Origin of the sequence: Desulfuromonas sp. (genome assembly GCF_002868845.1) — a bacterium.
Classification (GTDB): Bacteria; Desulfobacterota; Desulfuromonadia; order Desulfuromonadales; family BM501; genus BM501.
In genome coordinates this window covers 1-82007 of record NZ_PKUB01000028.1, presented here as the reverse complement: position 1 = coordinate 82007, position 82007 = coordinate 1, and the positions used below count along the sequence as shown (strand labels likewise).

At 62.6% G+C, this 82007-nt stretch carries 74 protein-coding genes and 1 pseudogene; 57 read left to right on the top strand and 18 right to left on the bottom strand.

Features of this window, described 5'->3' with window-relative positions:
* Positions 1–770: glutamate-1-semialdehyde 2,1-aminomutase (locus C0617_RS08870; protein ID WP_291316665.1), on the bottom strand; the 770-nt coding region annotated here is incomplete at its 3' end.
* 251 nt (positions 771–1021) lie between these two features.
* On the opposite strand from C0617_RS08870, the gene rsxA reads away from it, so the two are divergent.
* The 25 genes from rsxA to C0617_RS08745 all read left to right on the top strand — a co-directional run bounded on the left by rsxA (position 1022) and on the right by C0617_RS08745 (position 24136).
* Complete coding sequence (gene rsxA, locus C0617_RS08865) at positions 1022–1603, top strand: electron transport complex subunit RsxA (protein WP_291316664.1); 582 nt, start codon at positions 1022–1024, stop codon at positions 1601–1603.
* Between the two features lie 46 nt (positions 1604–1649).
* Positions 1650–2495: an RnfABCDGE type electron transport complex subunit B gene (locus C0617_RS08860; protein ID WP_291316663.1), complete on the top strand. Its 846-nt coding sequence runs from the start codon at positions 1650–1652 to the stop codon at positions 2493–2495.
* Between the two features lie 17 nt (positions 2496–2512).
* Entirely contained in the window at positions 2513–3826 is a 1314-nt protein-coding gene (rsxC, locus tag C0617_RS08855) for an electron transport complex subunit RsxC (RefSeq protein WP_291316662.1), read from the top strand.
* Position 3827: 1 nt separating this feature from the next.
* Positions 3828–4817, top strand: a complete 990-nt coding sequence (locus C0617_RS08850) for an RnfABCDGE type electron transport complex subunit D (protein WP_291316661.1) — start codon at positions 3828–3830, stop codon at positions 4815–4817.
* Positions 4818–4833: 16 nt separating this feature from the next.
* On the top strand, positions 4834–5439 hold the full coding sequence (locus tag C0617_RS08845) for an RnfABCDGE type electron transport complex subunit G (protein ID WP_291316660.1): 606 nt from the start codon (positions 4834–4836) through the stop codon (positions 5437–5439).
* Positions 5436–6029 (top strand): electron transport complex subunit E, encoded by a 594-nt coding sequence (locus tag C0617_RS08840; protein ID WP_291316659.1) that lies wholly within the window; start codon positions 5436–5438, stop codon positions 6027–6029. The genes C0617_RS08845 and C0617_RS08840 overlap by 4 nt, the downstream gene beginning before the upstream one ends.
* 248 nt (positions 6030–6277) lie before the next feature.
* Positions 6278–6634, top strand: a complete 357-nt coding sequence (locus C0617_RS08835) for an NADH-quinone oxidoreductase subunit A (protein WP_291316658.1) — start codon at positions 6278–6280, stop codon at positions 6632–6634.
* Positions 6625–7134: an NADH-quinone oxidoreductase subunit B gene (locus C0617_RS08830; RefSeq protein WP_291316657.1), complete on the top strand. Its 510-nt coding sequence runs from the start codon at positions 6625–6627 to the stop codon at positions 7132–7134. Before C0617_RS08835 ends, C0617_RS08830 begins: the two co-directional genes overlap by 10 nt.
* Before the next feature lie 45 nt (positions 7135–7179).
* Complete coding sequence (locus C0617_RS08825; RefSeq protein WP_291316656.1) at positions 7180–7662, top strand: NADH-quinone oxidoreductase subunit C; 483 nt, start codon at positions 7180–7182, stop codon at positions 7660–7662.
* A gap of 44 nt (positions 7663–7706) precedes the next feature.
* Positions 7707–8885 carry an NADH dehydrogenase (quinone) subunit D gene (gene nuoD / locus C0617_RS08820; protein WP_291316655.1) on the top strand — a complete coding sequence of 393 codons (1179 nt, stop codon included), beginning with the start codon at positions 7707–7709 and terminating at the stop codon, positions 8883–8885.
* A 27-nt stretch (positions 8886–8912) separates the two neighbouring features.
* On the top strand, positions 8913–9410 hold the full coding sequence (nuoE, locus tag C0617_RS08815) for an NADH-quinone oxidoreductase subunit NuoE (protein WP_291316654.1): 498 nt from the start codon (positions 8913–8915) through the stop codon (positions 9408–9410).
* Between the two features lie 44 nt (positions 9411–9454).
* Positions 9455–11236 carry an NADH-quinone oxidoreductase subunit NuoF gene (nuoF, locus tag C0617_RS08810; RefSeq protein WP_291316653.1) on the top strand — a complete coding sequence of 594 codons (1782 nt, stop codon included), beginning with the start codon at positions 9455–9457 and terminating at the stop codon, positions 11234–11236.
* Between the two features lie 29 nt (positions 11237–11265).
* Positions 11266–13749: an NADH-quinone oxidoreductase subunit NuoG gene (gene nuoG, locus C0617_RS08805; RefSeq protein ID WP_291316652.1), complete on the top strand. Its 2484-nt coding sequence runs from the start codon at positions 11266–11268 to the stop codon at positions 13747–13749.
* Positions 13750–13770: 21 nt separating this feature from the next.
* Positions 13771–14733 (top strand): tetratricopeptide repeat protein, encoded by a 963-nt coding sequence (locus C0617_RS08800; protein ID WP_291316651.1) that lies wholly within the window; start codon positions 13771–13773, stop codon positions 14731–14733.
* Positions 14734–14789: 56 nt separating this feature from the next.
* A complete protein-coding gene (gene nuoH / locus C0617_RS08795; RefSeq protein ID WP_291316650.1) occupies positions 14790–15836 on the top strand; it encodes an NADH-quinone oxidoreductase subunit NuoH in 1047 nt (348 codons plus the stop codon).
* A gap of 27 nt (positions 15837–15863) precedes the next feature.
* Entirely contained in the window at positions 15864–16259 is a 396-nt protein-coding gene (locus C0617_RS08790) for an NADH-quinone oxidoreductase subunit I (RefSeq protein WP_291316649.1), read from the top strand.
* A 22-nt stretch (positions 16260–16281) separates the two neighbouring features.
* Positions 16282–16785, top strand: a complete 504-nt coding sequence (locus tag C0617_RS08785; protein WP_291316648.1) for an NADH-quinone oxidoreductase subunit J — start codon at positions 16282–16284, stop codon at positions 16783–16785.
* A 26-nt stretch (positions 16786–16811) separates the two neighbouring features.
* Positions 16812–17114: an NADH-quinone oxidoreductase subunit NuoK gene (gene nuoK / locus C0617_RS08780; protein ID WP_291316647.1), complete on the top strand. Its 303-nt coding sequence runs from the start codon at positions 16812–16814 to the stop codon at positions 17112–17114.
* Positions 17115–17161: 47 nt separating this feature from the next.
* Positions 17162–19129 carry an NADH-quinone oxidoreductase subunit L gene (nuoL, locus tag C0617_RS08775; protein WP_291316646.1) on the top strand — a complete coding sequence of 656 codons (1968 nt, stop codon included), beginning with the start codon at positions 17162–17164 and terminating at the stop codon, positions 19127–19129.
* 41 nt (positions 19130–19170) lie between these two features.
* Positions 19171–20745: an NADH-quinone oxidoreductase subunit M gene (locus tag C0617_RS08770; protein WP_291316645.1), complete on the top strand. Its 1575-nt coding sequence runs from the start codon at positions 19171–19173 to the stop codon at positions 20743–20745.
* 56 nt (positions 20746–20801) lie between these two features.
* Positions 20802–22262, top strand: coding sequence for an NADH-quinone oxidoreductase subunit N (locus tag C0617_RS08765; protein WP_291316644.1), 1461 nt, complete (start codon positions 20802–20804; stop codon positions 22260–22262).
* Between the two features lie 142 nt (positions 22263–22404).
* Positions 22405–23082: a protein-L-isoaspartate(D-aspartate) O-methyltransferase gene (locus C0617_RS08760; RefSeq protein WP_291316643.1), complete on the top strand. Its 678-nt coding sequence runs from the start codon at positions 22405–22407 to the stop codon at positions 23080–23082.
* A gap of 22 nt (positions 23083–23104) precedes the next feature.
* The gene (locus C0617_RS08755; protein ID WP_291316642.1) at positions 23105–23554 is read left to right on the top strand and encodes a CBS domain-containing protein; all 450 of its coding nucleotides are present in this window, start codon (positions 23105–23107) and stop codon (positions 23552–23554) included.
* The gene (locus tag C0617_RS08750) at positions 23547–23822 is read left to right on the top strand and encodes a hypothetical protein (protein ID WP_291316641.1); all 276 of its coding nucleotides are present in this window, start codon (positions 23547–23549) and stop codon (positions 23820–23822) included. Before C0617_RS08755 ends, C0617_RS08750 begins: the two co-directional genes overlap by 8 nt.
* Positions 23823–23962: 140 nt before the next feature.
* The gene (locus C0617_RS08745) at positions 23963–24136 is read left to right on the top strand and encodes a hypothetical protein (protein ID WP_291316640.1); all 174 of its coding nucleotides are present in this window, start codon (positions 23963–23965) and stop codon (positions 24134–24136) included.
* A gap of 111 nt (positions 24137–24247) precedes the next feature.
* On the opposite strand, the gene C0617_RS08740 is transcribed toward C0617_RS08745, so the two are convergent.
* Together C0617_RS08740 and miaA are read right to left on the bottom strand one after the other, a co-directional pair.
* Positions 24248–24766: a DUF4410 domain-containing protein gene (locus C0617_RS08740; RefSeq protein WP_291316639.1), complete on the bottom strand. Its 519-nt coding sequence runs from the start codon at positions 24764–24766 to the stop codon at positions 24248–24250.
* 148 nt (positions 24767–24914) lie between these two features.
* Complete coding sequence (gene miaA / locus C0617_RS08735) at positions 24915–25832, bottom strand: tRNA (adenosine(37)-N6)-dimethylallyltransferase MiaA (RefSeq protein ID WP_291316638.1); 918 nt, start codon at positions 25830–25832, stop codon at positions 24915–24917.
* A gap of 148 nt (positions 25833–25980) precedes the next feature.
* On the opposite strand from miaA, the gene pcnB reads away from it, so the two are divergent.
* Positions 25981–27270, top strand: coding sequence for a polynucleotide adenylyltransferase PcnB (gene pcnB / locus C0617_RS08730; RefSeq protein WP_291316637.1), 1290 nt, complete (start codon positions 25981–25983; stop codon positions 27268–27270).
* A 9-nt stretch (positions 27271–27279) separates the two neighbouring features.
* Here the strand turns inward: pcnB and C0617_RS08725 are convergent, their stop codons facing one another.
* From C0617_RS08725 to C0617_RS08700, 6 genes are all read right to left on the bottom strand, one after another.
* On the bottom strand, positions 27280–29178 hold the full coding sequence (locus C0617_RS08725) for a DUF3488 and transglutaminase-like domain-containing protein (protein WP_291316636.1): 1899 nt from the start codon (positions 29176–29178) through the stop codon (positions 27280–27282).
* On the bottom strand, positions 29165–29935 hold the full coding sequence (locus C0617_RS08720; protein ID WP_291316635.1) for a DUF58 domain-containing protein: 771 nt from the start codon (positions 29933–29935) through the stop codon (positions 29165–29167). Before C0617_RS08720 ends, C0617_RS08725 begins: the two co-directional genes overlap by 14 nt.
* 89 nt (positions 29936–30024) lie before the next feature.
* Positions 30025–30963 (bottom strand): MoxR family ATPase, encoded by a 939-nt coding sequence (locus tag C0617_RS08715; protein WP_291316634.1) that lies wholly within the window; start codon positions 30961–30963, stop codon positions 30025–30027.
* 88 nt (positions 30964–31051) lie between these two features.
* Positions 31052–31600 (bottom strand): cation-translocating P-type ATPase C-terminal domain-containing protein, encoded by a 549-nt coding sequence (locus C0617_RS08710; RefSeq protein WP_291316633.1) that lies wholly within the window; start codon positions 31598–31600, stop codon positions 31052–31054.
* A 48-nt stretch (positions 31601–31648) separates the two neighbouring features.
* Positions 31649–33805 (bottom strand): HAD-IC family P-type ATPase, encoded by a 2157-nt coding sequence (locus tag C0617_RS08705; protein ID WP_291316632.1) that lies wholly within the window; start codon positions 33803–33805, stop codon positions 31649–31651.
* Between the two features lie 12 nt (positions 33806–33817).
* Positions 33818–34630 carry a DUF547 domain-containing protein gene (locus tag C0617_RS08700; RefSeq protein ID WP_291316631.1) on the bottom strand — a complete coding sequence of 271 codons (813 nt, stop codon included), beginning with the start codon at positions 34628–34630 and terminating at the stop codon, positions 33818–33820.
* A gap of 491 nt (positions 34631–35121) precedes the next feature.
* Between C0617_RS08700 and C0617_RS08695 the strand changes: the two genes are divergently transcribed.
* The 13 genes from C0617_RS08695 (at position 35122) to C0617_RS08635 (ending at position 49819) form a co-directional block, all read left to right on the top strand.
* On the top strand, positions 35122–35328 hold the full coding sequence (locus C0617_RS08695; RefSeq protein ID WP_291316630.1) for a hypothetical protein: 207 nt from the start codon (positions 35122–35124) through the stop codon (positions 35326–35328).
* 6 nt (positions 35329–35334) lie between these two features.
* Positions 35335–38127 (top strand): PAS domain S-box protein, encoded by a 2793-nt coding sequence (locus tag C0617_RS08690; protein WP_365889117.1) that lies wholly within the window; start codon positions 35335–35337, stop codon positions 38125–38127.
* Positions 38128–38181: 54 nt separating this feature from the next.
* Positions 38182–39504 (top strand): response regulator, encoded by a 1323-nt coding sequence (locus C0617_RS08685; protein ID WP_291316629.1) that lies wholly within the window; start codon positions 38182–38184, stop codon positions 39502–39504.
* 9 nt (positions 39505–39513) lie between these two features.
* A complete protein-coding gene (locus C0617_RS08680) occupies positions 39514–41679 on the top strand; it encodes a PAS domain S-box protein (RefSeq protein WP_291316628.1) in 2166 nt (721 codons plus the stop codon).
* A 1-nt stretch (position 41680) separates the two neighbouring features.
* Entirely contained in the window at positions 41681–42505 is an 825-nt protein-coding gene (locus C0617_RS08675) for a response regulator (RefSeq protein ID WP_291316627.1), read from the top strand.
* Entirely contained in the window at positions 42498–43451 is a 954-nt protein-coding gene (locus tag C0617_RS08670) for an HD domain-containing phosphohydrolase (RefSeq protein ID WP_291316626.1), read from the top strand. Before C0617_RS08675 ends, C0617_RS08670 begins: the two co-directional genes overlap by 8 nt.
* Positions 43452–43477: 26 nt before the next feature.
* On the top strand, positions 43478–43819 hold the full coding sequence (locus tag C0617_RS08665; RefSeq protein ID WP_291316625.1) for a response regulator: 342 nt from the start codon (positions 43478–43480) through the stop codon (positions 43817–43819).
* Positions 43820–43843: 24 nt separating this feature from the next.
* Positions 43844–44782: an HD domain-containing phosphohydrolase gene (locus tag C0617_RS08660; protein WP_291316624.1), complete on the top strand. Its 939-nt coding sequence runs from the start codon at positions 43844–43846 to the stop codon at positions 44780–44782.
* Positions 44783–44816: 34 nt separating this feature from the next.
* Positions 44817–45452, top strand: a complete 636-nt coding sequence (locus tag C0617_RS08655; RefSeq protein WP_291316623.1) for a GTPase domain-containing protein — start codon at positions 44817–44819, stop codon at positions 45450–45452.
* Positions 45453–45484: 32 nt separating this feature from the next.
* Positions 45485–45931, top strand: a complete 447-nt coding sequence (locus C0617_RS08650; RefSeq protein ID WP_291316622.1) for a hypothetical protein — start codon at positions 45485–45487, stop codon at positions 45929–45931.
* Positions 45932–46030: 99 nt separating this feature from the next.
* Complete coding sequence (locus tag C0617_RS08645; protein ID WP_291316621.1) at positions 46031–46801, top strand: ATP-binding protein; 771 nt, start codon at positions 46031–46033, stop codon at positions 46799–46801.
* A complete protein-coding gene (locus tag C0617_RS08640) occupies positions 46794–49259 on the top strand; it encodes an ATPase, T2SS/T4P/T4SS family (protein ID WP_291316620.1) in 2466 nt (821 codons plus the stop codon). Before C0617_RS08645 ends, C0617_RS08640 begins: the two co-directional genes overlap by 8 nt.
* Positions 49256–49819, top strand: a complete 564-nt coding sequence (locus C0617_RS08635; RefSeq protein WP_291316619.1) for a response regulator — start codon at positions 49256–49258, stop codon at positions 49817–49819. The genes C0617_RS08640 and C0617_RS08635 overlap by 4 nt, the downstream gene beginning before the upstream one ends.
* 97 nt (positions 49820–49916) lie before the next feature.
* On the opposite strand, the gene C0617_RS08630 is transcribed toward C0617_RS08635, so the two are convergent.
* Positions 49917–50324, bottom strand: coding sequence for a VOC family protein (locus C0617_RS08630; protein WP_291316618.1), 408 nt, complete (start codon positions 50322–50324; stop codon positions 49917–49919).
* Positions 50325–50440: 116 nt separating this feature from the next.
* Here C0617_RS08630 and folK point away from each other — a divergent pair, with 116 nt between their 5' ends.
* The 5 genes from folK (at position 50441) to sucD (ending at position 54507) form a co-directional block, all read left to right on the top strand.
* The gene (gene folK / locus C0617_RS08625; RefSeq protein ID WP_291316617.1) at positions 50441–50947 is read left to right on the top strand and encodes a 2-amino-4-hydroxy-6-hydroxymethyldihydropteridine diphosphokinase; all 507 of its coding nucleotides are present in this window, start codon (positions 50441–50443) and stop codon (positions 50945–50947) included.
* Between the two features lie 12 nt (positions 50948–50959).
* The gene (locus C0617_RS08620) at positions 50960–51202 is read left to right on the top strand and encodes a YHS domain-containing protein (RefSeq protein WP_291316616.1); all 243 of its coding nucleotides are present in this window, start codon (positions 50960–50962) and stop codon (positions 51200–51202) included.
* Between the two features lie 103 nt (positions 51203–51305).
* On the top strand, positions 51306–51953 hold the full coding sequence (gene fsa, locus C0617_RS08615; RefSeq protein WP_291316615.1) for a fructose-6-phosphate aldolase: 648 nt from the start codon (positions 51306–51308) through the stop codon (positions 51951–51953).
* Positions 51954–52434: 481 nt separating this feature from the next.
* A complete protein-coding gene (gene sucC, locus C0617_RS08610) occupies positions 52435–53601 on the top strand; it encodes an ADP-forming succinate--CoA ligase subunit beta (protein WP_291316614.1) in 1167 nt (388 codons plus the stop codon).
* Positions 53602–53631: 30 nt separating this feature from the next.
* Positions 53632–54507, top strand: a complete 876-nt coding sequence (sucD, locus tag C0617_RS08605; RefSeq protein ID WP_291316613.1) for a succinate--CoA ligase subunit alpha — start codon at positions 53632–53634, stop codon at positions 54505–54507.
* Between the two features lie 132 nt (positions 54508–54639).
* Here the strand turns inward: sucD and C0617_RS08600 are convergent, their stop codons facing one another.
* Positions 54640–55725, bottom strand: coding sequence for a hypothetical protein (locus tag C0617_RS08600; RefSeq protein WP_291316612.1), 1086 nt, complete (start codon positions 55723–55725; stop codon positions 54640–54642).
* A complete protein-coding gene (locus tag C0617_RS08595; protein ID WP_291316611.1) occupies positions 55722–57500 on the bottom strand; it encodes a c-type cytochrome in 1779 nt (592 codons plus the stop codon). The genes C0617_RS08600 and C0617_RS08595 overlap by 4 nt, the downstream gene beginning before the upstream one ends.
* 257 nt (positions 57501–57757) lie before the next feature.
* On the opposite strand from C0617_RS08595, the gene def reads away from it, so the two are divergent.
* The 9 genes and pseudogenes from def to C0617_RS08550 all read left to right on the top strand — a co-directional run bounded on the left by def (position 57758) and on the right by C0617_RS08550 (position 67071).
* Positions 57758–58276: a peptide deformylase gene (gene def, locus C0617_RS08590; protein ID WP_291316610.1), complete on the top strand. Its 519-nt coding sequence runs from the start codon at positions 57758–57760 to the stop codon at positions 58274–58276.
* 29 nt (positions 58277–58305) lie between these two features.
* The gene (fmt, locus tag C0617_RS08585) at positions 58306–59217 is read left to right on the top strand and encodes a methionyl-tRNA formyltransferase (protein ID WP_365889115.1); all 912 of its coding nucleotides are present in this window, start codon (positions 58306–58308) and stop codon (positions 59215–59217) included.
* A 1-nt stretch (position 59218) separates the two neighbouring features.
* A complete protein-coding gene (locus C0617_RS08580) occupies positions 59219–59998 on the top strand; it encodes a DUF116 domain-containing protein (RefSeq protein ID WP_291316608.1) in 780 nt (259 codons plus the stop codon).
* A gap of 117 nt (positions 59999–60115) precedes the next feature.
* Positions 60116–60946, top strand: a pseudogene (gene htpX / locus C0617_RS08575) (zinc metalloprotease HtpX).
* 68 nt (positions 60947–61014) lie between these two features.
* Positions 61015–62367, top strand: coding sequence for a 16S rRNA (cytosine(967)-C(5))-methyltransferase RsmB (rsmB, locus tag C0617_RS08570; protein WP_291316607.1), 1353 nt, complete (start codon positions 61015–61017; stop codon positions 62365–62367).
* Between the two features lie 173 nt (positions 62368–62540).
* The gene (rpe, locus tag C0617_RS08565; RefSeq protein ID WP_291316606.1) at positions 62541–63206 is read left to right on the top strand and encodes a ribulose-phosphate 3-epimerase; all 666 of its coding nucleotides are present in this window, start codon (positions 62541–62543) and stop codon (positions 63204–63206) included.
* Positions 63206–63775 carry a CoA pyrophosphatase gene (locus C0617_RS08560; RefSeq protein WP_291316605.1) on the top strand — a complete coding sequence of 190 codons (570 nt, stop codon included), beginning with the start codon at positions 63206–63208 and terminating at the stop codon, positions 63773–63775. The genes rpe and C0617_RS08560 overlap by 1 nt, the downstream gene beginning before the upstream one ends.
* Before the next feature lie 79 nt (positions 63776–63854).
* On the top strand, positions 63855–65090 hold the full coding sequence (locus tag C0617_RS08555) for a DUF3365 domain-containing protein (RefSeq protein WP_291316604.1): 1236 nt from the start codon (positions 63855–63857) through the stop codon (positions 65088–65090).
* 130 nt (positions 65091–65220) lie between these two features.
* Complete coding sequence (locus C0617_RS08550) at positions 65221–67071, top strand: bifunctional homocysteine S-methyltransferase/methylenetetrahydrofolate reductase (RefSeq protein ID WP_291316603.1); 1851 nt, start codon at positions 65221–65223, stop codon at positions 67069–67071.
* Here C0617_RS08550 and grxC read toward each other — a convergent pair.
* Positions 67049–67321, bottom strand: a complete 273-nt coding sequence (gene grxC / locus C0617_RS08545) for a glutaredoxin 3 (RefSeq protein WP_291316602.1) — start codon at positions 67319–67321, stop codon at positions 67049–67051. The two genes, C0617_RS08550 and grxC, sit on opposite strands and share 23 nt — an antisense overlap.
* Before the next feature lie 189 nt (positions 67322–67510).
* Here grxC and C0617_RS08540 point away from each other — a divergent pair, with 189 nt between their 5' ends.
* From C0617_RS08540 to C0617_RS08530, 3 genes are all read left to right on the top strand, one after another.
* Complete coding sequence (locus C0617_RS08540) at positions 67511–67951, top strand: hypothetical protein (protein ID WP_291316601.1); 441 nt, start codon at positions 67511–67513, stop codon at positions 67949–67951.
* A gap of 262 nt (positions 67952–68213) precedes the next feature.
* Entirely contained in the window at positions 68214–70235 is a 2022-nt protein-coding gene (locus C0617_RS08535) for an FAD-dependent oxidoreductase (RefSeq protein WP_291316600.1), read from the top strand.
* A gap of 99 nt (positions 70236–70334) precedes the next feature.
* Positions 70335–72890 (top strand): molybdopterin-dependent oxidoreductase, encoded by a 2556-nt coding sequence (locus C0617_RS08530; protein ID WP_291316599.1) that lies wholly within the window; start codon positions 70335–70337, stop codon positions 72888–72890.
* Between the two features lie 110 nt (positions 72891–73000).
* Here the strand turns inward: C0617_RS08530 and C0617_RS08525 are convergent, their stop codons facing one another.
* Complete coding sequence (locus tag C0617_RS08525) at positions 73001–73399, bottom strand: CoA-binding protein (protein ID WP_291316598.1); 399 nt, start codon at positions 73397–73399, stop codon at positions 73001–73003.
* An 850-nt stretch (positions 73400–74249) separates the two neighbouring features.
* On the opposite strand from C0617_RS08525, the gene C0617_RS08520 reads away from it, so the two are divergent.
* The gene (locus tag C0617_RS08520) at positions 74250–75641 is read left to right on the top strand and encodes a hypothetical protein (protein ID WP_291316597.1); all 1392 of its coding nucleotides are present in this window, start codon (positions 74250–74252) and stop codon (positions 75639–75641) included.
* 379 nt (positions 75642–76020) lie between these two features.
* On the opposite strand, the gene C0617_RS08515 is transcribed toward C0617_RS08520, so the two are convergent.
* From C0617_RS08515 to nuoL (C0617_RS08500), 4 genes are all read right to left on the bottom strand, one after another.
* Positions 76021–76809, bottom strand: coding sequence for a TIGR00266 family protein (locus tag C0617_RS08515; RefSeq protein WP_291316596.1), 789 nt, complete (start codon positions 76807–76809; stop codon positions 76021–76023).
* Between the two features lie 51 nt (positions 76810–76860).
* A complete protein-coding gene (locus C0617_RS08510) occupies positions 76861–78273 on the bottom strand; it encodes an NADH-quinone oxidoreductase subunit N (RefSeq protein WP_291316595.1) in 1413 nt (470 codons plus the stop codon).
* Positions 78270–79772, bottom strand: a complete 1503-nt coding sequence (locus tag C0617_RS08505) for an NADH-quinone oxidoreductase subunit M (RefSeq protein ID WP_291316594.1) — start codon at positions 79770–79772, stop codon at positions 78270–78272. The genes C0617_RS08510 and C0617_RS08505 overlap by 4 nt, the downstream gene beginning before the upstream one ends.
* Before the next feature lie 309 nt (positions 79773–80081).
* Positions 80082–81947: an NADH-quinone oxidoreductase subunit L gene (nuoL, locus tag C0617_RS08500; RefSeq protein ID WP_291316593.1), complete on the bottom strand. Its 1866-nt coding sequence runs from the start codon at positions 81945–81947 to the stop codon at positions 80082–80084.
* Positions 81948–82007 lie beyond the last annotated feature (60 nt).

The following is an 82007-nucleotide window of genomic DNA, read 5'->3' as shown; positions in this document are numbered from 1 at the left end:
CCGAAGCGCTCCTGGGCGCCGCCGTAGGCGACCCGGAAGCCGGTCATGACCTCGTCGATGATGAGGACGATCCCCTCGCTATCGCACAGGGCGCGCAGCCCCTCGAGGAAGCCGTGCTTGGGCGCGACGCAGCCCATGTTGCCGGCGATCGGCTCGAGGATGATGCAGGCGATCTCGCCCTTGTTGGCCGCAACCATCGCCCGGGTCTCTTCGAGGTCGTTGTAGGTGGCGGTCAGGGTGTGCTTGGCGAAGTCGGCGGGGACCCCGGGGGAGGTCGGCACGCCGAAGGTGGCCGCCCCGCTGCCGGCCTTGACGAGGAGGGAGTCGGCGTGGCCGTGGTAGCAGCCGTCGAACTTGAGGATCTTGTCCCGGCCGGTGTAGCCGCGGGCGAGGCGGATGGCGCTCATCGTCGCCTCGGTGCCCGAGCTGACCATGCGCACCTTCTCGATGTTGGGGTAGGCCTCGCTGACCATCTCGGCGAGGACGATCTCTTTTTTGGTCGGGGCGCCGAAGGAGGCGCCGCTGCCGGCGGCCTCGCGGATCGCCTCGACGATCTTCGGGTGGCAGTGGCCGAGGATCATCGGCCCCCAGGAGCCGACGTAGTCGATGTAGCCGTTGCCGTCGGCGTCGTAGATCCGCGAGCCTTCGGCTCGCTCGATAAAGATGGGGTCGCAGCCGACGGACTTGAAGGCCCGGACCGGGCTGTTGACCCCGCCGGGAATGATCTGCTTGGCCTGGGCGAACAGGGCCGAGGATTTCTGGTGGTTCATCGCTTTCCCCCTTGCAGAGAGTTCATGGGTTGGTGTCGTTCGCGGTGGCCGGGGCAATGTTCCCCCTGCCGGTGGTTATATATATAATACTCTTCATGGGTCTGGCCACAAAAAACCGGAGAGGGTGGCCGGAGTAATTTGGTTAGGAATTTTTCTGGTAATACCGATTGACATGGTCACGCCGCTTGTTTTATAAGAGTGGTCTGACCATTTTACAAACCATTAATATGCGCCAAGGACGTCGCCGGTAAATGGTGGAACTGCTTCTCATTCTCGTCAGCGCGATTTTCGTCAACAACTTCGTGCTGGCCCGCTTTCTGGGAATCTGCCCCTTCCTCGGGGTGTCCAAGAAGGTGGAGACCGCCCTCGGCATGGGCATGGCGGTGACTTTCGTCATGACCGTGGCCACCGTGGTGACCTGGTTCATCCAGTACTTCGTCCTCATCCCCTTCGAGATCGAGTACCTGCAGACCATCGCCTTTATCCTGGTGATCGCCTCCCTGGTGCAGCTCGTGGAGATGGTCATCCAGAAGGTCAGCCCGGTCCTCTACCAGGCCCTGGGCATCTTCCTCCCCCTGATCACCACCAACTGCGCTGTGCTCGGCCTGGCCGTCCTCAACATCCAGAAGGAGCATTCCTTCCTGGAGGGGGTGGTCTTCGCCCTCGGGGCGGCCCTCGGCTTCACCCTCGCCATGGTCCTCTTCGCCGGACTGCGCGAGCGCGTCGACCTGGGGCCGGTGCCCGCCAGCTTCCGGGGGTCGGCCATCGCCCTGGTGACCGCGGGGCTCCTTTCCCTGGCCTTCATGGGGTTCGCCGGGCTGGTGAAGGGCTAAAGACTCGTCACCGGAAGCCGGAAGCCCGTTCGTATAGGATCTGTTGATGCTTGAAGCTGTTCTCAGTCTGGGCGGCATCGGCCTGCTGGCCGCGGCCGCCCTCGGTTTTGCCGCCAAGAAGTTCGCCGTGGAGGTCGATCCCCGCGAGGCGGCCATCCTCGAGCTGCTCTCGGGCGCCAACTGCGGCGCCTGCGGCTACCCGGGGTGCGGCGCCTTCGCCAAGGCGGTGGCGACAGGAGCGGCCGCTCCCAACGAGTGCCCGGCCGCCGACTCGGAGACCTCGGAGCAGATCGGCCACGTCATGGGGGTGGAGGTGGAGGCGACCGAGCCCCATGTAGCGGTGGTGCTGTGCCAGGGCGACAACCGCAAGGCCAAGACCAAATACCGCTACCTCGGCCTGCACGACTGCAACGCGGCCCAGAAGGTGGCCGACGGCCCCAAGTCCTGCCCCGGCGGATGCCTCGGGCTCGGCACCTGCGCCCGGGTCTGTCCCTTCGACGCCATCGAGATGACCCCCGACGGCCTGGCGGTGATCAGCCGCGAGAAGTGCACCGGCTGCCGGCAGTGCATCGCCGCCTGCCCCCGGCAGGTGATCGCCATGACCCCCCTCGACGCCACCGTTCACGTCCTCTGCAACAGCCGCGACAAGGCGGCGGCGGTGCGCAAGTACTGCCAGGTGGGGTGCATCGGCTGCCACATCTGCGTCAAGACCGTCCCCGAGGCCTACGTGATCGAGACATTCCTGGCCCGGGTCAATTACGAGAAGCGCGACCAGGCCGCCCCGGCCGTGGAGAAGTGCCCCACCAAGTGCATCCGCGATTTCGCCGAGGGCTATCCCGAGGGGAGCGCACTGGCCCCCCCCACGGTCCCCCTGCGGCGGCCGGCGGCCTGAGGCGGAGCGGTAGAGATATGAAGCTGAAGACCTTTCCCGGCGGCCTGCATCCGCCGGACAACAAGAAATGGACCGCTGACAAGGCGGTGGAGGACTGCCCTCTCCCCGAGGAGCTGATCATCCCCCTGTCCCAGCACATCGGCGCCCCGGCCGAGGTCTGCGTGGAGAAGGGCGACCGGGTCCTGAAGGGCCAGGTGATCGGCCGGGCCAAGGGCTTCGTCTCCGTGCCGGTGCATGCCTCCACCTCCGGCGAGGTGGTCGCGGTGGAGCCGCGCCCCCACGCCTGGGGCAAGGACCTGCCGGCGGTGGTGATCCGGCCCGACGGCGAGGACGCCCTGGAGGGACTCGAAGGGGCCGACCCGGCATCGCTCGGCATCGACGAGATCCGCGACCGGATCCGCGACGCGGGGGTCGTCGGCATGGGGGGGGCCACCTTTCCCACCCACGTCAAGCTCTGCCCGCCGGAGGAGAAGCCGATCGACACCCTGGTGCTCAACGGGGTGGAGTGCGAGCCCTACCTGACCGCCGACCACCGGCTGATGCTGGAGGAGACGGAAAAAGTCCTCGACGGCATCGACATCCTGCGCCGGGTCCTCGGCGTGAGCCGGGCGATCGTCGGCATCGAGGCCAACAAGCCCGACGCCATCGAGACGATGGCCCGGGCCGGCGCGTCGCGAGACATCGAGGTGGCGGCCCTGGAGGTGAAGTATCCCCAGGGCGCCGAGAAGCAGCTGATCAAGGCCCTGACCGGGCGGGAGGTCCCCTCCGGCGGGCTGCCCATGGACGTGGGCGTGGTGGTGCAGAACGTCGGTACCGCCGCGGCGGTCAGCGACGCGGTGATGCGCGGACTGCCCCTGGTCGAGCGCATCGCCACGGTCAGCGGCAGTGCGGTGGCCGAGCCGAAGAACCTGCGGGTGCGGGTCGGAACACCCCTGCGCCACATGGTGGAGTTCTGCGGGGGGCTGGTCGGAGAGCCGGCCAAGATCATCATGGGCGGGCCGATGATGGGCCTCGCCCAGTTGTCCCTCGAGGTCCCGGCCACCCGGGGCACCTCCGGGCTGCTGCTCTTCAGCGAAAAGGACGTGGCGCGCTCCCCCGAGGGGCCGTGCATCCGCTGCGGCCGCTGCGTGCAGGTCTGCCCGGCGCGGATCATGCCGACCACCATCGCCGCCTACGCGCGCCTCGACATGGCCGACGAGGCCGAGGGGTACGACGCCCTGGACTGCATCGAGTGCGGATGCTGCGCCTACACCTGCCCCGCCGCCATTCCCCTGGTGCAGGCCATCCGCCACGCCAAGGCGGCCATCCTGGCCAAGAGAAGGAAGGTCTGACGTGGAGAAGCAGCTCTATCTCTCATCCTCGCCCCACATCCAGGGCGGGGAGAGCACCGACAAGGTGATGCGCGCGGTGATCTACGCCCTGCTGCCCGCCTGCGCCGTGTCGGTCTACTTCTTCGGGCTGCCGGCCCTGCTGGTGCTGACTCTGTGCACCGCCGGCTGCGTGGCCTTCGAGGCCCTGTGCCAGAAGGCGATGGGGCGCCCGGTGACGGTGGCCGACGGCAGCGCCGCCCTGACCGGCATCCTCCTTGCCCTCAACCTGCCTCCCCAAAGCCCCTGGTGGCTCTGCCTGCTCGGCGCCGCCTTCGCCATCGTGGTCGCCAAGCAGGTCTACGGCGGCCTGGGCTACAACCCCTTCAACCCGGCCCTGGTGGCGCGGGTGGTGCTGCTGATCTCCTTCCCGGTGCAGATGACCTCGTGGACCGCACCGGCCCCTCTCTTCTCGGGGATCGACGCGGTGACGGCCGCCACCCCGCTCGGCGAGTGGAAGACGGCGGTCATGCTGACCGGCAGGCTGCCCGAAGGTCTGAATGGCGGCCTGGGAAGCTATTTTCTCGGCAACATGGGGGGCTGCATCGGCGAGGTCTCGGCCCTGGCCCTGCTCCTCGGAGCCGTCTACCTCTTCTGGAAACGGATCCTGACCTGGCACACCCCCCTGTCCTACGTCGGCACCGTGGTGGTCCTCTCCGGGATCTTCTGGATGGTCGATCCGGGGCGCTATCCCAGTCCCCTGTTTCACCTGCTGACCGGCGGCATGGTCCTCGGCGCCTTCTTCATGGCCACGGATATGGTCAGCTCGCCCGTGACCGGGCGCGGCATGGTCGTTTTCGGCGTCGGCTGCGGGGTCATCACGGTCCTGATCCGCCTCTTCGGCGGTTATCCGGAGGGGGTCTCCTTCGCCATCCTGCTGATGAACGCCGCCACCCCGCTCATCGACCGCTACACCCGGCCCAGGAAGTTCGGCCACGTCCCCGGAGGGGCCTGAAGATGAGGGGAACGGCATGAAAGAAATGTTTCGGCTCGCCTTTGTCCTGACCTTGATCGCCGCCGGCGCCGGCCTGGTCCTCTCGCTGGTGGAGACGGTCACCCGGGAACCGATCGCCGAGCAGCGGCGCCTGGAGACCCTGCGGGCGCTGCAGGCGGTGCGGCCGCCCATCGACAACAGCCCCGACGCCGACACCGTGGCCCTTTCCGTCGGCCGCGACCGCAAGGGGCGCGAGCTGACACGCACCTTCTACCGGGGGCGGCGGGGGGAAGATCTCGCCGGGGTCGCTTTCAAGGTGACCGCGCCCGACGGCTACAGCGGCAACATCACCATCATGGTGGGGGTCGAGCCCGACGGCACCGTGGCCGGCATCGAGATCCTCTCCCATGCGGAAACCCCGGGGCTGGGCGACAAGATCGAGGAGCCCTGGTTCAAGGACACGTTCCGCGGCAAGAACCTGGACAACGCCGACTGGCGGGTCAAGAAGGACGGCGGGGATTTCGATCAGATCACCGGCGCGACCATCTCCCCCCGGGCGACCGTGGGAGCGGTGCGGAGCGGTCTGGAGTACTACCGGCAGCACCGGGACGAGATTGCCGGCACCAAAGGGGGGACGCAATGAGTCTGATGCGGGAATTCAGCAAGGGGCTCTGGCGGGAGAATGCCGTCTTCAAGCTGCTGCTCGGCCTCTGCCCGGCCCTGGCGGTGACCACCAGCGCCGAAAACGGCGCCGGCATGGGGCTGGCGACGACCTTCGTCCTGATCTGCTCCAACGTCGTCGTCGCCCTGCTGCGAAAGGTCATCCCGGCCAAGGTGCGCATCCCCGCCTTTATCGTGATCATCGCCTCCTTCGTGACCGTGGTCCAGCTGACCATGGAGGCCTACCTCTACGACCTGCACAAGGCGCTCGGCATCTTCATACCCCTGATCGTCGTCAACTGCCTCATCCTCGGCCGCGCCGAGGCTTTCGCCTCAAAGCGACCCCTGGTCCCCTCGGTCGTCGACGGGGTCGGCATGGGGCTCGGTTTCACCCTGGCCCTGTTCGTGCTCGGCGCGGTGCGCGAGGTGTTCGGTTCCGGCACCCTGCTCGGCATCTCCCTGTTCGGCGGGGGCTACCAGCCATTCCTGCTCATGATCCTTCCCCCGGGGGCCTTCATCTCCCTCGGATTTCTCCTGGCGGCCATGAACCGCGTTGAGGCCGCCCGCAAATAGTCCGTGGGCCGCCCGGTCCCCTTTTTCGACCGCGGATTCCCCTCCGCCTGCCCTCTCCAGCACGCTCCCGCCCCAACTCCCTCTAAATACAGTGAAAACCCCTCCCTTGGGGGGTAAATGTGTATACAGTATACTGTATTTTTCCCTTGACATCAGGTGGGAATTAATCTAATTTGTGCCCGCTCGTGTGCCGTAAACACTATCCGTATGTCCATAAAGCATCACGTCACGTTGGGAGGAGTTATTTCATGCTCGAGAGTTATTTACCGATTCTCGTCCTCGTTGCCTTCGCCTTCGCGTTCGCGGCGGGGTCCGTCGTCTTCTCCCGGCTGATCGGCCAGAAGAAGCCCACCGCCGTCAAGCTGGCTCCCTACGAATGCGGCATGCCGCTGATCGGCACCGCCCGGGAGCGGGTTTCCATCAAGTTCTACATTGTCGCCATGCTCTTCATTCTCTTCGACATCGAGGCGGTGTTCCTCTATCCCTGGGCGGTCGTGTTCAAGAAGCTCGGGATGTTCGGATTCATCGAGATGGGGGTCTTTGTCGGCATCCTTCTCGTCGGCTACGTATACGTCTGGAAAAAAGGAGCCTTGGAATGGGAGTAGAACAGACTCTTGGCAATAATTTCATCACCACCAGCCTTGACAAACTCGTCAACTGGTCCCGGTCCCGGTCGCTGTGGCCGATGACCTTCGGTCTGGCCTGCTGCGCCATCGAGATGATGGCCACCGGCGCCGCCCGATTCGACCTTGACCGCTTCGGGGTGCTGTTCCGCGCCTCGCCGCGCCAGGCCGACGTCATCATCATCGCCGGCACCGCCACGAAGAAGATGCTCCCGGTCATCAAGACCGTCTACGAGCAGATGCCCGAGCCTCGCTATGTCATCGCCATGGGCGCCTGTGCCTGCTCCGGCGGCGTTTTCGACACCTACAGCACCGTCCAGGGGATCGACGAGGAGTTGCCGGTCGATGTCTACATTCCCGGCTGTCCTCCCCGGCCCGAAGGTCTTCTCTACGGCCTCATGAAGCTGCAGGAGAAGATCATGAAGGAGCAGAACTCCTTCGGGTCCGCCCTGGGTGTTGGCGAAAGGGTCTCTGGGGCCTAGGATCTGTCTTTTTGCACAGCAAACCAAGGATAGGGATACAGAGATATGGCTGAGCATGCTGCCGTAAGCAAACTGAAAGGGAAGTTCTCCGCTTCCGTCCTCGACGTCAAGGAATTCCGCGGCGAGACGACGGTCACGGTCAAGAAGGAGGACATCGTCGCCATCTGCTCTTTTCTGAAGAAAGAGCAGGGCTATAACCTCCTGAGCGACCTGTGCGGGGTCGACTACCTGGGGCAGGAGCCCCGCTTCATGGTGGTCTACAACATGTACAACATCAAGACCCACGATCGCCTGCGGGTGAAGGTGCCGGTCGAGGAGAACGACTGCCGGGTCGATACCGTCTGCGGCGTCTGGGCCACGGCCAACTGGCTCGAGCGCGAGTGCTGGGACCTGATGGGGATCTCCTTCAACAACCATCCCGACCTGCGGCGCATTCTCATGGCCGCCGATTGGGAAGGGCATCCGCTGCGCAAAGACTACCCTCTGCAGGGCCCCGACCGCGAACCTTACCAGGGTCGGCTCTCCTAGGTATTCTCCAGAATAATCACCGTTTCCCATAAAAGAGGCATACGATGGCTACGACGGAAATAATGACCGTAAATATGGGGCCTCAGCACCCCTCGACTCACGGGGTGCTGCAGCTGATTCTCGAGCTCGACGGCGAGGTGGTCAAGAAGGCCACGCCCCATATCGGCTTCCTGCACCGCGGGGTGGAGAAGCTCTCGGAGCACCGTACCTACCACCAGGTCCTTCCGCTCACCGACCGGCTCGACTACCTGGCTCCGATGCACAACAACCTGGGCTACGTGCTGGCCGTGGAAAAGCTGGTCGGGATCACCGACGTGATTCCCGACCGGGCCCAGACCGTTCGTGTGCTGATGGCCGAACTGACCCGGCTCAAGAGCCACCTGATCTGGCTGGCCTGCCACGCTCTCGACATCGGCGCCATGACCGTGTTCCTCTACTGCTTCCGCGAGAGAGAGCACATCATGGAGTTCTACGAGAAGCTCTCCGGCGCCCGCATGACCTCCAACTACTTCCGCATCGGCGGACTCTCCGCCGACCTGCCGGACGGCTTTGAGCGCGAGGTCCGCGAGTTCATCGACACCATGCCCGGCCATATCGACACCTACGAGGGGCTGCTGACCGGCAACAAGATCTGGCAGAAGCGAACCCAGGGCGTCGGCGTGATCAGCGCCGAGGACGCCATCGACCTCGGCGTGACCGGACCTTCGCTGCGCGGCTCCGGGGTCGACTGGGATCTGCGTCGGGACAATCCCTACAGCGGCTACGAGAACTACGATTTCGAAGTGATCGTTGAGCAGGACTGCGACACATGGGCTCGCTACCATGCGCGTCTCAAGGAGATGCGCGAGTCCGTCAAGATCATCCGCCAGGCCCTCGACCGGCTGAAGCCCGGCCCGATCCTGGCCGACTGTCCCAAGATCTGCCTCCCGCCCAAGGAGGACACGGTCAATTCCATCGAGGGGCTCATCCACCACTTCAAGATCGTCAGCGAGGGCTTCAAGGCCGAACCGGGCGAGGTCTACGTGGGGGTGGAGAATCCCAAGGGGGAGGTCGGCTACTACCTCATCTCGGACGGATCCGCAAAGCCGTACCGGATGAAGATCCGCCCCGCCTCCTTCATCAATCTCCAGGCCCTGCCCAAGATGTGCGAAGGCTCCCTGATCGCCGACGTCGTCGCCGTCATCGGCACCCTGGATATCGTTCTGGGTGAAATCGACCGTTAACGTTCAACCGAGGTAAGAGGTGGCTTCATGAGCGAAGTTGCGGACAACGTCCAGGAAGAGGAAGTCGATCTCACCGGGGCGAACCAGGTGATCGACAAGTTCCTGGACATGAAGGGGGCTTTGATGCCCGTCCTCCAGGGTATCCAGGAATTCTACGGCTACGTGCCCGAACCGACCGTGGACCTGGTCGCCGAGCGGCTCAACGTCTACTCCAGTCAGATCTACGGGGTGTTGACCTTCTACGCCCAGTTTCACCTGAAGCCGCGCGGCAAGTACATCATCCGCGTCTGCATGGGGACCGCCTGTCACGTCAAGGGGGCTGGCCGTATCGGCGACACGATTCAGGAGCGACTCGGCATCGGCCACGCCGAGACGACCGAGGACCTTCTGTTCACCGCCGAGTACGTTGCCTGTATCGGGGCCTGCGGCATGGCGCCGGTCATCATGGTCAACGATGACACCTACGGCAGTATCTCGGTGCAGAAGACCGACGAGGTCATCGAGAAGTACAAGGCGCTGGGCTAGATCCTTTCTGCCGATCAACCAACCAAGAGCGGGGATGAAATCATATGGCCGCGAATGCTGATCAGATAAAAGTTCTCATTTGCCAGGGTACCGGCGGTCTGGCCTCCGGGGCGGCTGCGGTCGCCGAGGCTTTTGAGCAGGAGGTCGCCAAGCAGGGCGTCGAGGCCAAGGTCGGCAAGCGCTGCGCCGTCATCGGCACCGGCTGCCGCGGGCTGTGCGCCAACGACGTGCTGGTCGACATCGAACTGCCGGAGCAGGAGGCGGTGACCTACGACTTCGTCACCCCCGAGATGGTTCCGCAGATCGTCGAGGAACACGTCCTCGGCAACGAGCCGGTTGCCAAGAAGATGGCGGGCCCCTACTACGCCAAGTTCCTCGAGAAGCAGCAGCGCATCATCTTCTCCCGCTGCGGCACGGTCGACGCCGACAGCCTCGACGACTTCCTCTCCCACAAGGGCTTCGACGGCATCAGGAAGGCCGTGACCATGAAGCCGGAGGATGTCATCGAGGAGGTCAAGAAATCGGGTCTGCGCGGCCGCGGTGGCGGCGGCTTCCCCACCGGGGTCAAGTGGTCCTTCTGCAAGGCCTCTCCCGGCGACACCAAATACCTCATCTGCAACGCCGACGAGGGCGATCCCGGGGCCTTTATGGACCGCTCCATCCTCGAAGGCGACCCCTACGGCCTCATCGAGGGGATGATGATCGCCGCCTACGCCATCGGCTGCAAATTCGCCTACGTCTATTGCCGGGCCGAGTACCCCCTGGCGATCAAGCGGCTGCAGAAAGCGATCGATACCTGCTACGAAAAAGGCTTCCTCGGCAAGGACTGCCTGGGGCTCGGCTTCGACCTCGACATGCGCATCAAGGCCGGCGCCGGCGCCTTCGTCTGCGGCGAGGAGACCGCCCTGATGGCATCCATCGAGGGCGAGCGCGGCATGTCCCGCCCCCGCCCGCCCTTCCCGGCGGTGCGCGGTCTCTGGGGCTACCCGACCAACATCAACAACGTCGAGACCTACGCCAACGTCTCCTACATCTTCTACAACGGCGCCGACTGGTATTCCAGCATCGGCACCGAGGGGACCAAGGGAACGAAGATCTTCGCCCTGACCGGCAAGGTCAAGCACACCGGACTGGTGGAGGTTCCCGCCGGTACCAGCATGCGCGAGGTCATCTACGACGTCTGCGGCGGCATTCTCAACAACCGCAAGTTCAAGGCGGTCCAGGCCGGCGGCCCCTCGGGCGGCTGCCTCCCCGCCGAGGCCCTCGACGCCCAGGTCGACTACGACTCCCTGATCAAGGCCGGGGCCATGATGGGCTCGGGCGGTCTGGTGGTCATGGACGAGACGACCTGCATGGTCGACATCGCGCGCTTCTTCCTCAACTTCACCCGCGTCGAGTCGTGCGGCAAGTGCATCCCCTGCCGCATCGGTCTGAAGATCATGCTCGAGATTCTCGAGCGCATCACCAGCGGCGAAGGGCGCGAGGGGGACCTCGAACTCCTCGAGGACATGGCCTACGACATCAAGAAGAGTTCGCTGTGCGGCCTCGGGCAGACCGCTCCCAACCCGGTTCTGTCGACCCTGCGCTACTTCCGCCACGAGTACGAGGCGCACATCAAGGAAAAAGAGTGTCCCTCCCACGGCTGCAAGCCCCTGCTGCATTTCGAGGTCATCGACGAGAAATGCAAGAAGTGCGGCCTGTGCTACCGGGTCTGTCCGGTGGACGCCGTCCGCTGGGAGAAGAAGGAGCTGGCGGTCATCGACAAGGAGAAGTGCACCAAGTGCACCTCCTGCTACGACGCCTGCCGCTTTATGGCGATCAAGTAAGCTGAGTCTCCAGTTTCCGATAAGAGGTCATGATGGTCACACTGACGATTGACGGCAAGCAGGTACAGGTCAAGAAGACGGCCACCATTTACGAGGCGGCCAAGGAGGCCGGGGTCGATATCCCCGTCCTGTGCTACGCCAAGAAGCTGCTTCCCTACGGCGCCTGCCGGGTCTGTCTGGTTGAAGTGGAGCAGATGAAGGGCCGGCTGATCCCGTCCTGTACCACCCCGGTGACCGAGGGGATGGTGGTGACCACGATCAACGACGAAATCCGCAAGGTCCGCAAGACCGTGATGGAGTTCCTCCTGGTCAACCACGTTCTCGACTGCCCGGTCTGCGACAAGGGCGGCGAGTGCGACCTTCAGGACCTGGCCTTCGAGTACGAGGTGACCAAGAACCGTTTCGAGGGCGAGAAGTTCGACCTCCCCGTCGACGAGATCAACCCCCTCATCGAGCGCAACATGAACCGCTGCGTTCTCTGCGGCAAATGCGTCAGGGTCTGCGACGAGGTCGTCGGCTACGGTTCCTACTCCTTTATCAATCGCGGCTTCGAGACGAAGATCGCCACCGCCTTCGACCGCGGCCTCTCCTGCGAGTTCTGCGGCCAGTGCGTCTCCATGTGCCCGGTCGGCGCGATTCTGCCTCGTCCCTTCAAGTTCAAGGCCCGCCCCTGGCAGCTCAAGGAGGTGGACTCGGTCTGCGGCTACTGCGGCAACGGTTGCACCGTGACCCTCGGGGTGCTGAAGGAGAAGGTCGAGACGATCCGCTTTAACGACAAGACCGGCGTCAACGACGGCAACCTCTGCGTCCGCGGTCGCTTCGGTTACTCCTACGTCAACAGCGAGGAGCGCCTGACCAAGCCCCTGGTGCGCAAGGACGGCGTCCTCGTCGAGGTCGAGTGGGACGAGGCCCTCGACGCCGTCGCCGAGGGGCTGGAAAAGGCCAAGGGCGACAAGGGCGTCGGCATCCTCTCCGGTGCGCGGCTGACCAACGAGGAACTCTTCGTGCTCAAGAAACTGGCCGGGACCCTCGACACCTCCAACCTCGACCACTCGGGGGGCGAGTGCTACAGGGGGGTCACAGAGGGGCTCAAGGCGACTCTCGGCCTGACCGCCTCCACCGCCACCTTCCCCCAGGTCGAGGAGTGCGACACCATCCTCGCCATCCGGTCCGATTTTTACGAGACCCACCCGGTCTTGGGCATGGTCGTCAACCAGGCCCTCCAGCGTCACGGCGCCAAGTTGCTCGTGGTGGCCGACAAGAAGGGCAAGCTCAGCAAGATGCATGGGGCCGAGACCCTTCTCGCCAAGCCGGGATGCGAGGTCAACCTGCTCAACGCCATGGCTCGGACCCTCCTCGACGAAGGGCTGGCAGTGACCGACGGGGTCGAGGGGCTTGATGCTCTTCAGGCTTCCCTCGCCGACTACGCGCCGGAGAAGGTCGCCGAGCAGACCGGGGCGGACGCCGAGGCCATCAAGGCCGCTGCCCGCCGGCTTGCAGGCTCCAAGAAGAGCGCCATCCTTCTGGCCTACGGCCTGCCCTACACCGCCCAGAGCAAGGAGCTCGCAGTCGCCGCCGCCAACCTGGCCATCCTGACCGGCAACGTCGGCCGCGAGGGGAGCGGACTCTACCTCTGCGGCGAGAAGGCCAACAGCCAGGGGGCCATCGACCTCGGCATCCTGCCCGAGGGAAGCGGCCTCGGCTCGCAGGCCATGCTCGAAGCCGCCGGCAAGGGCGACCTTTCCGCCCTCTGGGTCGTCGGCGAGGACATGGTCGTCTCCTATCCGGACCGGGCCAAGGTCGAGGCCGCGCTGGAGCGCGCCCCCTTCGTGGTGGTTCAGGACCTGTTCCTCTCCGCCACCGCGCAGAAGGCCGACGTTGTCCTGCCCGCCGCCTCCTTCGCCGAGAAGGACGGATCGTTCACCAATGCCGAACGGCGCGTGCAGCGGGTTCGACCGGGCGTTCCGAGCCCCGGCGAGGCAAAGACGGACCTCGAGATCTTCTACCTGCTCGCCGCCAAGCTCGGCGCGCGGGTCAGCTACACCGGGAGCGCCGCCATCTTCGCCGAGATATCCGCCACCGTGCCCGGCTACGAGGGGATCGATTACGAGGCGATCGGACCTCAGGGTGCCGTCTGGGGCGGTGAGACCCTCGAGCCTGAGTTCAAGAAGGTGGTTCCCGTTGCCGGGTTCGAGCCCCTCGACGCCAAGTTCCAGCTCGTCACCGGCAGCGCCCTGTATCACAGCGGCACCGTTTCCACCCGCGCCAAGGGGCCTCTCGCCGTTGTCCCCGAGCCCTACGTTGAACTGGGCCGGGCCGACGCGAAGGCTCTCGCCATAAAGGACGGCGACATGGTGACCCTCAAGTCCGGCGGGATCGAGCTTCGGCTTCAGGCCAAGGTCGATCTCCGGATGCCCGAGGGGGTCGTGTTCGCGCCCAACCACTTTGATGACGGCCAGATCAACAGGATCTACAAGGGCGAAGCGGCGATCGCCGTCGAACTGAGCAAGTAGGGATTCCATCCAGGAGAGGTCATGGACTGTCCCAAATGCAAAGCGGTCGTTTCGGCGCGGGCCAAATTCTGCGACCAGTGCGGCAATAATCTGGCGGATAACGCCGAGTTCCTGCACCAGAGAGCCCTCGACCATTACCATCGGGGACTCATCGACGAGGCCGTCAGGATTTGGGACGAGGCCATCGCCAAGCAGCCCCGATTCAGCAAGGGGTTCTACTACAAGGGGCTGGCCCTGTACGACAGGGGCGACCTGCAGTTGGCCATCGACGCCCTTCGGCAGGCGCTGGCGGGAGAGCCCGAGCCCTTCCGGGTCTATTTCAAGCTGGGCATGGCACAGTACGGCCTCGGCGACCTGGTCGGCAGTATCGACAGCTTCCGCAAGGCGGTGGAGATCAGCCCGGGCAGCGCCGAAACCCTCTACCGGCTCGGCCTCTCGCACCTGCGCAACTCGGACCTTGAACGGTCCCAGGAAGCTCTCGAGGCGGCCATAGGGATCAACCCCAAGTACACGAGGGCCCTCTACATCCTGGGGATGGTCCTGTCCCAGAGGGGCCTGACCGACGAGGCCATCGAGCAGTTCCGGCAGGTGGTGAAGATCAGCCCCACCTACACCTCGGCGCGCTTCGAACTCGGCATGGCCCTGTTCAAGGCCGGGGACCTGAAGGCGGCAGCGGAGGAATTCTCCCGGACCGTGGAGACCAGCGCCAAGTTCGCCCCAGGGCACTATATGCTCGGCGAGAGCTGCCGCAAGGTGGGGGAGTTCAGCGAGGCGATCAGCGCCTACACCGAGGTGCTCAAGCTCAACCCGAAGGACGCCGACGCCCATGTGAGGATGGCCGAGTGCCACATGCAGCTCGATTTTCTTGACGCCGCCAGGGAGGCGGTGGACAAGGCCCTGGCGATCAACCCGGAGAACCCCGAGGCCAAGTACCTCGCGAAGCACCTGGGGGAGATGAATACGCCCCATAAACCCGGCTTTTAATCGTTTTAACCGATACAGCGAGCAACATACCCATTTGAACAAGGAAGAGGATTGTCATGACGCCTGAAGTATTGAGCCTCTCGAACAACGTCCCACTGTTTCTGGCCGCCATGCTGGTGAAGATCCTTGCGGTATTCGTGGTGGTGATCCTGATCGTCGCCTACGCCACCTGGGTCGAGCGCAAGGTCATCGGTCACATGCAGACCCGTCTCGGGCCCATGCGCACCGGCTGGCACGGTTTGCTTCAGCCCATCGCCGACGGCCTCAAGCTGTTCTTCAAGGAGGACATCATCCCGGCCGAGTCGAGCAAGCTGGCTTTCATTCTGGCCCCCATGATGATCCTCGTACCGGCTTTCATCACCATCGCGGTCGTCCCCTTCGGCCCCGACCTGGAGATTGCAGGGTACACCGTTAGCCAGCAGATTACCGATCTCAACATCGGAATTCTCTACGTCCTCGCCATGGCCGGCCTCGGGGTCTACGGCATCGTCCTGGCGGGCTGGGCCTCGAACAACAAATACTCCCTGCTCGGCGGGGTCCGCTCCGCGGCCCAGATGGTCTCCTACGAGCTGGCCGCCGGCCTGTCCATCATCGCCGTTTTCATGCTCTCCGAAACCCTCAGCCTGCGGGGGATCGTCGAGGCTCAGCAGGGCCCCCTCTGGGGAAGCATCGCTTTGCTGCCCAACTGGTATGTCTTCACCCAGCCTCTGGCCTTCGGCCTCTTCGTGATCTGCGGTCTGGCCGAGATCAACCGGACCCCCTTCGACCTGCCCGAGGCCGAGACCGAGCTGGTCTCTGGCTTCTGCACCGAGTACTCCTCCATGAAGTACGCCCTGTTCTTCATGGCCGAGTACGCCAACATGGTCGTCATCGCCGCCCTTATCGCCACCCTGTTTCTCGGCGGCTGGTCCGGGCCTTTCCCTGGTGCCATCAACCTCCTGCTGAAGATCTTCACCTTCATGTTCTTCTTCATCTGGCTGCGCGCCACTTTTCCCCGCGTGCGCTACGACCAGCTGATGTTTATGGGCTGGAAAGTCTTTCTGCCCCTGTCCCTGGCCAACATCGTGGTCACCGGACTTGTCGTTGTGCTCCTCCAGCAGTAACCCAACTCACGCATAGAGGATAGGCCCATGTTCAAAGAGTTCGCCAAAGGTCTGAGCATTACCTTCAAGCACCTGCTCCCGGGGCATTCGACCACGGTCCAGTATCCTGACGAGAAACTGCAGGTCTCCGAGCGTTTCCGCGGTCTTCACCGCCTGGTACCGACCCAGGACCGTGAGAAGTGCGTGGCCTGCTACCTCTGCCCCACCGTCTGCCCCGCCAAATGCATCACGGTGGAGGCGGCCGAGAACCACAAGGGCGAGAAATACCCCGAGGTCTACCAGATCGATCTTCTGCGCTGCATCTTCTGCGGCTATTGCGTGGAGGCCTGCCCCGTCGAGGCCCTGGAGATGACCGGGGATTACGAGTTGGCCAACTTCAAGCGCGAAGACTTCACCTTCACCAAAGAGCGACTTCTCAGGTAATTGACATAGGAGCGTAGAACTCATGGAAACTCTGTTTTTTTATCTGGTCGCCCTGGTCGCCGTTATCTCCGGATTCCTGGTGGTCAAGTGCAAGAGCCCGGTCAACAGCGCCCTGTCCCTGGTCATGACCTTTGTCTGCCTGGCTGTCTTTTATGTGATGCTTCACGCTCCGTTCATGGCTGCCATCCAGATCATGGTCTATGCGGGGGCGATCATCGTTCTGATCATCTTCGTCATCATGCTGCTCAACCTCGGGACCGCCACCCAGGTCAGGACCACTCACTCCCTGGCCGGCGGAGCCGTGCTCGGGGCGTTGATGCTGTTCATCGCCGGTTTTATGCTCAATCACAGCGAGACCACGGGCGTTAAGGGGGACATCACCGCGGAGGTGGTGGAGAGCGTGGGACACACCGAACTGATCGGTCGCGCCCTGTTCACCGAGTTTCTGCTCCCCTTCGAGATTGCCTCTATCCTGCTCCTGGTGGCCATGATCGGCGCCGTGGTGCTGGCCAAGAAAAACGTTTAGTCGCAGACAAGGACAGGAGATAGATCATGATTACCGTACACCATTACCTCGTTCTCAGCGCGATCCTGTTTTCCCTGGGAACCTTCGGGGTTCTCACCCGGAGGAACGCCATTGTCATCTTCATGTGCGTCGAACTGATGCTCAACGGCGTCAACCTTTCGTTCATCGCCTTGTCCCATTTCCTGGGCAACATGGACGGCCAAGTCTTCGTTTTCTTCGTCATGACCGTGGCCGCCGCAGAGGCGGCGGTGGGATTGGCTCTGATGATCGCCTTTTTCCGCAACACCGAGTCGATCGACGTCGAGGACTTCAACATCTTGAAATGGTAACTGCTTTCAGGGTCGCTTGAGGCTCAATCTGGTAAGAGGAGATATTGATGTACGACAAATTGTGGCTCATCCCGTTCTTTCCCCTGCTGGGGTTCCTGATCAACGGACTTTTCGGCAAGAAGATCAAGAACGAAAAATTGATCGGGACCATCGGCACCCTGGCCATTGCCAGTTCCTTCGTGGTTTCCAGCAAGTATTTCTTCCAGCTGCTCGGTGATTCGGTCAAGACCCACGAGCATGTGGTCGCATCCTGGATGACCGTGGGGAACCTGCAGATCGACTGGGGATTCCTGCTCGATCCCCTCTCGGCCTTGATGATCATGGTGGTTACGGGGGTCGGTTCTCTGATCCACCTCTACTCCATCGGGTACATGCACGGGGAAGAAGGATTCTACCGCTTCTTCGCCTACCTGAACCTTTTCTGCTTCTCCATGCTGATGCTGGTCCTGGGCAACAACGCCTTGGTCATGTTCATCGGCTGGGAGGGTGTCGGCCTCTGTTCCTATCTCCTCATCGGCTACTACTTTCATAAGCAGAGCGCGGGGGATGCGGCCAAGAAGGCCTTCGTGGTCAACCGCATCGGTGACTTCGGGTTCCTCTGCGGCTTGTTTATCCTGTACTGGACTCTCGGCAGCGAGCACGGTGTCTGGACCCTGAACTTCACCGAAATTGCACAGCATGGTCACCTGCTTGGTACCGGCGGCACCGTGGTGACGCTGGTTACGCTTCTCTTCTTCCTCGGCGCCACCGGCAAGTCGGCCCAGATTCCCCTCTTCACATGGCTGCCCGACGCCATGGAGGGTCCGACTCCCGTCTCCGCCCTGATCCATGCCGCCACGATGGTCACCGCCGGCGTCTACATGATCGGCCGCATGAACGGCCTTTTCGCCATGGCTCCCGACACCATGATGACCATCGCCATCGTCGGCGCCGCCACCGCGATCTTCGCCGCCAGTATCGGCCTGGCCCAGAACGACATCAAACGCGTTCTGGCCTACTCGACCGTTTCCCAGCTCGGCTACATGTTCCTGGCCATGGGCGTCGGCGCCTTTACCGCCGGCATCTTCCACCTCATGACCCACGCCTTCTTCAAGGCCTGCCTCTTCCTCGGGTCCGGTTCGGTGATCCACGGAATGCATCACGGCTACCACCATGCACACCTGCATGATGATCCTCAGGACATGCGTAACATGGGTGGTCTGCGCAAGAAGATGCCTATCACCTTCTTGACCTTCCTTGTCTCGACCATCGCCATTGCCGGCATCCCCGGGTTCTCCGCCTTCTTCTCCAAGGACGAGATCCTCTGGTGGGCCTTCGGCTCCAACCGCGGCCACTGGCTGCTCTGGCTGGTCGGCGCGGTGGCTGCCGGCATGACCGCCTTCTACATGTTCCGCCTTGTCTTCATGACCTTCTTCGGCGAGCAGCGAACCGATCCCCGTGCCAAGGATCACATCCCCGAGTCGCCCCTGACCATCACCATCCCCCTCATGGTCCTCGGCGTGCTTGCGGTGGTCGGCGGCTACATCGGCGTTCCGGCGATCCTCGGCGGCGCCAACCACCTCCACCACTTCCTGGAGCCGGTCTTCGGGCACGCCCTCGAGCTTAACCATATCGAGGCCCACGGCAGCCACGCCACCGAGTACGGCCTGATGGGGATCTCTGTCGGCATCGGCATCGTCGGTATCTTCATCGCCTGGGTCATGTATATCAAGAACCCCGAGATTCCGGGCAAGCTGGCTACCAACTTCGCGACACTCCACCGGGCCATCTTCAACAAGTGGTATATCGACGAAATCTACGATGCCCTCTTCGTCAATCCCTGCAAGCGCTTTGGCACCTTCCTCTGGAAAGGGTTTGACGTTTGCGTGGTGGACGGCGTGGTCAACGGCGTCGGCAGGATCGTGCAGGCCGCCTCGGCCGGGATGCGCGCCACCCAGACCGGCTTCGTCCACAACTACGCCCTGGCCATGGTGGTCGGTGTGGTGCTGATCGTCGGATTCTACGTCCTCGGGTAAGAGTCCTGGCAGACTGAAAGCGATATAAGGAGCGATTTCCCATGACCGAACACCTTCTCAGCCTGATGACCTTCTTCCCGATTCTGGGGCTGCTGGTTGTCCTCTTCCTCCCCCGGGACAACCAGGGGCTGCTCAAGGGCTTCACCCTCGTGGTGACCCTGATCACCTTTGTGATCAGTCTGCCCCTGGCTTTTGACGACGTCTTCACGACCTCGGGGGCCATGCACTACAAAGAATTCGTCCCCTGGATCACCATAGGCGACTTCTTCCAGATGAACTACAGCGTGGGGATCGACGGCATCAGCCTGTGGCTGGTCATGCTCACCACCTTCATCATGCCCATCGCGGTTCTGTCCACCTGGCTGTCCGTTGAGAAGAACGTCAAGGGCTTCATGGCCTTGCTGCTGCTCCTCGAGACGGCCATGCTCGGTGCCTTCATTTCCCTCGACCTCTTCCTGTTCTACATCTTCTGGGAATTGATGCTGATCCCGATGTACTTCCTGATCGGCATTTGGGGCGGCAAGAACCGCATCTACGCCGCGGTCAAGTTCTTCATCTACACCGCGGTCGGCTCCCTGCTCATGCTGGTGGCCATCATCTTCGTCTACTACTACGCACTGCAGTCCGGCATGCCCTTCGACCAGGGCTTCAGCATCGCGCATTTCTGGCAGGTAGACATCCCTGCCCACCTGCAGAACTGGCTCTTCCTGGCGTTCGCGTTCAGTTTCGCCATCAAGGTGCCGATGTTCCCTCTGCACACCTGGCTGCCCGACGCCCATACCGAGGCGCCCACCGCAGGTTCAGTCATTCTGGCCGCCATCCTGCTGAAGATGGGTACCTACGGCTACGTGCGGTTCGCCATGCCGCTCTTTCCCGAGGCCCTGCAGACCTTCATGCCTCTGCTGGCGACCCTCGCGACCATCGGCATCATCTACGGCGCCCTGGTGGCGATGATGCAGAGCGACGTCAAAAAACTCGTCGCCTACTCTTCGGTCTCCCATCTCGGGTTCGTCATGCTCGGCATTTTCGCCATGAACATGCAGGGGATGGCCGGCGGCATGATCCAGATGATCAACCACGGTATTTCCACAGGCGCACTCTTCCTTATCGTCGGCTTCATCTACGAGCGGCGCCATACCCGCGAGATCTCCGAGTTCGGCGGTCTGGCCAAGAAGATGCCGATTTTCGCCACGGTCTTTTTGATCATCACCTTCTCCTCCATCGGCCTGCCCGGGACCAACGGTTTCGTCGGTGAGTTTCTCGCGCTGATGGGGGCTTTCGAGAGCGAACTTCGCTGGTACGCGGTGGTCGCCACCACCGGCGTCATCTTCGCCGCGGTCTACATGCTGTGGATGTTCCAGCGCGTCATGTTCGGGGAGATGACCAATCCCAAGAACGAAAATCTTAAAGACCTCTCCGCTCGGGAAATCGTCCTGATGGTTCCCCTGCTGGTGTTCGTCTTCTGGATCGGGGTTTACCCCAACACCTTTTTCGAGAAGATGAATCCGGCTATGGAGAGTCTTCTCACCCAGGTCAAAGGCAGGCAGGTCGCGGTCGTGTCGCCCGTTAAGCACGCGCCGGTCAACCATGCGCCTGCCGCGCCGCATCACCACTAAGCCTGCAACAGAGAGTAACGTACAAGGTTTAATCCCGCTTCCGGAGGAGCATTTTCATGGAAAATCTGGTGCAAATCGCCATGCAGAACGTCAATTTCGCGGCGATCATGCCATCGTTGGTGCTGACCTGCTTCGGCATGGCGCTGCTGCTCGTCAGCGTCTTCTCGCCCCGCGGCAAGACGACCCATGTGGCCTGGATCAGCCTGATCGGCCTCGTTGTCACCGGCTTTGTCTCCCTCGGGGCGTGGAACAATCCCGAATTCTGCTTTGCCGGGAGCGTGGCCCTGGACAACTTTGCCACCTTCTTCAACATCATCTTCCTGTTCGCCGCCGGGCTGACCATCCTCATGTCGGATGACTACCTCAAGCGCGAAGGCTACCCGATCGGGGAGTACTACCCGCTGATCCTCTTCACCACAGCGGGCGCCATGTGGATGGCCTCGGGCACCGACCTGATGACCATCTTCCTCGGCCTGGAGGTCCTTTCGGTCTCCCTGTACGTCCTTGCCGGGATGTTCCGGGGCCAGTTGCGCTCCAACGAGGCGGGTCTGAAGTACTTCCTCCTCGGGGCCTTCTCCACCGGCTTCCTGCTCTACGGCGTGGCCCTGCTCTACGGCGCCACGGGCACCACCAAGGTCGTCGAGATCGCCCAGTTCTTCAGCGCCAACACCGCGGTGCTCGGCAACCCCATGGCGATCGCCGGGATGGCTTTCCTGAGCATCGGTTTCCTGTTCAAGATCGGCGCGGCTCCCTTCCATATGTGGACCCCCGACGTCTACGAGGGCGCCCCGACCCCCATCACCGCTTTTATGAGCGCCGGGCCCAAGGCCGCCGCCTTTGCCGCTTTCGTGCGCGTCTTCTTCATCGGCCTCGAGGGGATGGAAGCCGAGTGGACCTCCATGCTCTGGATCCTCGCGGTGCTGACCATGGTCGTCGGCAACGTGATCGCCATCAAGCAGGACAACATCAAGCGGATGCTGGCCTACTCCTCCATCGCCCACGCCGGCTACGCCCTCGTCGGCATGGTCGCTGCGAACGAGATCGGGGTCGCCGGCATTCTTTTCTACATGCTGGCCTACACCTTCATGAACCTGGGAGCCTTCGCCGTCCTGACCCTCGCGGGCAAGCAGGGCGAGGAAAATCTCACCCTTGAAGGCTTCGCGGGTTTCGGATTCAAGAAGCCCTTTCTCGGTGTGGCGATGACCATTTTCCTCTTCTCCCTCATGGGGCTCCCCCCGACAGCGGGCTTCGCCGGCAAGTTCTACATCTTCGCCGGGGCCGTCAAGGCCGGCTACATCTGGCTGGCAGTGCTCGGCGTGCTCAACTCCGCTGTCTCCCTCTACTATTACCTGCGGATCATGGTCTACATGTACTTCCGCGACCCCGTCGAGGATTACGGCTGGGTGAAAATGCCCGTCGGCGCCGTCATCTCCATCGTTGTGGCCCTTATCGGCGTGCTCTATCTCGGGATTCTCCCCTCCGGGGTCATGGAGATGGCCAAGCTGTCTATCTTCTAGAGACGACATTCCATCCGGAAGCAAAGCCCCCGGCCACATCGGCCGGGGGCTTTTTTTATTTTGTCGCCTCGCCATTGACTGGGTGGGCCGGGGTGATATTGGTTTAGGAAAGAGGCCCGGCAGTGAAGGGAAGGGGGAATCGATGATCTCCCGGCGCGACCGGATCGAGGGAATGCTGAACACCATAGAGCACGAGTACCAGACTACCTTGCGTTATACCGGTCGCAGGGCGGCGAATCCCAAGGTCCTGGACGCCATGGGCCTCGTGCCGCGGGAAGAGTTCGTTCCGCAGGCGTTAAAACCCTCCGCTTACGCCAACAACGCCCTGCCTATCGGTGACGGGCAGACGATTTCCCAACCCTTCATCGTTGCCCTGATGACCGACCTGCTCTGCCCGGAAAAAGACCACGTGGTCCTTGAGGTTGGCGCCGGGTCCGGGTACCAGGCGGCGGTACTCTCCGTGATGGTGCGCCAGGTCTACAGCGTTGAGATTGTGCCAGCCCTGGCCATAGAAGCGGCGGAGCGTTTGGCAAGGCTCGGCTACAATAACGTGGAGATTCGCTCTGGGGACGGCTACCGGGGGTGGGCCGAGCACGCCCCCTTCGACGGCATTATCGTTACCGCGGCGGTCCCCCACCTGCCACCTGCATTGCTCGACCAGTTGCGTCCAGGGGGGAGGTTGGTCGTCCCCGTGGGGATGCCCTACATGCATCAGGAACTGATGGCGGTGGAGAAAGACCAGCATGGGGTCCTTCATACCCGGGATGTGCTCGGGGTGATTTTCGTCCCCCTGACGGGGGAGGGGGGTGCTCCGGGCTAGGACCGGGGAAAGGAGCAAGATCATGATTGTCGGGGAAGTATGCAGTCGAGAGGTTGTCTACGTCGAGAGGGACGCCACCATTCTCGAGGCGGCCAGGGTGATGCGAAGCAACCATGTGGGCGACGTGGTCGTCGCCGACAAAAAGAACGGCGGATGCATGCCGGTTGGAATTCTCACCGATCGGGACATCGTCATCGAGTTGCTGGCCGCGGAGGTGGACCTTGATTCGGTCTCGGTAGGCGATGCCATGAGCTATGAGTTGCTCATGGCCCGGGAAGGAGACGACCTTCTCGAGACGGTCAAGCTGATGCGCAACCGCGGGGTGCGCAGAGTGCCGGTGATCGACCGTGGCGGGCTCCTCGTCGGCATCGTTTCGGTGGACGACGTGGTCGAGTTGCTCAGCGAGCAACTCACGGACCTGGTCAAGCTCGTTGCGGTGGAGGAGCGCAGGGAGCGTGAGCACCGTGCCTAGAAAGGTCCGGGAGTTCCTCCCGGTGAGGGTGGAGTGCTATGCCGGTTCCAGGGGGGAGGAGACTCCGCGGCGCTTCCATGCGGGCGGAGGGGTCGTGGAGGTCGTCGAGGTGGCCGAGCGATGGCTCGCACCCGAGTACCGATACTTCAAGGTGCGTGGAGATGACGAAGCGACGTACATCCTGCGCCATGACCAGTTCGCCGACCACTGGGACCTCGTTAGGGGTGAAGGGCGAGGGGTTGATTCGGCACCACCGGGTGGTGGATAATGGCGGCAAGGGCGGGCGTGGTCTCTTCCGGTCCGGTCGGACTGTCTGTTTTGAAGGTCGTCCCAGAGTCCCGGAGGTTGAGTTTTCGGAGGACTCTCTGCCTGCCGAAAAAGAAAACCGATCATGGGATGGAATCGCTGATGGAAAAACGCGAGGACGGACCGAAAAAATTCCCCTGTGGCGATTGCCGGATGTGCCAGTGGTGTTCGGACGATCGTTGCCGCCTCTGCCTCCAGAGCGCCAGGGCCTGCCGTAAAAAGCTCAGCATGGCCGAGCAGATCGCCCTGTACGAAAGGCTCAACGGCAGGAGGTAGGAAGAGATGGTGGGAAAGTAAAAAGGGCAGCCCGGTCGGGCTGCCCTTTTTGCTTTGTCGGTGAAGGAGCCTGCCTCTGCGGCGGGTTTAGAAGGGTCCTCCGAAACGGGCTTAAATCTGGTTTAGCCGGTCCGTGACGGCGGCGAGGGTCTTTTCGTTGAGCTTGTTGACGACGAAATACCAGTCCCGGCTCGAACCGACTCCGTCGTCATTGGCGAGGAGAGCTTCGGCTCCCTTGCCGAACAGCTCGTAATGGGTGTCCATGGAGACGGCCCCTGCGCCGAAGCCGATGAGCATGCGTGCGGCCTTGTTGCCGGGGTTGTATTTTTTGATCGTGACGCTGAGAAGGTACTCCCCAGAGGCCTTGGTGAACTGGTCGCGGCTGCTGATCAGGTTGGCCTGGTAACCGGACTTCTGGGCGAGCCTGAGCAGCTGCTTGTCCATGTAGTTGCCGATCTGGTTGAGCTGCTGGACCTGCTTCTCGTCCATGTCGGCGGTGATGCCGCGGTCGGTCAGGATAAAAAGGGCGGCGGGGTCGCCGCTGGCCATCTTCGGTGCTGCGACCTTGGGGGCGCAGCCGGCGGCGACGAGGGCCGCGCAGAGGACGGCCAAAACGAGAAAATTTTTCATGACGATCTTTCCTCCTGGTTCATAGTGACGGGATTAAAGGGGCCTCAGGGTAAAGCTTCTTCCCCTGGGAAGTCAAGAGGTTTAGTTCTCTGGCCCGGGCCTCAAGGGGCCGACGGAGCGATGTCATGACAGAGATCGAGGATCCCGCTCAGCCTTTGCTCCGCAATATCTCCAGAGCCTCACCGCAAGGGTCGCCCCTTCCATCGAGCCAGTGGATGAGTACTCCCTGCCGCTCCATGCGCCGGAACCAGGTTTCCTGGCGCTTGGCGAACTGGTGGATGGCGCTGCCCAGCTTCTGTGCCATATCGTTGCGGTTGAGCTCCCCCTGCAGATGGCGGGCGATGAAGCGGTACTCCAAGCCGTAGAATTCCAAGGTCTCCCAGGGCACGCCTGCGGCGTGGAGCCGCTCCACCTCTTCGATCATTCCCTGTCCCAGGCGCTCTTTGAGCCGGGCGGTGATGCGTCGGCGCAGCTCGGCCCGCTCCCAGCGCACGCCGAAAATGGCAGGATCGACGGCGGGGGGAGGCGGCAGGTCCCCGGCCGCCTCCGTCTCGCCCTCGGCGATTTCGATGGCGCGGACCAGGCGAGTCCGGTCTTCGAGGTCGGTGGTGTTGTGCTGCCGGGGCCGGGCGGAAAGGAGGCGCCTCTGCAACTCGTCTAGACTGTGCTCGGCGAGCTGCCGGCGCAGGGCGGGGTTCTCGGGCACCTCGACCAGGCGATAGCCCTTGAGGACGGCGTCGAGGTAGAGGCCGGTCCCCCCGACCAAGACCGGCAGCCGTCCCCTCTCGCGGATATTCTCGAGGGCGCTATAGGCGAGGCGCTGGAATTGAAAGACACTGAACGCATCGCCCGGGTCGACGATGTCGATGAGGTGGTGGGGGATCTCCCCGTATTCGTCCAGGTCCTTGCCGGTGCCGATGTCCATGCCTCTGAAGACCTGGCGCGAGTCGGCGGAGACGATCTCACCGTCCAGTCTTCGGGCCAGGTCCACGCCGAGGCGGGTCTTGCCCGAGGCGGTGGGGCCGAGGACGACAATGAGGTTGCATGTTGGGGCGGACGTTTCCATGGTGGCATCTTAGGACTTTTCGCCAGAGGATGCAACGCGCCGCGGACGGAGCAATTCCTCCTATGCAAACCGGCTCGTTTCTGTTATGTTAGGATGTTATCGGCTGGCGCGGCCGCGGCCCGGCCATTCACCTTTTCCGATCAGGCTTATGAAGAAAGACCCCGATACAGCCTCTGCGCCGTCCCTGCCGGTGATCCTGCCCCGCTCCGACCATACCATTTCCCGAAACCAGATCGATCCTGACTCCCTGAAGGTCCTCTACCGCCTTCACCGCCACGGCTTCAAGGCCTACCTGGTGGGGGGGAGTGTGCGCGACCTCCTTCTGGGGCGCACCCCCAAGGACTTCGACGTGGGCACCGACGCCACCCCCAACCAGGTGAAGAAGCTGTTTCGCAACTGCTTCCTGGTGGGGCGCCGGTTTCGCCTGGCCCACATCCGCTTCGGGCGCGACAAGGTCATCGAGGTTGCCACCTTCCGGCGCATGGCCCGGCCCGACGACCTGCCCGAGGACCCGGCCGATCACTTTCTGTTCACCGAGAACATTTTCGGCACCCCGGAGCAGGACGCCTTTCGCCGGGATTTCACGGTCAACGCCCTGTTTTACGACATTTCCGACTTTTCCATAATCGACTACGTCGGGGGTTTGAAGGATCTGAAGACCCGGCACCTGCGGGTCATCGGCGACCCCTTGGTGCGCTTTACCGAGGATCCGGTGAGGATGCTGCGCGCCCTGGAGTTCGCAGCCCGTCTCGGATTCTCCCTTGGGGAGAGGGTGAGGGAGGGGATTTCCCTGCGCGCGCCCCTCATCGCCGAGGCCGCGCCGGCGCGCATTCGCGAAGAACTGATGGAGTTGTTCCGGCATCGGGTCGGCGGGACGGTCCTGCGCAACGCCCAGGCCATGGGGCTGCTGCCCCACCTGCTGGCCGGGTTCGAGGGGGATGATGGGACCTTCGACCTGCTCGAGCGCATCGACGTCCGCACCGCGGGGGGCGCCCCGGTCGAGGAACACCTGGTGCTGGCGGCCCTGTTCCTCTCCCGCTTTCGCCGCGCCTGCCCCCCAGAAAGCGAGTCGACGGTGAACGACGCGCTGCGCATCGCCAACCTGGTGCTGGCTCCCCACTGCGGCTATTTTCGGCTTTCCCACGGCACCCGCCACCTCGCCAGGGAACTGCTGGTCGGCTTCGTCCGGCTCGTCCGGGGCCTTGGGCGCCGGGGGGAGCGCCGCTTCCTGAAACATCCCATGACTCCCCAGGTTCTCGAGTTTTACGGCCTTTGGGCCGAGGCGAGCGGGGAGGACATGACGCTGGTCGAGGACTGGCAAAAGGCCCTCGACCGTTCCCGGGAGGGCGAAACGAAACCCGCCGCAGAGCAGCCTTCCCGGCCTCGCCGGCGTTCCCGGCGTCGCCGTCCCCGGCGGCCCAAGCCCCCTGCTTCCTGAGACCCCTTCTCAGCCCAGGGCGCGCAGGATCTCCCGCAGCCTGCGCCGCTCCTCCGGCCCCAGCGACACCCCTCCGTAGGCCCCCCGGCAGTAAAGCTCCGCAAACTCCAGGCACAGGGGATCTCCGCTGCGCCGGGCGACCGTGAGCAGTCCGGTCTCCGGGCCGATCCCCTCGAGAGCGTATTTCTTTTGGACCCGGCGCACGAAAGCCCGGGCCAGCTTTCCTTCCTTGTCCTTTCTCCGCCGGTGCGCGACCCCCACCGCGCCCCCCGCAGCCGCCAGAATCATCGCCAGACCGAAGCTCCACCCCAGGGTCTCGCGGGAAACGCTTACCTGCCGCAGGCTCCTGCCCGTCTGGCGGAAGAGGCTCAGTTGCCGCCCCAGGTCGTAGGTCAGGACCGCCTGGTTCCACAGGTATTGGAGAGCGTCGAACAGCCGCGCGGCCGGGCCCAGTCCGCTGCGCTGGCGTCTCTCCAGGGTCGATGCGGCGTTGACCGCCAGGGTGCTTGGGTCGAGCCGGACCCAGCGGTTCTCCACCAGGGCCTCCACCCAGACATGGGCCCGGTCTTCGGTGACGGCGTAGTATCCACCCAGTTCGTTGTAGTCCCCCCCGTAATAGCCGCCCACGAGGCGGGCCGGCACCCCGGACAGGCGCAGCAGGGTGGCGAAGGAGGAGGCGAAAAACTCGCAGTAGCCCCTTTTCTTCTCGAACAGGAACTCGGTCAGCGGGTCCGCTGATACCGGCAGGTCGTCCGTGGCGTAGGCGAGCCGCTGGTTGCGGAAGAAGTCTTCGAGCAGGGCGATCCTCTCCGTCTCGGTGGTGCCCCGGCTTCGGATGTCCCGGGCGAGATCCGAGAGCCTCTGTGGCTTATCGGCCGGCATCTGCAGGTAGAATTGCCGGTCCGCGCCCTCCGCCGTGAGGGTGCCCCCGGGGCGGGATTCGGCCCGGTAGCGGTAGCGTTTTTCCGGGGACCGTCGCAGGCGGAAAACGCCGTCCGCCGCCCGGGCCGCCCGAACTCCGGACAGATCAGCGGGCGGGTCGAGGGCGTAAAGGAAGCCGGTCCGCTGCGGTTCGCTAAGAATGGTCAGGCCGACCGGACTGCCTCCGGCGACCCGGTGTTGTTCCCCCTCCGGCGGTGCGGTACGGATCCAGTCGCTCCCCTTGGAGCGGTTGAGCACCACCCCGCGCCAGTAGCGCTGTTGCAGGGGGATCTCAGGCCCTTCGGCCCGGAAGGCCACCTTGCGGTCCTCGGCGATCCGGGCCACGCTGCCGGGAGTGACCTGTTCGCTGAAGCCGGTGCGGGCCCCCGCGGCGGGGTTGAGGAAGTCCCACAGGGGGTAGCCGGTGCGGGGCAGGATCACGAAAAAGACGAGCATCAGGACCAAAGAGCCGGCCGGCAGGAGCAGGGCGGTGGCCAACACCGTGCGCAGCTGTCGCTTTTCGAGGGCGAGGTCGGGATCGGCCCGGTAGAAGCAGAGCAGCACGAGGCCGACGGTGATGCCGGTGACCAGGGGAACCAGGTAGGCGAAGAAAGAGGCCTCCAGGGAGAGGAGGGAGGAGGAGGCCAGGGCGAAGAGGGACAGCAGGAAGACCTGAAGGACGTTGCGGGGGCTCTTCGCGGTCAGGAGGCGCACTCCGAGAAGCAGGGTCAGGATGTGCACCAGGGGCAGGACGAGGTTGGCGCGGCTCAGGCCGAGGCCGTAATAGAGACAGAATCCCAGAGAGAGCAGGGTGGCCAGGGGCGCTCCGACGGGGTGGCGCCGGCGCAGGTCGCAGGTCAGTCCGCCCCCCCAGAACAGGAGAAAGAGCAGGAGCGGGGCGGTCTCCATATGGGGAGACAGGGGGGCGAACCCGAGCAGGGCGCTCGCGTAGACGAGCGCGGTGAGAGGGATCCTAATCCTGACCATAAAGGGCCAACTCCTGCAGCAGGCGAAGCCGGTGGGGGCGACCGGTGGCGGGGGGAAGGGTGCGGTCGTGAATCCGCAGACCGACCGGCCGCCCATCGCGGCAGTGGCGGTTGACCAGCCAGGCGGCGCTGCCCAGGCGCTCCTCGACGTTCCGGCCGGGCAGCCGCTCCAGATCGAGCAGGATCGGCTCCCGGGCCGTGGGGGCCAGTTCCTTGACCTTCAACTCGTCGTGCCGTGCGGAGAGCTTCCAGTGGATCAGCTTGAGGGGCTCCCGGCCGCTGTAGTCGGCGATGCGCTGGAGCTCCCCCCCCTGTCCACGCCCCCGGGCGGGGCGCTCTCCGCCGCCGCGCTCGGCGTGGCCGAATGCCGTCGCGGGGCAGGGGCGGGGTCTGGGCAGGACCAGGATGTCCTGTTCGAGGGGCAGTCTCCGGGCGCGCACGAAGAAGTTGACCGGAAAGGCCGACCGGACCACGGCCTGCTCGACGCGCTGCAAGCCCCGCCCCCGGGGGATGAGCCGCAGGGAGTGGCGCACCTCGCTTTGCCGGGGAACAAGGACCACCAGGGAGTCGCTGTCGAGCAGGAAGATGTGGAGCAGGAAGGCGGGCAGGCGCCGCCGGTTTGCGAGGTGGAGGGTCGCCAGGGTCTGAACCCCGTCGTAGAGTTCCTCGGGGAGTTCCAGGCGCAGTTCCAGTTTTTCAAGGTTGGTCTTGCCGAGGACCCCCGAGACGGCCATGAAGCCGAGCAGGGCGGAGACCACCAGGTAGAGCAGGTTGTTGCCCGTGTTGACGGCGCCGAAGCCGAGGGTCAGGGTCAGCAGGATGTAGAGCGTCCCCGATCGGGTCAGTTTCAGGCCAGCGGGACCGGCAGTTCTTGCAGGATAGATTTCAGCACCTCCGCCTTGCTGAGCCCTTCGTTCTCGGGGCGCAGCAGCAGCCGGTGAGCCCCCACCGGCACCGCCACGAGCTGGACGTCCTCCGGCACGACGAAATCGCGGCCCTCGAGGAAGGCCGCCGCCATGGACGCCTCGGCCAGGTTGATGGCGCCCCGGGTGGAGATCCCCGAAAGGATCAGGGGATGGCGGCGGGTGGCTTCCACCACGCGGTGGATATAGTCCACTAGGCTGTCCGCCAGGCGAACGGACGCGGCAGCCCTTCGGGCCTGCTGGATCTCCTCGATGGTCAGCATCGGCTCGAGCCTCTGAAGGGCTTCGCGGATGCGCCCCCCCTGGATGATGGCTTTTTCCACCTCTGCCGGGGGATACCCGAGGCCGGTGGTGAGGGTAAAGCGGTCGAGCTGGGACTCGGGAAGGGGGTAGGTACCGACCTGTTCCACCGGGTTCTGGGTGGCGATGACAAGGAACGGGTCGGGCAGGGGGTAGGTCACCCCTTCGACGGTCACACGGCGCTCCTCCATGGCCTCGAGCAGGGCGCTCTGGGTGCGGGGGGCGGCCCGGTTGATCTCGTCCACCAGCAGCAGATTGTTGAAGACCGGGCCGGGGATGAACTGAAAGCGGTTCTCTTCCCGGTTGAACACCGAAAGACCGGTGATGTCCGAGGGAAGCAGGTCGCTGGTGCACTGGACCCGTCCGAAGGAGAGGCCGAGGGTCCTGGCCAGGGCCAGGGCGAGGGTCGTCTTGCCGAGGCCGGGGATGTCCTCCAGGAGGAGGTGCCCGCCGCACACTGTGGCAATGACCGCCAGGCGCAGGGTGCGGATCTTTCCCTGCAGGTAGTCGCGCGCCAGGCTGTCGATGACCGTGACGATCCTGTCTCTGGTTTTCGTTGCCATGGCCTTCCTTGGGTTTTTAGGGGGTCACCGGAAGTTTCAGTTTTCATTATAGATCAATGAGAGGCCGGAATGCCAGTTTTGCGGATGTTCAGGCGACGGTCCCAGTCCGGGCCTCCGGCCGCAGGGACTTGACGAGCTTGAAGAGCTCCATGGCGGCCAGCAGGGCGAGGGCGAGCAGGAGCAGGAGCAGCCACTCGGCCCAGGAGACGGGGGAGACCCCGAGCACTCGCTGCATGAGGGGGGTGTTCATCGCCAGGATGTGGACCCCCTGGGCCACCGTGACCCCGAGGATGAGGATCCGGTTGCGGCGCAGGGGAACGCGGAAGGCGGAAAATCGCTCGGAGCGGCAGTTGAAGACGTGGACGTTCTCCAGCAGGACCATCAGCAGCAGGGTCGTGTTGCGGGCCTGCGCCTCCGGCCAGCCGGCCGCGGTCATCCACCACCAGGCGCCGAAGGCGATCAGCCCCATGACAAATCCCGAGACGAGGGTCTGCTGGATCATCAGGGGATTGAAGATCCCCTCTCGCGGGGAGCGGGGGGGGCGCTCCATCTCTCCCGGTTCGCCTCCCTCGAAGGCGAGGGCGACGTCCTGGATGCCGTTGGTCACCAGGTTGAGCCAGAGCAGCTGGACCGCCATCAGGGGCAGGGGCAGCCCGGCCAGAAGGGCGAGGGTGAAGAGGACGATCTACGCCCCGCCCGTCGAGATGAGGAGGTAGACCACCTTGCGGATGTTGTCGTAGGCGAAGCGGCCCTCCTCGATGCCGGCGACGATAGAGGCGAAGTTGTCGTCGGTGACGATGATCTCGGCGGTGTCCTTGGCCACGTCGGTTCCCGAGCCCATCGCCACCCCGATGTGGGCCCTGCGCAGGGCCGGGGCGTCGTTCACCCCGTCGCCGGTCACCGCGGTGAAGTGCCCCTGCCGGCTGAGGGCGTCGACGATGTGCAGTTTCTGAAGGGGGGAGACCCGGGCGAAGACCGCGGCCGAGGCGGCCAGTCGGGCGAACTCCTCGCTCTCCGGTGGGCCGCCGTTGGCAAGGCTCTCTCCGCTGAGCATGTCTCTGTCATCCCGGGCGATCCCCAGCTGCCGGGCGATGGCGAGGGCCGTGGCCGGATGGTCCCCGGTGACCATCAGGACCTTGACCCCGGCCTGCCGGCAGGTGGCAACCGCCTCCTTCACTTCGGGGCGCAGCGGGTCGATGAAGCCGACCAGGCCGAGCAGGGTCACCGGCGGGATGTGCTCTTCGCCGACCGGGTCTGGACGGGAGCCGTCGATATGGCGCCCCCAGGCCACCCCCAGGACCCGGAACCCTTCCTTGGCCAGGTCGAGGGCGGCCCCTTCCACGAGGGACGGATCAAGGGGCATCTCGCCTTCGGCGGTCAGCATGTTGGCGGAGAATCCGAGGATCCGCTCCACCGCCCCCTTGACGACCCAGTTGCCCTCTTCGTCCCAGTAAAAGCGTGCGGCGTAGCGCAGTTCCGATTCGTAGGGGATCTCGCCGAGCATCTCGACCCGGCCCCGCACCTCTTCCGGGTGGAGGCCCAGCTTGTAGCCGAGGGCGAGCAGGGCCACGTCCATGGCGTCGCCGTGGTGGGTCCATTCGTCTCCGATGCGCACCAGGGTCGCCTCGTTGCAGAGAATCGCCGCGGCCGCCAGGAGGGTCAGTCGGCTCCTGGCTTCCTCGCCGGGGGCCGCACCGCCCGCGGCGAGGACCTCCCCCGCACCGGCGTAGCCTTCTCCGGTCACGGTGAAGGTCTCCCCTCCGGGCAGCCAGAGCGTCTTGGCTGTCTGGCGGTTGACGGTCAGGGTGCCGGTCTTGTCGCTGGCGATGCAGGTGCAGCTTCCGAGCCCCTCCACCGCGGTCAGTTTGCGGACGATGACGTTGCGCCGGGCCATGCGCGTGGTGGCGATGGAGAGGGCCACGGTCATCGCCACCGGCAGCCCTTCGGGGATGCTGGAGACGGCGAGCGCCACCGCCATGAAGAAGACCTCCAGCCAGGGAGTCCCCTGCAGGTGGGAGACGAGGGCGAGCAGGGCGACGAAGCCGAGGACCAGGTAGCTGATCTGGCGGGCGAAGCGCTCCATGCGGATGACCAGCGGCGGCTTGGTGACCCGGGCCGCGGTGACCTCCCGGGCGATGCGCCCGACCTGGGTGGCCAGGCCCGTCGCAACCACGATGCCCGTCCCACGCCCGGTGGTGACCGTGGAGCCGGCAAAGGCCATGCTGAAGCGCTCTGCGAGGGGGGACTTCTCCGCCAGGGGCTCGGCCGTCTTCTCCGTCGCCACCGACTCCCCGGTCAGCAGCGACTCGTCGGCGGCGAGGCCTCGCACCTCGGCGAGGCGCAGGTCGGCCGGCACCCGGTGCCCCGATTCGAGAAGGATGATGTCCCCCGGGACGAGTTCTTCCGCGGGGATCTCCCGCACCTCCCCGCCCCTGCGAACCCTGGCCTCGATGCGCAGAAGGCTCTGCAGGGCGGCGGCGCTGCGCTCCGCCTTCCACTCCTGGACGGTTCCGAGCAGGGCGTTGAGCAGGATGACGGCGAAGATGAAGGCGGCGTCGGTCTGTTCGCCGATGGCCAGGGAGAGGATCCCGGCGACGAGGAGGATGTAGATCAGGGGACTCAGGAACTGGTGAAGGAAGATGGCCGGCAGGCTCGGCGGCCGCTTGACCGGAAGGGCGTTGGGTCCGACCTCTCGCAGGCGGCGGGCGGCCTCGTCCTCGTCGAGCCCCTCCTTTCCGGAATCCAGCCGGGCAAAGGCGTCCTCTTGGGAAAGGGCGTGCCAGGCGACCCCGTCGTCGTTTCGGGAAGGGGCTGCTTCTTTGAATTCCTCTGTATCGGTCATGGCGTCTCGCTTCTACCTCTGGTCCACCCACTTCAGGTCGTTGGCGCTCCAGTCGTAGTCGAGGTACTCGAGTGTATAGTCCCCGGCCTCCAGAAAGGCCCGGTCGACCGGGTCGGTCACGTAGGGGATCAGGAAGGCGACCGGGCCTCCCGTCCAGGCGTCGAAGTGCTTGCGGTCGAACTTGAAAATCTGGGAGACGGACACTCTTCGTGCCGCCCGGTCGATGCGCAGGCCCTTTTCGGGCTGGGCGGCGAGGCGCTCGCCCTGCTCCCGAAGTTGGAGGCCCAGCGCCTCGGCCCGGTAGGGTTCGGGGCGCAGGTCGGCGCAGGAGACCGAGGCGCAGTTGATCGCCAGGTGCGCCCGCAGGTCCCGGAGTCCCTCGATGAGGATGTCGAATTCGATCTCGTTCAGGCTGAAGGGCTGTCCGCCGACCCGGATCGTCTCCCGCGTCCAGGGCTGGCCCAGCCAGTTGATCCTGCGTGAGCGGATGCTCTCGACCGGGTAGTGGTCGAGGAGCGTCTTGATGGCGGCGATGTTGTAGACGTTGATCCAGAAGGCGAGCCGCTCATCCTTGCCTTCGAGGCTGGCGGGGTCGAAGCCGGCCAGGTTTCCCAGCAGTTTGCGGTAGGCGGAGCCGGGAAGGGCCTGCTCCCTCGCCCAGCGCTCGTAGTCGACGGCGTTGAGGGGGATGCTGTCGACGCTCTGGTCGGCGACCACGTAGCGGTCCAGCAGGGCGGCGTAGCCCGAAAAGTCGAAGCCGGCGGCCTGAAGCGCTAGGGGGGACAGGAGCAGGGAAAAGAGCAGGGCGGAGATGACACGGTTCATCGCTTGCCTCCGGGGGGGATTGGTTTCAGAACCAGTATATCATCCCCCAGGTGCGGGGCGGAATTGAGCAAATTCACCGCCTTCCCTTCACTGATTCAACAGAGAGTTAAGGGCGTATCCGGCATGGCATGAAAATTGATCTTTAAGTGCCCATGGGGAAATTCGCAATCCTCAAAAAAATATTTGATGTTGCAATAAATACCATTTCAAGTCCCAAGTTACAGGGACTTGGAGCAACGCGCTACAATCTTTCCCTTCAGGAGACTTGAAGTCAATTGTTTGACCTGAAAAAAACATCAGACTCATTTTCGGCGCTCCCTCAAGCCAACCTCCCGAAAGCCCGGGATTTTTTGGTTTGCAACGGGACGTTTCAGAAGATGCCGACTTAGCCAAACCCTTGACCCTCCTTCCATGGACAATGCCCACTGGAGGGCAGGGCGATCCTACATCTTGGGTCAAAGCTGCCCTGTTTCGCTAAAGGTGAACCAAGGATGAAACTGCAAACAAAACTGCTGGCGATCATCGGCGCCCTTTTCCTTTTATCATTTGGCATCGCCGAATTTTTTGACTACCAGAGGGCAAAAAACGATATAGAGGGCACCATGCTTTCCGAAGCAAGGACCGTCCGCGGCCTGCTCATGTCTTCCAGGCGAATTTATCAACGCCAGTTTGTCGACAGCGGCCTGTCCTTAAACTAGCAAACCATCGGTTTTCTGCCCGCCCACGCCCTTCCCCGTATCTCCGCGGACTTCCGGAATGGGGGTGAATGCGGAATATCCTTCAACAACGTTTCCGCCCGACCCCGCAACCCGGACAACGCCGCGGATGCCGTTGAGGTGGAGGCCATCGATTACTACCGAAAGAACCCAGAGGCCAAAGAGCGTCTGGCGAGGTTTTCGTCTGAAGATGGCCGCGCTTTTTTCCATTACTCCTCCCCCCTCTGGGTTGAAGCCGACTGCCTACAATGTCACGGAAACAAGGCCGATGCCCCCCCTGCGATACGTGCCCGATACGACAGCGGCTTTGCCTATCAGGTTGGGGATCTGTGCGGGATTTTGAGCATAAAGCTCCCTGCGGAGTATTTGGAGAAACGAATTGCCTCGCAACAACAGGACCATGTGCTCAGCCTTTTTGCAGGACTGGCGGCCATCTTCCTGCTGCTCTACTGGTTTCTGCGCCACACCGTCATCAACCGCTTGGGGCAACTCAAGAGAGCGACGCTGAGGATGGCAAGCGGTCACTACCAGATTCCCATTGCCATGGGCGGAAATGATGAGATTGCCAGGGTGGCCGAAGCTTTCAGCGTCATGGGCATGGCCATTGGGGAGCGGGAACAGACCCTGCGGCAGAGCGAAGAGCGGTTTCGTTCATTGGTTGAGAATATTGACCTGGGCATTACCTGGATCGATGCCGATTACCGGGTAGTCATGACCAACACTGGGATGGGAACCCTCTGTGGCAGGCCCAGCTCCGAATTGACCCAAAGGCCCTGCTACGAGGCATTCTGGGGTTGCCAGGAGGTTTGCAAGGATTGCCCGGGGGCGCAGGCGATGGCCTCCCGAACACCTGTTTCGGCGGAAATCGAAAATAAGCGTCATAACGGCAGCCGTGCGAGAGTTCAGATCCATGCCTTTCCCACCTTCGCTGAAGGCGGTGAAGTGACCGGTTTTGTCGAGGTCGTCGAAGATATTACCCGGGAAAGACAGGCCGAAGAGGCCCTGGCCGAGAGCGAAGGGCGGTTCGCCACCTTGGCCGACGTGGCGCCCGTGATGATCTGGATGACGGATGCGGGCAGACAGCGCACCTTTGTCAATCAACCCTGGCTGGAATTTACCGGCCTCTCCGCCGAGAAAGCTATGGGCGACGGCTGGGCAGAAAGTATTCATCACGATGACCGAGAGGGGTATCTCGACACCTTCAAGCGCGCCTTTGAAGCTCGGGAATCCTTCACCCTCGAATACCGCCTGCAGCGACATGATGGAACCTATCGGTGGCTGCTTGGGACGGGCACACCGAGACCTTCGCCGGCCGGAACCTTTATCGGCTATATCGGCTCATGTGTGGATATCACCGAACAAAAAGAGGTGGAAAAGCAGCTGAGGGAACTCAACGAATCCCTCGAGCAACGGGTTTTGCAACGCACCCAAGCCTTAAGGCAGTCGAACGAGGACCTCAAAGACGAGATCGCCCAACGCACAAAGGCGGAGAAGGCGCTGAAAAAGAGTCAGGAGGAACTCTCAGCGAAGCATGACCAGTTATCGATGCTGTTCAAAAAGGTCGAAACTGGAAAGAGAGAGTGGGAGCAGACCATGGATTGCGTCGATGATTTGGTCCTTTTGATCGATGATCAGGGGAAGATTAAAAGAACCAACAAAGCCCTTAAGGACTTTTGGGGAAAGAGCTTCGAAGAGATTATCGGAACGGCACTGGCGACCGTACTCGAGGCCTTTCAAATCGGCTCCATTGATTATCAGAGCAATGCTGTCGAAGGGTTTCACGGTCCCAGCAAGCGGTGGTTTTTACTAAAAACCTACCCCTTCGAACACGACCAGGAAAAGGGGAGGGTCCTGGTCGCCCATGATTTCACCCAAATCAAGCAGATGACTCAAAGGCAGGAGGACATCAACCGGGAGCTGGAAAAGAAAGGCAACCAGCTGGAGCGAGCCTTCACCGACCTGAAAAATGCCCAATCCAAGATCTTGCACCAGGAGAAAATGGCCTCCATCGGACAGCTGGCAGCCGGGGTGGCGCACGAGATCAATAACCCGATGGGGTTCATCTCGAGCAATCTCGGCACCCTTGACAAGTATGTCGGCAGGCTGACCGAGTTCATCCAACACCAGGGAAGGCTGGTGAACTCCCCTGATCCCGAGGCCTTGGCAGAGCTGGAGCAAAAGAAAAGGCAACTCAAGCTCGATTTCATCACCGAAGACATAAAGGAATTGATAGAGGAATCGCTGGACGGCGCCGAACGGGTGAAAAAAATCGTCCAGGACCTCAAGAGCTTCTCCCGTGTGGACGAGGCGGAATCCCAGCACATGGACATAAAGGAGTGCCTGGAAAGTAGCATCAATATCGTCTGGAATGAGCTGAAATACAAGGTCACCTTGAACCGGGATTACGCCGAACTGCCTTTCATCAAATGTTATCCCCAGCAGCTCAACCAGGTTTTTTTGAATCTGCTGGTCAATGCCGCCCATGCCATTGAAACCCAGGGAGAGATCACGGTGAAAACCGGACAGGAGAAGGACCGTATCTATATTGCCATTTCCGATACGGGCTGCGGAATTCCATCGGACAAGGTGAACAGAATTTTCGAGCCCTTCTTCACCACCAAGGAAGTGGGCAGTGGCACCGGGCTCGTGTTGAGCATCACCTACGACATTGTGAAGAAGCATCAGGGGGAAATCAGGGTGGTCAGCGAGGAAGGCCAAGGCACGACCTTTACAGTCGAGTTGCCTGTAGTTGAGGAAGAAGGAGAAAAACGGGAATGTTAGCTTTGAAATTTAATCCTATGCAATTGGTCCATTTTCTCAACGGGGAAAGCGCCCATGATCAATAACCGATTGAATATCCTTTTGGTCGATGACAGCCGCCTCACCTATGTGAAGATCAGTGACCTCTTGTCCGAAATCAAAAGGTGGCAGTGCAACCTTGAATGGGCCGATTCCTACGCCAAGGGGTTGGAAGTCATGCAGCGCGATGCCCATGACATCTATTTGCTCGATCACCTTCTTGATGAAAATACCGGGCTCTACCTCATTCAGAAGGCGACTCAAAGGGAACGCCGAGCGCCCATGATCCTGATCAGCGGGTCCAATGAGGACTTGGACATGAAAGCGATAGCGGCCGGGGCGGCCGATTTCATTGAAAAGGGCCAGATCAATGTCCCCGTGCTGGAACGAGCCCTACGGTATGGTCTTGGGCACAGGGAGAAAATGAAAAAACTGCGGCAGAAGGAACAGCAACTCAATGCCGTTGCAAACGCAATTGATGGGTTTATCTATAATTGCTCACCGGATAGGCGAATCGAGTACATGAACGATGGGGCAATCAAACGGAGCGGCTCCAACGTTATTGGCAAGCCTTGCCACCAGGTCGTGCATGGCCGAGACTCGGTTTGTACGGAATGTGTCCATAGCCGGGTATTAAGCGGGGAAACCGTGCACTCCGAGGTGCTGAGCCCCAAGGATAACCGCTGGTACCATGTTATTAGTTCGCCCGTCCTTCGAGCAGATGGCAGAATTTCCAACCAGTCAGTGCTCTTGGATATCACCGAGCGCAAAAAAGCTGATGAGGACCTAGTTTTCCGGGAAGCCTTTGAAACCCTCATTGCAAAAATTTCCGGCAAATTCATAGAATTAGACCCCTTAGAAACTGATCACGCTATTGACCATGCATTGTCCCATTTGGGTGAATTCACCCAAATGGACCGCTGCCTTATTGCTTTGTTTTCGAGCGATGGCACCCAAGCAGGATATACGCATGAGTGGTGTGCTCGTGGAGGGAAACTTCAGCCGGAAAAACTTCAGGAGTTGAATGTCCCGGATCTCCAATGGGCCTTGGGAAAAATAAAAAACGGGAAGCCCCTTTATGTTTCATCGGTTGCCGATCTGCCCCGGGAGGCCAGCTCGGCAAAAGAGTACTGGCAGGAACAGGGCATACGGTCCCTGGTAGCGCTGCCGATAATGGCGAATGGCAAGGTGGCAGGGTTACTAGAGCTTCAGTCGATACGGAACGAGAATTGGTGGCCTGGCAAAGGCCTTGTACGGCTTACTAGAGTCGCCGAAATCATCGGACCTGCACTGGAGCGCAAACGGGCCGAAGAAGCATTGCACGAGAGCGAGCAAAGGTTTCGCACAATGGCCGACTAAGCCCCGGTGATGATCTGGATGGTCGGTCCAGACCTGAAATTCACTTTTGTCAACCAATTCCTGCTGGACTTTACGGGACGGACCCCTGAAGAGGAAATGAGCAACAACTGGACCGATATCATCCATCCAGATGACCGGAGCAAGGTTATAGACGTCTACGAAGCCGCTTTTTCATCCCGGGAGCAGTTCTATGTGGAATACCGCGTTAGACGATTTGACGGTTTTTATTGCTGGGTTTTGGATGCCGGCATACCGAAATTCGCCCCGGATGGGGCATTTGCCGGCTTTCTCGGCAGTGCCGTGGATATCACCAAACAGAAGAATGCGGAGGAACAGCTCAGGACGCTCAATGATATCCTGGAACGAAAAGTCAGCCATCGCACGCTGGCCCTGGCGCAGGCCAACGAAGGTTTAAAGACGGAAGTTTCGGAACGAAAAAAAGCCGAAATGACGTTGAAGAAAAATTTCAACCTCTTGAATACGGTTATCGAGGGGACCGCCGATGCCATCTTTTTAAAGGATGTCGAAGGTCATTATGTGCTGATCAATGCCGCCGGGGCCAGGTATGTCGATAATGAGGCTGAAGATATCATCTGTAAAACGGACATGGAACTCTTTGCGCCCGAACAGGCGAAGAAAATCATGGCAAATGATCGGGAGGTTCTGAAATCGGGAGGACCCCAAACCTTTGAAGAAGTCGCCCAAGCCTCGGACGGGGTTTTGCGTACCTTTTTGGCGACCAAGAGCGTTTATCGTGACGGCAATGGAATCGTGGAAGGGCTTATCGGCATATCCCGGGACATCACCGACCGCAAGAAGGCGGAGTTTGCCATACAAGAAAAGGAAGCAAAGTATCGCTCCCTGTTCGAGAACTCACCGATTTCCCTGTGGGAAGAGGATTATTCCCAAGTAAGGGAGGACTTGGATGGTCTGCGCCAATCCGGCGTGAGCGATTTTTCGTCCTATTTCGAAGCCCACCCTGAGGCGGTAACCCATTGTGCCGGCTTGATCAAAATCGTAGACGTCAATAGTGCCACCCTGAAAATGTTCAAGGCGGCCAGCAAAGAAGAATTATTTGGCAATCTGGATCAAATCCTGAGTGAGAAATCCCTGCCTCCGTTCCGGGAGCAATTGATTGCCCTGGCTCAGGGCGCCACCACCTATGAAACGGAAGGGGTCAACCTTACCCTTGAAGGGGATGAGCGGTTGGTTCATTTACGCTTGTCGATCGCTCCGGGCAGTGAAAAAAACTGGTCCAAAGTGATCGTCTCTCTCGTCGACATCACGGAGCAAAAGCACCTGGAAGAACGGTTGCATGACGAGAAGGCGGAACTGGAAGGGGCGCAGAACGAACTACAAAAGGCCTATGCCGACCTCCAAGCAACCCAGGCCAAAATCCTCCAAAATGAAAAAATGGCATCCATCGGCCTGCTGGCGGCCGGGGTGGCCCACGAGATCAACAATCCTATGGGGTACATCCTGAGTAACCTCGGAACCCTGGACAAGTATGCCCAAAGGCTGACCGATTTCATTCAGGCCCAAACCGTAGTGATCACCGAACTCAATGGAGGTGACGGCACCCTCGGGGAATTGCGCAAGCAATTAAAGATCGACTACATCATCGACGATTTAAAAAACCTGACCAAGGAATCCCTCGAGGGAGCCGACCGGGTGAAAAAGATCGTAAAGGATCTCAAGAGTTTTTCGCGGACGGATGAGGGCGACCACATGCACGCCGATATCAACGAATGCATCGAGACCACGATTTGCGTGGTCTGGAACGAAATAAAGTACAAAGCCACCCTCGAAAAAAACTATGGGGACCTCCCCATGACCCTCTGCTACCCCCAGCAACTTAACCAGGTTTTTCTCAACCTGCTGATCAACGCCGCTCAGGCGATCGAAAAGCAGGGGACAATCAAGGTCAGGACCTGGCAGGAAGGCGACATAATTCGGGTGCAAATTGCCGATACCGGACGCGGCATCCCAAAGGAAAACCTCGACAGACTGTTTGAACCCTTCTTCACCACCAAAAAAATCGGGAAGGGAACGGGACTCGGTCTGAGCATCTCTTACGACATCATAAAAAAGCACAACGGTGAACTCGACGTAAAGAGTGAGGTGGGTGTGGGAACCACCTTCACTCTCAGCATTCCCATCAGGGAGGGCCTGTGACATGGAAGAACCAATCAGGATACTCTGTGTGGATGACGAAAAAAACGTGCTGCGCGCTCTGGAGCGGATCTTTCTGGATGATGACTATGAGCTCCTGACGGCTCTCTCTGGTGAAGATGGCCTGGAAATCCTCACCAGGGAAGACTCGATACAGATGGTCATTTCCGATTACCGGATGCCCGGCATGAACGGTGTGGACTTTTTGCGTGAAGTCTTGCGAATCCGCCCCGATACGGTCCGAATCGTCCTTTCGGGATATGCGGATACGGCCGCCGTCGTCGATGCGATCAATGATGGACAAATCTACAAATTCATACCCAAGCCATGGAACGACGATGAACTTAAGGTTACTATCGGCAATGGTCTGGAAAGTTATTTTCTGAAAAGGAAAAACGCCAAGCTTATGGCGGAGCTCAAAGAGTCCAATGACCAGCTTCAGTTAATGAATGAGAGCCTTGAGGCGATGGTCGCTAAAAGGGTTTCAGACCTTGCCATTCAAAACCAGGCCCGAACCATTTATCAGAACATTCTGGACTCTTTGCCGATAGGGGTTCTCGGGATTGATTCAGGGCAGGTGATTGTCCAATGTAATGACAGGGGACTGGAGTTGTTGCAGGAGGAAGGGTACGGCCTGGTCGGCCTCTTTTTTGAGGATGTTTTGCCTGTCGAAATCAACGACTTCATTGATAGGATGGGGGACACCGACACCCTTTCCGAAGCCATCAGCCTCAATGACCAAAACGTATGGATCAAGGGGGCCCATTTAATGGAGGAGGATCAGGAAGGAGTGATTCTCGTCTTTGACGAAGAGAGGGGAAATGCCTGAAACCGTATTGTTCGTCGACGACGAAAAAAATGTCCTCAACTCCCTGGATCGGCTTTTCGGGGACAGCGGCTTGAGGCTCCTTATGGCCTCCGATGCCCAGGAAGCCTTGTCCCACCTGAAAAATGAAGACGTTTCCGTGATGGTTACCGACAATCTCATGCCCGGGATGATGGGAATTGACCTCCTTGCCCAAACCAGATTCATTTCTCCGGAGACCGTCAAGGTGCTCATGACGGCCCACGCGAATCTGAACACGGCCATCGAGGCGATCAACAGAGGGGAGATCTTTCGGTTTGTCATCAAGCCGTGGGAAAACGACGAATTCAAGGCCATCGTCGAGGACAGTCTCAATCGCTACCGGATCGTCCAATCCCTGCTCGAGGGGGACGAGGCCAAAATCCTTGCCCTGGGGCAGATGATCGAACTCAAGGACCCCTACACCAAGGGCCACTGCGACCGGGTTGCCAGATATGCGCTGGGTATCGCAGATGAACTCAAGCTCGATGAGCAGGTCAAGAGGGAGATCAAGCTCGGCAGCTGGCTCCACGACTGCGGCAAAGTTGGCGTCCCGGAAAAGATTCTCAACTTCAAAGGGGCGCTCTCCAACCGGGATTTCGATATCGTCAAGAACCATCCCTATTGGGGGGCCGAGGTGGCACGGCAGGCCCGTCTTTCCAAAGAAGTGGTAAATGTGACCCTGCATCATCACGAGCGGTTCGACGGCAAAGGGTATCCTTTCGGTCTGAAGGGAGAGGAGATCCCCCTGGAGGCCCGAATGGTGGCGGTTGCCGACGTTTATGACGCCTTGACGACGGACAGACCCTATCGAAATAGGATTCCGGCCGAGAGGGCAGCAGAAATCATAGCAGAAGGCAAAAACAAGGCCTTTGACCCTGAAATAGCCGAGGTATTTTTGGACCTTTTAAAAAGAAAAGGTGCCGCCTGACAGGCGATTGACCCTGGGAAAGACCAATGAGCGATTCGACCATTCACGTACTGTTTGTCGACGACGAAAAAAGCATATTGAATGCCCTTCAGCGCCTTTTGATGGAGGAAGACTATGAAGTGATTACAGCCAATTCGGGAGAGGAAGGGCTGGAAATCCTTCGAGAGGAAGAAAGGATCGGCCTGATCGTGTCTGATCAGAGAATGCCCGGCTTGAGCGGAGCTCAATTCCTGGAGCAGGCAAAGGAAATGGCACCGGAGGCCTTGCGCATCATGCTCACCGGATATGCCGACATCAACGCGACCATAGATGCGATCAATAAAGGGGGCGCCTGCCGCTACATCAGCAAACCGTGGGACGACCAGTAACTGGTTCAAACTATAAGGGACGCTGTGAAGCAATATGCCCTTGTTCAGGAGAATAAGCGTCTTACCGCGATCGTCAACCAGCAGAATGAAGAACTCAAGGAGTGGAACGCCAAGCTCAAATCGAGGGTCTTGCAGCAGACGGCCAAGATTAGAGAGAAAAACGAAGACCTGGGCACCAAAAACGAGCGTCTGAAAAGAAATTACCGGGATACCATTGGGGCGTTTTCGGGCCTGATCGAAATGCGTGCTGAAGAGATGCGCAACCACTCCCGGAACGTGGCCCATCTGGCCCGGGGGATTGCGGGGGAAATGGGGTTGCCCGCCGAAGAGAAGGAAAACATCTATGTCGCATCCCTGCTCCATGATATCGGGAAAATAGGCATCCCGGACGAACTTCTGGGCAAATCCAGGAGCCAGATGAATGAAGCTGAGATGGGAGAATATCGGCTGCATGCGGTGCGGGGGCAGACGGCAATTGACGCCATTGAGGATTTGCGGCCTGCGGGAGTCCTCATTCGCCATCATCATGAACGTTACGATGGCGCGGGCTTTCCAGACCAACTGCGGGGAGAGGAGATCCCCCTGGGGGCCAGAGTTGTCGCCCTGGCCGACTTTGTAGACAGGCAAGTAAAGCTGGAAAAGGATTCTGCGGTTGGAAGCACCCTCATAAAAGCGAAGGGGCACCTTGGCAGCAGGTTTGATCCGGAACTGTTCCCATATCTTGGAAAGCCGATCCGAGAACTCTTCGGAACATCTCACGCTGAGGGGAACCAAGTGGAAAAGATGCTGACCCCCAGCGATCTGCGGGCTGGAATGACCCTTGGGCGTGACCTATACAGCGGTACCGGCCTGCTCCTGCTAGGCAAGGGAGCCTTCCTTGACAGAAAGGCCATTGAGTCCATCCGCCGTTACCATCAGCTTGATCCGTTTAAGGGCGGTATCGCGGTACTGGTTAAGGGGTAAGGCATTTATCGAGTATGATGAAGCCCAGAAAAAAATGGTCCTCAAGCTGGTCTATTACGGACCGGCCCTTTCGGGGAAGACCACCAATCTTCTTCAGCTCCACTACATTCTGGAGCAGAAGGGGAGAGGTGATCTCATGGTGCTGGACACCAAGGACGACCGGACCATCTTTTTCGACCTACTGCCCTTTTTTCTGGTGGCGCCCAGCGGCCTGAAAATCAAGGTCAAGGTCTATACGGTGCCCGGCCAGGTCAAGCACGATGCGACCCGCAAGGCGGTGTTGCAAAGAGCGGACGGGGTTGCCTTTATCGCAGATTCTCGAGCCTGCGAAACGATGAATAATTCTAACAGCTTTGAGAATCTGGAGAAGAATCTCGCCTTTGTCGGCCTGTACATCGAGAAGATCCCCCTCATTATCCAATACAACAAGAGGGACCTTCCCGACATCGTACCGGAAGCAGATATTAGGCGGGTCTGGGATGCGACCGGGATCCCCGTTTTTCTGGGCTCAGCCATTAAGGGGAGTGGCGTCATTGAAGCCTTTTGTCGGTTGGCTGAATTGACCTATGGTCACATTGACGCCCGGTGGGGACTGGAAAAAAATCACGGCCTGGACCGGGCAACCTTCCTGCGTCAGCTTGTCCGACCCGAAAGCCGGAGTTGTGGTTGACCGAGCGGGGTATTCCGAATAACGAGGCAGCCATGAAGCAAGGTGAAACACTCGAGTTTGTTGTCGGGGCGGAGAAGCGCCTCATCGATGTCATCAGTGAGGCCGAGGTGATGCCGCTGCTCCAAAGCGCGGTAAACGCCGGCATTGGAAGGGCCACGATCGTGGACGCGGCCGATGTTCCCCTGTGGTCTTGCGGCAGAGATCAAAATGATGTCTGCTCGCCGTTTCCCGCAACCGGGCCCGATACGGAATCCTGTCCGATTTTTCTTGAAGGCGAACCGGTGGGAAATATCAGCTTTGTCGGCGGTGTTTCCGATGCCGCGGCTCTGCAGGTGGTGGCCAGGGTGGTGGGCGGTGCCATCAACAGCATGGTGAGCGCCAACTTGAAACGGATGCTCACCACCGAGATCCACACCCAGGTGGTGAACCAGTCCTATGAGGAACTGGTGGCAATCAACCGGCGGCTCACCCTATCCTAGAAAAAGTACCGGGATCTTGCGGCAACCCTGGAAGGAAGGGTACAGGAGCGGACCGAAGAGCTAAAACAGGCCTACACTCGGATGATACAGCAGGAAAAGATGGCTTCCATCGGACAGTTGGCAGCCTGCGTGGCCCACGAAATCAATAACCCGTTGGGCTTTGTTCTGAGCAATCTTCACACCCTGAACAAGTATGTTGGCAGATTTCTTGAAATGCTCGAGTTTTATGCCGGTGCAAACTCGAAGGCCCCAGGGGGGCTGCAGCAAACAGCACGGCAGAAATGGCGGGAGCTGAAACTCGACTTTATCACCGGCGATGTCGTGGAATTGTTCCAGCAGAGTATTGGCGGCGCCGAACGGGTCAAGAAAATCGTTTCCGATCTGCGGTGCTTTTCCCACGTCGATGACCTCGGGGAAGGATTGGTGGATGTCAATTGCGAGATCGAACGCACCCTCAGCGTTCTGTCCTCGGAAACTCCCGAAGGGACGCGTATCGGCAAATCCTTTTGCGAGCTGCCGGAAGTCCCCGGGGATGCGGCCCTGCTCTGCCAGGCTTTTATGAACATCATCCGTAATGCGTTTCAGGCGCGACCGGACGGCCTGAAACTAACAATCCGCACCGAACGCCAGGGTGACTGGGTAAGGGTTGAGTTTGCGGACAATGGTCCCGTAATCGAAGATGGCATCAAGCATCGGATCTTTGAGCCTTTTTTCACTACCAGGGAGGTCGGTCGGGGAATGGGGCTGGGGCTCTCGGTGGCCTATGACATTATTGCCTCCTGCGACGGCACCATTGAAGCAGAAAGCCCTTCGGAGGGGGGGGCAACCTTTGTAATACAGTTGCGCACCAAGGGGAGGGAGGATGAGTAAATTTGCCAGCCTGTTCCGGTCTGCGGTCGGCGACCAAGCTAAAACGGAAACTTCGCCAGAGGCACCGCAAGCATCAGATGAGGGAGATTCGTCGGTTCCTCAAAACGGTTTCACGCTTCTGTTTGTCGATGACGAGGCCGGGGTCCTGAAGGCGCTGAAACGGATTTTCCTGGACGAAAACTACCAGATCCTGACCGCCACGAACGGCGACGAGGCCCTGCAGATCCTCGAGCGCCAAAGGGTGCACCTGCTTGTCTCCGACCATCGAATGCCCTGCATGACCGGGGCCCAACTCCTCAAGGAGGTAAAGGAACGCTGGCCGGCTACCATTCGCATCATGCTCACCGGTTATGCCGATGTCCAGTCCATTATGGGGGCGGTCAACGAGGGGGCGGTATACAAATTCATCACCAAACCGTGGCATGACGAAGACCTGAGGCTGACCGTCAGTCTTGGCCTGCAACAGTACGTACTCATCGAGGAGAACAAAAAGCTAAAGGAAGTCACAAGGAAACAGCAGGCTAAGATCAAAAACTTTTCGACCCTGGTAGGAGAAAACAGAGCGGTTTTGGGGAGCATCCTCGCCAAAACCGGCGTGGTGACCAAAGGAGATTACCATCGGGCCCTGAGGGAACGCCAGGAAAGGGAGTTTGTCATCGACACTCTGGTCCGGCTTGGCCTCGCCAGTGAATCGAAAATCGTCCGGGCCCTGCAAGACCAACTCCATTTGGAATTTGTCGATCTCATGGAGGTGGGCCTTAACCCGGAGATTGTAAGGTTTTTGCCAAGGAATCTCTGCGAGAAGAGCCGGCTGATACCGATCAAGCTCGAGGGGCGCCATATGACGCTGGCGATGGCCGATCCTTCCGACCTTTACAAGTGCGACAACATTTCGCTCATGACGGGCTTCAGGGTAAACGCCGTCATTGCTCGTAGCTCAGATATTTTGGAACAACTTAACCTCGTCTATGGCGATGACCAACTGGATAACGGCATAGATTTCGACGAAATCTCCGAAGTTGATCCAATAGACGAGGTTGACATTGTCATCGAAGAGGATGAAGCCGATGTCAATATCCAGGAATTGATCCAATCGTCGGAAGTGCCGCCGATCATCAGAATCGTCAATGCCATCATTTCCGAAGCGGTACGGTACCGGGCCAGTGATATCCATATCGAACCGAAAACCAAATATACGGTGGTGCGGTTTCGTATCGACGGCCTGCTGCAGGACAAGATCAAAATCCCGGCTGATCTCCATCCCGCAGCCATTTCCAGAATCAAAATCTTGGCAAAACAGGATATCTCCGAGCGGAGAAAGCCGCAGGACGGCCGGATAACCGTCAAGTCTGGTACCCGCCTGGTCGACCTGCGGGTCTCCACCATGCCGTCCATCAGCGGTGAAAAGGTGGTGTTGCGCATTCTGGATAAAAGTGCGGCCATCAAAAAACTGGATGAACTCGGTCTGCTTGAGGAGGACCTGAAGAAGATCTACAGCGTAATCAAGAAACCCCAGGGCATGTTCATAGCCACTGGCCCCACCGGCAGCGGCAAGACCACCATGCTCTATTCGATTCTCGGAGAAATGCTCCACCGATCGAAGAACTTCGAAACGATCGAAGACCCTGTGGAGTATTTTCTGGAGGATGCCAACCAGGTTCATGTGAAGGAGAAGATCGGACTCTCCTTTGCCTCCGTGCTTAGGGCAACCTTGCGCCAGGACCCCGATGTCATCCTGGTAGGCGAGGTTCGGGACCAGGATACGGCGGATGTGGCTTTTAAGGCCGCTTTGACTGGTCACATGGTGCTGACCTCTCTGCACACCAACAGTTCGATTGCCTCCATCACCCGCCTGATCGATATCGGAATGAAGCCCTATCTGATTGCTTCCGCCTTGGAGGGGATTATTGCCCAAAGACTGGTTCGAAGACTCTGCGAAGGTTGCAAAGTTGTCGATATGCCCAGCCCCGATCACTTGGAACTGCTGAGAATTCCAGCGGAAGGTCTCGGAGAGGTTTTTCGTCCTCTCGGCTGCCACCGCTGCAACCATACCGGTTACCAGGGTCGCACCGGGATATACGAACTCTTCGTTATGAATGAGGATTTCAGGCACTTGATTTGCGAGAACTACCGGGAATCAGAACTGCTCGACATGGCCCGTGCTCACGGGATGAAAACCCTTGTTCAGGACGGTCTGGAAAAAGTCAAACAGGGAATGACCTCCCTTGAAGAGCTCCTCAGGGTCATTGGCCCCCAGATCAGACATGAGCGTGTTTGCGAACATTGCCACAGAACCATTGATGCCAAGTTTCTCTTCTGCCCCTATTGCGGGGTTTTTAAACAGAATCTTTGCAGCAACTGTAAGGTGCCCATGGAGGATGACTGTAACATTTGTGCGTTTTGTGGGCATAAGAGGAATTTGGGCCTGGCACCGATCGGGAAAGTGAGGGAATCATGAACAATGCCATATTGATCGTGGATGACGAGGAGCAGGTAATCAAGGCGTTGCAGAGAACGCTCATGGATGAAGATTATGAGATTTGCTCGGCCCGAAGCGGAAAAGAGGCATTGAACCTGCTTCAAAGCCGTAATTTTAAGGTCGTCATTTCTGATGAACGGATGCCGGGAATGCAAGGTTCTGAACTATTGTCTATTGTGAGCCTCCGGTACCCTGAAGCCGCCCGAATCATTCTTACCGGCCATGCCAGCATTGATGCGGCCATGAAGGCTGTGAACGAAGGGCAGATTTATCGGTTTTTGGTCAAACCCTGGAACGAAATGGAATTAAGGCTTGCCATCCGGGCGGCCATTGAGAAATATGACTTGGAAACCAGGAACAGAAAATTACTGGCTTTGGTCCGAAATCAGGCGCTTAAATTAGAAATGCTGGAAAAAAAGCATCCCGGCATTGCTCATCTGGAAAAAAGTGAAGATGGCAGGTTGATTGTGTCAGAAATGTCGGAAGATGAGGCCGCAAGTATTATGGCAGAGTGCCAAGTTGGCGACTTGACCACTTAAAATCCGGTTGTCAAGCTTGCCATGCTGCTGGCGTAACGCTCACAGCGACCCAGTTGTGTGCCCCTCCCCCACCGTGAGTGAAAGATACCCCCCTCGCTCAGCCCTCCTCCACTTCGAACCCCTCGCTGAGAATGACGAGGTATCCGTCGGGATCGTGGATCCAGACCTCCCGGCGGTCGTGCTCCTCGTCCTCCAGTTCGTAGAGGGTGTGGAGCTGATTGTGCTGGATATTCTTCAGGACCGGGTCCAGCGTTTTGACGCCGAACTCGACGGTCATTCCGATGCCCAGGGGATGCCGGTCCAGGTTCTGGAAAACGGAGGGGTGCAGGGCCTCGAGGGTTTCCATCTGGCGAAACAGGACCACGGCGTCGCCGTGGTAGAGAAGAAGGACGGGAGGGTGCCCAGGTGCCGGCATGAAGCGTTCCAGGTCAAGTTGCAATACCCCGCCGTAGAAGGATGCGGTCGTTTCAAGGTCGCTGACTGCGAGGGTCAAGGTCACGCTCATGGAGGGTGCTCCTTTTTGCGATTGTCCGATGTCGCCCCGCCGCCGGGCTGGCGCCGTTGACTCCCTCTGGGGGGCTGTGCTTTAATGGCACCGACTATTATGAAACGCTGGAACGCATGATCAGGACGACGACCGCCTATCTGGCCCTGGGCTCCAACCTGGGGGAGCGCCGAGAATCCCTGCGCGGGGCCAGGACCGCCCTGGCGGGCCATCCGGAGCTGCACGTCGCGGCCTGGTCAAATCTCTACGAAACCGCCCCGGTGGGCGGTCCCGAAGGGCAGGGTCCCTATCTCAACGCAGTCCTCGCGGTGGAGACTTCCCTGACCCCCGGGGCGCTGCTGACGTTCTGCCTGGAGGTGGAGAAGAGCTTCGGGCGCCAGCGTCGCCAGCCCTGGGGGCCCCGGACCCTTGACATCGACCTGCTTCTGTACGGCGGCGAAACCCGTTGCGAGCCGCACCTGATACTTCCCCACCCGCGTCTGCATCTGCGGAGGTTCGTCCTGGCGCCTTTGTGCGACCTAGCTCCCGAGGTGGTCCATCCGTTGCTGGGCGAAACGGTCCGCGACCTGCTGACCCAACTTCCGGCCGGCGAAGAGGTGAGACGCCTTGCCGATCAATGGTGATCCATTATCCGATTGCTGCTGCTGGCCCTCCTTTTTTTCCTCGGGTATTCGCTGGTTCAGGCCGTCATCCGCTCTCTGCCCCGGCGGGGGGGAGGGCCGTCCCGGGACAAGAGCCCCCAGGGCGAGGACATGGTCCAGGATCCCCACTGTGGCACTTATGTTCCCCGTGGCGATTCCCTGACCAAGACGGTCCGCGGCAAGGTCTTCCACTTCTGCTCCGAGGAGTGCCGCGACGCTTTTTCCGGCCGCAGGTAACCCGGGGCGCGATCGTTTATACGCTTTGTCGGTCCGGCAAAAGCAGACCTACAAATTCACTTAACAGTCTACCCGAATTTCCAGCAAAGAAAGGAGCTTTCCCATGAAATTCTTCATCGATACCGCCGAGGTGAGCGAGATCCGCGCCGCCAGCGATCTGGGCCTGGTCGACGGGGTCACCACCAACCCCTCCCTCGTTGCCAAGAGCGGGCGGGATTTCCGGGAGGTCCTCGAGGAGATCACCGCCCTCGTGGACGGACCCATTTCGGCCGAAGTCATCGCCCTGGACGCCGAAGGGATGGTTCGGGAGGGGCAGGAGTTGGCCAAGATCAATCCCAAGAACATCGTCATAAAGGTCCCCATGACCAATGAGGGGCTCAAGGCCACCCATATCTTCGCGGCCGAGGGGATCAAGACCAATGTGACCCTGGTCTTCTCACCCCTTCAGGCCCTGCTCGCAGCCAAGGCCGGTGCCAGCTACGTCTCCCCCTTTGTGGGGCGGCTCGACGACGTGGGGCACGACGGCATGGAGGGGGTCGATGAAATCCGCACCATTTTCGACAACTACGGCTACGGTACCGAAATCATCGTCGCCTCGGTGCGCAGCCCTCTGCACGTGCTGCGTTCCGCCCTCATCGGTGCCGATATCTGCACCATTCCCTACTCGGTGATGATGCAGCTGGAGAAGCACCCTCTGACCGACATCGGCATCGAGAAGTTCCTGGCCGACTGGAAAAAGACCCAGGACTGACCGAATCGCATAACTGAGGCACGACTGTGGCCCGCCCGCTCCCTTTTGTTACAATGTGTGTGACCGAAGGGCGGGCGGGTCTTTTTTTTGTGCGTGACGGCCGCCGCCGGGATTTCGAACAACGCCCCTGTTTTTACTGAAAGTAAAAAATATTGGTCAGGCCAATTGACAAATGGCGATCGAAAGACTATTTTTCGATCTTTGGATGTCTCTATGTGCCTGAATTTCTGTGGCTCTCGCGGGCCTGTCTTTGACGAGAGGACCATGGGGCAATACTTTGGGTAAAATTGGCCCTGCATGGCGGACCCTGGGCCGGGTTTTTCCCGGCGGATTCGGCAAGAGACGGACAACCCCTTGAAAACCCGCGGCCGTGAATCCGGGTGGGGTTTGGTCCCGGGTTTGCTCTTCGAGTTTGTCCCGGCCGCCAAGCCGGCCGGGGCATGGCGCCATCCATGAACCCTTTGCGAGGGACGAGGAGATCATGAACATTCACGAGTATCAGGCCAAGGAAATCCTGGGTTCCTACGACATCTCCGTTCCTCGGGGACGGATGACTCTGACGGCCGACCAGGTGGAGCGTTCGGCCAAGATGATGGGCGGCCGCTGCGTGGTCAAGGCGCAGATCTACGCCGGCGGCCGGGGCAAGGCCGGCGGGGTGCAACTCGTCCACCACCCCGAGCAGGCCCATGAGGTGGCCAAGGAGCTCTTCGGCAAGCGCATGGTGACTCCGCAGACCGGCCCCGAGGGGCTCAAGGTGCGTCGCATCCTGGTGGAGGAGCCGGTGGAGATCGCCCGGGAGTTCTACCTCTCGGTCACCCTCGACCGTAACTCCTCCCGCTTCTGCGTCATCGCCTCGGCCGAGGGGGGGGTGGACATCGAGGAGGTCGCCGCCAAGTCTCCCGAGAAGATCCAGGTGCTGACGATCGATCCCTTCACGGGGCTGCGCCCCTATCAGGCGCGCAGGGTCGCCCTCGGGCTCGGGCTCAAGGGGGATCTCGCCGAGGACTGCGTGCAGCTCATTCTCAACCTCTATCGCTGCGCCCTGGAGAAGGACTGCTCCCTGGTGGAGATCAACCCTCTGGTCGTCACCAAGGCGGGGTGGCTCCTGGCCCTGGACGCCAAGATCAACTTCGACGACAACGCCATCTTCCGCCACTGGGAGTACCACGATCTGATGGACTACTCCCAAATGGATCCCCTGGAGATCAGCGCCGGCAAGTTCGACCTGGCCTACATCAAGCTCGAGGGGAACATCGGCTGCATGGTCAACGGCGCGGGGCTCGCCATGGCGACCCTCGATGTCCTCAAGGAGAAGGGGGGCTACCCGGCCAACTTCCTCGACGTCGGCGGCGGGGCCACCCGGGAGAAGGTCAGCGAAGCCTTCAAGATCATCCTCCAGGACCGCGACGTGCGGGGCGTCTTCGTCAACATCTTCGGCGGCATCATGCGCTGCGACGTCATCGCCCAGGGGATCATCGAGGCCGCCTCCGAGGTGCACTGCACCCTCCCCATCGTGGTGCGAATGGACGGCTCCCAGGTGGAGGAGGGCAAGCGGCTGCTCCTGGAGTCGGGGCTCAACGTCAAGACCGCCGACGACCTGGGCGGCGGGGCCGAGACCATCATGGCGATGCTCGCCGGGAACCTCTAACGGCAAACTGCCAGTTGCGGGAGTGAAAATATGTCGATTCTGATCAACAGGGAGTCCAAGATCGTCGTTCAGGGGATGACCGGCAAGACCGGTCTCTTTCACACCAGGCTCTGCCGGGAGTACGGCAGTCAAATCGTCGCCGGGGTCACCCCCGGCCGGGGCGGGGTCCACATCGAGGGGATCCCCGTCTTCGATACCATGGAGGAGGCGGTGAAGCACACCGGGGCCAACGTTTCGATGATTTTCGTGCCGCCGCCGGCCGCCGCCGACGCCATCCTCGAGGCCATCGATTCCCGTATCGAACTGGCGGTGTGCATCACCGAGGGGATTCCGGTGAAGGACATGGTGGTCGTCAAGCGGGTGCTCAACACCAGCAAGACCCGCCTGATCGGGCCCAACTGTCCGGGCCTGATCACTCCCGAGGAGTGCAAGGTGGGGATCATGCCGGGTTACATCCATAAAAAGGGGAAGATCGGGGTCGTCTCCCGCAGCGGCACCCTCACCTACGAGGCGGTCAAGCAGCTCTCCGACGCGGGCCTGGGGCAGTCGAGCTGCGTCGGCATCGGCGGCGACCCCATCATCGGCATGAAGTTCATCGACATCCTTGAACTTTTCAATGCCGACCCGGAAACCGAAGGGGTCTTCATGATCGGGGAGATCGGCGGGGCCGCCGAGGAGGACGCCGCGGCCTGGATTCGGAAAAACATGAAAAAGCCGGTCGCCGCTTTTATCGCCGGCGTCACCGCTCCTCCCGGAAAGCGCATGGGGCACGCCGGGGCGATCATCGCCGGGGGCAAAGGGATGGCCGCCGACAAGATCGCCGCCCTGGAGGCGGCGGGGGTGACGGTCTCCCGGAGTCCCACCCGCATGGGGGAGGCGATGCTCGAGGCGCTGGGGAAGGCGTAGCGGGGCAGGTTTTTTGGGAAAGGATCGAGGCGGGCCCGGGTTAGCACCGGGCCCGCCTTTTGTTTTGGGGGGTGACCCGGCGGTTGCATCGTGACCCAAGGGGCTCTGCCCGAAGGACAGGGGATGGGATCGTTACCAAGCCTCGCCCTCTTCGGGCGGGGCCGGCTTCCGGAAGGCGGCCGCCGCCTTGGCGACCAGCCAGGCGATGGCCGCGATGCCGATGAGGAGGCTGCCGAAAAAGAGAACCATCGGCCCGTAGGCGGTGACGCTTTGGAGCTGGTCGAGGGTGAAGTGCTCCCGCAGGTAGGCACTGCGCACGAAGGCGCGCAGCAGGGTCATGACCGCCACCAGGGGGAGGGCCGTCCAGGCGGCCAGGGCGAGCCTGGATCGCAGGGCGGCGACGAGGGTCCCCGCGATCAGGAGGAGGGCGCAGGCGAAGAGGGCCGTCGCGAGGAGGTTCCCTCCCATGAAGGTGAGCATGACCGGGCGGGGCAGGGCGAGGAGGAACCAGGCTCCGAGGGGGACCTGGGCCACCGTCAGCAGGGCGAAGGTGCGCATCCCGACCCTGCGGGCCAGTTCACCCGCGCCGGGGTCCGCCTTCTCCCTGAACGCTCCGAAGAGAGCGACGAAGAGCCCCCCCACAGCGAGGGCGCCGGTGACCATGTGGAGGTAGCGGGGCCAGAGGGCGGGGTCGGAGAGGTTGAGCAGGGTGCCGTAGGGGTTGTCGAAGTAGGCGCTCCAGCGGCCCGGGGCGAGCATGAGGGTCATGTTGTTGCTGAAGACGAAGGCAATGGCCAGCAGCAGCGCCAGGCTGCCCGCCAGGACGGGGGGGCCGAGGCGCCCGAGGGCGGCGAAGCGGAAGTCGTAGAGGTATGCCCCGTAGTAGGCGGCGATCAGGCAGGGGACGATCGACAGCCAGAAGACCCCCATGAGGATGGAGCTGGGGTAGATGAAGTGGCCGTAGAGGACCTGGACGAAGAGGAAGGGGGCCACGCCGAAGTTGACGGTGAAGGCGATGAGCAGCGGCAGTACCCGGGCCAGATCGAAGGAGAGGCGCCGCCCCGTCTCCCCTTTTCCCCGCACCAGGAGGGCCCCCGCCGCCGCCCCGAGGGCGGCGTTCATCAAGAGGAGGTGGAGGGGGAAGGTCAGCAGAAGAAGGGACTGGAAGACCCCCCAGTGCGCGGGGAGGGTGTCGGGTGTCGGGATGAGGGGGCTCATCGGGCGCCTCCTTTCAGGGACTCGGCGAGAAAGCGGGCCAGGGCGTCCTTCTCGGCGGCGGTGGCCGAAAGGGGGGGCATGGCGGGGTTGAGGCGCTCCAAGCCGTCGAGGGCGGCGCGGATCTTCGCCTCGTCCCACCCGGCGATCTTGGGGAGGAGCTGGTTGTAGTCGCCTTCGAGGGTGTGGCAGAGGGCGCAGTGCTCTTCGAAGACGTCCTCGCCCGGGTCGTGCCCGGCCACCGGGACGCTCCCCTGTAAAGAGGCGATGTAGGCGGCGAGGAGATCCTTCTCCTCTTCCGTCCCGTAGAAATCGGGCATGGCAGGGTTGAGGGCGCTCAGGTTGCCGATCCCTTCGCGGACCTTTTCCCGGCTCCATCCGGAGGTGCGGGCCTCTACCAGTTCCAGGGGGTGGCAGAAGAGGCAGTTCTCCTCGAAGATCGTTCTCCCCTCATCCGCCCCGGCGACGGCCGGAGGCTCCTCGGGGGGGAGGGGCTTGCCGTGCAGCCCCGCCGTCAGGTAGGCCGTCAGGGCCCGGGCCTCCGCGTCGGTCCCCGCGAAGGGGGGCATGAAGTAGCGGCGCTCGTGGAGGGAGGAGATATACGTCTTCAGGGCAGCGAAGGGCATGGTGGCCGTGCGGGGGAGGATGTCGTTGTTCGGTCCGCCGACGCTGTGGCAGGCGAAGCACTGTACGCGGAAGAGGGCGGCTCCGGCCTCCACCAGGCTCTCCTCGTGGAGCTCCCGCATCCCCCCCCATCGGGCCGTCGGGAGGCATCCCTCCGCGCAGAGGGCGGTCACGTCCTTCTCCAGAAGGCCGTTGGAATACATGACCTCGTTGATGACGTAGGGGCGGCGGGCGGCCTCCCGGGTCCACTCGAAGGAGCCCATGAAGAGGAAGGCGCACCCCAGCACGACGAAGGAGAGGAGCTTGTTGTGAGCCGCCGGGCGGGCCAGGGTGAGGAGCAGGGAGAGGACGAGCAGGGCGATGACGGCCCACAATCCCCATTCGAGGGTCCGCTGGATGGTCGGAGACCCTCCGGCGACGAGGGCGCGGGCCGGCCCGGGGAGGACCGAGAGGTACCAGAATCCTGCGGGGACGGCGGGGAGGAAGGCGAGGAGGACCCATTTCCCCGAGAAGCGGGTCATGGCCGCCTTGAGCTCCCGGTCCTTCAGAAAGGCGGTGGTGACGAAGGCGTAGACCCCGGCGAACATGAGGGCGATGCAGGTGCGGAAGACGAGGGAGGGCCAGAAGGAGGGGTTGAAGAATCCCGACCAGAAGGAGGCGTTCTGCAGCCAGCCGCCGGGGGTGAGCATGAAGCCGATAATGCCTGTGATGAGAAAGAGGCTCAGCCAGGCCGAGACGAAGTAGACCCACCCCACGGCCATGTGGGTGCGGGGGGCCATGCGGTCGAAGGTGTAGTAGTAGACGAGGACCGCGACGATCTCCACCAGGAAGAAGACCCACTCGGCGGCCCATCCGAAGACGAAGGTATGGATGAGGAGGCTCGTGGCGGCGGGCTGCACCAGGGAGATGACGAACCAGATCCCCACCCCTGTCATCCCGCCGGCCACCATCGTCACGAGCATGAAGAACTTGGCGTGGGACCGGGTGAAGTCGAGAATCCCCCGGTTCTGCTCCCGCAGCCCCTTGCGCTCGGCCATGACCAGGTAAAGGCCGCCGCCGACGGCGAAGTGGGAGATGAAGACATGGGTGACGGCGATCAGGGCGATGAGCGTCCCTCCGCCGATCCCCGGCAGGTACCAGACCGGATAGTTCATGCAGCCCTCCTTGGCCGATCGAAAGATTTAAAATCATAGAAGTTTTTTTTCTTTTTTGCAAGACGCCCGCGTGGCGGGGCAGAGATTCGCCCGGAACGTATTGCCCTGTTTCCGGGAGGGTTTATTGTGGCGGAGCGCCCCGGTCGGAGGTTGACTTCAGCGGGTTTGTGCCTTTATCATGAGGTTTTGCTGAAGACAAGGGCGTCCCGCGGGTTGCCCTCATCTGTCATTGAGCAGACGACGATTTGGAAATAGATATGGCGCTTCTGCGAATCCTGCATTATCCTGAACCGATTCTGGCCCGGGCTTCGGAGCCCGTCGCCGGTGTCGACGAGTCCTTGAAGACCCTGGCCGCCGACATGGCCGAGACGATGTACGCCGCCCCCGGAGTCGGCCTTGCGGCTCCGCAGGTCGGAGTCTCCAAGCGTCTGGTGGTGATCGACTGCTCGCCCAAGGACGAGGCGCCCCGGCTTATCGCCGCGGTCAACCCCGAGATTGTCGCGCGCGAGGGGGAGGACTTCGAGGAAGAGGGGTGCCTGTCGGTGCCCGGCTACTACGCCCGGGTTTCGCGCAGCGCGTGGGTGAAGGTCCGCTTTCTCGACCTGGACGGCGAGGAGCGGGAGATGGAGGCCGACGGCCTTCTGGCCGTCGCCTTTCAGCACGAGATCGACCATCTCGACGGCATTCTCTTCGTGGACCGCCTCTCTGCGCTGAAGAGGAACATGTTCCGGAAAAAATACAAGAAAATCATGGACCAACAACAGGAGCAGATGTGATCAAACCACAGGATATCCGTACCGTCTTCATGGGGACGCCCGATTTCGCCCTGTCCACCCTGGAGGGGCTGCTCGCGGCGGGGGTGAACCTCTGCGGCGTCTATACTCAGCCCGACCGCCCCAAGGGGCGGGGCAAGAAGCTCGCCCCGCCGCCGGTCAAGGAGCTGGCCCAGGAGCACGGCATCGCCGTCTTTCAGCCGCAGAAACTGCGCGACCCGGCCGTGGTGGAAGAGCTCAGGGCCCTTGCCCCGGACCTGATCGTCGTCGTGGCCTACGGCCAGATCCTGCCGAAAAGCGTGCTCGAGATTCCCAAGTACGGCTGTATCAACGTGCATGCCTCGCTGCTGCCGCGCTATCGCGGAGCGGCGCCGATCAACAAGGCGATCATCGAGGGCGAGAAGGAGACCGGGGTCACCACCATGTACATGGACGTGGGCCTCGATACCGGCGACATGCTGGTCAAGCGCTCCACCCCCATCGGCCCCGAGGAAACCGCCGGGCAGCTCCACGACCGCATCGCGGCGCTCGGCCGCGATGCCATGGAGGAGACCCTGACCCTCCTTTGCGCCGGCACCCTGAAGGGCGAGGCGCAGGACGACGCGCAAAGCACCTATGCCCCCATGCTCAAGAAAGAGGACGGCCGCATCGACTGGAGTCTCAGCGCGACGGCGGTGCACAACCTGGTGCGGGGCCTCGATCCCTGGCCCGGGGCCTACACGGGTCTCGAGGGCGAGGTGCTGAAGGTCGCCTCCACCCTTCCTGCCGAGGGCGCGGGCGATCCCGGCACAGTCCTGTCAGCCGGACCGGAAGGGGTGCGCATCGCCTGCGGCGAGGGAGCCCTGCTGGTGCGCGAATTGCAGCTGCCGGGCAAGGAACGCCTGGGCGCCGCCGACTTTTTGCGGGGCTGCCCCCTGCCTGCCGGAACCCGTCTGGAGTCCTGAGGTGCCCGCGGTCGAGCCTTCCCCGGAGGCCTACCACCCGCGCAAGCGGCTCTTTATCGGGCTGCTGGGTGTAGCCTGCGCCCTGGTCCTGGCAGTGGCTTTCCTTCTGTGGTGGGTTCCGAACGTCGGCCTGGGCACTATCCACCCGGCCCTGCCGGTCTTCTTCGGAGTGGTGCTGGCGGCCCTTTCCCTGTCCATCGTCGCAGGGCTTTCCCTGCTCATCCTCACCCTGCTGTCCGGCCGGGACCTGCTCTTCTCCGAGCGGCTGCGCAAAGTCGTCATCAAGTACCTCTTTCCCGCCATCATCGCCCTGGGCCGTCTGGCCGGGATCGACCGGGACACCCTGCAGCAGTCCTTCATCGCCCTTAACAACCAGCTGGTGCGGGCCAAGAAGTTGCGGGTTCCGCCCGCCAAGACCCTTATCCTCCTGCCCCACTGCATCCAGATGTTCGATTGTGCGATCAAGATCACCGGGGATGTCAAAAAGTGCCGGCGCTGCGGCAAGTGCGACATCAGCGGTCTGGCCGAACTCGCCGCCAGTCGCGGGATCGACATCGCCGTCGCCACCGGCGGGACCCTGGCGCGCAAGATTATCGTCGAGAAGCGCCCCCGGTTCATTCTCGCGGTGGCCTGCGAGAGGGATCTGACCTCCGGAATCCGCGACGCCTACCCCCTGCCGGTCATCGGGATTCTCAATCGACGTCCCGAGGGCCCTTGCGTCAACACCCACATCGTCCTGGCCGAGGTGGAGAGGACCCTGGACGAGTACGTGACCGCCTGAGGCTCTTGATTTTCCTCCTGCCAGTATTTATATTGATATTGTGAGCATTGAGGCCCTCCCGGCTGCCTGAGGGGGGCCGGTCTTTTCCATCGATTACTGCAAAAAGGTGAAAACGCTATGAATATCCTTAGAACGGCCGCCCTGATGACTTTCCTGACCCTGGTCCTGGTCTGGGCCGGCGGCGCCCTCGGCGGACAGGGAGGAGCCCTGATCGCCCTGATCATGGCGGGGGTCATGAACCTCGGTTCCTATTGGTTCTCCGACAAGATCGTCCTCAAAATGTACAAGGGTAAGGAGGTCCACGCCGGCCCCCTCTACGAGGTGGTCCAGGAGGTCTGCCAGCGGGGCGGCCTGCCGATGCCCAAGGTCTATACCCTGCCCCAGCCCACCCCCAACGCCTTCGCCACCGGGCGCAATCCCAAACATGCCGCGGTGGCCGCCACCGAAGGGATTCTCCAGATCCTCTCCCGCGAGGAGTTGACGGGGGTCATGGCCCACTAGATGAGCCATGTCAAGCACCGCGACATCCTTATCGGCTCCATCGCCGCAACCATCGCCGGGGCCATCTCCTACATGGCTCACATGGCCCAGTGGTCGATGCTCTTCGGCGGCAGCGACGACGAGGATAGCAACCCGATCGCCATGATCGCGATGATGATCCTCGCCCCGATCGCGGCGATGCTCGTGCAGATGGCCATCTCCCGCTCCCGGGAGTACGCGGCGGACAAGGGCGGGGCGAAACTCTCCGGCAATCCCCATTACCTGGCCAATGCCCTGCGCAAGCTCGAGAGCGCCAACCGGCAGATTCCCATGCCGAAGGTGAACGAGGCCACCGCCCATATGTTCATCGTCAACCCGCTCAAGGGCGGAGGCCTGCGGGCCCTCTTCTCCACCCACCCTCCGATGGAGGAGCGCATCCGCCGGCTGGAGAGCATGACCGTCGTCTGAGGCGACCCCTAACCATCGACCTTCCCCGAGGGGCGTGCTCGTCGCGCCCCTCTTTCTTTGGAGCCGATTTGAAAACAGCCAGTCCACGAAAAATCGCTTTCGATGTCCTCTCCAGGGTGGACGAGGGAGCCTTCTCCGACCTGACCCTCGACGGCGCCCTGACCCGGTCGGAGGGGATGGACGGCCGGGACCGTGCGCTGGCCACGGAACTGGTCTACGGGGTCCTGCGCCAGCGGGGACGGTTGGACTTCGCTCTGTCCCGGTTCTGCCGCAAGCCCCTCTCCAAGGTGGAGCCGCGCATCCTCTGCCTGTTGCGCCTCGGGGCCTACCAGATCCTCTGCCTGGAGCGCATTCCCGTCCGGGCGGCGGTCCACGAGACCGTGGAACTCGCCCGGAGAGAGGGGCTGGACCGGGCCACCGGGTTCATCAACGGCATCCTGCGCGCCCTCGACAGGGGAGCGGCAAGCATCCCCTGGCCCGACAGGGACCGTCAGTCCCAGGCTTATCTCGAGCATGTCCTCTCCCTTCCGTGGTGGCTGGCGCGCCGCTGGCTGAAGGAGTACGGCAAGGAGGAGGCCTTCGGTCTCGCCGAGGCCCTCTCCAGTCAGCCCCCTTTCACCCTGCGGGTGAACACCCTGAGGGTCACACGGGACGCGTACCTGGATGCCCTGCAGAAGGCCGGGCACCGCGGGGTGCCCTCGGAGTACGCCCCCGAGGGGGTCGTCCTCGAGGAGCGGGGGGACGGGCCACTGCCCGGTGCGGCAGAGGGCTGGTATCAGGTTCAGGACGAGGCGAGCATGCTCATCGCCCATCTGCTGCAGGCTGCGGAGGGGGAACGCCTTTTGGACGCCTGCGCCGCCCCGGGGGGGAAGACGACCCACCTGGCCGCCCTGGCGGACAACGGGGCGTCGATCCTGGCTCTAGACCTGTACCCGCGGCGGCTGCGCCTGGTGGAGGAAGGGGCCCGGAGGCTCGGCTGCGACGGGATCGAGACCCGCCCCTGGGACCTGATGGCTCCCCCCCCCTTTCTGGAGGCGGAGAGTTTCGACGGGGTGCTGGTCGACGCGCCCTGCAGCGGTCTGGGGGTGCTTCGGCGCAACCCGGAGACCCGCTGGACTCGCACCGAGTCCGACCTGGGGGAACTGGCCCGGGTCCAGGGGGCCATCCTGGCCAGCGTCGCCCCCCTGGTGCGGCCCGGCGGCCGCCTGCTCTATTCCCTCTGCACGCTCTCCCCGGAGGAGACCACGGGGGTGGTCGAACGTTTTCTCGCCGCCCGCCCGGACTTTGTGCGGGAGGACCTGCGCCCCGTCGCGCCCCCTTCCTGGGGAGAGCTCTTCGACGGGGAGGGCGCCCTGCGCACCTTGACCCATCGCCACGGGGGGATGGACGCTTTTTACGCGGTGCGATTCAGGAAAGGGTAGGGGCCGCCGAGGAAAACCTTTTGCCGGCATGATTATTTCCTCTGCGCTCTTCGGGACCCTGTGGTAAAAAGCCCTTTGCGACCCTTTTGATAGAGAATCTCTCCGGGAAATGTTTTTCCCTGCTGCTTTGACGCCCAGACCTTCTGACAATTAAGAAGAAAGAGAGTTCCGCCATGGTCAAGATCGCCCCTTCCATCCTGTCCGCCGACTTCGCCCGCCTGGGCGACGAAATCCGCGCCATCGAAGCCGGAGGCGCCGACTACGTTCACATCGACGTCATGGACGGCCATTTCGTGCCCAACATCACCATCGGCCCCCTCGTGGTGGAGGCCGCCCGCAAGGTGACGGCCCTGCCCCTCGACGTGCACCTGATGATCGAGAACCCCGACCTCTACATCCCCGAATTCGCCAGGGCCGGCGCCGACATCATCACCGTTCACCTCGAGGCTTCGGCCCACCTGCATCGCAGCGTGCAGCTCATCAAGAGCCTGGGCAAAAGGGCCGGCGTCTCCATCAATCCCGCCACCCCCGTCTCTTCCCTGGAGGTGATCCTCGAGGAGATCGACCTGGTGCTGGTCATGACCGTCAACCCGGGCTTCGGCGGGCAGAGCTTCATTCCTTCCTGCCTGCCCAAGATCGAGGCCCTGCGCCGGGAGATCGAGCGGCGCGGCCTGCCGGTGGAACTGGAGGTGGACGGCGGGGTGAAGACCGACAATATCGGCCTGATCGCGGGCGCCGGCGCCGATGTCTTTGTCGCCGGAAGCGCCGTTTTCGGAACCCCGGACTACGCCGCCACCATCGCCGCCCTGAAGGAGAACGCGGTCAGCGTGGCAGTCTGATGATCGACCCCGTCGAGGTGAGGGCCGCCCTGGCCCGCCACCCCAGCCGGATTCTCGACCTGGGGGCCCTGCGCCCCGCGGCCGTGCTGATGCCCCTGTTCGTCAAGGGCGGAGAGGGGTGGGTGCTCCTGACCCGCCGCACCGAGGACCTCCCCCACCACCGGGGCGAGATTGCCTTTCCCGGCGGCGCAAGTCATGACGAGGACGGCGACCTGGAGCAGACGGCCCTGCGCGAGACCGAAGAGGAGATGGGCATCCGGCCGGCGGACGTCACCCTGCTGGGCCGACTGGACGATATCGTTTCGGTTCACGACTACCGCGTCACCCCCTATGTCGGCACCATTCCCCACCCCTACCCCTTTCAGGTCAATTCCGCGGAGGTCGCCGAGGTCATCCAGGCGCCCCTCGCCGTTCTGAGCGATCCCGGCCGATGGCGCCGGGAGGACTGGCGCCACCGTGGCCGGTGCCACCCGGTCCACTTCTGCACCGTGGACGAGCACGAGGTCTGGGGGCTCACCGCGGCGATCCTGCTCCAGTTTCTCCAGCGACTTGGGCGCCTCCCGGTCTGATCGCTCCTCGGGGGCATCTTGCAATCGGCTCGTTTCGGGTTAGAATTGTTGGGATTTTCCGCCGAGGGGACCTCCCATAATGAATCCACTGCGCAACCTGGGCCTGCTGTCCAAGGTCATTCTCATCGTCACCGTCATCCTTCTCTCCCTGTTCGCCCTGGCGACCTATCTCAGCTACCGGCAGCAGAAGGCCTTCATCATCGGGGAGGCCAAGGAGAAGGCCCGCATCATCGCCTCCGAGGCCATCCAGACACGGGAGTACATCTCCGACGAGCTGGACTCCGGGGGGGTCCGGCTCTCCGCCGAGCGCTACGGCCTGATCCCGGTGGTCGCCTCCAACCGCATCGGCCAGCGGGTGGCCAAGGACGTGGGCTACCGCATCCGCCAGGTCTCCAACCGCTACCGCAACCCCATGAATGCCCCGGATGCCTTCGAGGCGGCCGAACTTAAGACGTTTAAGGATCAACCGGGCCAGCCGGAACGCTTTGCCATTACCGAGCTGGACGGCGAGCGGGTCTTCCGCTACCTGCAGCCCTTTCGGGCCGAAGAGAGCTGCCTGGAGTGTCACGGCGACCCCGCCCAGGCCCCCGCCTTCCTCAAGGAGTTGTTTCCCGAGCAGGCCGACCAGGCCTACAACTACCGGGTGGGGGAGGTTATCGGCGCCGCTTCGGTGACCATCCCCATGGACCAGCTCTCCCGCCAGGTCGTCGCCAACGTTCGCAACGTCGGCCTCTATACGGGGGGGATCTTCCTGGCCCTGGTCACCTGCCTGGGGCTGCTGACCCGGCTGGCGGTCACCGGTCCCCTGGGGCGGCTCGGAGGGGCCATCGGGGAGATCGTGCGCACCGGGCGGTTCGAGAGGAAGATTTCCAGCCGCAGCGGGGACGAGATCGGGATTCTCATCGACGGCTTCAACGAGATGATCGACCACCTGCGGGAGAAGACCGAGCACCTGGAGGAGTCGGAGAAGAGGTTCCGGACCCTCACCGAGACCGCCCGCGACGTGATCGTTTCCTTCCTGAGCAACGGGCAGATCATCCTTTTCAACCGCCAGGCCGAGCGGATGTTCGGCTACAGCAAGCGGGAGATCCTGGGGGTGCCGGTTACCCGTCTCGTCGACGAGGAGTGCGGCTCGCTCCGCGACGGGGGGGTCGAGAACTACCTTCGGGAGAACGCCGGCAGCCTCCTGCGCAAGGTCCACCGCCTGCCCGCCCGCCGCCGCGACGGCACCACCTTCTCCCTGGAGGTTTCCCTTTCGGTGGCGGAGTCGGACGGCCACCTCTTCTACACCGCCATCCTGCGCGAGCAGAGCTGACCCCGCCGTATCGCTTGTCCGGCGAAGGCGATGCCCGCCCAAGGCCCTTTCTTTTTGCCCGTTTTTGTGGCATAACGGCGGCGGATGTCCGCCCCGATCTCTTCTCTCTTCTCTCTATCCCCTCTGAGCCATGAACCCATCGACCCGACGCAGCAAGCTCTTTCTGGAACGCCTGGCCGCAGAGGTGTTGGTCGGCGACGGCGCCATGGGAACCCTCCTTTACAGCCGGGGCGTCCCCCTGGAGGCCAACTTCGAGCATCTCAACCTGGTCGGTCCCGAGCAGGTGCGGCGGGTGCACGAGGACTACCTTCGCGCGGGGGCCCAGGTGCTGGAGACCAACACTTTCGGCGCCTCGTCCCTGCGCCTTTCGACCATCGGCCTGGAGAAAAAGGTTCGTTCCATCAATCTTGCCGGCGCCCGCCTCGCCCGGTCGGTGGCCGGAAGCGACATCTTTGTCGCCGGTTCGGTGGGGCCCCTCATCCGGCCCCGGGGTCAGGATCGTGAACTGGCCCCCGCCGAGAAGGCGGAGGTGCTACGGGAGCAGATGGAGGCCCTCGCCGAAGGGGGGGTGGATCTGTTCGTGCTGGAAACCTTTCCCGGCCTGGAGGATCTGGAACTGGCCCTGGCCCTGGCCGTGGAGCTCGGCCTGCCCGCCGTGGCCCAGATGGCCTTTATGGAAGGGGGAGTCACCCGGGACGGTGTGTCCGCCGAGAAGGCGGCCCGCCGCCTTCAGGCCGCGGGGGCCTCGGCTCTCGGGGCCAACTGCGGCTCAGGGCCCCGGGAGTTGAAGGGGGTGCTCGCGCGCATGGCCGCGGTCTGCGACCTTCCGCTCTCGGCGTATCCCAATTCAGGCTTTCCCCAGTATCATGACGGGCGCTACATCTACCTGGCGACGCCGGAGTATTTCGCCGCGGCGGGAAAAGAGATGGCGGAGGTCGGGGCCGCCTTGGTGGGGGGGTGCTGCGGGACCACCCCCGAGCACATCCGGGCCCTTTCCCTGGCCCTGCGGGGAGTCAGGCCCGGGGGGCGGGTCGGCGCGGGACCGGCGGAGCCCGCCGAGCCTCGCCCCGGAGTCCCCTCCCCGGAGCCGGAGCGGACCTTTCTGAGCGACTGGGGCCGGCGCCCCGTGATCACCGTCGAGCTCGACCCTCCGCGGGGGATCGACTGCGCCAAGGTTCTCGCCGGGGCTCGCGCCCTGGCCGAGGCGGGGGTGGACGCCATCAGTCTGGCGGAGAACCCCCTGGCCCGCATCCGCCTGGGGAACATGGCCCTGGCCCGCCTTGTTCAGGACGAAACGGGGGTGGAGGCCATCGTCCATGTGACCTGCCGGGATCGCAACCTGCTCGGTCTCCATTCGGAGTTGATGGGGGCACACCTGATGGGGATTCGCAACGTGCTGGCGGTGACCGGCGATCCGGTCGCGGTGGGGGGCGAGTCCGGAGCCACCAGCGTCTTCGACCTCAATTCGATCGGCCTGTTGGAGCTCCTCTCCTCGCTGAACGGGGGACGCACCCTGTTCGGAACCGAACTCCGGGGACGGACCGGCTTCCTGACGGGGGCCGCCTTCAACCCCAACCTGCCGAGCATGGAGGGGCAGCTGCGGCGTCTGGAGAAGAAGGTGGCGGCCGGGGCCCGCTTCGTCCAAACCCAGCCGGTCTACTCGGTACAGGTTCTCGAGACCCTGCTGGAGAAGACCGCACCCCTCGGGGTGCCGGTCCTGGTCGGGATCCTGCCCCTGGTGAGCGAGCGCAATGCGGAGTTCCTCCACAACGAGGTGCCCGGTATCACGCTGCCCGAGGAGGTGCGCAGGCGCATGCGGGGGAAGCAGGGGGAAGAGGGGGTGCAGGAGGGGATTGCCATTGCCCGGGAGCTGATCGAGGCGGGCGGGGCAAGGGTCGGGGGGTACTATCTCATGCCCCCCTTCGGTCGGGTAGAGTTGGCCCTGGCGTTGATCGAGGTTATTCGCAGCAGCCGGCCCTGAGGCCGAGGAGCCGGTCCAGCTCGCCCTTTTCGTCCATCCAGAACAGTTCGGCGCAGCCCCCCAGAAGGGTGCCCTCCACGAAGATCTCGGGCACCGTCTCCTGTCCGGAGCGCTCTTGCATCTCCAGTTCTTTGGCCGGGTCTGCCGATACGTCGTAGAGAGAGTAATCGACTCCCTTGATCTGGAGCAGCTCCAGAGCCCGGGCGCAATAAGGGCAGTAGCTCTTGGTGTAGACTTCGATTTTTTTCATGCGCCATCCTGGGTTGCGAGGCCTTCGGAGGTGTGGCGGCAAGTGGGCGGGTGCGAGGCCCGGTTGTCTTGGGCGAAAAGACGGGCGGCGCGACCGGAGTCGGCTCCGGGCGGGACGCCCGGTGCCGGACGATCGACGGAAACCGAATTCCATACTAACCTGCAATAGGCAATTTGCAAGGGGGATGGCATGCAAAAAAAAGAGGGGTTCGTGCCGGTTTTGAAAAGAGGGCTTCTGGTTGTTTTTCTGGTAGCGGGGATGCTCGGGGGGTGCGGCATGGAGATGGTCCCCGCTCGGCAATTCTCCGAGGCCAGCGACGATTTCGCCCAGCGGTTGCGCTGGGGCGACTACCACGGCGCGGCCCAGCACGTGGACGAGGCCAACCGTTCGGATTTCCGGCAGCAGTTCGAGGCTCTGAAGGGGCTCCATGTCGTCGGGGTCGGAATGGAGTCGGTTGAGTTCCGGGATGACGGCGCCCGGGCCGTGGTCAGGGTCGCCATCGATTATTACCTGCTCCCCTCGATAACGGTTGAAACGTTCCACTGGCAACAGGAGTGGATTCGCGGGGAGGGGGAGGGCCGGTATTCCGGCCTCTGGCAAATAACAACGCCCTTTCCGCCCTTCCCATGAATCTCCGCCGGTGAGCCCGGAGACGTGAGAACTCCCCCCTGGCATGGGGAAAATCGCACGTCATTCCAAGTATTTTACCCCTGAGAATCAGGGGGTCGCGGGGAAGATTTCCCTTGATTTTGCAACGCTCTTTGTGTTATTAGCTTGCATACTGTATACAAAAATGGGGAGAGACAGCTGGGGAAAACGGGCCGTCTTTCCCTTTTTTCAGGGAGTTTTCCGCCCTCTGTCGCGAGGAGGGTGAGCCGGATAGGAGGTTAACTTGTCTCAGGTTGTGTTTTCCAGTTGGGGAAAAGAAATTGTCGACAATCGCCGAGGTGGCGACGGCGAGGTGGAGGTTGCCAAAAAGAAACTCCCCACGACCTATGACGGCGAACGTTCCTGGTCTGCCTTTATGGGTTGGGACGGGGTGATCGTCAACGACCCGAACGTCGACATCGTTGCCATGGCCGCCGAGTACGCCAAAAGGGTCCAGGAAGATTACTGCTGCGCCAAATGCACTCCGGGCAAGCGCGGAACCCGCGTTCTTCAGGACACCATGGCCCGCATTATCTCCGGCCAGGGCGAGGAGCGCGACCTGGATACCGTCGAAAGCGTCGCCGCTCTTTTGCAGAACTGCAAATGCACCCTCTGCCTGACCTCCGCCCGCCCGGTGCTCGACACCGTCAAGCACTACCGGGACGACTATCTGGCCTACATCCGCGGCGAGCGCCAGCCCAAGCAGGCCGACTACAAGGTGCAGCTCACCGCTCCCTGCCAGAGCAAATGCCCGGCTCATATCGACATTCCCGCCTACGTCGAGGAGATCAAGGACAACCGGCCCGGCGAGGCCCTGGCCACCATCCGCGAGAACATGCCTCTGCCTTCGGTCTGCGGACGGGTCTGCCCCCATCCCTGCGAGAGCGCCTGCCGCCGCAAGAACGTTGACGACTCGGTCAACATCATGGTTCTGAAGCGGACCGCGTCGGACTTCGAGTGGCAGCACAACCAGATTCCCCCGATGCAGCCCAAGCCCCGCAAGGACAAGACGGTTGCGATCGTCGGCGCCGGTCCGGCCGGCCTCGCCGCAGCCTATTATCTCGCCCTGGAGGGATTTCCCTGCACCATCTACGAGGCACTGCCCGAAGGGTACGGCGGCGGCATGATCGCCGTCGGCATTCCCGCCTACCGGATGCCGCGTCATATCCTGCAGCGCGACATCGACATCATCGCCGCCCTCGGGGTCGAAATCATCTACAACACCCGGGTTGGCAAGGACATCAGCCTGCCCGAGCTCAAGGAGAAGTATGACGCCGTCCTGCTCGCCCCGGGCGCTCATCGCTCCAAGCCGATGGGAGTCGAAGGCGAGGACAAGGGCTACAAGGGATTCCTTCCCGGCGGCATCGACTTCCTCCGCGAGGCCTACATGGGCCAGCCGACGGGCATGGGCAAGAAGGTCGTCGTGGTCGGCGGCGGCAACACCGCCATCGACTGCGTCCGGGTGGCTCTGCGCGAGGGGGCCGAGGAGTCGGTCCTGCTCTATCGCCGGACCCGCAAGGAGATGCCGGCCGATTCCTGGGAAGTCGACGGCGCCGACGAGGAGGGTGTCAAGTTTGAATTCCTTGTCCTTCCGAAGAAGATCGTCGTCGACGAGAACGAGCAGGTCACCGGCGTCGAGTGCGTGCGCATGGAACTCGGCGAGCCCGACGATTCGGGCCGTCGCCGTCCCCAGCCCGTCGAGGGGAGCGAGTTCGTCGTCGAGTGCGACACGGTCATCCCGGCCATCGGTCAGGACCCCGACCTCTCCTTCATCCCCGAGAAGATGGGGATCGACATTACCCGCTGGAACACCGTCGTCACAAAGTTCCTGCCGCTCAAGAACGCAGCCGGCCGGAATTTGAACGACGACATGGGCAACCCTCTCTCCCGGACCCTGATCACCGATTTGGAGGGGGTCTTCGCCTCCGGCGACGCCGAGATCGGCCCGCTGACCGTCGTCGCCTGCGTCGGCAACGGTCATCGTGCCGCCAAGGTGATCCAGCGTTGGCTCGAGGAGGGCAAAGCCTATCTGGACGACGATGACATCATGGAAGACCTTCTCTCTCATCTGGAGGTCTACGACAAGAACGAGCAGGTTCCCTGGCTCGATTCCGCCGCCCGGGAGAATCAGGCCGAGATCCACGGTGCGGAGCGGGCCAGCGAGGGGAACTACTCCGAGGTGGAGCTCGGCTTCAAGGACAGCCAGGCGGTCCGAGAGGCGGAGCGCTGCCTGCGCTGCTACCGCGTGGCCATGATGGCCGTGTAACTGAACAAAATACGTGAATAGGGGGCGGGGCCGGAACGGGCGGATGAGAGACCCGGGTCCCGGCATTTCGCCCTTACCCAGGCTTCGAGGTGAAAATATATGGTCAGCTTGACGATTGACGGTAAGACGATAGGGGTGCCCGAGGGAACGACGATCCTGGAGGCTGCCCGGGAGTTGGGCATCGCAATCCCGACCCTGTGCTGGCTTCAGAAGGTCTCCCCGACCGGCGCCTGCCGGATCTGCGCGGTGGAGATCGAGGGGGTCGATCGGCCGATGACCGCGTGCAACACGCCGGTCAAAGAGGGGATCGTCGTCACTACCCAGTCCGAGCAGCTCACCACAATCCGTAAGCAGATCGTGGAGCTTCTCCTGATCAACCATCCCCTCGACTGCCCGGTCTGCGATGCCGCCGGCGAGTGCGACCTGCAGAACATCTGCTACGACCTCGACGTGACCGCCCAGCCTTACCGGGCAGAGGACGTCAACGCCGGGGACATCAACGAGTGGCCCCTGATCCAGCAGGTCCCTTCCCGCTGCGTCATGTGCGAGAAGTGCGTCAAGGTCTGCCACGAAAGCGTGGGGTCGAGCTCCCTGTTCGTCAACGACAAAGGGGACCGGGCGTTCATCGACAAGAAACTGGATCTGTGCGAGTTCTGCGGCAGCTGCGTATCGGTCTGCCCGACCGGCACCATGATCTCCAAGACGTTCAAATTCAAGGCCCGTCCCTGGGAGCTGCGCAAGACCCCTTCGGTCTGTACCCTGTGCGCCAGCCAGTGCCAGATCGAGGTCAACGTCAAGAACAACCAGGTCTACCGCGTCACCTCCCCGGACGAGGGGACGGTCAACGAAGGCCAGCTCTGCGTCGGCGGTTTCTTTGGCTACGGCTTCGTCAACTCGGCCAAACGCCTTGTCCAGCCCCGGCTGAACGGGCTCGGTACCGGCTGGGACGAGGCCCTCGGCGCGGTCGCCGGGAAGATGACCGAGGTGCGCGACTCTTCGGGAGCAGGCGCATTGGCGGGCCTGGCCTCCGGCCGCCTGACCAACGAGGAGAACTACCTCTTCCAGAAGCTGTTCCGGGCCGCCATCGGCAGCAACAACATCGACTCCGAGGCCCGCTTCGGGGCCCTGCGCGCCCTCAAGACTCTCTCCAGAACGCTGGGCCTCAAGGGCGCCAGCAACCGCATGGACCGCATCGGCCGGGCCGGAGCGGTCCTCGTCTTCGGCTCCGACGTGACCGCCGAGGCTCCGGCGATCGACTGGCAGATCGAGAAGTCCTGCCGGAAGAACGACGGCAAACTGGTGGTCGCCAACATGCGCCGGGTCAAGCTGACCCGTCACGCCAATACCTTCCTCGGTTACCGGCCGGGCAGCGAGGTGCAGTTGGCCAACGCTCTGGGGCGGATCGTGCTCGAGAAGGGCCTGGCCGACGATGGTTACCTGAATCAATTCGTAGAGAACCTGGACGAGCTCAAGGCCCATCTCCTCGGCATCGACCTGGAGCGGGCCGTACAGGAGACCGGCCTTTCCCTGGAAATCCTCGAGGAGGCGGCCCTCTACCTTGGCGAAGCCGAGTCGGTGGCCGTTATCTTCGGCGGCGACGTGACCCGCAGCGAGGCGGCCGAGGACAAGGTGGCGGCCATCGCCAACCTCGCCCTTGTAACCGGGGCCCTGCACGGCGATGTCGGCGGTCTCTTCCCCGTAGACGAGAAGGGCAACACCCAGGGCCTCCTCGACATGGGGGTCTGCCCCGAGATGCTGCCGGGCCAGCAGGACTACGACCAGGCGCGGGGCGCTTTCGAAAGCGCCTGGAGGGAGAAGCTTCCCCAGGGCGGGCTCGACGCCATGGGAATCCTCGAGGGGATCGAGAAAGGGGAGATCAAGTTCCTCTACCTCGCGGCGACCAATCCCCTGGTCGCCTATCCCGAGAGCGCACGCTGGCGCAAGGCCCTGGAGCAGGTCGACTTCCTGGTGGTCCAGGATATTCTCGAGTCGGAACTCACTCGGTTGGCCGATGTGGTTCTGCCCGGAGTCTCCTTCGCCGAGAAGAGCGGTACCGTGACCTCCCTCGACCAGCGGGTCGGCGGTCTGGCCCGGGCCATGTCGCCGGTCGGCGAGGCCTGCGAGGACCTGGCCATCCTGGCCGGGATCTACAGCCGGGTCGCCCCCGGGGCCACGGGGCTCGACCTTGCCGCGCTCCAGGCCGAGATCAAGGAATCGACCGGTCTTTACAGCGATGTCTGTTCAGCCGGGGAGGGCGGTGTTAGGACCTGCCTCAAGGAGGCTTTCCGCCCCGCCGAGAAGAGCATGACCTATACCCCCGTGGAGGGAGGGGCCGGGACCGAGGGGCTCCAGCTGCTCAGCGGCAAGAGCCTCTACCATTTCGGGACGACCACCACCTATTCCGAGGGCTGCCTCGCGGTTGGGCCCTCCGGCTATATCGAGATGAACCCCGAAGATGCCCGGAGCTGCGGTGTTGCAGACGGGGCCTCGATTCAGGTCTCCTCCGCGACCGGCTCGGCCAGGGGTGCGGTCAAGGTCAGCGAAAACGTTCCCCAGGGACTTCTTTTCGCACCTCACCACTTCGAAGAGCTCAATGTCCAGCAGATGATGCCCCTCGGCCAGAACCGGGTCAGCGTCAAGGTCAGCAAAGCCTGACCTGCCATTTTCACCGATTAGAGAAGAGAAGCGCCCCGGCGGATACCGCCGGGGCGCTTCTCTTTTTTGTCTACCGAACGCGTTCGGAAGGTCTTTCCGTCTCCCGGGGCCTAGTGCTCAGAAAAGCCGAGGGCCACAAGGAGGCAACTGCCGTCGGCTATGACGTTGATGCCCTTCTCCCTGCACTTCTCAACGGCCCGGGGGCTTTCGGCACCGGGCTGCATCAAGATGTTCTCGAGACCCCGGGCTATGGCCTGTTCGACCACCACCTCGGTGACCTTCGGCGGGGTGACCACGGAGAGGCTTTTCACACCCTCCGGGAGGTTCGACACGCTGGCCACGCAGGGAATGCCTTCGACCGATTCAGCTGTCGGGTTGACCGGTATCGCCCTGCGACCGCATTGCAGGAGGCAGCGAAGAACCTTGTTGCCGAACTTGGAGCGGTCGGCAGAGGCCCCAGCCACGCCGAAGGCGTCCGCCGCCAGAAAAATCGCAATTTTTTCGGTCATGATCCGTTCCTTTCTTCGGTCATTTGCAGCAGTTTTCCTGCAAAGAAAGAATGACGCTGCCGGGGCGGGTGACCCTCTTCAATCTAGGCAGTCGGCCGAGGATTGTCAACAGGGGATCCTCCCCGCGGGAGAGTCGGCGCAGGGCCGGACACTGCTGCCCGTAAAAAACCGCCGGGGTGTGGCGCGTCGGGACCATGACCGCCAGTGGCTGATATGTCGTTCGTATTTTTTCTTAGAGGTTGGCAGGGGATTTGCGAATTCCTTTGCGCTGGAAAGGCCGATGGCAGGGCAATATGGTTTGCGGTGGGAGCCGACGCCTGTGACCGCTTCCGCCTCAAGGGGGTGGCCCGGGCGGTGCCCTCCGAAAGCGCTGAGGAGGCCTTGCGCGAGAGGCCTGACGATCTCGTTTTCTGACGGACCCACCCAGAACTTTTGTTTCAAGGCCGAGCGAAATGCTTTCGGCGATTGTGAAAAGGTGTTTGTTCAAGATCAGGGTGTCGCCCGCCCGGAAGGCATTATGTCGGTCGGTCCAGGACCATCGGGGTTTTTCCTCTGAACAGGGTTCGGACGAATGAGGTGTTATTTCAACACCTTGGTCTTTTGCATGGACGAGGTTGGCTATTAGTATCTATTTTTGATTTACAATAGAATATCTTTATGATGTAATCCTCTTCAGAAGCCCTAGGTTTAATCCTACTTTAGTTGTGCTTTTCTGTTTTCGAAGATTCTTTTTATCCGTTCTGTCTTTTGTTTCCATGATCGGGGCGGCCAAACGCCATTGAAATGTCCGGCGCACTGGATGGGTCCGTGCGGCAGACAATTTGTTGCCCGTTTAACGAAGGAGGAAGTGATGAGCAAGGGGGTTGGAGTTTTGAGGAATGTTTTTCTGGTCGGGTTTCTCGTCTTTTCGTTGGCCCTGGCCGGTTGCGGCGGGGGCGGTGACGGCAGTGAGATTTTGGACGATCTTTTCGGGGACGATACCACCAACCCCGGGGACGATTCGAACGGCGACGACACGGGCAGCCCCGGTTCCGTAGCCCTCACCACGAGCATCGCCGGCTACAACGACGCCTTCGAAGACGTGGTGGCGAAGAATCACGTCTTTGCCGTGGCCGCCCACGCCTGGGAGGGGGCCAACCTCGACGCCCTCAGCAACGCCGAGGCGATGGTCCTGCTGAATGCCTTTATCGACACCGGCGAGGATCTCGCCGCCGCCATGGAGGCCCTGAACGCCAGCGTCGACGCTGTTAGCGCGAGCAAGGGCGTTCTGAGCCTGGGTTCGGGACTGAGCATCCCCCAGAAAGGGGCGGGCGATGAGGCCCTCAACCTGGTGCCCGGCCTGGACAACGGACTCTCCCCCGGCCTGGTAAAGGCGGTGGGCGACCTGCCCAAGGCGGCTCTCGAGGACGTCAAGAAACTCATGGCGGAATATCCCCAGTACAACAACCCCGACTCGACCGATGCCGAGCTGTTCGCCCATGAGTTGAAGCAGGTCCGCCAGAAGCACCTGGTCAAGGCGGCCGAGACCGGCGTCTCCTCCTATATGGGGGTCTCCGGCGGCCTGATCGGCGCGGGCACCGCCGGTTACCTGATCTCCGCCGGGGTGATCACGGTCAGCGCTCCCGCCGCCGTCGTGATCGGCGCCGGGGCCCTCGGCGGCTACATCGGCGGGAAGATCATCAACTGGATGTTCACCCCCAGTTCCTGCTCCTCCAAGGCTTCGGATGTATGCACCCTGACGACCGGAAACATCGGCGCGGACGGGAAGATTCCCAACCTCTTCGGCGCCGGCGGCACCTTTGTCATGGAGATCGACGGCTATGCCCCGATCACCATCACCAACTTTCAGCCCCCCGCCAACGGCAAGGAGATGGTCATCGACTTCAAGCCGGTCCCCCTCGACGAGGTCGCGCCGGGCGAGACGATCACCGTCGATTTCGAGGAGGTCGTTTCCGTCTCCAACAGCTGCTCCGACATCGTGTCGGTGACCGCGGTGCCGAGCCCCCTCGACCCCGGGCCCTGGACGGACGTGACGGTCACCGCCACGGTCTACCCCGTTGTCTCCGGCTGCACCGTCTCCTTCAGCATGTTCGGCACCGACGACTACTCCAAGTCCGATTCCCCCGCTACCGATTCCTCGGGTGCGGCCTCCTTCCACATCCCGGGAGGCGCCGAAGGCGTCCACGACACGGTCACCATCAGGGCCAACGGCCTGACCAACACGGTCGTCTACACCTTCTAACCGGAGGGAAGCGGACCGGGGAAATCTTCCCGGGATAAAAAGACAGGGCCATGGACCGGGGCGACTCCCCGCGTCCATGGCCCTTTTTTTGGGTTCAACAGGGATTTTCCGGGGAGCACTCTCCCCCTGTGACGCCGCCGGAGCGGAGTGGATGAATTCGGAGAGACGCGGACGGATGTCCGAAGCCGAAGGCGAGTTTCCGTCCGTGCCGAATTCATCTGCGCAGCGCAGGGAACCCTAAGGGCAAGGCGCGGGGCGGCCTTCTTTGGGTTACCTTTCTTGGCCGATCAAGAAAGGTGACTCGCCTGGCGGGGCGAAACCCGCCGGCTTTTTCGTTTCTCGGCGGTAAACGGGACCTGGGGAGGCCCCTCCTTTCCCCTCAGTCCCCGTCGAGCATGCGCCCGAGGCCGCCGAGAACCGAGCCTTCGCCCTTGGCGCTCCCCCCGGCCTTCGGGGCGTGGGAGATGATCCGGTCGGCCAGTCGGCTGAAGGGGAGGCTCTGCATCCAGACACGGCCGTGGCCGCGCAGGGTGGCGAGAAAGAGACCCTCGCCGCCGAAGAACATGCTTTTGAGGTTGCCGGCCCGTTCGATGTCGTACTCCACCGTCGGCTCGAAGGCTACGAGGCAGCCGGTGTCGACCCGCAGGGTCTCGCCCTTCAGCTCCCGCTCGACGATGGTGCCGCAGGCGTGAATGAAGACCATGCCGTCGCCGCGCAGACGCTGCAGGATGAAGCCCTCTCCGCCGAAGAATCCGGCGCCGAGCCGGCGCTGGAAGGCGATGTCGACCTCGGTGCCGAGGGCGGCGCAGAGGAAAGAATCCTTCTGGCAGAGGATCTCGCCTCCCTGCCGGGCCAGGTTCATCGGGATGATCCGCCCCGGGTAGGGGGCGGCGAAGGCGACGTGGCGCTTGCCGACTCCGCCGTTGCTGAAGTGGGTCATGAAAAGCGACTCGCCGGTCAGGGCCCGCTTGCCGGCGCCCAGGAGTTTCCCCATGAGCCCTTGGTCGGGCTGTGAGCCGTCCCCCATCTTCGCCTCGAAGGCGATCCCCTCCTCCATGTAGTTCATCGCCCCGGCCTCGGCGATGACCGTCTCGCCCGGGTCGAGCTCGACCGTAACCATCTGCATGTCGTCTCCGACGATCTCGTAATCGACTTCATGGCATTTCATGCTGCGTCCTCCTTGTCGTGATTGTCTGGGTGGCTTCCTTCCTGGTTCTGATCAGGGAAGGACAAGGGCGATCAGGTCGAGCAGCGGCCCGGGAAGGATTCCCAGAAGCAGGGTGGCCGCCAGGCAGGCGGCCAGGGCGGTATGCTCTGCCGAGTTTCCGGCGGGCACCTCCGGGCCTTTCTCTTCGGTCATGAACATGGCCATTACCGGCCGCAGGTAGTAGGCGACGGAGACGAGGGAGGCGAGGGCCCCGAGGATCGCCAGGCCGACGTAGCCGGTTTTGACCGCCGCGTAGAAGATGCCGAACTTGCCGATGAATCCCGCGGCGGGAGGGATGCCGGCCAGGGAGAAGAGAAAGACCGCCAGGGCGCCGGCGCGATAGGGATGGCGGTAGCCGAGGCCGCGCAGGGCCGACAGGTCCTGGGGCTCGCCCTCGGGGCCCGAGAGAGAGGCGATTGTACCGAAGGCGCCGAGGGTGGCGGCGGTGTAGGATACCAGGTAGAAGAGGACCGCGCTTTCTCCGATCTCCCCGCTGGCGATCAGGCCGATCAGTACGTAGCCCATGTGCACGACCGAGGAGTAGCCGAGCATCCGCTTGAGGTTCTCCTGGCGCAGGGCGCAGAGGGTGCCGACGAGCATGGTCAGGGCCGACAGGAGCCAGAGCAGGGGCGTCAGGTCTCCTCCCGTCAGGGGGCCGGAGAGGAGGGGGACCAGGGCGGCGACCGTCGCTCCCTTGGAGCCGGCGGCGAGAATGCCCGTCACCGGCGCGGGGGCCCCCTGATAGACGTCGGGGGTCCAGAGATGGAAGGGGACGAGGGAGATCTTGAAGCCGAGGGCGACGACCAGCATCGCCCAGCCGGCCAGGCCGAGAGGGCGAAGGCGGCCGTCGGCGACGAGGCCCGCCATCGCTTCGGGGATGTGAAAGGTACCGGAGACCGCGTAGATCAGAGCGATGCCGAAGGCGAGAAAACCGGTGGCCACCGCTCCCATCACCAGGTACTTGAGGCCGGCCTCGGCCCCGTCGGGGCTTTCCTTGTGGAAGGCGATGAGGATGTAGAAGACCAGGGTGAAGGTCTCCAGGCCGAGGAAGACGCCGACCAGGGAGGTCGCCGAGGAGAGAAGGGCCATGCCGGCGGAGGCGAACAGGATCAGGGAGGCGTACTCGCCCGCGGGGAAATTCCGCTCGGGTCCGTAGCGCAGCGACAGCAGGAGGGTGAGTGCGCCCGCAAGAGACCACAGGACGGTGAAGAAGCGGGCATAGGGTCCCGTTCCGAACATTCCCGCCACCTCCGCCGCCGGGGGCGTAACCAGGGCGGCATGGAGGGCGGCGGCCAGGGCGATGCCGACCCCGGTGAGAAGGAGACTGCGGGAGGCGGGCCACCAGGCTCCCGCCATCAGCAGGGCGGTGGAGCCGAGGGCCAGGATCAGCACCGGCAGCAGGGAGGTCAGCTCGAGAAGGCTCACGGCAACCCTCCTTTCGGTGCCGATGCGAGGGAGTCCAGAAGGAGTTGCACCGGTTCGCGCAGCGGCTCCAGGAAGGGGGCGGGGTAGAGCCCCAGCCACAGGACCATCACCGCCAGGGGCACCAGCACCAGCCCTTCGCGCACGGTCATGTCCGGCCAGGGTTCCTTGTCCCGCGGTTCCCCCCAGATGACGCCCTGGGCCAGGCGCAGGGTGTAGGCTGCAGCGAAGACCACCCCGGCCATGCCGAGGGCTCCCCAGATGGGCCGGGCCTGGAAGGCGCCGACCAGGATGAGGATCTCGCCGGCGAAGTTGTTCAGACCCGGCAGCCCCAGCGAGGCGAGGCAGAAAAAGAGGAAGAAGGCGGAGAGGACGGGAATCCTGGCCCACAGCCCGCCAAGGCCGTCGAGGCGGCGGGTCCCCGCCCGGGCGTCGATCATCCCCACCAGGGCGAAAAGGGCCCCGGTGGTGATGCCGTGGTTGACCATCTGCAGAATGCTTCCCTCAAGGGCGGTGACGTTCCATGCGGCGATCCCCAGGATCACGAACCCGAGGTGGGCGACAGAAGAGTAGGCGACCAGGCGCTTGGCGTCCACCTGCAGGTAGGCGATCCAGGCGGCGTAGAAAATGCCGATCAGGGCGAGCAGGGCCAGCAGGGGGAGGGAGGTCAGGGCGACCTCCGGAAAAAGGGGAAATCCGAAGCGCAGCAGGCCGTAGACGCCGGTCTTCAGGAGCAGGCCTGCCAGAATCACCGATCCGGCGGTGGGGGCTTCGGTGTGGGCGTCGGGCAGCCAGGTGTGGACCGGGACGAGGGGGACCTTGACGGCGAAGGCCAGCAGGAAGGCGCCGAACATCCAGGGGGCCAACCCGGCGGGGACGGCCGTCTCCTGAAGGGCGGCCAGGGCGAAGGTCCAGTCCCCGGTCTGGCGGCCGTGCAGGACGTAGAGGCCGAGGATCGCCAGGAGCATCAGGAGGCTGCCGGCGAGTGTGAAGAGGAAGAACTTCACCGCCGCGTAGAGCCGTCGTTCGTGGCCCCAGATCCCGATGAGAAGGAACATCGGGATGAGCATGACCTCCCAGAAGAGATAGAAGAGGACCAGGTCGAGGGCGAGGAAGACCCCCAGGATGCCCGTCTCCAGCAGAAGAAGCAGGGCGTAGTAGAGGGGGCCGTGGCGGTCGATCTCCCGCCAGGAGATCAGCACCGACAGGACCAGAAGACAGGCGGAGAGCAGGACCAGGAGGAGGGAGAGGCCGTCCATGCCGACGGTGTAGCGGATGCCCCAGCGGCCGATCCAGGGGGCGTCCTCCCACCACAGCCAGCCCATGCCGGCGTTGCCCTGGATGAAGAGGCCCGCGGCCACGGCGAAGACCGCGACCGTGGCGGCCAGGGCGATCCAGCGGCAGGCCGCCGGGCGCCGGGCCAGGACCAGGCAAAGGAGGGCTCCGGCCATGGGGATGGCGAGGAGGAGGGTAAGCCAGGGGATGTGGGTCAGGTTGTGCATGTTGGCCTTTGTGTTCGATCGCAAAATATCGGGGTTGCGTCCCCGGACGACGCCTTACTCTCTTTGCTCGCCCAAAGAGAGTAAGCAGAGAAAGGGCGCCCCAACGACTTGCCCTGCGGGTTCCCTCCGCTGCGCGGATTTTTTGAGCGCGGGCAAGAACTCGCTTCGCTCAGACATTTGCCCTCGAATTCCTCAAAATATCCGCTTCGCTCCGGCGGCGTCGAAAGGGGGGGCACCTAAAAGCCTAGATACCAGATACCAGAAACGCGTTCATTATCCTTCTACCTTTTTCCTTTGTCCTCGCCCCCGCTATTTCACCAGCGCGATCAGCATCCAGCCGAGGACCGCCACAAGCCCCCAGGCTAGGCTCTGCAGGTAGACCGAGAGGCGGCCGGTGGTGAGGCGGCGCAGCCGCTCCCCCGCCCCCTGGCAGCCCGCGGCGGCCGATTCGAGCAGGCCGTCGATGACCGTCTGGTCGGCTCCTTTCCAGGAGAATGTCGCCAGGGCCCGGAAGGGGACGAGGACGGTTTTCTCCACCAGCCAGTCGGCGCCCCAGCCTTGCCGCAGGAAACGATTCGGGGCCGCCTCCCGGTCGCCCCTGAATCGAGCGTAGCGCCAGTGGGCGATGGCCCAGCCGGCGACCAGGATGGCTGCGGCGAGCCCGGCGAGGGTCCACTCCAGTTCGTGGGAGGCATGCACGGGGCGGCCCGCCAGGGGACCGAGCAGTCTTGTCAACGCTTCGTTGCCGCCGTAGAGGGCCGGCAGGTTGAGCAGGCCTCCCCCGAGCCCGAGTGCCGCAAGGGGCAGAAGGGTGATGCCCATGACCGGGGGCAGGTAGTGGCCGTGGTGCCTTTGCCGGGGCTCCCCGGCGAAGACCAGGTAAAGGAGGCGGAAGGTGTAGAAGGCGGTCAAAAGGGCGGTGAGGGCGCCCACCGCCCACAGCCCCCTGTAGAGGGGGGGGGCCGCGGTCAGGGTCGCCAGGAGGATGCCGTCCTTGGAGAAGAAGCCGCCGGTCAGGGGGAATCCCGCCAGGCACAGGCCGCCGGCGAGGAAACTCCAGAAGAGAAGGGGGCTTTTGCGCCGCATTCCCCCCATCCGGTAAATGTCGTTTTCGCCCCCGGCCAGGTGGATGACGCAGCCGGCGGCCATGAAAAGCAGCGCCTTGAAGAAGGCGTGGGTAAAGAGGTGGAACATGGCTCCCGAGACCGTTCCCGCTCCCACGGCGAGGAACATGTAGCCGACCTGGCTCATGGTCGAGTAGGCCAGCACCCGCTTGATCTCCCGCTGGGCCAGGGCGCAGGTCGCCGCGTAGAGTGCGGTCAGGGCGCCGACCGTGGCGATCGTAGCCATCGCCCCCGGGGAGAGGGAGACCAGGGGGAAGAGGCGGCACAGCAGGTAGACCCCTGCGGTGACCATGGTGGCGGCGTGGATCAGGGCCGAGACCGGGGTCGGGCCGGCCATGGCGTCGGGCAGCCAGGTCATCAGGGGAAGTTGGGCGCTCTTGCCGCAGGCCCCGCCCAGCAGCAGGAGAGAGAGCAGGGTGACGGTGGCGCAGGGCAGGTCCGCGGCACCGGCGTTCAGCGCCGAGATCGAGACCGTCCCGAGCAGGGCGAAGCTCCAGAGGACGGCGATGCCGAGGAAGACGTCCCCCACCCGGGTCACCAGGAAGGCCTTGCGGCCGGCGTCCGCGTTCTTTTCCTCCCGGTACCAGAAGCCGATCAGGGCGTAGGAGCAGAAGCCGACCCCCTCCCAGCCGAGGAAGAGGAGGAGCAGGCTGTCGGCCAGGACGATGACCAGCATGGCGAAGACGAAGAGGTTGAGCAGGGCGAAGAACCGGGCGAAGTCCCGCTCCTCCTTCATGTAGCCCGAGGCGTAGATGTGGATGAGGGTCGAGACGCTCGTCACCATGAGGGCCATGGGGGCCGAGAGGGGGTCGAAGAGGATCTCCACCGGCGCCCGGAAGGAGCCGCTCGCCAGCCAGGTATAGAGGGTGGCCCGGGTCCCCTCGCCGGCGCAGAGGGGCCACAACAGCATGGTCAGCAGCGTCGCCGCGGCCACGCTCGAAACGGAGATGGCTACCGCCAGGCGGCGCGGCAGGCGCGTCCCCAGGACCATGTTGAGCGCCGCCCCGGTCAGGGGCAGCAGGGGTATGAGGAAGAGCAGGTTCTCTTTCATCCCTTCATCCCGTCGAAGGCGTCGGCGTCGACCGTTCCCTTGCGGCGCCGCAGGTAGACC

Coding starts and splice junctions, on each gene's coding strand:
- C0617_RS08595 (WP_291316611.1), bottom strand. CDS start 57,500: ATGAACTATCCGGTCTGGTACCTGCCGGGGATCGGCGGAGGGACGCTC.
- C0617_RS08745 (WP_291316640.1), top strand. CDS start 23,963: ATGGAAAAACGCGAGGACGGACCGAAAAAATTCCCCTGTGGCGATTGC.
- C0617_RS08680 (WP_291316628.1), top strand. CDS start 39,514: ATGATCTGGATGGTCGGTCCAGACCTGAAATTCACTTTTGTCAACCAA.
- C0617_RS08845 (WP_291316660.1), top strand. CDS start 4,834: ATGAAAGAAATGTTTCGGCTCGCCTTTGTCCTGACCTTGATCGCCGCC.
- C0617_RS08600 (WP_291316612.1), bottom strand. CDS start 55,725: ATGAGCCCCCTCATCCCGACACCCGACACCCTCCCCGCGCACTGGGGG.
- C0617_RS08640 (WP_291316620.1), top strand. CDS start 46,794: ATGAGTAAATTTGCCAGCCTGTTCCGGTCTGCGGTCGGCGACCAAGCT.
- C0617_RS08685 (WP_291316629.1), top strand. CDS start 38,182: ATGATCAATAACCGATTGAATATCCTTTTGGTCGATGACAGCCGCCTC.
- nuoF (WP_291316653.1), top strand. CDS start 9,455: ATGGCCGCGAATGCTGATCAGATAAAAGTTCTCATTTGCCAGGGTACC.
- C0617_RS08515 (WP_291316596.1), bottom strand. CDS start 76,809: ATGAAATGCCATGAAGTCGATTACGAGATCGTCGGAGACGACATGCAG.
- C0617_RS08800 (WP_291316651.1), top strand. CDS start 13,771: ATGGACTGTCCCAAATGCAAAGCGGTCGTTTCGGCGCGGGCCAAATTC.
- C0617_RS08670 (WP_291316626.1), top strand. CDS start 42,498: ATGCCTGAAACCGTATTGTTCGTCGACGACGAAAAAAATGTCCTCAAC.
- grxC (WP_291316602.1), bottom strand. CDS start 67,321: ATGAAAAAAATCGAAGTCTACACCAAGAGCTACTGCCCTTATTGCGCC.
- C0617_RS08540 (WP_291316601.1), top strand. CDS start 67,511: ATGCAAAAAAAAGAGGGGTTCGTGCCGGTTTTGAAAAGAGGGCTTCTG.
- nuoH (WP_291316650.1), top strand. CDS start 14,790: ATGACGCCTGAAGTATTGAGCCTCTCGAACAACGTCCCACTGTTTCTG.
- miaA (WP_291316638.1), bottom strand. CDS start 25,832: ATGGAAACGTCCGCCCCAACATGCAACCTCATTGTCGTCCTCGGCCCC.
- C0617_RS08645 (WP_291316621.1), top strand. CDS start 46,031: ATGGCTTCCATCGGACAGTTGGCAGCCTGCGTGGCCCACGAAATCAAT.
- C0617_RS08760 (WP_291316643.1), top strand. CDS start 22,405: ATGATCTCCCGGCGCGACCGGATCGAGGGAATGCTGAACACCATAGAG.
- C0617_RS08650 (WP_291316622.1), top strand. CDS start 45,485: ATGAAGCAAGGTGAAACACTCGAGTTTGTTGTCGGGGCGGAGAAGCGC.
- C0617_RS08655 (WP_291316623.1), top strand. CDS start 44,817: ATGGTCCTCAAGCTGGTCTATTACGGACCGGCCCTTTCGGGGAAGACC.
- rpe (WP_291316606.1), top strand. CDS start 62,541: ATGGTCAAGATCGCCCCTTCCATCCTGTCCGCCGACTTCGCCCGCCTG.
- C0617_RS08710 (WP_291316633.1), bottom strand. CDS start 31,600: ATGGCGGTCCAGCTGCTCTGGCTCAACCTGGTGACCAACGGCATCCAG.
- C0617_RS08520 (WP_291316597.1), top strand. CDS start 74,250: ATGAGCAAGGGGGTTGGAGTTTTGAGGAATGTTTTTCTGGTCGGGTTT.
- nuoK (WP_291316647.1), top strand. CDS start 16,812: ATGATTACCGTACACCATTACCTCGTTCTCAGCGCGATCCTGTTTTCC.
- nuoE (WP_291316654.1), top strand. CDS start 8,913: ATGAGCGAAGTTGCGGACAACGTCCAGGAAGAGGAAGTCGATCTCACC.
- nuoL (WP_291316593.1), bottom strand. CDS start 81,947: ATGAAAGAGAACCTGCTCTTCCTCATACCCCTGCTGCCCCTGACCGGG.
- C0617_RS08675 (WP_291316627.1), top strand. CDS start 41,681: ATGGAAGAACCAATCAGGATACTCTGTGTGGATGACGAAAAAAACGTG.
- C0617_RS08770 (WP_291316645.1), top strand. CDS start 19,171: ATGACCGAACACCTTCTCAGCCTGATGACCTTCTTCCCGATTCTGGGG.
- sucD (WP_291316613.1), top strand. CDS start 53,632: ATGTCGATTCTGATCAACAGGGAGTCCAAGATCGTCGTTCAGGGGATG.
- C0617_RS08635 (WP_291316619.1), top strand. CDS start 49,256: ATGAACAATGCCATATTGATCGTGGATGACGAGGAGCAGGTAATCAAG.
- C0617_RS08705 (WP_291316632.1), bottom strand. CDS start 33,805: ATGACCGATACAGAGGAATTCAAAGAAGCAGCCCCTTCCCGAAACGAC.
- C0617_RS08525 (WP_291316598.1), bottom strand. CDS start 73,399: ATGACCGAAAAAATTGCGATTTTTCTGGCGGCGGACGCCTTCGGCGTG.
- C0617_RS08755 (WP_291316642.1), top strand. CDS start 23,105: ATGATTGTCGGGGAAGTATGCAGTCGAGAGGTTGTCTACGTCGAGAGG.
- C0617_RS08835 (WP_291316658.1), top strand. CDS start 6,278: ATGCTCGAGAGTTATTTACCGATTCTCGTCCTCGTTGCCTTCGCCTTC.
- C0617_RS08765 (WP_291316644.1), top strand. CDS start 20,802: ATGGAAAATCTGGTGCAAATCGCCATGCAGAACGTCAATTTCGCGGCG.
- C0617_RS08505 (WP_291316594.1), bottom strand. CDS start 79,772: ATGCACAACCTGACCCACATCCCCTGGCTTACCCTCCTCCTCGCCATC.
- def (WP_291316610.1), top strand. CDS start 57,758: ATGGCGCTTCTGCGAATCCTGCATTATCCTGAACCGATTCTGGCCCGG.
- C0617_RS08740 (WP_291316639.1), bottom strand. CDS start 24,766: ATGAAAAATTTTCTCGTTTTGGCCGTCCTCTGCGCGGCCCTCGTCGCC.
- C0617_RS08665 (WP_291316625.1), top strand. CDS start 43,478: ATGAGCGATTCGACCATTCACGTACTGTTTGTCGACGACGAAAAAAGC.
- C0617_RS08725 (WP_291316636.1), bottom strand. CDS start 29,178: ATGGTCAGGATTAGGATCCCTCTCACCGCGCTCGTCTACGCGAGCGCC.
- C0617_RS08825 (WP_291316656.1), top strand. CDS start 7,180: ATGGCTGAGCATGCTGCCGTAAGCAAACTGAAAGGGAAGTTCTCCGCT.
- C0617_RS08700 (WP_291316631.1), bottom strand. CDS start 34,630: ATGAACCGTGTCATCTCCGCCCTGCTCTTTTCCCTGCTCCTGTCCCCC.
- sucC (WP_291316614.1), top strand. CDS start 52,435: ATGAACATTCACGAGTATCAGGCCAAGGAAATCCTGGGTTCCTACGAC.
- nuoD (WP_291316655.1), top strand. CDS start 7,707: ATGGCTACGACGGAAATAATGACCGTAAATATGGGGCCTCAGCACCCC.
- C0617_RS08860 (WP_291316663.1), top strand. CDS start 1,650: ATGCTTGAAGCTGTTCTCAGTCTGGGCGGCATCGGCCTGCTGGCCGCG.
- C0617_RS08550 (WP_291316603.1), top strand. CDS start 65,221: ATGAACCCATCGACCCGACGCAGCAAGCTCTTTCTGGAACGCCTGGCC.
- fmt (WP_365889115.1), top strand. CDS start 58,306: ATGGGGACGCCCGATTTCGCCCTGTCCACCCTGGAGGGGCTGCTCGCG.
- fsa (WP_291316615.1), top strand. CDS start 51,306: ATGAAATTCTTCATCGATACCGCCGAGGTGAGCGAGATCCGCGCCGCC.
- nuoL (WP_291316646.1), top strand. CDS start 17,162: ATGTACGACAAATTGTGGCTCATCCCGTTCTTTCCCCTGCTGGGGTTC.
- C0617_RS08715 (WP_291316634.1), bottom strand. CDS start 30,963: ATGGCAACGAAAACCAGAGACAGGATCGTCACGGTCATCGACAGCCTG.
- C0617_RS08830 (WP_291316657.1), top strand. CDS start 6,625: ATGGGAGTAGAACAGACTCTTGGCAATAATTTCATCACCACCAGCCTT.
- rsxA (WP_291316664.1), top strand. CDS start 1,022: ATGGTGGAACTGCTTCTCATTCTCGTCAGCGCGATTTTCGTCAACAAC.
- C0617_RS08630 (WP_291316618.1), bottom strand. CDS start 50,324: ATGAGCGTGACCTTGACCCTCGCAGTCAGCGACCTTGAAACGACCGCA.
- pcnB (WP_291316637.1), top strand. CDS start 25,981: ATGAAGAAAGACCCCGATACAGCCTCTGCGCCGTCCCTGCCGGTGATC.
- folK (WP_291316617.1), top strand. CDS start 50,441: ATGATCAGGACGACGACCGCCTATCTGGCCCTGGGCTCCAACCTGGGG.
- C0617_RS08530 (WP_291316599.1), top strand. CDS start 70,335: ATGGTCAGCTTGACGATTGACGGTAAGACGATAGGGGTGCCCGAGGGA.
- nuoG (WP_291316652.1), top strand. CDS start 11,266: ATGATGGTCACACTGACGATTGACGGCAAGCAGGTACAGGTCAAGAAG.
- C0617_RS08840 (WP_291316659.1), top strand. CDS start 5,436: ATGAGTCTGATGCGGGAATTCAGCAAGGGGCTCTGGCGGGAGAATGCC.
- rsxC (WP_291316662.1), top strand. CDS start 2,513: ATGAAGCTGAAGACCTTTCCCGGCGGCCTGCATCCGCCGGACAACAAG.
- C0617_RS08555 (WP_291316604.1), top strand. CDS start 63,855: ATGAATCCACTGCGCAACCTGGGCCTGCTGTCCAAGGTCATTCTCATC.
- C0617_RS08790 (WP_291316649.1), top strand. CDS start 15,864: ATGTTCAAAGAGTTCGCCAAAGGTCTGAGCATTACCTTCAAGCACCTG.
- C0617_RS08695 (WP_291316630.1), top strand. CDS start 35,122: ATGAAACTGCAAACAAAACTGCTGGCGATCATCGGCGCCCTTTTCCTT.
- C0617_RS08785 (WP_291316648.1), top strand. CDS start 16,282: ATGGAAACTCTGTTTTTTTATCTGGTCGCCCTGGTCGCCGTTATCTCC.
- C0617_RS08560 (WP_291316605.1), top strand. CDS start 63,206: ATGATCGACCCCGTCGAGGTGAGGGCCGCCCTGGCCCGCCACCCCAGC.